Source organism: Halobaculum saliterrae, from assembly GCF_009831625.1.
In the GTDB taxonomy this organism is placed as follows: Archaea; Halobacteriota; Halobacteria; order Halobacteriales; family Haloferacaceae; genus Halobaculum; species Halobaculum saliterrae.
The window spans coordinates 169,694-282,754 of sequence record NZ_WUUS01000005.1; the positions used below are offsets into that span (position 1 = coordinate 169,694).

Consider the following 113,061-nt stretch of genomic DNA (forward strand, 5'->3'; position numbering starts at 1 on the left):
CGTCGAGCCTGAGGTCTCCGAGCCGGTCTACGGATCGACGGACGACTGAGCGGGCCGCGGCGATCCGTCTGCGGCCGACTACCGAAGGGAACTAATAAGCGGGATGGAGTATCACACCCTGTCATGGACAGACGCACGTACATCAAGTCCGCCGGCGCGACCGGCGTAGCGCTCACGGCCGCCGGCTGCCTCGGTGGCGGCGGCGGCGACGGCCAGGAGACCATCCAGATCGGGTCGGACATCCCGTACCGTCCGTTCGAGTACGAGACGACGGAAGGCGAACTCGTCGGCTTCGACGTCGACATCGCCGAGGCGGTGTTCGCCGAGGAGCTCGGCTACGACTACGAGTTCGTGAACAACTCCTTCGACACGATCATCCCCTCGTTGAACAACGAGAACTTCCGCGTGATCATGTCGGCGATGACGATCAACGACGAGCGCGCCGAACAGGTCGACTTCTCCGACCCGTACTTCACCGCGTATCAGACGATCGTCGTCCGGGAGGACTCCGACATCACCTCGACGGAGGACATGCGCGGCGTCCGCGTCGGCGTCCAGAAGGGGACGACCGGCGCCGCCGCCGCCCAGACCCTCAAGGAGGACCTGGACGGCGACCTGGAGATCAACGAGTACGACCAGATCCCCGACGCGTTCAGCGCGCTGCTCAACAACCAAGTCGAGGCGGTCATCAACGACAACACCGTCAGCGCCGAGTTCGTCAACGGCGACGGCGAGGGCGAGGTCCGGTTCGTCGAGGGCGAGGGCGCCGCCGCCGAGGAGGGCGAGAACGCGCCGCCGTACCTCACGCTCACCGTCGAGAACTACGGGATCGCCTTCCGGCAGGACGACGACGAGTTCCGGCAGGAGGTCAACGAGGCGCTCGCGACGATCCGCGAGGACGGCACGTACGACGAGATCTACAACGAGTACTTCGCCGGGTAACCGATGGCGACCGACACCGGGCGCACGACCGATACCGATCGGGGCGTCCTCGAACAGCTGAACGACCAAGCGTTCCGGCGTCTGGGCGTCGCCGGCACCTCGTTGTTCGCGCTCGCGGTCGGGCTGTTCATCGGCTACATCCTGTTGGTTCGCGTCGACTACGCGCTGCTCGTCGAGATCATCTACCCGCAGTTCACGTTCGCGTTCCTGCGGGTGATCGGTATCGTCCTGATCAGCAGCGTGCTCTCGGTGATCGCGGGCGTCATCGTCGGACTCGCGCGCGTCTCACGGACGCGTCTGACGAGTTCGATCGCGAAGAGCTACATCGAGTTCTTCCGCGGGACACCCCTGTTGTTCCAGCTGTTCGTCATCTACATCGGCGTTCCGCAGCTGTGGAGCGGAAGCTTCCCGCTCCAGCAGTTCAACTACTACGCCGCGGTCATCGGGCTGACGCTCAACCACGCCGCGTACGTCGGCGAGGCGCTCCGCGGCGGGATCGAGTCGATCCCTGACGGCCAGATGGAGGCCTCGCGATCGCTCGGCATGTCGTACATCCAGTCGATGCGCGAGGTCATTCTCCCGCAGGCGTGGCGCAACTCGCTGGCGGCGATCGGCAACGACCAGGTGATCCTCGTGAAGGACACCTCGCTCTTGACGGTGCTCGCGATCCCGGAGCTGCTGTCCGCGTTCCGGCAGATCAACTCCGCGACGTTCGACGCGTGGACGCCGATCGTCCTCGTCGCGATCGCGTACCTCATGATCACGATCCCGCTCGGGAAGGTGATCCGGACGCTCGAGGAGCGCGCCGACCCCGCGACCCACGGAGGTGACGACTGATGGCCCTGCTCGAGTTCGAGGGGGTGAACAAGTACTTCGGCGAGACACACGTGCTGAAGGACATCGACCTCGAGGTCGAGGAGCAGGAGGTGGCCGTCGTCATCGGTCCCTCCGGATCCGGGAAGTCGACGCTGCTGCGATGTACGAACCGACTGGAGGAGATCCAGTCGGGGGAGATCCGCCTCGACGACGTGCCGCTCACCGACCCCGACGCCGACATCAACGAGCTCCGCCAGCGGATCGGGATGGTGTTCCAGTCGTTCAACCTCTTCCCGCACAAGACGGCGCTGGAGAACGTCGCGCTCGCCCCCAAGCGGGTGAAGAACGTGCCGGAGGAGGAGGCTCACGAGGACGCACGCGAGCTGCTCGAACGCGTCGGGCTCGGCGCGCAGACCCGCTCCTACCCGAGCGAGCTCTCGGGCGGGCAGCAACAGCGGGTCGCGATCGCCCGCGCGCTCGCGATGGACCCCGACGTGATGCTGTTCGACGAGGTGACGAGCGCGCTGGACCCCGAGCTGGTCGGCGAGGTGCTGGAGGTCATGCGCGATCTGGCAGAGGAGGGGATGACGATGATGGTCGTCACCCACGAGATGGGCTTCGCCCGTGAGGTCGCCGACACGGTGACGCTCATGGCCGACGGCCGGATCGTCGAACGGACGGCGCCCGAGCAGTTCTTCGATCAGCCGACGACCGAGCGTGGTCAGCAGTTCCTCTCGAAGCTGCTGTAACGGCGGCGCGCTCCGTTCACTTCTCCCGCCTCAGAACGTCAACACCTCGACGCCCTCCGTCTCGTAGTCGGTCATCGCCGCCAGTCGCTCCGGCACCTCGTCCAGGCCGACCTCGCTCCCGACGAGAACGCTCGGGTCGAGATCCCCGGCCTCCAACAGGCCGAGCAGCTCGTCGTACCGCGTCGGCGGCATCCCGCGCGAGCCGAGGAAGTCCACCTCCCAGCGCGTCATCGCGTCCGTCGGCAGCGACACCTCCCCCTTCTCGGCGTCGGTGGTCAGCCCGACCTGCACGTGCGTGCCGCGCTCGCGGAGACACGCGACGGAGTTGCGGCACGTCTCCGCACGGCCGAGCGCGTCCATTGAGACGTGCGCACCCCGACCCGTGATCGACTCGACCGTGTCGGGCACGTCGACCTCGTCGCCGCGGAGCGTCTCGTCGGCACCGGCCGCCCCCGCTCGCGAGAGCGCACCGTCGTCCACGTCGACGGCGATCACGCGGGCGCCGAGGGCGTCCGCGACCTGTACCGCCGAGAGCCCGACGCCGCCGCAGCCGTGGACGGCGACCCACTCGCCGGCGCCGACGACCGCACGGTGTTCCAGCGCGTGGTACGCCGTCATGAACCGACAGCCGAGCGCGGCCACGTCGCGGGGCGCGACGCCCTCGGGGAGGCGCATCGCGTTGTAGTCGGCGTGCGGGAGGTGGACCCGCTCCGCGAACGCGCCGGGCGCCGCGCGTTCGAAGCCGAGCGCCCGGCCGTCGAGGCAGGTGTTCCCGTGCCCGTTCACGCACTCGGGGCAGGCGCCGCAGCCGAGGTTGAACGGGACGGCGACGCGATCCCCCTCCACGAGAGAGGAGACGCGCTCACCGACCGCGACGACGGTTCCCGCGGGTTCGTGGCCGAGCACGTAGTCGAGTGGGACCTGATCGTCGGCCCACTCGCCGTGGCCCATCCAGGCGTGCCAGTCCGAGCGACAGATGCCGCACGCCTCGACGTCGACGACGACGCCGTGGGGCTCCAGCTCCGGCTCGGGAACGTCGGTCACGTCGAGAGGTTCGCCGTACTCGCGGAGGACGGCCGCTTGCATGGCTCGCCGTTCGTGGACGGGGATGAAAAGTCGGCCTGTCCCGGCGAGCGACGGACGGGGCGGGCGGTCCGGCCCGCGAGCTACATGAAGTCCGACAGCCCGGACTGGCCGTCGTCCTCCTCTGCGGCCTCCGGGTCGGCGTCGCGGCCGTCGTCGGGGGCGGGCGCGTCCGCGTCGCCGTCGGTCCCCGTGCCCTCCCCGGCGGCGTCCGCGAGGCTCGTCTGTCCGTCGTCGGACCCATCCTCCGTCTCGGCGTCGGCCTCCGCCGCCTCGGTGCTCGGCGCGACGCCCGCGAACGCCCCGCCAGAGTGCTCCTCCATGCGCTCGGCGCGTCGCTCCTCGGCGTCCTCGACGATCGACTGGACCTTGTTCGTCGTCTCGCCCGATCCCGTGACGAACGAGATGTGCTCCTCCTCGAATTCGTAGGCGGCGGCCATCTCGACCGTCACTTCCCGGGGTTTGCAGTGGTGGGTCATCGCCTGAAGGTACGGCAGGACGGCGCGGCGGGCCGTGTCCATCGAGAAGCCGCCGCGTTCGGCGATGGCGCGGACGACCTCGTCGCTGGTGTTCGACGTCGAGTGGTAGAACTGCGGGCGACCCCAACGCGTCCAGCCACCCTTCGTCCCGTCGCGAGCCGCGGCGACGCCCGCCGAGAGGTTGTCGCCGGCGTAGCGCCAGTACGAGTAGTTCTGACTGGCCCACACGCGGCCCAGCCACACGTCGGCGTCGGCGAGATAGTCGTACGCGCGGGTCGCCTCCGCCACGTCGTACACCTTCAGCATGTTGTCCTCGATCCACTTCGTCAGGTCGTCCGGCGTCTCGTCCACGTCGTAGCTGGCCTGCAGTGCCTCCTGGGCGGACTCGCCCTCCTTCAGCACCAGATCGAGGAACGGGAAGACGTCCATCGAGCGGTCGCGGTCGCCGGTGATCACGTCCTCCAGCGTGAGGCGGTCCCTGCCGTCGGCGACGGCCTGCAGGTCGTTGACGGCGCCGCGGAGGTCCCCGCTGTTGCGCTCGGCGATCCGGTCGAGGGCGTCCGAGTCGAACTCGATCCCCTCCTTGCGGCAGATGTCGCGGAGGACCGGCACGATCGAGCGTGCCCCCACGTCGCGGAACTCGATATCCCGCGTCGCGTTGCGGAGCCCGCGGCTCATCTCGTAGTACTCGTTGGCGATGAGGATCACCGGCTGACCGGCGTTCTTCACGAGCTCGGTCACCGCGCTCTTGCCGCCGCGGTCGTAGTTCCCGTGGATGTTGTCGGCCTCGTCGAGGATCACGAGCTGGCGGCCGCCGGTGTCGTCGCCGCCGGAGGAGCCGTTGAGCGTCGTGTTGTTCGCCGCGCGGCCGGCGTACCGCTCGATCACGTCGGCGGTGCGCTGGTCGGAGGCGTTCAGCTCCACGGTCTCCCAGCCCATGTCCGCCGCCAAGGCGTGCGCCGCGGAGGTCTTCCCCACCCCCGGCGATCCGTGGACCACGAGCGCCTCGCGGTGGTCGTCCCACGTGTCCGCCCACTCGCGAACCCCCTTCACCGCCTTGTCGTTGCCCCGGAGCTCCGAGAGCGAGGACGGGCGGTATCGCTCCGTCCAGTCGGTCATTGTCGGAGGGAGGAGCGAGCCGCGTATAGTGATTGTGGACGGCCGCGGGCGTGGTCGCCCGGGGCGGGCGACCACGCTATCAGTCGTGATATCGACGACGACGCCGTTAAGTTCCGACCCCCGGCAGTTCCAATAACTCGGGCGCGTCGCTGGGGAACCCGACGGTCGGAGATCCATGACAGCGACACCACAGCAGGGAACGCCCTCCCGCGACAGAGCAGTCACGCCCGTGATCGCGGTCGTGACGATGGTCGCGATCACGGTCGTGCTCGCGGCCGTGCTCGGCGCCGCGATGCTCGGGCTCCCGAGCGGGCTCGGCGCCGGTCCGCCGTCGCTGACGGTCGACTTCACCTACCGATCGGTCGGCGGCGACTACGAGGTGGCCGCCAGTATCCACGGCGGAGAGACCGTCACCAAACAGAACACGGGCAACCTGACGCTCGTCGCCGACAGCGGTCACGAGCACGCCGTGTTGAAGAACCGCTACCCGCTCACCGGCGGCGACAGCATCATGCTCTCCGAGGAGACGGACGGCCCGGTTCCGCCGGGAACCGACGTTCGGCTGGTCTGGACCGATCCGGACGGGCGGGCCTCCGTCGTACTCGCTCGGGGTCGGACGCCGTTCTGAGGTCGCGACGGTGGTCCGATGGCGCGGCGGTGCGAGAGGCTGCGGGGGGCGGCCCGCCCCCGGCGACACCCGCGGCCCGCAGGGTTTTCGACCGCCGGCACGCAACCCCCGACCATGAGCGAGGACCTCGGGACGCCCGTGCTCGACAACCACCTCCACCTCGACCCCGAGCACGGCCGTGGTATGGCCGCCGTCGACGACTTCGCCCGACTCGGCGGCACGCACCTGATCGTCGTCAACAAGCCCTCGTGGCACCTCGGACCGATTCCGACGGACGCCGAGGACTTCCGCCCCGCCTTCGAGGCGACGATCGACGCGGTCCGCGAGGCGAGCGATCGACTCCGCGGTCGCGCGTGGCCGGTCCTCGGGGTCCACCCCGGGTTGGTCTCACGCCTCGTCGACGACGAGGGGTACGAGCCGGAGGCGGCACGGGATCTGATGCGCGACGGGCTCGCCGTCGCCGCGGAGTACGTCGCGGAGGGTCGTGCGCTGGGCCTGAAGTCCGGACGGCCGCACTACGACGTGTCCGAGGCGGTGTGGGAGGCATCGAACGCCGTGATGCGTCGGGCGTTCGAGCACGGCGCCGAGCTGGACTGTGCGGTACAGTTGCACACGGAGGCCAGCGAGGACCTCTCCGGGATCGCCGAGTGGGCCGCCGACGCCGGGATGGACCCCTCGCGCGTCGTGAAACACTACGCATCGGGGCGGCTCGCGGGACCGACGCCGAGCGTGATGAGCGAGAAGGACTGGCTGTCGACCGCGGCCGAGCGCGGGGAGCCGTTCCTCATGGAGACCGACTTCGTCGACGACCCCGAGAAGCCGGGGATGGTGCTGGGCCCGAAGACGGTGCCACGGCGCGTCCGGTGGCTGTTGGAGGAGGGCCACGAGGCGGCCGTGCGGACCGCACACGTGGAGACACCGCGGGCGGTGTACGGGATCGACACCGAGGCGACGTTGGCCGACAGGGCGTCGGAACAAGCCTGAGAGCCGTACCCCACCGACGAGCGCACGGTTGGGGAGTCCGTGGGCTGACGCGCTTCCGAGCCGGTGCGGATCCGGCAATCGTGACGGCTATCGGTGCCTGAGAGTGACACGGGAGATCGGCGGGAAAACCCCGGACTCGGCCGCGATCGCCGGGCGTTCGGGGAGAAGAAAGGCATATCAACACAGGCCGAAACCGTGAACGTATGAGCGAATCCGAGGACACGTTCTACACCGCCGACCGGTGGCAGAACTGGCTCGACCGCGTGGCGGAGGAGGACCTCGATCCGGAGAACGAGGACTCCGCCCGGTTGCTGCTCAACCTCCAGGACGACACCGCGATCGCGGTCGCGAAGATCCTCGCGGCCTTCGACGACGACCAGTTGACCGAGGACGAGGCGACCGACGAGATCGCCGACATCCGCGACATCGTCCTCGCCGACGTGGACCTCGAGGACGAGGAGAAGGCGATGTTGATCGACGGCGTCCAGACGAGCCTGGTCTGCGTGTTCTACTCCGCCGAGGAGTACGTCGTCGGCGGCCCCGCCGACGAGGGGACCGTCGCGGAGTACGTCGAGGCCGCGGCGGCGGCGGAGGCCGAGGAGGACGTCGACGCGGCGCTCGGCTACCTCGTGCAGGCCGGCACGCGCATCATCGACGGCGACGAACTGCCGATGGACCTCGTCGAGGACCTCGAGTACGGCTTCGTCTCCGAGTGGGTCAACGGGCTCGACTCGCTGCAGTCGGCGATGGCCGACCCCGAGGTCGTCGAGGAGGACGAGTGAGACGCCGGCGGCCACCGACGTGGCGGCGTCGGAACTGATACCCGGCCCCGCAGGCTTATCAGGGCCCTCGGGCTACACCGGGTCATGACCGGCCGGGGGGACGGGAACCGGGATCGAGACCGCGCCGTCACGGTCCAGATCGGCGCGGTGATCCTCTTCGGGTTCCTGATCGTCGCCCTCTCGACGTATCAGGCCACCGTCGTCCCCGACCAGAACCGTGAGGTCGAGTTCCTCCACAGTCAGGAGGTCCAGACCGACATGGTCGAACTGTCCTCCAGCGTCGCCGCAACCGGCCGGACCGGCGACTCCGCGCCGGCGACGGTGAAACTCGGGACACGCTACCCGAGTCGGGCGTTCTTCGTGAACCCGCCGCCGGCGTCCGGAAGCCTTCGGTCGGTCGAGCCGTCGGGCGACGGGAACGTGACGCTCGAGAACCTGTCGGTGATGAGCTCCGCGAACGGCGAGGCCGCGGACTACTGGGACGTCCCGTCGAACCGGAACAAGTCGACGCGGTTCGTCGTGTACGAGCCGGGGTACAACGTCTACCGCGGAGGTCCCGCGACGCGCTATGAATCGGGAGTCACGTTCAACCGCTTCGACGGCGGGGCGAACCTCACGCTGATCGATCAGGGCGTCGTGGAGGGCGACCGCGTCACCCTGATCGCGGTGTCCGGGGACCTCGACCGGAGCGGCGTCTCGACGGCATCAGTCGAGCCCGAGGCGGTCAGCACGGTCTCCAGACGCGAACGGGTCTCCGGCGAACTCGACGTGACCGTGCCGACGACGCTGAACGCGACCCGGTGGGAGGAGCTGTTGGCCGACGAGATCGACGACGGGTGGGTCAACGGGACCCGACAGACCGGACAGGGACGTGTCACTATCGAGTTGAACGACTCGCGGACGTACTCCCTCGGGATCGCGGCCGTCCACCTCGGATCCGGGGGCGCCCCGGACCGGACGCCGGCGTACCTCGACGTCGAGCGGAGCCCCTCCGAGATGACCGTCGATACGACCCGCGAGGTCGTCGTCGAGGTCCGCGACGAGTACGGGAACCCGGTCCCGGGGACGGCCGTCGCCGGCTACGCGCCGGAGGGATCGTTCGCCGACGGCACCACGGCGACGGTGCGAACCGACGACGACGGACGTGCGGTGTTCGAGTACACCGCCGGGGGCGACGACGCGACACTCAACTTCTCGTTCGCCACGGAGCCCGACGATCCGGCGTTCGACGGCTCGGCCCCGGAGAACGTGAGCGTGAACGTCTCCACGACCGCCGGAACGGGTGGCGGCGGGGGCGGCGGACTGACGCTCGTCGGGGACGCGACCGCCTTCGACGGAGAGGACGGGAACGACGTCCCCGGCGGCGTCTCGCTCACGGTTCGGAACACCCGTGCGACCGAGATCACGATCGTCGGCGCGACCGTGATGCCCGAGGACTCCCGGTACAACGGGCTCTCCGATGCAGCGACCGGGGAGGGTCGAGGGCGGAGCGAACTGTTCGTTTCGGCGGATGGAACGGCAGGCTACACTGACGTGCAGACGACGGGGGCCCAGTACACGTACGTCACCGGCCGCGGCCGGTCGCTCTCGCTCGTCGAGAGCCGGGAGGAGCGCGCGTACGACACGAACTCGCAGTCGTTCGTCGACGTGTCGACCGTCGTCGCGCCCGGCGGGGCGGTGTCGGTCCCGTCGGGGGCCGACGCCACCGTCGAGTTCGCCGAGATATACGATCTCGGGACGGACACGGCGACCGCGGTGAACATGTCGAACAAGGACGTGCGCGTGCTCGTCTCGTATACGACCGGGGACGGGAAGCGAACCGACGAGTTCGTCGTCACCCCGGAACCGCCGGGGACCGGCGACGCCGGCGGGAACTCGGCCCCGACAGTCTCGATCACGGACATCCAGGTCAGCGAGTCGGGCGGGTCCGGAAACGTCCAGAGCGTCGACGTCTCGTTCGTTCCGGACGACCCGGACGGGAACCTCGACACCGCCACGGTCACCGTGCGGGTCGGTGGAACCCAGACCGACGCCCGAACGGTGGACGTGTCCGGACAGGAAGGAACGACGGTGACGGTTTCCGATCTGGACGGTGCGAACGAGAACGGGCAGGTCGAAGTGTCCGTCACGGTCACCGACGCCGACGGCGCTACCGGCTCCGACACGAAAACCGAGGACGAGGCCTGAGTTCGACGATCGACGTATTCGACCATCGACAGACCTACAACCCAGTTCTCCGTAGCGTCGCTCATGACAGCTGTCGGCATCGACGCGATCGAGATCTGGACGGGGAAGCTCCAACTCGACCTCCCCGGAACGTTCGCGCCGGCGAAGGGCGAGGACCCCGGCAAGTACACGAAGGGGCTGGGCCTGGAGACCTCGTCGTTCCCGGACGCCTACGAGGACATCGTCACGATGGGCGCGAACGCGGCCAAGCGCCTGATCGACCGGAAGGGACTCGACCCCCAGGACATCGGCCGCATCGACGTGGCGACGGAGTCGGCGTTCGACAACTCCAAGCCCGTCTCGACGTACATCGCGGGCTGCCTGGAGCAGGTGTACGACGGCGACTTCCACCACGCGAACAAGGGCGAGCGCAAGTTCGCGTGTCTCGCGGGCACCCAGGCGATCGACGACGCGTACAACTGGATCAGGGCGGGGCGAAACCGCGGGCGCGCGGCCCTCGTCATCGCCACCGACACGGCGCTGTACGCCCGGGGCGACCCCGGCGAGGCGACCCAGGGCGCCGGCGCGGTCGCGATGCTCATCACGGAGGAGCCGTCGGTCGTCGAGCTCTCGACCGAGCAGGGGTACGGCAGCGCCGACGAGACGGACTTCCTGAAGCCGAACCAGCAGTTCCCCAGCGTCGACGGCAAGCGCTCGATGCAGGTGTACCTCGCGCGGATGCGGGAGGCGCTCACCGACTTCGAGTCGGTCGCGTGGGACACCCACCCGGACGACTTCGCGTACATCCCGTTCCACACGCCGTTCCCGGGGATGGTTCGCAAGGCGGGGCTGCTCGGCTACCGCCACATGATCCGCGACACGGAGATCGAGGACGCCCTCGAGGGACGGATCGGTCGCCAGCCCAGGGAGGAGGAGTACGACGACCGCGAGGCGTACGAGGAGGCCATCCGCGGGTACATGGACGACCTGAAGGAGACCGAGGAGTACCGGAGCTGGTACGCCGACACGATCGATCCGACGCTCGACATCTCCAGGCGCGTCGGCAACTGGTACACCGGCTCGGTCCACCTCGCCCGAACGTCCGCGCTGCGACGCGCCGCCGAGAACGACCTCGACCTCGCGGGGAAGAAGCTCCTCGTCGCGTCGTACGGCTCCGGCGCGCAGGCGGAGATCCACGCCGAGACGGTCATGGACGGCTGGCGCGAGGAGATCGAGGCGGCGAACATCGAGGACCAGCTCCAGCGGCGCTACGACCTCTCGTACGACGAGTACGAGGGCGTCCACGACCGCCACAACCACGACATGGACGTGGAGATGGAGGAGTTCACCCAGCCCGAGGGGGAGTTCGTGTTCACCGGCTGGGGCCGGATGAGCGAGCGGAAGTACGATTACGTCGAGTAACGAACGTCGCACGCCTGCGGCCGCCACGCCACTCGACTGTCGGACCGGTCGCCGCCGATGCGCCCGCCGCACACACGACTGCAACGCCTTTTGCCGCCCGCCGCCGATCTCCCCGTATGAGCGACACCTCCCCGAAGCCCGCAGCCGACGCCACGGCGACCCCGAAGCCGCGCGACGTCGACGCCCGCGAGTTCCCCGCGGAACTGCGCGACGCCGTCGCCGGGTCCGACCTCGTGCTCGTCGACTTCTACACGAAGGGGTGTACGCTGTGTCAGAGTATCGAGCCAGTCCTCGGGAGTGTCGCCCGCGCCGCGGACGTGCCGGTACTGCTCGTGAACCCGCAGAACGACCCCTCGCTCGTGAGCGAGCACGCGATCCGCTCGGTCCCGACGCTCGCGCTGTTCGAGGCGGGCGACGGCGGCGATCCGAGGGAGGTCGACCGGATCGCCGACGGGTTCGTCGGTGCCGAGCGGATCGTCGAGTTCGTCGAGGGCGCGCGATAGGGCCTGGTATGCCCTCCCGAAGCCGAACGGGAGCCCGACAGCGACCGGATCCGTCCTACAGCGACCGAAGCCGCTCCAGCGACTCCTCCAGCGGCGCCGTCGAGACGGCCAGCGAGAAGCCGTCGACCTCCGCGAGCGCGGCGGCGTGGTCCCACAGCGCCTCCTCGTCGAGCCCGTGGAGGATCACCGCGTTCGGCGTCGGCGTCACGACCCGCAGCGCCACCAGCGGCGACTCCCCACGAGTGACGCCGGTGAACACGAGCGCGCGGTCGGTCGACTGACCGTACAGCCGGTAGAACTCCTCGGACGAGAGCGAGGTGATCGCCTCGATGGAGTTGATGACCGTGTGGCCGTTCACCGTGTCGCGCTCGCCGGGAGCGACCTCCGTCGCGTCGAGCGCCTCGTACACCCGGTCGGTCGGGATGGCCGCCGGGTACTCGCGGATGTCGCGGACGATGTCCGACTCGAACCCCGCCGAGACGACGCGGGCGAACTGCCGGATGCGCGAGCCGCCCCGCGACTCGTCGATGTCGAGCAGGCCCTCCACGACCCGGGAGACGAGGCCGATCCCGGGCGACTCCCGGCGACCGCTCTCGTAGTCGGAGACGACCGACGAGGAGACGCCCATCCGCCCGGCCAGCTCGGTCTGCGACACGTCGAAGTCCGTGCGCCACTTCCGGAGCGTCGCCCCCGGGTCCGTCGAGAGCGTGATCTCCCCCGCGATCCGGCGGGCGAGTTGCGCGCGCGCCTCGCCGGGGTCCTCGCCCACTGTCATGTCCGCGAGGTCGTCGCACCGATGTGTAAGCGTGTCGGAGCGGGCGGGTCCGCGCGCCCGGGGCCGCCGACGGCGGATCCCCACAGCCGCCCCTCAGAGGGCCCGGCCGCGACGGCACCGCCTCGGGCCCAGAACGCCGAAACGGCCATACCGGCGGGCCGCCAGACTCCCGTCGTGCCGTCCACGCTCGTCCATCTCGCGCTCGGGGGACTGCTCGCGGCGGCGCTGCTGCGCGAGTCCGCGTTCGGCCGTCGCGCGGTCGGCGTCGTCCTTCTGGCGACCGTTCTCCCCGATCTGGACTCGTTCGTCTCGCCGTTCCTCGCGGGCGCGCACCGATCGCTCGGCCACAACGTCCTGATCCCGCTCGCCGTCGTCGCCGTGCTCGCGTACGACACCCGGGTTCGAGAGCGCTCGTGGCTGCGGGAGCGGTGGGGTGGCCTCGCGCCGCACGTCGCGTGGGTCGCGCTCGCCGGCCTCGCGGTCGCCGGGGTCGGACTGGACTACGTCGCCAACGGCGTCAACCTGTTCTGGCCGGTCCACGACCAGTTCTACACGCTGAACGGTCGCGCGGGCCTGTCGAACCAGCGCGGCTTCTTCCAGACGTTCGTCGACCTCGCGCCCGAGACGGCTCGCACGACCGAGAACCGCCACTACTCGACCGGGGTCGACCCCTCGCCCGGCGACGAGCCCGAGGACGTCGAGCGCGTGTTCCCGCTGGTGTGGGCCGGGTGGCAGTTGCTGCTCGTCGCGACGAGCGTCGTCGTGCTCGCGGTTCGGTTCGGGCGCCGCGAGTGAGACGCGGGCGCTGCGAGTGGGCTCCGTGTCGCGAGCGGGAGTCGGGCGCTTCAGCGGTTCGCCGCCACCGAGGAGTTGATTCGTCCGCCCCCGGAGACGAAGCCATGGACGACACGGACGACGAGGTCGACGCCGACGCGACGATTCGCCCCTACGGATCCGGCGACGCCGACGAGCTGTGGGCGCTCAAGCGCGGCTTCGAGACCGGGCTCGGCGCCGGTACCGGTGGGGAGGAGAAGGCCGCGACGTACGAGGCGAAGCTGACCGACGAGTATCGGCGACGCTGGCTCGACTGGGTCGACCGCTGCGTCGACGAACAGCCGGCGGCCGTGTCGGTCGCGGAGGCCGAGGGCGACAGGGCCACCACCGCGGGCGGCGCCGCGGGCGACGATTCCGAGGCCACGGCGTCGGATCTCGCGGGCTACGTGTTCGTGCTCCCGGAGTCGCTGTCGTTCGTCTGGGACGCCGCCGTCCTCAACGAGGTGTACGTCCGGCCCGAGTATCGCGGCACGGGCGTCGCCGACGACCTCATGGAGGCGGCGCTGTCGACCGCCCGAGCGCAGGACCTACCGCTCGACCGGATGGTGCTCGACGTGGATCGAGAGAACGACCGTGCCCAGGCGTTCTACGACCGGTACGACTTCGAGCACTGGGGCGAGATGGTCGCGCGCGACCTGTGACCGCGGCCGCCCCGGCGGCTCGTCGCCTCAAGCGTCGACGACGAGCGAACCGAGCGCGCCGCCGACGCCGCCGAAGACCGCCGGGTAGACGACGCCGGCGAGGAGCGCGGCCGTGACGTAGTCGGGGTGGACGCTCCCCGCGTCGCCGACCCCGTACGCGAAGGCGACGGTGCCGACGACCGCGAGCAGGAAGTACGCCGGGACGACGCCGAGCGCCGCCAGCGCCCCGTCGGTCGCCTCCTCCGCCTCGTGGAGCATGGCGACGGCCGCCCCCGCCAGAAGGAGCGCGAGCGGCGGTACCACGTACAGATACCCCACCCCCGCGTCGGCGCTCGCGAGGAGGTTCGATGAGCGCGCCCCGCCGCCGAACGTCGGCGACACGGTCGCCACGAAATGGGCGTTGTAGAAGTACCAGCCGACGCCCTGCCACGCCGCGACCGGGTCGCCGCCGAACAGGCTCGTGAGGAAGTTCAGCCCCGAGAGCCGCTCGCGCACCGCGCCCGCCTGCGTCACGTAGACGACGAGGTAGCCGAGCAGGTACGCGCCGACACCCGCCAACGTCCCGGGGAGGAGCGAGACCCGTTCACGTATCCCGCCCGTTCCCGAACCGTCCGCTCCCGTCGCTCCCGCGTTCGTCCGTTCATCATCCATGCCCTGGCGGAACCCCCCGCGGGGTAAACCCGTTGTGGCCGCGTCGTCGAGGCGCCGATCCGGGGCCCCCGGATCCGGAACCCTCATTCCACCGCCGTCCGGAACGGAGAGCATGCTTCTGCGGGACGCGATCCTCGTCGACTCGGGGGGCGTCCGAACCGGCGACCTCCGCGTCACCGAGGGACGGATCGAGGACGCGGGCGACCTGACCGCCCGAAGCGACGAGTCGGACGTCGACCTCTCGGGCCACGCGGTCCTCCCGGGGCTGGTCGACGCGCACGTGCACTTCTCGCTGTCGGGCGAACGAACCGTCGAGGAGGTCCTCGGGCTGAGCGACGCCGAACTCGCGCTGATCGAGGCGCGCAACGCCCGCAGGACGCTGGCGGCCGGGGTCACCGGCGCCCGGGTGATGGGCGCACGCGACGTCGACGTCCACGTGCGCGACCGCATCGACTCGGGGGACGTCCCCGGTCCGCGAACGGTCGCGAACTGTCGCTCGATCACGGCGACCGGCGGCCACGGCCACCACCTCGGCCGGGAGATCACCGGGGCCGACGACGCTCGCCGGGCGGTTCGCGAGCAGGCGAAGCGGGGCGCCGACTTCATCAAGTTCATGGTGACCGGCGGGGTGACGACGCCGGGCAGCGACCCGAACGCCGTCGCGCTCACCGACGCCGAGGTCGAGGCGATCGTCGACGAGGCCCACCGCCGCGGGCTGCACACGGCGACACATGCCCACGGCGGCGCCGGAGTGAAGGCGGCCGTCGCGGCCGGCGTCGACACCGTCGAGCACGGGACGCTCCTCGACGACGAGGCGATCGACATGCTCGACCGCGAGGACGTGACGCTCGTGCCGACGCTGTCGGCGCCCCACCGCATCGTCCGCAACGTCGACGCCGCGACCGAGGAGGACCGCACGCAGACCGAGGCGGTGTACGAGCGCCACCTCGACTCCTTCCGGCGGGCCGTCGAGGCGGGCGTCCGGGTCGCCGGCGGAACCGACGCCGGAACGCCGTTCAACATGCACGGCAGCAACGCGACCGAGCTCCGGCTCATGCACGAACACGCGGCGGGCGCGATGGACCCGCTGGCGGCGATCGTCGCGATGACCGAGACCGCCGCCGGGGCCGTAGGCCTCGACGGTCAGGGGACGCTGGACCCGGGGACGCACGCGGACCTGCTCGTCGTCGACCGGGACCCGACCGACGACCTCGCCGCGATGAACGACCCGGGCGTCGTGATCAAGGGCGGACGGGTCGTCGCGGGCGAGGACGAACGGACGAGGCGGGCCTTCGTCGACGCCCGCGGCGACCACTGAGCGGAGCCCCACCGACGGCGGACCGACCGGCGGCGAGCCGTGCGGTCGCGGATCGCCTCCGCGCTCCGGGTGCACACCCCGCCGGAGTTTAAGTCGCCGGCGGCGTTAGCTGGGGGCGCAATGTCAGACCTCGTCCTCTACGAACTGGAAGGCTGTCCGTACTGCGCGAAGGTGACGAAGAAGCTGGCCGACCTCGACCTCGACTACGAGTCGATCATGGTCCCGCGCTCGCACGACGAGCGCACGGAAGTGAAGGAGGTGTCCGGGCAGACCGGCGTTCCCGTCCTCGTCGACGAGGAGCACGGCGTCGAGGGGATGCCCGAGTCCGACGACATCGTCGAGTACCTCGAGGAGACGTACGGTCACGGAGCGGCGTAGGGGAGCGGCGAACGGTTCCGGTACAGGGGATTTTTACCGGATACGTGTCTACTACCGACGTGTTCGCTCCGCTCGGAGACGCGATCGCGTCGGTCCAGTCGGTGCTCGTCGTCGACGACGACCGGGCGATGGTCGACCTCCTGACCGAGCGGCTGGACCGCGATCTCGACGGCGCGTCGGTGTCGGGGACGACCGATCCGACGGAGGCGGTCGGGCGGGTCGAGGGGGGTGAGACGAGCTGTCTGGTCTCCGACTACGACATGCCGAGGATCGACGGCCTGTCGCTGCTCCGGCGGGTTCGAGAGATCGACGACCGCGTGCCGTTCGTGTTGTTCACCGGACGGGGAAGCGAGGAGATCGCCAGCGACGCGATCTCCGCGGGCGTCACCGATTACATCCAGAAGGGAGGCTCGGAGTCGTTCACCGTCCTCGCCAACAGCGTCGGCCGAGCGCTCTCGCGGCGGCGCGCCGAGCGCGAGCGAGAGGCCGCCAGACGGTCGCTCGCGGCCAAGGACGCGACGCTGGAGTCCCTGTTCGAGTCGATCCCGGCTCCGGCGCTCGTCGTCGACGCCGCCGAGCCGACGACACCGATCGATCAGCTGAACCCCGCGTTCACCCGACGGTTCGACGTGGACCCCGAGCGAGCGCTCGGCGCGCCGATCGAGACGGTCGTGGAGGCGGTCGGCGAGGCGTCCGTCGAGCGGATCGCGACCGACGCGTCCACACGCCGAGCTGAACTGACGTGCCGGACGCCGGCGGGCGACCGCGAGTTCCTCGTCACGGTCGTCGCCGCCGGCGACGACGGCGACGAGCGGTACGTCGTGTTCACCGACATCGACGAACAGAAGCGGATACAGCGCGCCCTCGCCGACCTCCACGAGGCGACCCAGCGCCTGCTGGCGACCGACGACGCGCGGGAGATCGAGGGGATCGCGCTGTCCGCGGCGGCGGACGTGCTCGGGTTCCCGTACAACGGAACGCGTCGCTACGACCCGGCGGGCGATCGGCTCGTTCCCAGCGAGACGACTTCGGAGGCCGCGGACCGATACGACCGGCCCCGCTCGGCGTACGAGCGCGGGGATCCCGAGGCGATCCACGCGTGGCGGGCGTTCGACGAGAACGAGCCGGTCACGGTGGCGAGGCAGTCGGAGATCCAACGGGAGGGTGTCGCGAGCAAGGTGTACCTCCCGGTGGGCGAGTGGGGGCTGCTCACGCTCTCGGATCCAGAGCGGGACCGGATCACCGAGACCGAGGAGTATCTAGGGAAGGTTCTCGCGACGAACACGGCCGCGGCGCTGTCCGGAGCGGACGGGGCATCCGAGTGATCGGCGGTCGGAGCGTCGTCGCTCGCGTCGCTACCGCCCTCGTTGCGCCGCCGGTGTCGGCTCGTCGCAGTCCCCGTATCGCCGACGACTCGACGCCGACCGCACACCGGCTCCGGCCTCACGCCTCCGCCGGCTCGTCGGACCGCTCGCGGATCAGCTCGCGGATCCGATCGGGGTCGTCGGTGCGCGAGAGCTCGACCATCGTGACGATGGCGGTGCCGTCGACGGTCTCCTCCTTGGGTTCGTCGTCGCCCTCGGTGAAGTAGACGGCGCGGGTCCCGGTGACGCGCCCGAGCGACCCCATCAGCTTGGCGCGCTTCTCGGCGGTCCTGTCGAACGGCGAGTGGCCGGTCAACAGTGTGAACTCCACGCGCGGCTCGGCCTCGTCCTCGCCGACAGCGGTGAACGGCGCCCGCTGGGTGGGGTGCACCGCGAAGCCCGCCCGCGAGAGCACGCCGTACACGTGCTCGTCGTCGGGGTCGACCTCCGGGGGCTCGGGGGTGGGGTCCGCCTCGCGGACTTCCTCCGCACCCTCCATCACCCGAACGGGGTCGGAGAATGGGCGATCGAACAGGTCCTCCAGCTCGACGGCGACCTCGACGGAGGCGTTCATCCCGTCCTCGTACTTCGCGACGGTGCGCCGGGAGACGCCCAGCTCGTCGGCCAGGCGGCCGAGGCTCCAGTCACGGTCCCTGCGCTCGTCCGCGATCGTGTCGCCGTCGATGTTGACGTACAGGCCGCCGGGGGCGGCGTAGATGAGCGGCGGCACCTCCTCGACGAGCAGGTCGTACAGCGTGTCGGGGTGGATCGCCGGGACGCCGTGGCGGAAGTAGACGACGCCGGGCTTGAGGTCCTCGTCGCGCGTGCGCATCCCGACGAGGATCGGCGTCGCCGAGAGGTACTCCCCGAGCCGGCGCATCTCCGCGCCCGTGGCCCGGTCGAACGCGTCGACGTTGCCGAGCACCTTCACGAGGAGGATGTCCTCCCCGCGCCGGGCGGCCACGTCGAAGCTCTTGGGGCGAACCGCACAGCGCTCGCTGACCAGGAAGTCGGCGTCCGCGAGCATGGCGGTCACATTCCCGACCAGCGCTTTCCGCGACATACCCATATATACGCGACTCACAGGTTAAAGGGGTTGTGCCGGGAGCCGCGACGGCACTTCCGACGCCGTCACACGGTCTGTTCTGGGTCGCGGCCGACAGAGCTATACACGAGATGTCCGGGGTCCCGCCCGCGGACGACGCCGAACGCGAAAGGCACAACTCCGGTCCCGGCCTCCCACCGGCCGTGACGGTCCTCGGCATCGACGACACCGACTCGCGAACCGCGGGGATGTGCAGCACGTACCTCGCTGCGCTGATCGCCGAGGCCATCGAGGACGCCGGCGACGTCGTCCATCGCAGAACGCTCGTCCGGCTCAACCCCGCCGTCGAGCACAAGACGCGCGGCAACGCCGCGCTCGCGCTCCACACCGACGCCCCCGCCGAGGACGCGTTGGCGATCGCGAGCGATCTGGTCGAGACGTACGCCGTCGACACCGACCCGCGGACCTCTCCCGGCGTCGTCGTCGCCGACTGCGAGCCCGTCGAGGTTCCGGATCGCGTCGCCGCGTTCGCACGCGAGGCGGTCCGCGAGGTCCACGATCCGGACGACGCGCTCGCGCTCGCCGACGAGGTCGGGTTCACGCATCGCGGCTGGGGAGCCGACGACGGGAGCGACGTGACCGGCCGCGGTCGGATCGGCGCGCTCGCCGCCGTCGGCGCGTGGCGAGCGTTCGACGACTGGACGTACGAGCACATCTCCTACCGCGAGTTCGACCGGTGCGGCACGCCCCGAGAGGTCGACGAGGCGAGCGTGTTCGCCGCCGCCGACGGGGCGTACCCGCTCGCGTGGGACACGGTCGACTGCGGCGAGAGCGAGGCGGTGTGCGTCCCGAACGCCCCGGGTCCGATCCTCCACGGGATCCGCGGCGACGACCCCGACGCCGTTCGGACCGTCGCCGACGGGATCGACGGCGAGCCGGTCGAGCGGACCGCGCTGTTCGTGACGAACCAGGGAACCGACGTGCACCTCCGGAACGGGACCCTCGGGGACCTCCGCGACGGCGGCGCCTACCGCGTCGAGGGCAGGGTTGCGACGGCCCCCGAGACGCGCCGAGGCGGGCACGTGTTCTTCGAGGTGATCGAACCGGAGGACGCCGCGGCGGACGAGACCGGCGACGGCGACCATCGAGAGGGCGACGAAGACGGTGACTCCGCCGAACCGGCCGGGATCGACTGCGTCGCGTTCGAGCCGACGAAGCGGTTTCGCGACCGCGTCCGCGACCTGCGGGTCGGCGACCGCCTCACCGTCTGTGGCGAGGTCGCCGACGGGACACTCAAGCTCGAGAAGTTCGCCGTCCGCGACCTCGTGGAGACGGAGCCGGCGGTGCCGACGTGCCCGGAGTGCGGCCGTTCGATGGAGTCGGCCGGCGCGAACCAGGGCTACCGCTGTCGGGACTGCGGGACCGGCGAACCCGGAAAGGTCCCAGAGCCGATCGATCGCGACCTGGAGCCGGGCTGGTACGAGGTACCGCCGTGCGCCCGGCGCCACATCAGCAAGCCGCTCGTCCGCGGCGGCTTCGACGCGCCGACGCACCCCGAGCGGTAGCCGTGGCGCGGCCGGCTTCGGACCAGATCTCGCGTCAGGCGACGGGCTCGGGAACGGTGATCACGAACCGGCGACCTCGCCGCGTGGTCGCCCTCCGTTTATGCTCACGTCTTCAGCCCGCTCCCGGTCAGAGGGACGACGACGTCCTCGTCGCCGTCGAGCACCCCCCGCTCGCGGTACGCGCGAAGCGCCGCGGGGGCGACCGCGCAGGTGGGTTCGGTGTAGAAGCCCGCCGCGTGGAGGTCGGCGAGCTCGGCCTCGACCGCGTCGTCCCCGAGCGCGATCGCGTCGCCGTCGGTGTCCTCGATCGCGGCGAGGATCTGGTCGCGGCGAACGGGCTCTGCGATCTGGATGCCGTCCGCGGCGTCGTTGTCGCCGGCGGCCGCGTCCGAGCCGTGGAGCGCCTCGACGAACGGGGCGTGGCCGGCCGCCTGCGCGCCGAGGAGTCGCGGCAGCTCGTCGATCCAGCCGGCGTCGCGAAGCGCGCGAAAGCCGCGATACGCGCCGAGGAAGAGCGTGCCGTGCCCCAGCGGCAGGACGACCGCGTCGGGCGCCTCCCAGTCGCGCTGGAGCGCGGTCTCGTAGGCGAACGTCGCGGTCCCGGCGAGGAACGCGGGGTTCCACGCGTGGCTGGCGTACCAGCCGGCGCGCGTGACTCGCGGCTCATCGCCGCTCGCTCCGTCGGCGGCGCTTCGCGCCGCCCGTTCCACGGCGTCGATACACGCGTCCGTCGTCGCCTGCCGCGGACCCTCGGTCTTCACGGGTGTCGCGCCGGCGCGACGGATCGCCCGCAGCTTGGCGTCCTTCACCGACGCCGGTACGTAGATCTCGGCGTCGATCCCCGCGCGGGCGGCGTAGGTGGCGATCGCCGCGCCGGCGTTGCCCGAGGAGTCCTCGACGAGCGTGTCGACGCCGAGGGCGGCCGCCCGCGAGACGGTCGTCGTCGCGCCGCGGTCCTTGAACGAGCCGGTGGGGAACACGTACTCGAGCTTGAACTGGGCGTCCCATCCCTCGGCGTCGACGAGCGGCGTCATCCCCTCGCCGAGGGTGACCAGCGGCGACTCGGGAAGGAACTCGTCGAAGGACCAGAGACCCTCGCGCGTGTCGAAGGCGGCGGGGTCGGGTGCGGGCCCGTCCGGGAGCGGCTGTTCCTCGTAGTCCAGCGGGTGTCCGCACTCACAGCGCCAGCGGTCCGCGTACGTGGCGCCACAGTCGGGACAACGGAGCGGCGGGGCCGTCATGGATGAACGGGCGGCCGCGACCGACCAGTAGGTGACGGTTCGAGGAACCGGATCCGGATCGTCGGCCGGGATCGACGGTCGAGACCGGAGTCCGGCCGATGCTCCTATTCGTCGTCCGACCGACTCGACCTGAGCCGGTCCAGACCGAGCGTCGTGACGAAGAAGACGCTCCCGACGTACAGCAGCGTCTGCGGGTTCGTGATAAGGGAGTTGCTATACCCGATAAGGGTACCCAGGTATCCGAGGAGGGACGCCGTCCAACCGAAGCCAGTTATCCCCGCGACCTGATCGATCGCGTCTCCCTCCGACCGTGCTATCTGCTTCAGCGACATGGATCACTCACACCCAGCATAGGACGTCCCTACTCGGCGCCGGCTATGAAGGTGTGTTCAGGCTACCACGGTATGGTTGTCATTCGATCCCGCTCCGATGTCGGGCGCCGTCTCGATGCGTGCATCGTCCGTTCGACTCCCGTCCTCGGCCGGCGAGGTTCGGCTTCCGCGTCGTCGGCCGCGGTCGTCGACCACGGTTGTCCGCCGAAGTCCTCGGACCGCGACCGGACGGGACGAAACGGAACGGAACAGGGCGGGGCAGGACTGGACGCGGAACGACCAGTCAGAACTGATCGACGTCCGTTCCGACGGAGCAGACGTACTCCCCGGTGGCGACCTGCGGCAGGCGCCGGGAGCGCCAGAAGATGCCGTCGTTGTCGGCGGTGACGCGTCCCTTGAGCGAGCCGAACACGTCGGTCACCTCGAACAGCGTGTCGCCGCGCTCGACTCGGTCGCCGAGGTCGCGCTCGAAGGTGACGAGCCCGCCGGCGGGCGAGCCGTACTGGTCGAAGCCCGAGGCCCGGGTCTGAAGCTCGCGCTCCACGTCCCCGTCGAGGAACCCGTAGTATCGGAGCACCCGAAGCATCCCCTCCGTGCCGATCCGAACCGACTCCTCGTCCCAGCCGACCGCGCCGCCGAGCTCGGGGTCGATCGTCGGGATGCCGTTGTCGGGCGCCGCCCGCGCGAGCTGTCCGTCGGGACCCTTCTGGTCGAGGACGTAGCCGGTGCCGAACACCTTCGCGAGCTCGAGACATTCGCGATGGAGGCGATGCCGGGGACCGCAACGCACGCGCGTCTCGTTGATCATCCGGGAGGTGCGACCCTGGTGGAGGTCGACGACGAGGTCGGCGCGCTTTGCCGCCTCGAACGTCGCGGCGGCGATGCGCTCGGAGGAGGTACCGTTGGCGTCCCCGGGGTACGCTCGGTTCATCTTCGTGTCGTCGATCGGATTGCGGTGCTCGGCGACCTGGAAGGCGTGGTAGTTGACGATCCCGACGAGGAGGATCTCGCCCGCGATCTCGTCGGGGTCCAACTGCGGCACGAGGCGGTTGACGACGCCGAGCCCGTTGAGCTCGTCGCCGTCGCTGACCGCCTGTACGTACAGCGTCTTTCCGTCCTCGGCGCCGTTGAGCACCGCCACGGGGAGGCCGACGGTCGAGCCGTCGCGGGTCTCTCCGACCGTGAGCCGGCCCGTGTCGAACTCGCCGGGGGGCGCGCTCGCGCTCCCGAGCGTCGTCTTCATTGCGTGGTTGGTTTCGAGTATCGCCTCTTTAGGGGTTCGGTCCGGTCGTGCGTTCCGCTCTGCATCGAACGGAGCGCGGTCGCCGCGGCGGGGAGTGGTGGGGGTTCTCAGAGGGGACACCCGACGACCGCGAACGTCCCCGCGGCGGCCCCTCCCTCCCTGTGATCTGGCGAGTTCCGACGGTCGGCGACGATGCCACGGGATTGAAGCCCGGTCGGCGGGACCCGCGAGTATGGTCGACATCGACGAGCGCGAGGAGCGGCTGGAGCGCTTCCTCGCGGAGGAGGGGTACGAGGCGGTGTGGTTCGCGCGACCCAACGCGTTCGCGTGGCTCACCGGGGGCGACAACTGGGTCGACGCGAGCGCCGACGTGGGCGACGCCGCAGCGGGGTACCTCGGCGACGGCGAGTGGACGGTCGTCACGAACAACATCGAGGCCGGGCGGATCGCCGCCGAGGAACTGCCGGCGGAGCTGTCGATGTCAGTCGCCGCCGACGACTGGTACGAGTCCTCCCTCGCCGGCTCGGTCGCCGCGCGTTCACCGACGCCGGCGGCTGCGGACTTCGACGTACCCGGTCTCGACTCGGTCGACCCCACGCGCCTGCGCCTGCGACTCGGCCAGGACGACCTCGCGGCGTACCGTGATCTCGGCCGGGAAGTCGCGCTGGCGGTCGAGACGGTGTGTCGGGAGCTACAGCCGGGCGACACGGAACACGAGGTCGCCGCCGGGATCCGGATCTCGCTGGCCGGCCGGAACATCGACGCGCCGGTCGTGCTGGTGGGGGGAAGCGAGCGCGCGCCCGAGTACCGCCACCCGACGCCGACCGACGCCGCGCTTGGCGAGTATGCGCTCGTGATCGTTACCGCCCGGCGGGGTGGACTGCACGCCTCCTGCACCCGGACGGTCGCGTTCGACCCGCCCGAGTGGCTCCAGGACCGCCATCGCGCGGCCCAACGCGTCGAGACGAGGGCGCTCGCAGCGACCCGCGACGCCGCGGGACGGGATGACGGGACCGCAGGCGACGTGTTCGCGGCGATCAGGGAGGCGTACGCCGAGGAGGGACACGAGGGAGAGTGGCGCGAACACCATCAGGGGGGCGCGACCGGGTACGCCGGCCGGGAGTGGTTCGCGACGCCCGGCAGCGACGCGCCCGTCGCGAACGAGGCCGCCTACGCCTGGAACCCCACCGTCGAGGGAGCGAAAAGCGAGGACACCGCCTACGTCGCCGACGACTCGGTCGAGGTGCTCACGGACTCGGGGCAGTGGCCGACCGACACCGTCGAGGTCGACGGACTCACCCTGCAGCGGCCGGCGATCCTCCAGAACTGACCCGTCGAAGCGCTCCACGGACGGCCGCCGGCGTCCCTCGCCGAAACGAGGAACAACCTTCATGTTGTGTGACTTTGAGATGCCGCCATGAGTTGGCACGGCGTCGACGCGGTCGACGACGCGATCGACGTGACCCGCGAGTTCCTCCTGCCCTTCAGCCTCGGACGATGGATCAGAATGGTGGTCGTGAGCCTGTTCACCGGCGGCGGCGGCGCCGGCGGACAGGTCGCCAGCAACGCCGGCAACTTCGGCGCACGCCTCGCCGGCGCCGGCGGCTTCTCCGGGCCGTCCGGCGGCGCGAGCGCGCTGGCGACGCTCTCGATCGCGGTGCCGACGGTCGCGGCGGGCGCGCTCGCGCTCGCCCCCCCAGTCATCCAAGCCGAGGGTGTCCCCGAACCGGGCGCCCTCGGCGCGCTCGGGATCGCCGCGCTCGTCCTGGCCGTCGCGATCGCGCTGCTCGCGGTCCTCCTCTCGCCGGTGTTCGAGTTCGTCCTCGTCGACGCCATCGCCCGCGACGACCTTCGACTCCTCCGTGACGTCGGGAACCACCTGACGAACGGTCTCCGACTGCTCGGCTTCCGGATCGGCCTGTTCGCCGCGTTCGTCGTCCCTCCGGCGGCCGTGGTCGGCGCGGCCGTCCTCAGCGGAGTCCGTGTCGACACGCTGGCCGACCGGCCGCTGGTCCTCGTCGGCGTGGCGCTCGTGGCGATCGGCTACCTCCTCGTGTACGCGTTCGTGGATCGGTTCACCGTCGAGTTCGTCGTGCCGGCGATGGTCGCGGACGGCGGCGGCGTCATCGACGGCTGGCGCCGCGTGTGGCCGCGGCTCCGGACCCAGCCCGGTCAGACGATCGTCTACCTCGTGATGCACGTGCTCGTGGGGATCGGCCTCTCGATCGTCTCGTTCGTCCTGCTGCTGGTGGGGCTCCTCGTCGTCGGCGCCGTCGCGGCCGGGGTCGGCTTCGCCGTCGGGACGGTCTCCAGCGGGGCCGCGACGACCGACCTCGGGATCGGGCTGGGGTTGCTCGCCGGCGTCGTGGTCGGCGTTCCCCTGTTCGTCGTGCTCGTCGTACTGCCGGTTCGAGTGGTCACGGTGACGTACCGTCGGTCGTACGAGATCGCCGCGCTCGGTCGGTTCGGCGGGAACATGGACCTCATCGGACGCTACCGCGACGGCGACGGTGACGGCGGGGACGATGTTGCCGCCGCGTTCGGTGACGACGGCGACGACGGGGGCGAGGATCCGGCCCCCGACGCCGATGGCGACCGCGACGGCGGCGGCGTCGGAGCGTCCACGGACGAGGAGTTCGGTGAGTTCGTCCCGGCGTCGTCCGAGATGTCGGACCGACCCGACGATCGGCACGGTTCGGGCGAGTCCGATGATTCGAACGTCGCCGGTGACGACAGCGGCGATGACGACGCGGTTGGCGACGACGACACGGGCGACGGCGACGACGCGGTGGATACCGATCGGACGGGTGACGGCGACGACGTGGACAGTCACGGTCGAAAGTAACTCGCCGTCGAGTTCCGGTTTCGAGGATCGCCGATTAGAGGTGTCGGCTCGGTAGGTTTTTCCCCGATCCTGCGGTCGCGTGGGTATGGGACTGGACGACGACGCGCGGGAGTATCACCGATCGGAGCCTCCCGGGAAGATCGAGATCTCGACGACGAAGCCGACGAACACGCAGCGCGACCTCTCGTTGGCGTATTCCCCGGGCGTGGCCGCGCCGTGTCGCGATATCGACGCGGATCCCGACCGGGCGTTCGAGTACACCGCGAAGGGGAACATGGTCGGGGTCGTCTCGAACGGCTCGGCCGTGCTCGGCCTCGGCGACATCGGCGCACAGGCCTCGAAGCCCGTGATGGAGGGGAAGGGTGTGCTGTTCAAGCGCTTCGCCGACATCGACGTGTTCGACATCGAGCTCGACGAGGACGACCCCGACGAGATCGTCCGCTCCGTCGCGGCGATGGAGCCGACGTTCGGCGGGATCAACCTGGAGGACATCAAGGCGCCCGAGTGCTTCGAGATCGAGGAGCGGCTCCGCGAGGAGATGGACATCCCCGTGTTCCATGACGACCAGCACGGGACGGCGATCATCTCCGGCGCCGGGCTGCTCAACGCCGCCGACATCGTCGGCAAGGACCTCGCCGACCTCGACATCGTCTTCTCCGGCGCGGGGGCCTCCGCCATCGCGAGCGCGAAGTTCTACGTCTCGCTCGGCGCGGACCCGGACAACATCACGATGTGTGACTCCTCCGGGGTCATCACCGAGGACCGCGCCGCCGCCGGCGACGTGAACGACTACAAGGCGGAGTTCGCGAGCGAGGGGGAGGGCGGCGACCTCGCGGGCGCGATCGAGGGCGCGGACGTGTTCGTCGGCCTGTCGGTCGGCGGGATCGTGAGCCAGGAGATGGTCCGCTCGATGGCCGACGACCCGATCATCTTCGCGATGGCGAACCCGGACCCCGAGATCACCTACGAGGACGCGAAGGAGGCCCGTGAGGACACCGTCATCATGGGGACTGGTCGCTCGGACTACCCGAACCAGGTGAACAACGTCCTCGGGTTCCCGTTCCTCTTCCGCGGCGCGCTCGACGTTCGCGCGACCGACATCAACGAGGAGATGAAGCGGGCGGCCGCCGAGGCGCTCGCGGAGCTGGCCCGGCAGGACGTCCCCGACGCGGTCGTGAAGGCGTACGGCGACCAGCCGCTGAAGTTCGGGCCCGACTACGTCATTCCGAAGCCGCTGGACCCGCGCGTCCTCTTCCAGGTCGCGCCCGCGGTCGCGGAGGCGGCCATGGACTCCGGGGTCGCCCGAACGGAGGTCGACATCGACGTGTACGCCGAGCGGCTGGAGGCCCGGCTGGGCAAGAGCCGAGAGATGATGCGGGTCGTCCTGAACAAGGCCCGCTCGGAGCCCAAACGCGTCGCGCTCGCGGAGGGGACCGACGAGAAGATGATCCGCGCGGCCTACCAGATGGCCGAGCAGGGGATCGCCGATCCGGTGTTGCTGGGCGACCGCGACACGATCGAGTCGATCACCGCCCATCTCGGGCTGGAGTACGACCCCGACGTGGTCGACCCCGACGCCGACGACAAGGCCGACGAGTACGCCGACCGCCTCCACGAGCTCCGCAAGCGGAAGGGCGTCACGCGATCGGAGGCGGGCGAACTGATCCGCCGCGACACGAACTACTTCGGCAGCGTGATGGTCGAACGCGGCGACGCCGACGCCCTTCTCACGGGGCTGACGCACCACTACCCCAGCGCGCTCCGCCCGCCGCTGCAGGTGATCGGCACCGCCGACGACGCCGAGTACGTCGCCGGCGTGTACATGCTCACGTTCAAGAACCGCGTCGTGTTCTGCGCCGACACCACGGTGAATCAGGCGCCCGACGCCGAGGTGCTCGCCGAGGTGACGAAACACACCGCGAAGCTGGCGCGGCGGTTCAACGTCGAGCCGCGCGCGGCGATGCTGTCGTACTCCAACTTCGGCTCCGTCGACAACCCCGGAACACGCAAGCCCCGGGAGGCCGTCGACCGGCTCCACGACGACCCCGAGGTCGACTTCCCGGTCGACGGGGAGATGCAGGCCGACACCGCGGTGGTCGAGGACATCCTCGAGGACACGTACGACTTCTCGACGCTCGACGGTCCCGCGAACGTCCTCGTGTTCCCGAACCTCGAGGCAGGCAACATCGGCTACAAGCTGCTCCAGCGCCTCGGCGGCGCGGAGGCCATCGGGCCGATGCTCGTCGGGATGGACCAGCCCGTCCACGTGATGCAGCGCGGCGACGAGGTCAAGGACATCGTCAACCTCGCCGGCGTCGCCGTCGTCGACGCGCAGGACGAGGACGAGTAACTGGACCGCCCGGAGACGTCGCCCAGGGGAGGTTCCGCGTGGACCGGGGACCGGAATTTCGGAGCGGCGACGACGCCACGAGCGGGGCTGCCGGCCGCGTCATCTCGGGCCTCCGTTGGTGTGCGACACCGTACCCCAGCATATAAGAGGTCGTCACACATCGTTCCGGGCATGTCTGATCAAGACACGAGCAGACGGCGGTTCCTCCAGGCGGCGGGTTCGGCGACGGCGGCTGTCGCGCTCGCCGGCTGTTCCGGAAACGGCGGCGATCCGACTGAGGGGACGCTGACGACCAGTGCCGGCGGCGACGAGACACAGACGACGACGTCGCCCGAGGAGACGACGGAGCGGCCGGAGCCGGATACCCGCGACGGCTTCCTCCAGCGTGCAAACCGCCACACCCACGAGCAGGCGCCGTGGGTGTTCCTCCACCGTCAGTACTCCGTGTACGGGCAGTCCTCCGACATCGAGTGGCAGCCCCGGACGGACGAGCGCGTCGCCGCGTACGCCATCGAGCCGGCGACCGACGCCGGCGACGACGTCGTGATGACGCAGTCGCAAATGGACTCCGGGCTCGACCCGCAGGACCACCGCGAGACCCCCACCGACAACATCGTCCTCCAGGCGTACGAGGGGCTCCTCGAGCGCGATCGCGAGGGCGCCATCGTCGAGACGCTGGCGACCGATTACGAGCGCCTCGACGAGACGACGGTCCAGTTCACCGTCCGCGACAACGTCTCGTTCCACTCCGGCGACTCCCTCACCCCCGAGGACGTCGCCTTCTCGATCAACCGGATCGTCGACTCCGACGTGGGCATCGAGTCGCCGCAGGTCGACCAGCTCATCGGCGTCGAGGGTGCCGAGGTCGCCTCCAGCGACGACCGCACTGTGAACGTGAACCTCTCGGGGCTCAACCCGATCGTGTTCGCGTCGTTCGCGACCTACTGCGACGTGATGAACAAGTCGTGGGTCGAGAGCAACGACCAGGCGTACATCAACCAGAACATGGACGGGACCGGCCCGTTCGAGCTCTCGAACTACGAGCAGGGCGTCGCGGTCGAGTTCCAGCGGAACGACGACTACTGGGACGACCCGGCGGCCATCTCGACGTTCACGATCAACTCCGCGTCCGAGTCGTCCACCCGCGTGAACCGACTCCTCAGCGACGAGACGGACATCGCGGTCAACGTCCCGCCCCAGGAGGTCTCCCGGGTCGAGAACAGCGACGACGCGTCGATCTCCGCGGTGCCGTCCACGCGCGTCATCTTCAACGCGATGCGGTACGACGTGGAGCCGTTCGACTCGCCGGCGTTCCGCCGGGCGGTCAACCACGCGGTCGATCTCGACTCCATCATCGAGAACGTCCTGCAGACGTTCGGCTCGCCGACCGCTCAGCCGACTCTCGAGGGCTTCTTCGGCCACAACGAGGACCTCGATCCGTACCCGCGTGACCTCGAGCGCGCCGAGGAGCTCGTCGAGGAGTCCGGCTACGCCGGCGCGGAGATCGAGCTCGTGACGCCGATCGGCCGATACCTGAAGGACGTCGAGATCGCGCAGGCCGTCGCCTCACAGGTCGACGAGCTGTCGAACGTCTCGGCGACCGCACGGCAGGTCGAGTTCTCCACCCTCGTCAGTCAGGTGACGACGGGCAACATCGAGGACAAGCCCGACTGGTACCTGCTCGGCTGGGGGAACGCGACGTTCGACGCGATCCAGACGATCCAGCCGCTCCTCGCGAGCGACGGGGCGCTGACCTCGTACAAGAACGACGAGCTCGATCGGCTGCTCGACGAGGCGCAGAGCCTCCCGAGCGAGAGCAACTAGGCCGTCATGGGCTACGGTCGATTCCTTCTCAAGCGCGGCGTACAGGGAGTGGGTGTCGTCTGGGGAGTCGTGACTGTCGTCTTCATCCTGCGATTCATCACGCCGGGGTCGCCGATCGACACGGTGGCGCCGCTGGACGCCAGTCAGGAGACACGCCAGCGGATCGCCGAGGATCTCGGGTTGGATCAGCCGCTGTACGTCCAGTATCTGGACTACCTCTGGGAGCTCCTCCAGGGGAACATGGGGTACTCGTACATCTCGAGCATCCCGGCGTCGGTGCAGGTGTTCCAGAAGCTGCCGGCGACGCTGGAGCTGGCGGTCGCCGCGAGCGTCGTCGCGGTCGTCATCTCGATCCCGCTCGGGGTCATCTCGGCGACCCGGCGCCACCAGCCGGCCGACTACGCGGCCACGTCGTTCTCGCTGTTGGGGATCTCGACGCCGAACTTCTGGCTCGGCATCATGCTCGTCCTCGTGTTCGCGGTGGAGCTGAACGTGTTCCCGACCAGCGGTCGGGCGTACGGGTTCATGCAGTCGCTGGCGGCGATCACCGGTCCGGAGCCGTTCTTCACCGTCGTGACCGCGTGGCTCGCCTCGCTGTTCCTGCCTGCGATCACGCTCGGGACGTACTTCACGGCGCTCATCACCCGGCTCGTGCGCTCCGGCATGCTCGACGAGCTCTCGGAGGGGTACGTTCGCGCGACGCGCGCGAAGGGGCTCCCCGAGACGCTCGTCCGCTACAAGCACGTCCTCCGTAACACGCTCGTCCCCGTGGTGACCGTCCTCGGGCTGCAACTCGGGACGCTCATCGGGGGTGCGGTGATCACGGAGGCCGTCTTCGCGTGGCCGGGCCTCGGCACGGAGATCATCCGCGCCATCAACGCCCGAGACTGGCCGATCCTGCAGGGGAGCCTCATCGTCATCGGGACCGGGTTCGTCCTGTTGAACATCGTCGTCGACGCGCTGTACGCGTACCTCGACCCGCGGGTGATCGCCGAATGAAGATCGGACCGATCTCGATCTCCCCGCGCACCATCCGCAACCTCCGCAAGGAGTTCCGATCGTCGGGACTCGCGCGCATCGGCGTGGTGCTCGTGGTCGTGATCGTGCTCGCGGCCGCGTTCGCCCCGATGATCGCGCCGCACAACCCTCGCACGCAGAACCTCGACCGGGCACAGCTTCCCCCGCTCGGGTTCACCGACACCGAACAACGGACCAGCACCGAGATGGTGAACGGCAGCGTCCAGACCGTGACCGAGAACGTCACGGTGAACGCGACGGCCCAACACCCGCTCGGAACGAACTCGCTGGGACAGGACATCCTCTCGCGTGCGATATACGGCGCCCGAACGTCGCTGCTCGTCGGCCTCTTCGGCACGGTGCTCGCGGCCCTGTTGGGCGTCACCGTCGGGCTGACCGCGGGGTACTACCGCGGCCGGATCGACGACGCGTTGATGCGCACCGCGGACGTGTCGCTGGCGTTCCCGTCGCTCGTGCTCGCGATCGCGTTGATCGGGCTGTTCAGCCGCTTCCAGGCGGACGTGGCGATCGCGATCACCGACCCGCTCGTCACGACTGGCGTGGCGGGGTCGTTCCGCGACGCGGTCGGACTACCGACGCCGATGCCGGAGACGTTCGTGTTGCCGACGGTCGTCATCCTGGTCGTCGGCTTCGTCAACTGGGTGTGGTTCGCCCGCATCGCGCGCGGCGAGGCGCTCTCGGTCCGCGAGGAGGAGTACGTGAAGGCGGCGCGAGCGCTCGGGGCCAGCGACGTGCGGATCGTCTTCCGCCACGTCCTGCCGAACTCGATCACGCCGATCCTCGTGTTGGCGACCATCCAGGTCGCCGCGATCATCCTGTTGGAATCAGCGCTGTCGTTCCTCGGCTTCTCCGGGACGACGCTCTCGTGGGGTTTCGACATTGCGCAAGGACGTGACTACCTCTCGTCGTCGTGGTGGATCGCGACCGTGCCCGGGATCGCAATCGTGCTCTCGGTCATCGGAATCAACCTCGTGGGGGACTGGCTCCGCGACGCGCTCGATCCGGGTATCGAGGGCGAGGGGGGAATGTAGATGAGCGAGACGACCTCCGGGACCGAACGCGCCGGCACCCCCACCGGGGACGGTGCACCGGAGGGGCACCCGGACGACGTGCTCAGAGTTCGAGACCTCTCGACGCGATTCTTCACGGAGGAGGGACAGATCAACGCCGTCGAGTCCCTCGACTTCACCGTCCGCGACGGCGAGGTGTTCGGCATCGTCGGGGAGTCGGGCTCCGGGAAGTCGGTGGCGGCGCTGTCGCTCGTCGACCTCGTCGACTCGCCGGGCCGGATCACCTCGGGCGAGGTGTGGTACCGCGACGCCGACCTCGCCGACGAGTTCCGCGACGACGTGCCCGAGGCCGTCGACGGCGAGTTCGTCGACACCCGCCGGCTGCCCGAGGGGGTCCGCCGGGCGCTTCGCGGACCGGCGTTCTCGATGGTGTTCCAGGACCCGATGTCGTCGCTGAATCCCTCGATCACCGTCGGCGAGCAGATCGCCGAGGCCGTCGAGGTGCAGCGCCGCGCTCGCGCCAACCCGCGACGCACGCGCTCGCGTACCCAGGGGTACGGGATGGGTCGCCTCATCGTCGACTCCCTGCTGCCGAACCGAGGCTACACCTCGGAGTCGAGCATGAACCGCGCGATCGAACTGCTCGAACAGGTCGGCATCCCCGACCCGGCCGAGCGCGCCCACGAGTATCCCCACCAGTTCTCCGGCGGGATGCTCCAGCGCGCCATGATCGCGCAGGCGCTTGCCGGCGAACCGGACGTGCTGATCGCCGACGAGCCGACGACCGCCCTCGACGTGACGATCCAGGCGCAGATCCTCAACCTGCTGCGCGACCTGCAGGAGGAACAGGACACCTCAGTCGTGATGATCACCCACGACCTGGGCGTCATCGCACGGATGTGCAACCGCGTCGGCGTCATGTACGCGGGACAGATAGTCGAGCGAGGCACGCTGTCGGACGTGTTCGACTCGCCCGTCCACCCGTACACGGAGGGACTTATCGGCTCGATCCCCGACCTCGACGACCCGGCGCCGCGCCTGCAACCGATCGAGGGGAACGTCCCCTCGCTGTTGGACGAGGAGATGGGCGGTCGATGTTTCTTCGCCGACCGCTGTCCGAAGGCGATGTCCGACTGTCTCCAACCGATCCCGGAGTACGACGCCGAGCCGGGGACCGACGAACACGCGGCTCGCTGCGTGCTCACGGAGCGAGAGTACGACGAGGCGGACGCGCTTCCGCCGGATCACTTCGATCGCAACGAGGAGGTGCGCGGCGATGAGTGAGCCCGCAGCCGGCGAGGAACCGCTGCTCGAGGTCCGCGGCCTGCGGAAGTACTACTTCGAGAACGACTCCCTGTTCGACAGGCTGCTCCGCCGGGAACCGACCAGCGTGAAGGCCGTCGACGGCGTCGACCTCGAGGTGTATCCCGGGGAGACGCTGGGCGTGGTCGGCGAGTCCGGCTGTGGCAAGTCCACGACCGGCGAGACGCTCCTCCGGCTTCGCGAGGCAACCGACGGGAGCGTCCGCTTCGACGGGGAGGACGTCATGGAGATGTCCGGCGACGAGCTGACGCGGTTCCGGAAGCGCGCGGGGATCGTCTTCCAGGACCCGTTCTCCAGCCTCGACCCGCGGATGACCGTCGGAGATATCGTCGGCGAGGGGTTGAAGATCCACGGCATGCCCGAGGAGTCCCCCGAGGACGGGCGCTCCAAGCGAGAGTGGCGCCGCGACCGCGCGAGGGAACTGCTCGAACGCGTCGGCCTCTCGGCCGACCAGATCGACCGCTACCCGCACGAGTTCTCCGGCGGGCAGCGCCAGCGCGTCGGCATCGCCCGAGCGCTCGCGCTCGACCCCGAGTTCGTCGTGCTCGACGAACCGGTCTCGGCGCTCGACGTGAGCGTCCAGGCGCAGATCCTCAACCTTCTGGAGGACCTTCAGGAGGAGTTCGGACTGACGTACCTGTTCATCGCCCACGACCTCTCGGTCGTGCGCCACATCTGCGACCGCGTCGCCGTGATGTACCTCGGCGAGGTGGTCGAGACCGGCCCCACGGACGACATCTTCGAGTCGCCGAAGCACCCCTACACGGAGGCGCTGCTGGAGTCGGTTCCCCGAGCCTCCGTCGAGGAACAGGGGCGCCGAGTCGACCCGCTGCCGGGCGACGTGCCCTCGCCGCGGAACCCGCCGTCGGGCTGTCACTTCCGGACGCGCTGTCCGGAAGTGATCCAGCCGGCGACCGTCGACATCCCGCAAGAACAGTACCGCGGGGTCATGAACCTCCGCGACCGGCTCGAACGCCAGGGGTTCACCGCCGAGTCCGTCTGGGAGACGCTCGAAAGCGAGCACGACGGCGACGACTTCGAGCGCGACACCGTCGCGTTCAAGGAGGCGATGCGCGAGGAGTTCGACCTCGCGGACCTCTCGGGGGCGACGATGGACACCGTCGAGGACGCCCTCGAGATCCTCGCGAACGGCCGCGAGGACGAGGCGGCCGAGCGACTTCGGGAGGCGTTCGCCTCGCCGTGTGAGGAGGAGGAGCCCGTCCTGACCGGCGGCGAGCACGCCGCGGCGTGCCACCTCTTCGCCGACGAGGAGTACGACCGCGATCTCGACCCCGAGGACGTCGGGAACGCGATGGGCGGGATGGGGGCGCCGGGTCCGTCGCCGCCCGTCGACGGCGACGTGGACGACGACCTCGATCCGGACGGCCCCGATGGCACCGTCGAGGCGGACGCCGACGACTCCGTCGGGACGGACGGCGACCGGTAGACCACCCGACGGAACGTTCCACCGTTCGACCGTGGGTCACTCATCGGGTATCGGTTCGCCCGATCGTCCGACGGATTCTCGCTCCAGTGATACAACAGTCGCCGCGAACCGACGATCTCCCTCGCCGGGAACCCGCTCCGTTCATGCCGACGCGGACTGCAGCGACTGAACTGTCCGTTAGCGATCGGCTTCCGGTCCGCTCGACGGAGGCGCGACCGATCGCCTCGACGCGAGGTGGCGATTCGCTCCCGATCCGACGCCGGATGGCGACGTGTCCGTCGAATTGTCGTCCGCGTTCGATCGGGCGAGAAAAAGATTCAGCGGACGCGATGAAGGGTTTGGTCCGTTATCAGGTAGTCGTGAACGGTCGTACTCTCCCCGAACCGGCGCGTGAACGGTCCGAATCCGGCCGAATGCTCTTCATACTATATGTGGGCGGGGATCGTATCGATTCAGTGTGAAATGAGCCCCTCCAACCCGCTCCCTCCCGTCGACAGCCTTCGGGACGCAGTACCGGAATCGTCGAGGCTGAAGGACGCCCTTACCCGGTTCGCGGGTATCAGTCGAACGGTCGGTATCGAGCCGGTGCGCGCGCTCGCCTTCTACGCCGCGATCGTCCTGCCGTTCCTGTACCTGCCGCTCCTCGCCAACGGCGTCACGGCCGATCAGCTCTCCGTTCTCGTCGGGCTGCTGCTCGCGAACGCCGCCGCGCTGGTGCTCGGTCACGGCCACGGCTCGAAGTAACTCGCCTCGTCTCCCGGTCCCCCGCTCCCGACGGGTCCTGTCGTCGCTCATCGATACAGGTGGTCGGCGAGTTCATGTCGCGGTGAGACGGTACTCCCGACAGCTGCGCCCAGCCACCCGGATGGTGGCGTCGATGCTGGACAGCTACCGTAGTTCGATACTCGGCTATTATGTCAGCGAGTGAGTTCGACCGGCGCAGCGCCATCACGGAGCGAGGTACTCACGGATCCGGAACGAGCCAGCGTGGGCTGAGTCGTTGCCGCGATGCTCGAACGATACCTCGCGATGAACAGCCCCCGTCGTCGAGAGCGGGGCACTGCTGGTGAGGCGGCTCGATAACAGAGCCTCAGGTCGAACAGATCGGTGTCGGAAGATCCGACAGGTCGACGCTGTGAGCGCGGCTCACAGCCGGTCACCTCCGTGCTAAAGGAAGGTAGCTACCGGCTGGCGATTCGTGATAGGGGCAGAAGTGGGTTGGGGCGGATTTGAACCGCCGGCCTCCTCCATGTCAAGGAGGTGTCATAACCGGACTAGACTACCAACCCGACCGGTCGTTCCTCGCAACCATTGATTCCACAGGGTCATAATTAAGGCTTCCGAAAGGGTGACGATCCGTGGCGCTGTCCCACGGTTTCCTCGCTCACCCGCCGCTGACCGGCGGGAACAGCGCGAGTTCGTCGTCGTCGTCGACGGGCGTATCGAGCCCCTCGGTCTCCCGGACGTCCTGTCCGTTTCTGAGGAGGTTGATATGGCCGCGGAGGTCGCCGTCCTCGTCGAGCACTCGGGCCGCGAGCGCGGGGTGGGCGTCCAACAGGGCGTCCAGCGCCTCCCCGACGGTCGCCGCGTCGGCCGTCTCGACGTCCGGCTCGGGTTCGCCCGCCGCCTCGGCGAGGTCGGCGAACAGCTTCCAGTCCATACTCCCCCGTCCCCGTCGGGCGGCCAAGAGCGTTGCGCCGTCGGCTCAGTCGCCGTTCGTGTTCGGGCCGTCCGCCGTCCGCGACGTGCCGGCGTCGCTCCCCGTGTTCGCTCCGGACCCCTCCGACCCGCCGTCGCCCCCGTCGCCGGCTCCGCGTCGCTCCAGTTCCCGGATCGCCTCGGGGCGCGCGATCACGTACACCGTCTCGCCCGCCGAGAGCGTCCGTCCGCGCGGCGGGATCGGCTCGATCGAGCCGTTCACCCCCTCGACGGCGACGACCGATCCCAGCACGTCCCCGACACGCGTGCCGTCGAGCGCGCTGCGCTCCCCGACGGTGACGACCGCCATCGTCTCGTCGGCGACGCGGAGGATCGAGGCGAACTCCCGGTCCGCGCGCGCCTCGGCGGGCATCGTCACCAGCCGGTATGTGCCGTCGGCGTGGAACTCGTCGGCGTCGGACTCGTCGACCGCGAGCGTCACCACGTCGCCGACGGCGGCGCGAAGTTCCGCGGTGGCGACCCGCTCCGGGGCGGGATCGCCATCGGCCTCGTTGTCGGCCCCCGGCTCCGTCGTCGGCGGCTGCGGTACGCCCGGGTTCGGCGGTGCTGGCTCCCCCGAACCCGACTCCGGCGGTGTTGAACTCCCCATCCCGGCCAGATCGGACTCCGTCGGCACGGACGCAGTCCCCGCCTCGGGAACACGCCACACCTGTACGACGTCGCCCGGACTCGCGCCGTTCGGCGGATCAGCACGGATGGCGACCGCACACGCGCCCGGCCCGAGCGTCGGACCGATACCGGCGACGCGGCGACCGACGCCGAGGTAGGTCACCTCCCCGCCGTCGAACTCGGCGTCGACGTGGCCGACGTCGTACTCCTGCTTCAGCCGAGTCAGGAACGCGTCGCGAAGTTCCTCGTCCGAGAGTCGGCGCGGGAACAACAGCGTCTCCCCCGCGAGACGCTCCTTGGTCGCCTCGTCGACGGGGTCGTAGCCGTCGATGTCGGCGATCTCCTCGGGGAGTTCGACGCTCCGGATCCGGCCGACCGTCCGCGCGAACCGGCTCAACTCGCCGTCGACGCGCTCGCCGCCCGCGACGGCCGTCACGTTCGTCGCGAAGTGGTCGCCGACCCGGCGGCCGATCGGGGCCATCCCTGCGGCCACGAGGAGGCTGACGACGTTCCGAAGGACAGTCATCGGCGCGAACGGGTCCGTCGTGACGACGCCCGCGACGGGGAGGACGGACGTGAACAGGCCGACCGTGTTGAGGTACACCGCGACCGTCGCGGTCCCCAGCAGCGTCGTCAGTCCGCGCGGAACCGGCTCGTTGACGTACCATCGGTACGCCGCCGCGCCGAGGGCGGCCACGAAGAACGAGGCGACCGCGAACCCGACCAGTCGCGTGACGTTCACGAGTTCGAGCACCTCGAACACGGACTGGAGCGGTGGGCCTGTCTGGAGCGGTCGGTCCGGCCGGAGCGCCGGGAATCCGATGTCCGTGAGCCGACCGAGGTCGAGCGGGGTCACGCCGCCACCTCGCGACCGAAGCGGTCGAGCGCGTCGCGCGTTCCGACGACGACGAGATCGGCCCCGGCCTCCGGCCTCACGTCGCCGTCGGGACCGAGCCGCCACCGTCCGCCGCCGCGTACCGCGAGGACGGCCACGCCGTACTCGTCGCGGACCGCCGCCTCCCGGAGGGTGTGTCCGTCGAGGGGTCCGTCGTCGCGGACGCTGAACCGACGGAACCGCTTGCCCGCCCGGCGGAGCAACGCGATGAGTTCGAACTCCCGTCTCGTTCCCCTGGACCGCACGGTCAATCCACTCACGTCGGCGTCGAGGAGCCGTGTCGCGACCGACCGGTCGACCGCGAGCGTGAGGCGACCGTCGCCGCCGGTCGTCGTCGGGGACGGCGCCGGCGGCGCGTCGGTGCCGCCGTCGGTCGTCGCCGCGGGCGTCTCCTCCTGCTTGACACCGTCGGTCCGAGCGGCGACGACGGTGCCGTCGACGGCCTCGCCATCGTCCGTGACGACGGTTATCTCGTCGCCGCGGGCGACCCCGGTGGGGAGCAACACCGACAGGGAGACGGCGCGCTTGCCGTCCGGAACGCGGCTCGAGACGCCGGCCAGCGGCGGGGCGGCGGCGACCGTCGCCCGTCCCCGCTCGTCGAGGCGAACGGTCACCTCCGCGAGGTCGTACTCCGAGCGGAGGCGCTCGGCGACGGCCGCCTCCAGATCGCTCAATGGAAGGTCGGCCGCGAAGTCGTCGGTGAACGCCCGAACCTCGGCCCGGAGGTCGGCTGGGAGCGCGGGGTAGCCCTCGATGTCCCCCACCTCGCCGGCGACCGTGACCTGCACCCGGCCGCGCCCCGCGGTCAGATCGATCGCGTCCGTGGAGAGCGTCCGCTCGGTGAGCTGTCGGAGCGTGAGTCGTTTCGGCAGCGACGCCCCCATCGCGTCGCCCTTCGAGTGGGCGTACAGCGAGATCATCAACACGACGATGATCGCGATCAGCAGCGCGGTGCCGTTCGCGGAGTTCCGGATCGTCTGGTCGTTCAGCGCGAGGAGGCCGCCGTTGACCCCGGCGACCGCCAGCGCGAGGACGACGACACCGAAGCCGGGGATCGACACCCCGGTGAAGTACTTGAACGTGAATCCGAGCGCCCACGAGACCAACCCGGGGACGATCCCGGTGAGCAGGCCGAGATACACCCCGAGCAGGAGCTGGATCGGGAGCGAGGAGGCGGGCATGCGTCTTGGCTGACGCCCGCCGTACAAATCCCTACCGACGTGGGACCTCTCGCCGGGAGGGCGGCCCGGCCGGGTCGTGTCGCATCGTTTATGGCCGCCCGAGTGGAGTTTCGGTCATGGACGGCTGGCGCGAACGGATCGGCGGTCGGATCGCCGTGACGCTCGTGACGGCCGCGGCGCTGCTGTCGGTCGTCGCCGGCATCGGGGGTATCGTCACCCGACCAACGAGGCGGCTCTCGATCGTCTCGGCGCTCCCCGACGAGGCGGTGGTTCTCGTGGGCTTCACCGGAGCTATCACGGGATTCCTCCTGCTGGTCGCGGCGTACGGACTCCGCCGTGGCCTCCGGGCGGCGTGGATCATGGCGGTCGTACTGCTCCCCCTGACGGCGATCCAGGGCCTCGTCGGCTCGACCGTCGCGGGGCCGGTGCTGCTCGCGCTCTCGCTCGCCGCCCTGCTCGCGCTCGTTCTCAACCGACGGCTGTTCGCCACGGAGGTCGACCTCTCGCCGACGCAGTGGGCCTCGCTGGCGGCGCTGATCGGCTCGCTCGGCTACTCGACCGCCGGCGCGTTCGCGCTGGGGGACCAGTTCAACGGCGTCTCGACGATCACCGACGCGGTGTACTTCTCGGTCGTCACCGCGTCGACCGTCGGCTACGGCGACGTGACACCGGCGACGCCGCTGGCGAAGTGGTTCGCCATGTCGGCGCTCGTGCTCAACGTCGCCGCCTTCGCGATCGCGCTCGGCGTGCTCATCACCCCGGCCATCGAGGCCCGCCTCACGAACGCTCTCGGACGCATGACAGACACAGACATCGACCTGCTCACCGACCACGTCATCGTGCTCGGCTACGGCGAACTGACCGAACCGATCGTCGACGAACTGACCGCCGCGGACGTCGAGTTCCTCGTGATTACGCCCGACGAGGCGGCCGCACGCGCGCTCCACGAGGGGGAGGACGTCCGCGTGCTCACCGCCGATCCCTCGGACGAGGAGCCGCTCGAACGCGCGAACGTCGCGACCGCGCGGGCCGTCGTCGCCGCAACGAACAACGACGCCGAGGACGCGCTCGCCATCCTCACCGCTCGCCAGCTCAACCCCGACGTGACGATCGTGGCGGGGGCGACGGGACGCGAGAACGTGAACAAGCTGAAGCGGGCGGGCGCCGACACCGTCATCTCGCCGGCGACGATCGGGGGGCATCTCCTCGTCACGTCAGCGCTGGGCGGAGAGGACTCCGAGGCGGTCGCCCGCCAGTTGCTCGACGAGGAGTGACGCGTCTGGACACCACGAGAGGTCCGCCGTTCGAGCGATTCGGTCCCCTGAGGGCGAGCGGTCGCCGAGGACGCGGACGCTCGTTGCCGCGTTCACGCCGCGGCCGCGGTCACCGCGGCGATGATGTCCTCGACGAGGGCGTCGTCGTCGGTCCAGAACCCCGTGTATTCGTCCGACTCCTCGACCGCGACGAGCCCGCACGGCTGTCCGCCGTCGCCACCGTCGAACGCGAGGACCCAGTGTCGGCGGAGCTCGTCGTCGTCGACGGCGTGATACCCGACGCCCGGTATCGCCGGCGGGTCCCAGTCGTCGTCGCCGTAGACGTGGACGTCGAGGTCGGTGTCGGCCGCGAGGTGACGGTACGCGTCGACCTGCGGTCGGAACGCGGAGAACCGTTGGAAGCTCGCGTGAAGGGCCCCCGTGCCGACCCGATAGGCACGGTCCTCGATCTCGTGGCTCACCGCGAGCAGCGCCCCGCGGCGCATCGACGAGAACAGCGTGTCGTCGAACAGCTCGAAGACCGCGCGATACCCGGCGGACACCTCGTCCCGTTCGCCGGGGCGAACGATCGGCGGTTCGAGGAGTCCGTCCAGCTCCGCGGCGCCGATCACCCCGACGAACTCGCCGTCGGTCTCGATGAGCACGAACGGGTCCGGGCCGTCCGGCGGAAGCGAGCGGACGTCGACCTCGACGCCGTGTGCGGCGAACAGCGACTCGACATCGGTCGGCTCGTCGCCGCGATAGACGGTGAACGCGTGGTCACGACGCCGGACCCCCGCGAGCAACGAGTCGAACATCGTTACGTCCGCCGGGACGGCCTCCGGCGAGCCGACTCGGCGGCGACGCTCCGGTCGAGAAGGTCCTCCACGCCCGGGTCGAGCGGGCGCGGAGCGACGGTTCCGGCCGTCCGGTCGTACTCCACCAGCCCGACGTCGTCGAGGTGCGGGAGATGGACGTGTGTCAGCGCGGCGAGCAGCCGGTCGCGGTCGTCGGCCGTCCCCATCGTGCTGGCGTCCGTGGCGTCGTACCCACACAGCAGCGTCGCGAGCTCGTCGACCGACGTGCCGTCCCGACCCACGTCTCGAAGCATCGCCAACAGCCGTCGACGCTGCCTCGAGGCGAACGCACGGTACAGCGCATCGTCCGCCAGCGTCACGGTCCCCTCGACCGGGTTCTCCTCGCCGTGCTGGTCGGCGCCTGACGCGTCGTTCGCCATATCGTCGTTAAAATTCATTTTGATCCGGCAAAAGTCCTTCGCCGGAACCGTATCCGTCGCCCGATCCCCCGCCGCCGGCCGTCGATTCACGTCGCTCGGCCGGACGCTACAGCGACGCGACGGCGTCGAGCGCGATGTCGATGGCGCGGCCGACGTTGTTCCTCGCCTTCTCCGGGAGTTCCTCCTCGGAGTCGGCTCCCTTCTGCGTCCCGGCGACGAGGTTGCCGTCCGCGGTGCAGATGGCGCCGGCGTTCATGCCGCGCCGGCGGGCCAGCGAGAACACGGCCGACGCCTCCATCTCGATGGCGAGCAGGCCCGCCTCCTCCCAGTCGGCGACGTACTCGTCGGACTCGTTGTAGAACGCGTCGTCGGACACGATCGGTCCCACGTGGACCTGTTCGCCGTTCGCCTCGGCGGAATCGACGAGCGCGGTGAGCGTGTCGTAGTCGGGCACCGCGGGGTACGTCTCGGACTCGTAGCGCTTGCTGGTCCCCTCCTCCTTCGCGGACCCGGTGGCGACGACCATGTCGCCGATCTCCACGTCGGTCTGGAGGCCGCCGCAGGTGCCGACGCGGATCACCGTCTCGACGCCGACGTTGTGGAGTTCCTCGATCGCGATGGCGGCGGAGGGACAGCCGATCCCCGTCGAGCAGATCGTCAGGTCGACGCCGTCGTAGGTCGCGTTGACGACCCGGTACTCGCGGTTCTCGGCGACGAGTTCGGACTCGTCGCAGTGGTCGGCGATGCGGTCGACCCTGTCCGGGTTGCCCGGGATCAGCGCGATCTCGTGAACGTCGCCCTCGTCGACGAGCAGGTGGGGCTGGTTGGCCATACGGTCGCTCGCCCCGCGCTCAGCAAAAACCCCGCGGAAGCGTCGGCGGGGCGGCGGTGGAGGGACCGGTGACCGCACTTCGCTCCCCGTTCGCATCGAGGCCTTCCGTCGGTCGGCCCCGCACCGCTCACTCCCTCGGCCACGCGGGTAGCGCAATCCCTTTCCCCCGCTCAGTCGAACGGCGAGGTATGAGTGCCCTCGACGATGACGTGCTGGAGAAGTACCGGGAGGCGGGCGAGATCCTGACGACGGTGATGGGCGAGACGCGGGAACTGGTCGAGCCGGGCGCGACGCACCTCGAGGTCGCCGAGTACGCAGAGGAGCGCATCCGCGAGGAGGGCGCCGGACTCGCGTTCCCGGTGAACGTCTCGATCGACGAGGAGGCGAGCCACGCGACGCCCGAGCGCGACGACGAGACGGAGTTCGGCGAGGACGTGGTCTGTCTCGACATCGGCGTCCACGTCGACGGCTACATCGCCGACGCGGCGGTGACCGTGGATCTCGCGGGAGAAACCGAACTGGTCGAGGCGGCCGAGCAGGCGCTGGAGGCCGCCGTCGACGCCGCGGGGCCGGGCGTGCCGGTCGGGGAGATCGGCGCCGAGATCGAGGACGTGATCGAGGCGTACGGCTACACCCCGGTGTACAACCTCTCGGGCCACGGCGTCGAACGGTTCGACGCACACACGGGGCCGAACGTGCCGAACCGCGGCGTCGACCGCTCCGTCGAGTTGGAGCCGGGACAGGTCGTCGCCATCGAGCCGTTCGCCACCACCGGACGCGGGAAGGTCGGCGAGGGCAACGAGGAGGAGATCTTCGAGCTGACCCAGGACGTGTCGGTGCGCAACCGGGCGGCCCGGCAGGCGCTGGAGCAGGTGCGGGAGTTCGACGGGCTCCCCTTCGCCGCGCGGTGGCTCGACTCCTCGCGCGAGGAGATGGCGCTGCGTCGGCTCGTCCGGCAGGACGCCGTCAAGGGGTACCCCGTACTGAAGGAGGCGGACGGCGAGCTCGTCAGCCAGGCCGAGCACACGCTCCTCGTCACCGAGGACGGCGTCGAGGCGACGACCGCGGGACTGTTCTCCTGAGGCCGCCGACCTGACCGCGATCCGCACCCGACGTCGACCCTCGGGAGCGGTCGATCGAGGTGGGCGGCAGGGACTGCGGTTTCGAGGTCGCTTCGGGGTGACCCGACGGGAATATCGGTCGGCCGGGTCGAGCGACGCGTCAGGCGTTGTTCATCCGCGTCGTGGTCTCGGCTCCACACTCGCTGCAGGTGGTGATGCGGTAGGGCTCGCGGGAGAACTCCGCGTTTTCCTCCTGTTGACTCTCGGTGCGGATCTCGACCCGCACGTCGTGCGTCGTCTTCCCCTCGCACGTCCCGCAACGCTCGGTGACGTGGTCGGGGTCGGAGGGCTGGGGCACCATGTACGTTCCCGTACGACGCTACCCCGGATAAAGATGGGACGTTGGTTATATACTTTCTTCCGGGAGCTGAGCGCGCCTCGGTCGGCCCACGCTCGCCCCTCGCCCACCGGGTTCTAAGAACCGCGCGGGCGACCGCCGGGTATGGATCAGGTGTTCGCGCCGTGGCGGATCGAGTGGGTCGAACGCGACGGCGACGGCGACGGGATCGACGGCTGTCCGTTCTGTGTGCTCCCCGAGCGCGAGGACGACCGCGCCTCCCGGATCGTCGCCCGCAGCGATCGGGCGTTCGTCCTGCTCAACAACTACCCGTACAACCCGGGGCACGTCATGGTGATCCCGCGGGTCCACGAGGGCGAGTTCCCGGCCCTCGACGACGCGACGCTGCTGGATCACGCCCGCCTGAAGCAGCGGACGATGCGCGCGCTCGAGGACGGGCTCGGCCCGGACGGGCTCAACGCCGGGATGAACCTCGGCGGCGACGCCGCCGGCGGCTCCATCGACGACCACCTCCACACCCACCTCGTTCCGCGCTGGAGCGGCGACACGAACTTCATGCCGGTCGTCTCGGACACGAAGGTGATCGTCGAGGCGCTCGAGGACACCTGGGAGCGTCTCCGGGACGCCTTCGCCGAGCAGGAGGGCGCCCGCGTCGGCGACGACGACGAGGCGGTCCGGTTCTCGTTCGAGTAGTTCGGGGGTTCGCCCTCCATCGGAAGCTGTTCTCACGCCGCCCGAACCGTCAAGTGTCGACCGTCGAAGGCGACGCCATGGAGATCCGACCGCTCCGAAGCGGAGAACTCGAGGCGTTCGTCGACGACCTCTGGATACCGTTTCAGCGCGAGGCCGCCGCGGACGAGCCGTTCCACCCCCTCGTCGATGACCTCCGAACTCCCGGGATCGAACACCGCGAGGACCGCCTCGGGGATGACGACGCCGCCGACCTCGTCGCGTTCGTCGACGGCGACCGTGTCGGCTTCGCGTCGGCGACTCGGGAGCCGACGGCCCCGATCTTCGACCGCGACCCGAACTGCCACGTCTCGGAGCTGTACGTCGCCGAGGCGTATCGCCGTCGGGGTGTCGCGACGGCCCTCCTCGACGCCTGCGTGGATCGGGGCCACGAATGGGGCTGCGAAACGGCGTCGATCTCCGTGGCCGCAGGCAACGACGCCGCTCTGGCGCTGTACGAGCGCGAGGGCTTCGAGGTGCGGCGCCGCCGCCTCGTGCGCGGGATAGACGGCATGGTCGACACCCGTGGCGGAGACGAGGCCGAGGGCGACAGCGAGAACGAGCACAGCGTGGACAGCTAACTGGCGTATCAACCCAACGACTATGTTTGGCGACGTTCCACACCCCGCCATGAGCAGATCCGCGGAGGAGGCCGTCGACCACGCGGGCGAGGCGGACCTCGATCCGGCGGAGGCGTTCGCTCTCCTCGGAAACGAGACGCGCATCGACATCCTCCAGTCGCTGCACGAGGCGACGATCGAGCGCGACGACGACCGCCCCGTCGCGTTCTCCGAACTGTACGACCGTACCGACTTGAACGACAGCGCGCACTTCAACTATCACCTGAAGCAGCTGCTCGACCACTTCGTCCGGAAGGTCGAGTGCGACGGGACCGACGACGAGTGTTCGGAAGGGTACGAGTTCCGCACGCCGGGCTGGAAGGTGGTTCGGTCGGTGTTCGCGGGGACGTTCACCGGTCGCAGCGAACTGGGCCCGTTCGACGCGCCCGGGACGTGTTACGAGTGCGACGGCGATCTGGAGGCGCGATACGCGAACGAGCTGCTCACGATCGCGTGCACCGACTGCGGGCGCACGCCGGTGAACTACTCGTTCCCGCCGGGCGGGCTCGCCGACCGCACCCCCGAGGAGTTCCTCGACGCGTTCCACCACCACGTCCGTCACCACTACTGTCTGGCCGCCGACGGCGTCTGTCCGGAGTGCATGGGGCGCATGGAGACCGATCTCGTCGCCGACACCGCCGTTCCGGGACAGGAGGTCGCGGTGCGGCACACCTGCGGCCGCTGTGACAACCGGCTCACGTCCGCCGTCGGGGTGAACCTCCTCGACACCGCGTCCGTGCTGACCTTCTTCTCCGAGCGCGGCGTCGACCTCACCACCGAGCCGTTCTGGACGCATCCGTGGACCGTCAGCGACGTGCACACGACGGTGGTGAGCGAGGATCCGCTCCGCGTCCGCCTCGATCTCCCCTGTGACGGCGACGTGATCCGCGTCACCGTCGACGAGACGCTGGAGGTCCTCGACGCGACGGACCCGGGCGCCGAAGGGGCCGAGCGGGACCCGTCGGCCGACGGCGCGGACGTTCACTCCATCAGGAACGAGTAGTCGAGCGACGGGGCCGAGTGGGTGAGCGACCCCATCGAGATCACGTCGACCCCGGTGTCCGCGTACTCCGGGATCGACTCCACGGTGATCCCGCCGCTGGCCTCCGCGAGCACGCCCGGTGGCAGCGACTCGACGCCCCGGCGGACCGCATCAGGGGACATGTTGTCGAGGAGGACGATGTCGGCGCCGGCGTCGGCCGCGCGGGCGGCGTCGGCCGGGTCCTCCACCTCGACCTCCACCTTTGTCGCGAAGGAGGCGAGCTCGCGGAAGCGTTCGACGGCCGCCTCCATTCCGAGTTCGTCGACGTGGTTCTCCTTCACCATCACCATGTGCGAGGTGTCGAGCCGGTGGGTGTCGCCGCCGGCGACGGCGACCGCGCGCTTCTCGACGCCCCGAAGGCCGGGCGTCGTCTTCCGCGTGGCCGCGACGGCGACGTCATCGGAGACGGTGCGCGCGGCGTCGACGGCAGCGCGGGTGGCGGTCGCCACTCCGGATGCGTGACCGGCCACGTTGACCGCGACGCGCTCGCCCCGGAGCGTCGCTCGCGCCGGTCCCGCGGTCCGTAGCACCGTCTCGCCGGACGCTATCTCCTCGCCGGACTCGACCGCCGCGGTCGCGTTCGCGCCGAGGAACTCGAACACACGGACGGCGGCCTCCAACCCGGCCGCCACCCCGCCCTCGCGGGCGACCAGTCGCCCCTCGGTCTCGCCGGGGACGTCGTTCGTCACGTCGTGGTGGCCCAGGTCCTCGCGGAGCCACGACTCGATCGTCGAATCAGTCAGCACGGCCGTCACCCCCGTTGGCCGCCGCCGCCTCGCCGTCGCCGGCCCCGCGTCCGGCCCCGTCGCCCCCCGCGCGGTCGACGACCCGGTGACAGCCGGCGGAGGGTGCGTCGACCGCGTCGCGGGCGATCAGGAGGGCCGTCACGGCGGCGTTGCGTAGCTCGTACAGCTCCCGGCTCGTGCGCGTCCGGGTGTAGGCGTCGACCTCGCCTTTCAGCCGCCTGAGACTGCCCGCGGCCGCGGCCATCCGCTCGCGGTCGCGTTCGAGCCCGAACGCCTCCCCCATCGTCCCCCGGAGCCGGCGGAACTTGTCGTCGGCGAAGCGGCCCGGCAGGGTCGGATCCCGGTCGCGGTACGTCGGCGGGTCGACGGGGTCGTCGAGCGGGTCGCGGCCGGCGGCGTCCGCGCCGGCGCGGCGGCCCCAAACCAACCCCTCCAACAGGCTGGTGGAGGCGAGCCGGTTCGCCCCGTGGACGCCGGTGCGTGCGCACTCGCCGGCGGCGTACAGCCGAGCGAGCGAGGTCCGTCCGCGTTCGTCCACCGCGACACCGCCACACAGGAAGTGCTCGGCGGGCCGAACGGGGATCCCGTCGGCCGGGTCGACGCCGCGCTCCCGACAGCCCGCCGCGAGCCCCGGGAACTCCTCCGCGAAGTCGACGTCGGCGACGGCGAGTCGGACGCCGCCGGTGCGGTCGCGTTCGCGGGCGACCGCGCGGGCGACGACGTCCCGTGGGGCGAGTTCCCCGTCCGCGTGGACCGCCGGCATGAAGCGCTCTCCGTCCGCGTTGACGAGTCGCGCCCCCTCCCCGCGAACCGCTTCGCTGATCAACAGGCCGTCGGCGTCGCCGTCGACCGCGGGGTCGTCGGTGTCGAGCGCCGTCGGGTGGAACTGGACGTACTGCATGTCGCGCACGTCGGCGCCCGCCAGCGCCGCCGTCGCGATCCCGTCGCCGGTGGCGCCCGCCGGGCCGGTCGCCTCGGGAAACAGCGCGCCGACCCCGCCGGTCGCGAGCACGGTCGCGTCGGCGCGGACGACCGCCGCCGGAACGTCCTCGGCCGCGTCAGCCGGCGGCTCGATCGTGGCGCCGGTCACTCGGCCCTCGTCGGCGAGGAGATCGAGCACCGCGGTGTCCTCGCGTAACCGCACCGCGCGCCGATCGCGCAGGTGACGGAGAAACGGCCGCAGGACGTGTCTGCCCGTCTCCGCGTCGACGTGGAGGACGCGTCGCTCGGAGTGGGCCGCCTCCCGCGCGAGGTCGTAGCCGGCCGCGTCGACGCGGTCGGGGTCGCCGTCGCTCGCGTCGTCGTCGCCGGCGTCGCCGTCCCGTTCGTCGAACGGGACGCCGAGGGTATCGACGAGGACGTCTTCGATCGCCTCCCGGGCGTCGTGGACCAACGTCTCGACGGCCGCCGGGTCGCACTCGCCGTCGCCGGCGGCACGGATGTCGGCGGCGAAGGTCTCCGGGTCCGATCGGGTGACAGCGATACCCCCCTGTGCCCAGTCGGTCGCGGCGTCGTCGGGCTCGCTCGCCTTCGTCACGACGAGCACGTCGGCACCCTCGCGAGCGGCCGCCAGCGCGGCCGCACAGCCGGCGATCCCGGAGCCGACGACGAGCACGTCGCAGTCGACGGTCGGAACTGTCACGTCGGGCATGGTCACAGCTCCAGCATCCGTTCCATCGCGGTCGCGGCCAGATCCTGCTCGCGGGGGGCGACCTCGATGACGTTGCGGTCCTCGCCCTCGACCAGCCCCTCCAGCACCCACGTCAGGTAGTTGGGATCGATCTGGCGCATCGCGTTGCAGTCCATGCAGGCGTCGCCACAGAGGGGTATCACCTCCACCTCGGGATGCCACCGGTCGAGATGGTTGGCGAGGTGAAGTTCCGTGCCGATGGCCCACGTCTCGCCGGCGTCGGCCTCGGCGACGGTCTCGCGGATGGTCGCCGTGGAGCCGACGACGTCGGCGGCCTCGACCACCTCGCGCCGGCACTCCGGGTGGACGACGACGTTCGCCTCGGGGCGCTCGCGCCTGACGCGCGCGACGTGCTCGCTCGTGAAGCGCTCGTGTACCTGACAGTAGCCGTCCCACAGGACGAGTTCCGCGTCGGCGACGGCCTCCCGGTCGGCCCCGCCGTCCGCCCACGGATCCCACTCGACGGCCGCGTCGGCGATGCCGAGGTCGTGGGCCGTGTTCCGGCCGAGGTGTTTGTCCGGGAGGAACAGGACGACGTCGCCGCGGTCGAACGCCCACTCGAACGCGTCGGCCGCGTTCGAGGACGTGCACACCAGCCCGCCCTGCTCGGCGCAGAACGCCTTCAGGTCGGCGTAACTGTTCATGTACGTCACCGGCACCACCTCCTCGTCGCCGGTCAACTCGTCCAACTCGGCCCAAGCGGCGTCGACCTGGAGCGCCTCCGCCATCCCCGCCATCGGGCAGGAGGCCTCCATCGACGGGAGGTGGACGGTCTGCTCGTCGTCGGTGATCACGTCGGCGGACTCCGCCATGAACGTCACTCCACAGAAGACGACGTGGGCGGCGTCGGTGGCGGCCGCCTCCCGCGAGAGGCCGTAGCTGTCGCCGACGAAGTCGGCGTGTTCGACGATCTCGCGTCGCTGGTAGTTGTGGCCGAGTATCACCAGATCGTCGCCGAGGGTGTCCCGAGCCGCCTCGATCCGGCGATTCCGTTCCGCCTCGGACAGGTCACGATAGGCGTCGGGCAGCCGCTCCAGGTGGTCGTACTTGAAGAGGCTCAAGTCGGTGTCTATGTCCGCTGTATCCATTCGTGGCATAGCTTGCAGAGGTAGCTAGCACCCATGGACGCACATTGATTAAAATTTCTCTTCACAAGAGCGTTCAAATGCACAGTGACGTTCTTTCGACGCATCCATGTGAAGATGAGTATCAAGCGTCGACGGCGGACTGCGAGTCCGAGGGACCGATCGGTCTCGGGCGGAGACCGACGGGTGGACGCGAGGGCGAACGCGGGCAGTGGCGCGGGCTGGAGAAGAAAACGCGGACGCGGCCGAGAGAAAGGAAGGGAGCACGGACGGGAGGAAAAGCGGGGGCGGACGGGAGGAAAAGCGGGGGCGGACGGGAGGAAAAGCGGGGGCGGACGGGAGGAAAAGCGGGGGCGGACGGGAGGAAAAGCGGGGGCGGACGGGAGGAAAAGCGGGGGCGGACGGGAGGAAAAGCGGGGCCGACGCCCTATCGATCGTCGTACACCACGTCGCCGGCCACCGCAGTCAGCGCCACCGCCACCTGATCGATCCGGTCGGACTGCTCCCACGGCGACTCGTCGAGCAGGACGAAGTCCGCGCGCTTGCCGGCCTCCAGCGTGCCGAGTCGGTCCTCGTCGAAGCCGGCATATGCCGCGCCCGCGGTGTACGCCCGCAGCGCCTCGGTGACGCCGAGCGACTGGTCCTCGCTGGGAGCGTTGACCGCGTAGTGGACGCCAAGCAGCGGATCCAGCGGCATGCAGTCGCTGCCGAACGCAAGCGGCGCGCCGGCGTCGATGTAGGCGGGCAGGCGGTTGGCGTCGGTCCGTCGGTCGCCGAGGCGGGCGTCGTACAGCCCGTCCTCGAAGCCCCACTTGTGGAAGTTGGGCTGCATCGACGCGACGACGCCCATGTCGGCCATCCGCTCGATCGCCTCGTCGCTCGCGAGCTCGCTGTGCTCGACGCGGTGGCGGGAGGCCTCCGGGTCGTCCGTCCCCTCGTAGGCGTCGAGTACGGCGTCGATCGCGGCGTCGCCGATCGCGTGCAGCGTCACCTGGAAGCCGTGGTCGTCGGCCCGGGTCACGAGGTCGTGGATCTCGTCGGGGTCGAGCACCCACGTCCCGGTCTCCTTGGCGTCGTCGGCGTACGGCTCGTGAAGCCTCGCCGTCCGGCCGCCGAACGTGCCGTCGGTGTAGGACTTCACCGCCCCGGTCCGTACCATGTCGCTGCCGTGGTTCGTGCGCAACCCGGCGTCGATCAGCGAGTCGAGGTGGTCCGCCCAGTAGTTGATCCGCACGCGCAGCGTGAGTTCGTCCGCCAGATCGAGGTCGCGATACACCTGCGGCGCCTTCGACTGCCGGACCATGTCGTGGACCATCGTGGCGCCGCGCTCGTTGGCGTTCGCCTGGGCCGCGCGGATCAGTTCCTCGGCCTCCTCGGCGTCGGGTTCGATCGCCTCGTAGACGGGGTCGACCGCCTCCTCGACGATCACGCCGGTCGGCTCGCCCCCCTCGGTGCGCACGTCGTCGTCGGGCATCTCGTCGCCGAGCCGGTCGAGGAGCGGGTCGTTGACCGCGGCGACGTGCATGTCCTCGCGGAAGGCGACGACCGGGACCGTCTCGGAGACCTCGTGGAGGTCCTCGCGGGTGAGATAGCGGGATTCCTCCCACGTCGACTCGTCGTAGCCGAAGCCGAGCACCCACTCGTCCTCATCGATCTCGTCTGCGCGTTCTCGGAGCAACCCGACCGCGTCGCTCGGAGACTCGGCCGCCGAGAGGTCGGCGTGAACCAGCGATCGACCCGCGTTGAGCAGATGGGTGTGGGCGTCGATCAGTCCGGGGATCGCGACGCGGCCGTCGGCGTCGATCGTCTCGGTGTCGGCGCCGGCGAGGAACTCCACGTCGTAGGTGGTGCCGAGGCGGACGACGCGGCCGTCGCGGACGGCGAACGCGTCGTACGTCTCGTCGGGGTCGGCGAGCGTGTGCACCTCGGCGTTCACGACGACGAGGTCCGCGGGTTCGGTCATGCGCGAACGCGGGTCCCCGGGCGGCAAAACCGTTCGGGAAGCGGGCGGCCGCGGGGCGAGTGTGCGGAACCGACACCACTTAGCGCCCGCCGGGATCACCCACACCCATGACCGACACCGACGCCGCCGCGCTCGCCGAGCGCGTGCGCGACGGCGACCTTCGCCTGTACGAGTTGGAGGAGCACGCCGACGCCGACACCGCCGCCGCGGCGCGACGGCTGCTCGTCGAGGAGCACTCCGGCGCCGACCTCTCCACCAGCGGCGACTACGCCTTCGACGCCGCCGACGCCGACTCGAACATCGAGAACATGCTGGGCGCGATCCAGATCCCGGTGGGCGTCGTCGGCCCCGTCGAGATCGACGGCGGCGCCATCTCGGGGGAGCACTACCTCCCGATGGCGACCACGGAGGGGGCACTGCTCGCGTCGGTCAACCGCGGCTGCGCCGCGCTGAACACGGCCGGCGGGGCGGGCGCACGCGTCCTGAAAAACCGGATGACACGTGCGCCGGCGTTCCGCGTCGCCGACGTGGCCGAGGCGGAGGCGCTCTCCTCGTGGGTCCGGGACAACGTCGACGCCCTCCGGGAGGCAGCCGAGTCGACGACGAGCCACGGCGAGTTGAAGGAGGCGACGCCGTACGTCGTCGGCAACACCGTGTTCGTCCGCTTCGCGTACGACACGAAGGACGCGATGGGGATGAACATGGCAACCATCGCCACCGAGGAGGCGTGCGACGTGATCGAGGCCGAGACGACCGCCTCGCTCGTCGCGCTGTCGGGCAACCTCTGCACGGACAAGAAGCCCGCCGCGATCAACGCCGTCGAGGGCCGGGGCCGGACGGTCGCCGCCGACGTGACGATCCCACGCGAGACGGTCGAGGAGACCCTGAAGACGACGCCCGAGGCCGTCGCCGAGGTGAACACCCGCAAGAACCTCGTCGGCTCCGCGAAGGCCGGCAGCCTCGGGTTCAACGCCCACGTCGCCAACAGCGTCGCGGCGATGTTCCTCGCGACCGGGCAGGACGCCGCGCAGGTCGTCGAGGGGGCGAACGCGATCACCACGGCCGAGGTCGACGGCGACGGGGACCTGTACGTCAGCGTCACCATCGCGTCGCTGGAGGTCGGCACCGTCGGCGGCGGCACGAAGCTCCCCACGCAGTCGGAGGCGCTGGACGTGCTCGGGGTTCGCGGCGGCGGCGACCCCGCCGGCAGCAACGGCGACGCGCTCGCGGAGGCCGTCGCGGTCGCCGCGCTGGCGGGCGAGCTCTCCCTGCTGTCGGCGCTCGCGTCGCGGAACCTCTCGTCGGCGCACGCGAGCCTCGGTCGGTAACCGTTCGGTCCAGCACTCCGGCTCGGACCGCCTCGGCTCCTGTCCTCGACGCTACCGTTCGTCCAGCCGCGTCGCGAGCGCCCGTATCGCCCACACGGTCCGTCGCCGGACCGAGAGGGGGTCCCCCCACAGGTGCGCCGCCATCGGCGCTTGGATCGCGGCCGCGGCGAACAGGAACCCGCCGACTGCGGGGTGGACGTACACCCACGCCGCCACCCCGGTAGTCCCCTCCCACACGAGCAGCGCGTACGCCGCCGCGCCGTGCATCGTCAGAAACATCCCCAGCAGGGAGACGAAGGCGGCGAGAAACAGGAGGCCCGCGTACGGCGGCGCGTCCGCCGTCCCGGCAGCGGACTGGAGCGGCCACGCGAGCGGCGCGTGGAGCACGCCGGCGGCCTCGACGCCGACTGCCGTCGCTCCCGCGATCATCGACATGGTTCGACTGGATCGGTGTCCGATATAAGCGCTCCGCCGCCGTTACAGGAGTCGATACTCCCCGCGCGACTCCGTCGCCTCGCCGCGGCGCGTCAGTCGGTCGAGGATGTCTCGCGCCGCCTCGGCGGGCACGCCGTGGTCGGTCGCGTATCCGACGACGCCCTCCTCGGTCGCGTTGCCCTCCCTGAGCGCGTCCCGGACCACCTCGTCGCGCGAGCGCGACCCGCCGGCGGCGTCCTCGCCCGCGGACGCGACCTCGTCGGCGTCGAGCCCGGACCCCTCGAGGTACTCCCGGTCGTCGACGGCGCCCTCGAACCCGTCGAGCTCCCGTTCCAGTTCGTCGACCGTTCCCGCGCGTTCGAAGGCCTCAGACTGTCCCCGCTTGTCGGCGAGCAGCTTCGCCCGCGCCTGCGCGGCTGCGGCCCGGTCGTCCGACTCGTGGAACCGCTTCAGCCGGTCGGTCGGGTGCCGCGTCTCACAGCGCGGGCAGGTCGCCGACTCCTGCCGGTCGGGGTCGCTGACGAGCCAGTAGGTGCCACAGGAGCGACAGCCGACGACCGCGTACATGGCCGCGGCTTGCTCGTCACAGGAGTTGAACCTTGCTACCGACGGGGCGAACGTCGCCGCATTGGAGGGGGTCGGACCGGCGGCGCGTCTCGCCGGAAGCGAGGCAGTCGCCCGCGGAGTTAAGACGCTCGCCGCCGCCGGCAACGGTATGGAGCACGAACCGCACGACCCGAGCGCGGACACCGAGGCGGTGTCCGGGGTCCACCTCGCGCAGTTGGCGACCGGCGCCGAGATGAGCGTCCAGCACTTCTCGATCGATCCCGGCGCCGAGGTGCCGTCGCACAGCCACCGTCACGAGCAGGCGGGGTACATCACAGCCGGCACGCTCACGTTCCTCCTCGCCGACGGCGAGGAGGTCGTCTGCGAGGCCGGCGACTCGTACGTGCTCGCGGGCGAGGAGGTGCACGGCGTCGAGAACCGCGGCGACGAACAGGTCGAGGGAATCGACGTCTTCAGCCCGCCGCGACCGAACCCGGACTGGCAGGAGTGAGACTCAGTCGCGGGGGGAGCGCTCAGTCCGCCCCCGCCTCGGCGTCGTCGTCGAGGTCGCTCTCGTCGACGCCCGGGGCCGCGCTCACGTCGACCTCGTCCGGCTCGTCGGTGCCGCCGACGTGGAGTTCGCCGTCCGCGTCCTCGACGTACGCGTCGTCGGCGAAGCCGGCGACGGCGTTCTCGAACTCCTCGTCGTCCATCCGGCCGGGCGTCTCGGGCGCGTCGGCGACGCCGTCGGCGGGGCGGAAGTCGCCGAGCGGGTCGTCGATGGTGATGCCGTACCGTGTGAAGAACTCCTCGTAGCGACGGTAGTGTTCCTCCAGCTCGTCGCTGGGGATCTCCATCATCTCCGCCCAGCCGTGGTTGAAGAAGTCGAAGTTCGCCTGCACGTGGGTTATCTCGCGGGCCTCCGCCTCGGGGTAACCCGCCTCCAGCGCCGCGACATACGTGTCCATCGTCGCGTCGAAGAAGTCGTCGAGGTGTGCCCGTCGCTCCTCGCGACGACCCTCGTCAGCCTTGTCGAGGAAGATGTCCGTGTGCATGCCGACGAGCCTGTCGTTGACGTAGCCGCCGACGACCGGCGTGGTGAGCGCGCGCTTTGCGGCCCAGTGGCGGACGTTCTGCCGGAGCTTCATATCCGTTCTAGAGCCCGTGGACCCTTGAATGTGCGGCGATCCGGTGTCCGACCCTGACGATCATCCTTTCAGTCCTAAAGGATCTGGGGAATTCCATTGGTACGGACTCTCGTGAACCCTCACGTCGATAGCAACCCACATTAACCCCGAATCCGAATCGCCGGTATGAGCGAGTCGTTCGTCATCATCGGCGACGGGATCTCCGGTAGCTCTGCCGCCGAGACCCTCCGGGAGGAGGAGCCCGACGCCGACATCACCGTGATCACAGACGAGGGGGAGGCCCTCTATAACCGCATCCTCATCAAGGAGTTCGCCAAGGGGAAGCTCCCCGAGGCGCCCATCTCCATCCACGAGGAGGGGTGGTACGAGGAGCGCGACATCGACCTCGAACTCAACACGCTCGTCACCGACATCCGGACCGACGACCACGAGGTCGAGACCCACGAGGGCGACGTGCTGGAGTACGACAAACTGCTCCTCGCGGTCGGCGGCACGCCCCAGCAGCTTCCGGTCGAGGGGAGCGACGCCGAGGGCGTCCACCACTTCTGGACGTTCCAGGACGCCCGACGCATCCGCGAGTCGGCCGAGGAGGCGGACGACGCCGTCATCGTCGGCGCCGGCCTGCTCGGGATCGACCTGGCGGCCATCTGTGGCGCCCAGGACATCGAGGGCAAGTACCTGATGCGGGGCAACTCCTGGTGGCGCTACGCGCTCGACGAGGAGGGCGCCGAGATCATGCACGAGGCGATGCGCGAGCGCGGCGTCGAGCCAGTCTTCGACTCCGGCGTCGATCACTTCGAGACCGACGACGACGGCCACGTGACGGCGGCGGTCGACCCCAACGGCGATCGCTTCGAGGCCGACTTCGCGGGCGTCGCCATCGGGCTGAACCTCAACACCGAACTCGTCGAGGACACGCCCATCGAGACCGACGACGGGATCGTCGTCGACGAGTACATGCGGACGAACGACGAGGACGTGTTCGCCGCGGGCGACATCACCCGGTTCCACGACCTGATCCTCGGCGAGCAGGCCCAGAACGGCGCGTGGGGCAGCGCGAAGGAGCAGGGTACCATCGCCGCGAAGAACATGCTCGAGTACGAGTCCGAGGAGTTCCGCTGGGTCTCCTCGTACTCCATCACGCACTTCGACTTCCCGTTCCTCTCCTTCGGCCACCCGACGCTCGGCGACGACGAGGTCATGCGCTCGTTCGGCGACGACGAGTGGCGCCGCCTCGCGCTGAAGGACGGGAAGATCGTCGGCGGCGTGCTCATCGGCAACCTCGCACCCCAGTCGGCGTACAAGCAGCTCATGCGCGAGCAGGTCGACGTGAGCGGCCAGAAGGACCTCCTCATGACCGAGGGGTTCTCCGTCGACGACCTCGAGACCGAGGGCGCGGCTGCCGAGTAGTTCCCGTCTCGTTCGCCCCGCTCCACGTCCCGTTCGCCACCCGGTCGGTTCGCCTTTCTCCGAATCGTCCGTGTGTCCGCGAGCGAAGGCGCAACCGATACGACGGGGGCGACGCCGGCGATGCCGCCGACGATCGTGCCGACTCGGGGAGGACCTCGACCGACACTGGACGAGCGACGGGACCGACACCGTTTTCGGCGCCACCCTCGGAGTGCGACCATGGATGCCGGCGGTTCGAGCGACATGACGCTCGCCTTCGAGTTGGACGCGCTGCGGTCGTTGGCCGATCCGAACGCGGTGTTCAACGACGCGCGCGGGTGGACCGAATACGTCGGCGTGGTCTCGGAGAAACCCACGTACGTCGTCACCAACTTCACACGGAAGCACCGCGTCCGGCAGGACTTCTTCTCGGGTCCCCGGGGGGTGACGGAGTCGCTGGAGAACGTGAAGCGCCAGTTCGACACCGACCGACACGTGTTCGTCGGGACGACCGACGAGGATCGCGCGGTCGCCGAGGAGACCGGCTGGGAGTTCCTCCCGCTGGCACAGGCCGCCGAGTCGGCCGGCTGGACGACGACCGACCCCGACGAAGAGTCCGACCCCCTCGGCGACGACACGCGCGACGACTGGCCATAGGCACGCGTCGCCCCCGCGGCGGCGGGCCGCGGGCACGACGCGTGCGAGGGGGTTTCACCTTTCGAAACCACTAATCAGCGTCGACCCTTGGGAGTATTCACTCAATGAGTCACCAGTTGCCGGACGTGCAGGCCAGTCGGCCGGACGTCTCCGTCGGACTCAGCCAGGTCGGGGTCACCGGCGTCGACAAACTCGTGAAGGTCGACCGGGGCGACCCGCGACCGTGGGTGTTCATGGCGGAGTTCTCGGTGTTCGTCGACCTCCCCGGCGAGCGCAAGGGGATCGACATGAGCCGGAACATGGAGGTCATCGACGAGGTGCTGGAGGCGGCGACACGCGAGGAGGCGTACCGCATCGAGGACGTCTGCGGCGACGCCGCCGAGCGGCTGCTCGCGAAACACGACTACACGACGACCGCGGAGATCGAGATGACGGCCGAGCTCGCGGCCCGGGAGGACACGCCCGCCTCCGGTCGGGAGACGCAGTCGACGTTCACCGTCGTCGCCTCCGCCGTCGCCGACGAGGACGGCACCCGCGAGGAGATCGGCGCCGAAGTGACCGGAATGACCGTCTGCCCGTGTTCACAGGGCATGTCCGAGTCTCGCGCCCGCGAGAAGCTCGACGACCTCGGCGTCGACGACGAGGTCGCCGAGGAGTTCCTCGATGCCGTCCCTCAACCGGGGCACTCCCAGCGCGGGCACGCCACGCTCACGTTCACGGCCGACGGGACGCCCGACGTCGACCTCCTGGACGTGATCGACACAGCGCGCGACTCGATGAGCGCGCGGATCTACAACTACGCCAAGCGTCCCGACGAGGATCACATGACCTACGAGGCGCACATGGACGCGAAGTTCGTCGAGGACTGTGTCCGCGCGCTCGCCGAGGACGTGGTCGAGACGTACGACCACCTCGACGACGACGTGGTCGTCCACATGAAGCAGTCGAACGACGAGTCCATCCATCAGCACAACGCCCACGCCGAGCGCGAGATCACGATGGGAACGCTGCGCGAGGAGCTGGCTCGATAACGACGGCCCGTATCCGCTGTACTCGGGCCGGCTCGGCTCCGATTCGGTTTCTCAGGCGTTCACAGCGACAGCGGCGACGCCTCTTGCCACCGCTCGCGGAACGTCCGGCGGACGTCGCCGGCGAACTCGGGGTCCTTCAGGTCGATCATCGCGAAGGACTCGTCGGGGTCGACCGGACTCGGGACCTCCATGCACACCTCCGCGTCGTCGACGAGCGTGAACGTCCCGCGCAACCCCGGCGCGGTCCGGACCGCGAAGTTCGGGTGGTCGGCCATCCGGTCGAAGTATCGCTCGCCGACGCTCTCGGGGAGCTGCGCGGGGACCTCCTCGGAGAGCAGCAGCGACACGTCGACGCCGCGTTCGAGCGCCGCCTCCAGCTCCTCGGTGACCGCCTCGCCGATGGCGCCGATGTCGAGTCCGGACGCCGGTGCGGCCGCGATCATCACGACGCGGTCGTCGGCCGCCGACAACCGTTCGAGTAGCAGATCGGCCGTCTCCTCGGGGCCGAGCGCGGCCGTCCAGAACTGCTCGTCGGGTGGGTCGCCGGCCTCCAACTCGGTGGAGAGCTCCTCGACGACGGCCTCGTACTGCTCGGCCTGCTCGTCGAGTTCGCGTTGCTTCTCCTCCAGCAGTCGATCGAGGGCGGCGTCCGGCTCGACCGCGAGGTACTTCTTCGGCCTGCTCGCCGCCTGACTCCGGGCGAGTCGGTGCCGTTCGAGGCTGTTGAGCACGTCGTACACCCGACCCATCGGCACGCCGCTCGCCTCGGACAACTCCTTTGCGGTTGCCGGCCCGGCGTCGAGGAGGGCGCGGTACGCACGGGATTCGTACTCCGAGAGCCCCAGGTCGCGAAGGTCTGCCATACCATCCCCACGGGACGGGGGGTGAAAAAACACACTGGGAGTTTACCGGGTCACCGCGACGGGGAGACGTCACCGTCCGACCGCACGCCCGCACGACCGTCCGCTCTGTGAGTCCACGGCTCGCGTGACCGCGCGTTCGCGCTACTGCGCCGCGTCCGCGACCCGGCGCATCAGCGCGTCCGGCGACTCGGCGGGGTCGGCGTCGCGGCCGCGGAGGGAGGCGGCGTCCTCCGGCGCGCGGTCGCTGTCGGGGACGACGACCGTCTCGTGGTCGGCGACCCGCAGCGCCGCCCGGTGGAGGTCCGATCCGACGGGGGTGTTCACGTCGATCACGAGCGGCTGACGCGTGAGTCGAGCGGCGACCGAGCCGTAGCCCGCCACCTGGGCGCCCATGCGGTCGGTCGCGCCGGCGAAGGCGCCGACCGCGTCCTCGGCGCGCTCGCGGTAGGCGTCCTCGCCCGTCAACGCCGCCAGATCGAGCAACGCGTCGGCGAACTCGACGACGCCGTCGATCGGACGGAGCGGTCGGTCGAGCAGTCCGGGCCCGGACGCGGGGCCGTCACGGAAGGCTCCCTCGTCGCCGAGGACGTCGATCCCCCGGTCGGCGACCGCACGGGCGACCTCGACGCCGTCGCCGAGCACGGACTCCGCGGTGCAGAACGCGGTCGTGACGCGTCCCACGTCCTCGAGGAGGTCCGCCTCGGCGTCGTCGGCGTCGAGGTGTCGGACGGTGCCGTCGTCGTCGACGAGCGTCTCGCGGAGGTACGCGAGCGTGTCCTCGGCGGACCGCCGCGCGGACTCGTCGTCGGTGTACGCCGCGAGCGTGAGCAGCGCGTCCGCCGCGAGGGCGTTGCCGCCGGCGTACGCCGTGAGGTCGGTTCGCTCGCCGTCCGGGCCGACGCTGGCGCCGTAGGCGAACCCCGACCAGAGCTCGGCGTCGAGGAACGCGTGGACGGACTCGGCCGTCTCGCGGTAGGACTCGTCGCCGGTGTAGAGGTAGGCGTTGGCGAACGCGCGCAGGACCCCGGCGTCGTCGGCGAGGAGTTTCTCGCGGGCGGGGTTCGACCAGTCTCGCGCGCCGGCGTACCGGAAGACGCCGCCGTCGTCGTCGACGAGGTTGCGTTCGATCGCGTCGAGCGTCTGCGTGGCCTTGTAGCGGTCGCGCTTGAGCGCGAACTCGACGGTCCGTGGCATGGGGAACTTCGCGTCGTCGCCCCAGCCGGCGAAGTCCGGGTCCCATTGCGCGTCGAGCTGGCCCGCGAGGTGCTCCTCGATAGCGTTCGTGACCGGCCCGCCGGGGGTGTCGTTCCCGGCGAGCGCGCGCGGGACGCGCCCGGCGTCCTCCCCGCGTTCGTCCCACGTCTCCCGGACGCGGTCGAGCACCGACCGGAAGCCGTCGGGTCCGAGGTACGTCGCGCCGGTGAGCAGTTCGCCCGACGGGGTCGTGAACACGGTCGAGGGGAACCCGCCCATGTTGTACCGCTCGCGGACGCGGGGCTCGCGGTCGACGTCCACCTTCACCGGGACGAAGCCGTCGTTGACGTTGGCCGCGATGCGCGGCTCCCCGAACGTCTCGACGAGCATCCGGTGGCAGTCGTCGCACCACGTCGCCGTGAGAAACAGCAGCACCGGTCGGCCCGTTCGCTCGGCCTCCGCGAGGGCGTCGGCGCTCCACTCGCGCCACTGGACGCGCGTGTCGTCTGTCATACCCGGGTTCGGAGGCGCCCGAGGGTAAAGTCGGCGTTCGCGGACGGTCGAGCGCTCCCCGGTGAGGGCGGTCACCGGACGGTCGTCCGTGGGCGGCAGAACCGCTCGAGCCACCGGACACGCGACCCACGGGGGCACCCTCCAAAAGGGCTATACACCGCCCTCGGGTACTCCGGGTATGCGCATCCGGGTTCGCTACCTGCTCGTGGCCCTGCTCGCGATCCCGCTGGCGGACGCGGCGTTCCTGCTGTGGGTGGCGACGAACCTCCTCACGGCGGTGCAGACGGTCGCGCTGGTGGTTCTCACTGGACTGCTCGGGATGCTTCTCGTGCGCGCCGAGGGGCGCCACACGCTTCGGGCCGTCCAGCGGAAGCTCGCGACGGGCGAGGTGCCGACGGGCGAGGTGCTCGACGGCGGGCTGTTGATCGCCGCGGGCGCGTTCCTGCTCACGCCCGGGCTGGTGACAGACGCGATCGGGTTCCTGCTCGCGATCCCGGCGACGAGGTACCCGATCCGGGAGCTGCTTCGCCGCTACGTCGTCGTGCCGTACGTCGACTCGCGGATGGACGGCTTCGCGACGGGTGCGGTCTGGACGAGCGGGTTTCCGAATGCGGACACGACGGGCGGCGACGCCGCGAGCGGGAACGGAACCGCCGGGTCCGCGGGGTTCGGCGGCGGGGCGAGAGCCGCCGACCGCGACGCGGCGGACGCCCCCGACGACTCCGTCGTCGACGTCGACTTCGAGGAGGTCGACGAGGGGGACGACGGGAACGCCGAGCGCGAGCGGTGATCGGTCCGGCCGCAGAACGCGGTGGCGCCTCCGACCGCGCCGCCGTCCGTCGACGGGAGACAGTGACTGCTTCCCGTGCAACCGCATGACGTGGCGGTGATGCCGAACGGAAACGCTTAACCAATCCCTTCCACTACTCGAAAATGCGCTCGCCTGGGCCAATAGCTCAGTCAGGTTGAGCGCTCGGCTGATAACCGGGAGGTCCACGGTTCAAATCCGTGTTGGCCCATCCAAGGTATCACCGGCCCTTAGCCGGTGAGAATTGGGCCACTGGCTCCCCAGCCACCCAATTTCCGCGTTCCAGCACCGTCGAGACGTCCGTCCGTCCGTCCGTTCGTACACTCTCGACTCGAGCGGGATCAGAACCCCTCGCGGAGGAACGGATCCGTCACCGGAAACGCGTCCGCGAGCGCGGCCCGCACCGCATCGCGTTCGACGTCGACTGCGCCGAGTTCGATCAGTCTGTCGATCCCGTGAGAGCCGACGACCAGTCGCGAGAACGCGCCGATGTCGAGCGCCACATCGGCATCGGTATCGGCGGCGACCCGCTCGACGGTCCCGCGTCCGTCGACGACGCGCAGGCGGACACGTCCGTCGTTCCACTCGCAGATGTCGTCGTCCACGTCGAACACGAGCGTCGTCTCGACGTCCTCGGGGTACGCGACCGCCCCCAGTGCCGCCTCGACATCCACGACGCGGGCCATCGGGCCGGGTCGGATCTCCGTGTCGGCGGCCCGCGGGTCGTCGAGCTCGTCGAACAGCCGGACGTCCGCCGGACCGGCGAACCGGACCCGCTCCACCTGTGAGTCGTGGTTGCGACAGAAGCGCAGGAGGTGCCCGCGCGCCTCGCGGTCGACGTGGGCGAACTCGTTCACGGCCATCGTTTTCCCCTCCGTCTCGTCCCCGTCGACGACCGTGTAGACGACGTATCCGCGGAGGTCGCCGCCGCGGTCGCCGTCGGTCCATCCGTACACGTACGGGTCGGTGTCCCGCGACCGGAACACCCGCAGTCGCCACCAGTCCTCGCTCCGATCGAGACGGAACCCCTCGTTCGCCCACTCGTCGTACACCGCGTCCAGACGTGGCCAGTCGTCCTCGCCGAGCCGCTCGAACGAACCCGCGGGATCCGGACACGCGCCGGTCAGCGCGTCGGGCGAGACGGTGACCCGCGTGTAATTGCAGATCCGCTCGTACCCGAGCTGTCGGTAGAAGGAATACTTGAAGGGCCACAGTGCGGCGAACGCGACGCCGTCGTCCCGCAGTTCGCGGTGAACGTGGCCGAGGAGCGTGCGGACGAGCCCCCGGCGACGGGCCTCCGGCGGCGACGCGACGGCCGCGATCCCCGCCACGTCGCGAACGTCGCCCCGTACCCGCGCGGAGAAGTCGTAGTACCCGCAGACGACGGTGAGGTCGTCCGCCTTCGGATCGGCTCGTTCGGCCGCCTCCGGGTCGCGCTCGTCTGTCGGGTCGAGATCGTCCAGATCGGGGGCGTCGTAGAGACCTCTGGGGTGAAACGACGCCGGCCGATCGGGCCCCGTCGGCTGGTAGTTCGGGCCGCGTTCGGGCGAGAACGCGTACACGAGGACGTCGCCGAGGGTGTTCTCGTGCGCGTCGGGGATCTCGCGGTAGTTCATGACACGACCGGGTCTCCGCCGAGGGAAAGCGTTTGTGACGCCGTGAGATCGACACCCACGCCGCGGGTGGAAGCGTCCCCGTCTCGGATCCGCTCCCCGCGTCGGACCGCGGGGTTCTCGGTACTGGAGTCCCCAGCGGGAGTATGAGCGACGACACGAGGCTGCGCGACCGGGTCACACGCGACCGCCTCCTGCTCGCGACGGTTCTGGTCGTCGGCATCGCCGGGACGGGGGTCGTCCGTCGACAGCTCGGGCTCCTCGGCTTCAATGGACTCGGCCGGCTCGTGTTCATTCTCGGCTACGGGCTCACCGTGTTCGCCGTCTGGTACGGCTGGATCCGGCCGCTCGACATCACCGGGCCGGACGCCGATCGCGACGTTCCGCCCTCGGAGTCGTCGTTCGACGCGTCGTCCGAGGAGGAGTCCGGCGACGGTGGCGACGATCCCGCCGGCAGTTCGTCGACGCCCTCGACCGAACGAACCGGGTGACGGACCGGCCGATCGGCTCGGCGCCGATCCCGAACCGGTTCCGACGCCGCCGATCAGGCCGACGGGCGCCCACCGATGCCACCGCCTGTCACGGCGGGGGAACGCTAACGAGCGAGAACGGAACGTTAATGCGGCGCCCGTGGGGAACCTCAGACAAGAGATGATCCCGCTCCAGATCGTCGACAGCTTCCTGCTCCCGTACAACGTCGGACAGGCGCTGCTGCTCGGGTTCGTGCTGACGACGCTCGCCACGCTGCCGGTGTCCCGAAAGGCGATGGCGCTCAACACGATGCTGTTCGGCGTGATCTTCCTGCTGACGCCACAGTCGCTCGTCCCGGTTCACTATCTCTTCCTCGGCATCGTGCTCGTCGTCGTCGGGCCGCTCGTGTTCGTGGCCTCGCGACGGTAGTCAACGGCCGTCCGACTCACGCGTACGTCCCGGACGCCTTCGAAACGGAGCGCCGGACGCTCGCCCCGAACGTCATCCTTTTGCCCGCCGCGCCGGACTCACGCGGCATGGTAACCGCCCGCGCACCGGCGACCAGCGCGAACCTCGGGAGCGGCTTCGACACGTTCGGTGTCGCGCTCTCGCATCCGGCCGACACCGTCTCGGTCGAGCGAGCGGCCGAGACGACCATCGAGGTGACCGGAGCGGGCGCCGATTTCATTCCGACCGACCCCGAGAAGAACGTGGTCGGGGCCGTCGCCGACGCGCTCGAGGCGCCCGCCCACATCCACATCGATAAGGGCGTGCGTCCCTCCTCGGGGCTGGGGTCCTCCGCCGCCTCCGCGGCCGCCGCGGCGGTCGCACTCAACGAGTTGTACGACCGCGGCTACGGCCGCCACGATCTCGTCCCCGTCGCCGCCGAGGGTGAGGCGGTCGTCTCCGGCGAGGCCCACGCCGACAACGTCGCCCCGGCGCTGCTGGGGGGGTTCACGATCGTCCGGAGCGACGACGGCGCGACGAGCGTCGAGACGAACCTGTCGCTGGTCGCCTGCCTCCCGGAGGTGGTCGTCTCCACGCGCGACGCCCGCGGGGTCGTTCCGGACTCCGTATCGATGGCCGATCACGTCGAGACGGTCGGCAATGCCGCGACGCTCACGGCCGGGATGTGCCGATCCGACCCCCGGTTGGTCGGGCGGGGGCTCGACGACCCGGTGGTCACGCCTGCGCGTGCGGACCTCATCACCGGCTACGCGGGTGTCAGGGAGGCAGCGCTGGCGGCCGGCGCGACCGGCGTCACCGTCAGCGGCGCCGGACCGAGCGTGCTTGCGGTGTGCGAGCCGGGACGTCGGCGCGCCATCGCCTCGGCGATGGTCGAGGGGTTCGCGGACGCCGGCGTCGGCGCGCGGGCGTACCAGACGGCGGTCGGCGACGGCACGAGGGTGCTGTAGATCGACGCCTCCACGTGGCACGGCCGGCGAACGCGAGGCTCACTCCAGTGCCCGCTCTGCGAAGCGCTCTCTGACCTCCGGCTCCGGAACCTCGCAGGACTCTTTCCGTCCGAACACGTCGTACCGGTAGGCGGCGACCACGTCGTAGACGGCGTCGCGAACGCCGAGGGGGACGCGGCGCAGTTCCCACGCGAGCCGCCAGGGGAGGCCGAGCCTCCGGGCGACGCGCAGCGCGGCCGTCGACTTCCGGTACGTGTCGTCGCCCTCGACGAGCACGAACGAGTCGTGGTCCTCGGTCGGGAGCCCACGCTCGCGCAACAGCGCCTGTCCGACCGGTGACTCCAGCGGCGCGAACCGGAACACGCCCTCGGCGTCGTGGCGGACGAGAAACCGGATCGCCCCGTGACAGAGGTTGCAGACGCCGTCGAACAGGATCACCGGGTGTCGGTGTGGATCGACGCCCGCCAGCGGGTCGTCGTTCGACGCCACGTCTGAGTCTCCGTCCTCGCTCACAGGGGCCGGTAGGACCCCCGCGGGTTTCAACGCCGCGGCGACGAGCGTCACGGTCGCGGTGGCGAACAGGCGACACGAGGCGCGTCGGCGGACACCGGCCGTGTCCGCGACGCTTGGTTTCCGCCCGCGGAACGGCGTGTCGCACACCCGCGTGCGCTCCGCGGCCCGTTTCAGATCACTGCGGTCGCTCGGCTCTGGTCACGGGATCGAATATAACTGCTCGTACGGCCGAGCGGGGTCAGCAGTGGGGGAGCGGGGACCGGGATCAGACGCCGCGGCCCTGCAGCTGCTCCTCCTCGTCCATCTGGTCGTTCGCCTGCCCGGCCATCCCCTTGCCGGGGGACTTGGCGATCTCCTTCAGCGTCTCGGGGTCGTCGTAGTTGTTGACCGCCTCGACGATCGCCTCGCCCATCGCGGGCGGGTTCTCCGCGCCGAAGATGCCCGAACCGACGAAGATGCCGTCGCAGCCGTGCTGCATCATGAGCGCGGCGTCGGCGGGCGTCGCGATGCCGCCGGCGGCGAAGTTGACGACGGGGAGGCGACCCATCTCGGCGGTCTCGTGGACGAGCTCGCGGGGCGCGCCGTGCTCGCGGGCCCACTCGTCGCGCTCCTCGTGGGCCATCCCCGAGAGCTGGCGGATGGCGCGCTGGATGTTGCGCTGATGGGTGACCGCCTGGTTGACGTCGCCCGTACCGGCCTCGCCCTTCGTCCGGATCATCGCCGCGCCCTCGTCGATGCGCCGCAGCGCCTCCTGAAGGTTCCGGGCGCCGCAGACGAACGGCGCGGTGAACTCGCGCTTGTCGATGTGGTAGCGCTCGTCGGCGGTCGTGAGCACCTCCGACTCGTCGATCATGTCGGCGCCGGTGGCCTCGAGGATCTGCGCCTCGGCGGTGTGACCGATCCGCGCCTTCCCCATCACCGGGATCGACACCTCGTCGATGACCTCCTCCAGCTTCCCGGGGTCGGCCATCCGCGCGACGCCGCCGCGCTTGCGGATGTCGGCGGGGACGGACTCGAGGTGCATCACGGCGACCGCCCCTGCGTCCTCGGCGATCCGCGCCTGCTCGCGGCTGACGACGTCCATGATCACGCCGCCCTTCTGCATCCGCGCGAAGCCGCGCTTGACCAGGTCGGTCCCGCGTTTGAGCTCCTCCAGATCGGTCTCCTCGGTCATGTGATCTAATTCGGTTGTGCGTACGTAACGGTTGTCCTTTCGCGGGCGCGTGCGCCCGATGGCGTCCGATCTCGGGTGTCCACGGACGTCCGACAGCGTGGGAGACAGTTTCAGGGGAGTCGGGCAGAACGAGGCGGAGGCGGGTGCCGACGACCGACTCAGGCGTCGGCGTCGAGCGCCTGATCGATCCGGCGCTCAACCTGCGGCAGTCGCCGTTCGACCAGATCCGGGAGCTTCCCGGGGAGGTTCTCGCGGTTCCGTTCGAGCGCGTCCGCGAGCGCTTCCGTCCGCTGTCGGAGGCCACGCAGTCGGTTGTCCGCGCCCTCGGCGTTCCCGGCCCGCGTCGCCTCGTTCGCGCGCTTCGCGGCCGTCGTCGTCGCCTCCAGCGCCCGAAGGAGGCCCGTGAGACCGTCCGGGCCGCCGCTTCCCCCGTTCCCGCCGCCGGTGTCGCCGTCGCTGTCGTCGTCGCCGCCGGCCGCCTCGGCCGCCGCCGCGAGCACGTCGTCGACGACCTCGGCGGCGTTGCCTCCCTGCTCGGCGGTACTGTCGGGGACGTCGACCTCGTCGATGCCCTCGCCGTCGCCGTCGGCGAAGACGGTCGCCTGCGCGGTCGTCTCGGTGAGGATCGTGAGGAGGAACGACGCGAGCGACGCCTTCCCGGTCCGGGCCTCGGAGATCGTCGCCGTGGATTGGTCGGCACGGGGATTCACGCGGAAGGCGCCGACTGCACCCTCCTCGTCCTCGACCTCCGCGGTGTAGGCGCCCTCGCGGTGGGCGTACACCGCGACGCCCCGGCCGCCGTCTCCCCCGTCCGCGTCGCCGGCGGGCGTCGCCGTCTCGGTGCTCCCGCCGTCGTCGCCGCTGTCGCCGCCGTCCTCGGCGCTACCGTCGCCGTCGACGCTCGGCGGGAGTCCCTCGTACACCGCCCCGGCGAAGTCGTCCTCGACGGCGACGCGGCTCACGCCGGGAACGTCTGCCGCCGGCGACGCCCGCACCTTCACCGCGTCCTCGTTGGGCGCGACGACCACGTCGCCGTCGACGCCGGCGGTCGTGGGCTCGCCGTCCTCCTCGTGAGCGAGGCCCTGACTGAACGGCGCGACGCCCGCGCCGTTGACGGTGAGGGTATGGTCGCCCTCTGGCACGTCCTGGAGCGCGACGACGCCGTTGAAGCTCGGGACCGCCTCGGGGTCGGATTCGAGGAGCGCGATCCCCTCGACCGTCGGGTCGCTCGTGTCGACGCCGTTGCTCCCGGGGGCGTCGTCGCTGGCGGTCGCCTCCCGAAGCACGCCCACCACGTCGCCAGCGAGCCCCGACACGTCGAGGTCGAACCGCTCGGAGAGGGCCGAGCGGTGTCGAGGGTCGGTCACGTCCGCGACGGGGTTCGTGTACCGCGGCTGCTCCGTCGGGGTGCCCGTGGTCGTGATGTGGGAGGCGAACGCGTCCTCGGCGAACGAGGGGATCGCGAACTCGAAGCTGAGCTGCGGCCCGGTGAACTCCGCGATCCCGAGGTCGGCCATCGGCGCCAGCGAGTAGCCGTAGTCGGCATCGGCGGTACTCTCGGCGTCCTCGAACGCGAACAGCACCCCCGTTTCCCGGAGGGGGAGGTCGTCGGGCGGGGACGGGATCCCCGAGAACGAGTCGACGGTCATCTCCGCCGGGACGAGGTGGTCGCGGGTGACGTTCGGGAGGTCCGGGTGTTCGTGGATCGGGGCGCCGTCGAGCTCCGGCAACGAGAACGGGAGGCGGTACCCCTCGCCGCGTGGAAGGCCGTACGCCGCCGGGATCTCAAGCGGCGCGAGGGGGCCGTTGGACACGTCCGGGATGTCCGTCGACGTCGCCAGTCGCTCGAAGACGTCGCGGGTCTCGTTGACGCCCAGCGCCGACGAGTGGCTCCCGACCTCGCTGATGATCGCCGCGCGGTCCGTCTCCGGGTCGAGGAACTCGTTGTTCGGCACCTTTCGGGAGTGGGCCGACGCGACCAGCAGGTTCGGTTCGCCGACCTCGGCGTCGCCCGACTCCTCGCTCACGTCGAGGAACACCTGCAGCACCTCCCAGTCGTGCCAGTGGAAGTTCACCGTGAACTGGTCGAACGCCGAGTAGAACCAGTACTGAACGACCACGAGGTCGGTGTCGACGTAGCGTCGGACGTTGTAGAACGCCGTCCGGTTCGGCGGCTCGCCGGCCTCGTCGAACGCGCGAGAGTAGCCGTCGAAGGCGGCGAAGCCGTCGAGGACGTCCTCGCCGTCGTCGAGGTACGCCCGCGGGTCCGTCGGGAACCACCGCTCGCCGACGCCGAAGTAGAGGTCCGGCGCGTGGGCCGCGGCGAGCGTCCGCGCGCGATCGCCGTCGATCGCCGTCGTCTCCGGCGAGTCGTCGGAGGCGCCGAACCCGGCACAGCCCGCGAGCGACGACGCACCGACGGCGCCCGCGGCGGCGAGCGCGTCGCGGCGCGTGAGCCCCCCGGACGCCGACTCGTCGGCTGTCGTTCCCCGATCGCCGGCGACGGTGTCATCCCCGGACCTCTGTCCCGGGTGGTCACGATCGTTCGTCGGTCCCGTCACGCTCCCTCGTGGGTGACCGAGCGCATCATCGTACGCACGTCGTCACCCTGCCCCGACAGGAGCGACGGGTACGCGCCGACGGTGACGACGAAGTCGCCACCGGCCCGCACCGCCTCGGACACGTGGATCTGCACCTCCGTGGAGACGCCCTCGGCGATCGTCGCGTCGGCGGTGAACCGCCCGACGGTGGTGTCGGTTCCGAGCACCGCGACCGTCTCCTCGCCGTCCTCCTGGAGGTTGTCGATCCCCTCGTACTGGGTGAGCATGCGCCGCGCGATGTCGCGAGTGCTCATCTCCGCGACGGGGTTGAACGTCTGCCCGGCGACCTCGACGGCGGGAGTCGAGAGCGCCACGAACATCGACGCGCGGAGGCGTTCGCCGAACACCTCCGCGGCCTTGTCGTACTGCGCGAGTTGGTTGGTGACGACGACCTCGCGGGTCTGGCCGGCGACGGTGAACTCCCGAGTCAACTCCCTCGGCTCCACCCGGTACTCCTCGAACCCGGTCGACTCCAGCGTCGAGTCCGGGACGGACGCGACGTTCGCGGAGAACTCCGCGGGTTCGGAGCCGGTGATGACGCCGAGACAGCCGCTCGTCGCGCCCGCACCCCCCAGCGCGAGCGCGGCCCCGGTTCGTCGCATGAACGTTCGTCTGTCGAGTGCCTCTCTGGACATGGAACGGGTCTGTGTCCGCAGGGGTATCAGTCTCGTGGTCGAATGTGTCGGGACCGTCCGGCCACGATCTCGCCGCGGCAACGCCTCACACGGACGAACGGGGCTGTATCGCACCGTTTTTGCCGCTCGGCCCGGTACATGACGTACCGAATGATCTCGAAGGGCTGTGAACAGTGCTCCAAGGGCGGGAAGATGGTGCTGTTCGTGTACGGCTACTGCGACCAGCGCGACTGCTTCTACTGTCCGCTCGGGGAGAACCGAAAGAACGTCACCGACGTGTACGCCAACGAGCGCCTCGTCGAGTCCGACGAGGACGTCATCGAGGAGGCCAAGCGGATGTCGGCGCTGGGCACCTCGATCACCGGCGGCGAGCCGCAGGAGGCGATGGCGAAGACCTGTCGGTATCTCCGACTGTTGAAGGAGGAGTTCGGCGAGGACCACCACACGCACCTCTACACGGGCATCCCGGGCGGGCGCGAGAACATGCGCCGCCTCTCGGAGGCCGGACTCGACGAGATCCGGTTCCATCCGCCGGTGGAGCAGTGGGGCGACCTCCACGGCACCGAGTGGGAGGACATCCTGTACGTCGCCCGCGAGGAGGGCCTGACGCCGGCGTTCGAGATCCCCGGCATTCGTGCGGAGGAGGAGTTCCTGGAGTTTCTGGACGAGGGCGCCGCCGACTTCTGCAACGTCAACGAGTTCGAGATGTCCGACGGGAACTACCGCCGGATGCAGGAGCAGGGCTTCGAGCTACAGGAGGGACACATGTCCGCCGTCGAGGGCTCGAAGGAGGAGATCCTGGAGGTGATGGGCGACCACGAGAAGGTGTACTTCTGTACGTCCGTGTTCAAGGACGCCGCCCAGCACCGCAACCGCCTCAAGCGGATGGCGCGCAACCTCCGGCGCCCGTTCGACGAGGTGACCGACGACGGCACTCTCGTCTACGGGAAGACGTACACCGAGCCCGAGCGCTTCGACCAGCTGGAGGTCCCCGAGGAGTTCTACTCCGTCAAGTCCGAGCACGTAGAAGTCGCGTGGTGGCTGCTGGAGGAGATGATCGAGGAGGGCGACCTCGACGACGGCGAGGTCGTCGAGCAGTACCCCACCTACGACGGCACGGTCGTCGAGCGGACGCCGCTGGCGTAGCGACCGGGGCCCCTCCGCTTTTCACACCCGCCCTCGAATCGGCAGCCAGTGATCCCTCCTTACACGGCCTGGCTCGGTGTGTCCGGCGGTGAGTCGCCGTGAGTCGCTACCTCCGTGCGACGCTGGCGGACCCCACGGTACGGCTCGGGATCGCCGGGGGCGCGCTCACGTCTGCCTCCGGACTCGTCGCGTACGTCCTGCTCCCGATCGCTCGGGGCGGCGCCCCCGGGTTCTACGGGGGCGGTCGCCCCGGGTTCGACGCCGGGCTGGTCTCCGTCGAGGCGTTCGCGAGCGCCTCGCCCCGGTACCACGCGCTGGCGTTGGCGCTCCCGGCCGTGACCGCCGGCGCCGTCGGCGCGCTCGTCTCCCCGAACGGCGGGTCCCGGCATCGGCTGACCGCCGTGAAACTCCTCGGGGGGAACGTGTTGGTCCCGACGCTGACGGTCATCGGCTGGTATCTCGTCGGAAGCCTGCTGCTCGCGGCGGGGTTCCCGTCGGTCACGGCGCGGGCCGGCGAGCGCGCGTACACGTTCCTCTTCGTGGGGCTGTCGGTGCTCGGCTGGGGAGCGTTCGTCGCGGTTCCGGTGCTCGCGGTCGTCATCACTGCGGTCGTCGTGTCGACCGCGGGTGGATATCTGCTCGGCGCCGGACTCCGGTCGATCCGCGAGGGAGCCACCGACGGGTGAGCGGCCCCGCGGCGGCGGTCGACCGTGCCGTGGCCGTCGATCCGCGGTCGTCGGGCCCCGACAGCCGGATCGAGGGGCGGCGTGCCGCGGCCGCCGGTCGTCGTGTGGGCCGCTATTCCCCGAGTGTCACCGCGTCGTCGGCACTTCGCCGGAGCGCGTCCGACCGCCCGTGGCTTCCCGGCGCGATCGCGAGCGTCCGGAGCCCGTACTCGTTGGCGACCTCCAGCGCGGGCTTGAAGTCCGTGTCGCGGGAGGCGACCGCCACCGTCGCCGCGCGGCGCTCGGCCGCGAACGACGCCACGTCGACGGCGAGCTTCACGTCCACGTCGCCGCTGGTGGTGATCACCTGAAAGCCGTTGGCCTCGGCGGCCTGAATCAGTCCCGGCGTCGCGTGTTCGTCGAGATACAGTCGCGCGGTGACGAGATCGCCTCCGGTCCCGTCCCCGCGCGTCGCCGCCGCGCGCAGGTCCGCGAAGTCCACGTCGAACTCCTCGCGGAAGACGTTCGGTCCGTCGACGAACAGCGCGACGCCACGCGGCGCCGCGGCGTCGCCGTCGGCGTCGCGCCACGGCCCGCGCGGCCCGGCCGACCCGACGGCACCTTCCCCGACCGCGTCGATGTCGGCGCCACCGGCGTCGTCCGTCCTCGGACGGACACCGCCGCCCGAGGCGTGCCTCCCGAGGAGGCGGTCGAGCAGTCCCATGTCCGCCGGTTCGGCCCGGCGCCGATACGCGTTCCGGTTCGGCTGGGTCCGTGTCCGCCGATCCGGGCGACCGGTCGGAGATCGGTCGCTCCACGCCTTGGCCGACGCGGGAGCTGCGGCCTGAGCGTCGACGAGGGGTGGACGGCCGACGGGACCCCGGGGAGGGGGCGACTGCCGGCGCACCGACGAGCGCGACGGGGCCGGACGTACGGGATCGGCCGACCGTCGACTGCGACGCACCGGTGAAGCCTCGACCGACGATCGGTTTCTCCACCGTCGCCGAGTTTGTTTCCGTTTGCTAATTAGTATGAATTCGATATTATAATTACGAAAAGAACAGTAGAATTAAGGCTCGCCTACCTCCTCGTGAACGCGTCGCATGTCAGACCACACCGAACGCGACGACCTGAAGCGGCGTGGCTTCCTGAAGCTGACCGGCGCGGTCGCCGGGATCGCGGCGACGAGCGGCGTCGCCGCCGCTCGACCGGGACGGGATCCCGGGCCGAAGGAGGGCGAGATACTGGTCGGCGTCTCCGCCTCCGCCGACGAGATCGAGGGGGAGGTCGCCCAGTACGTCCCCGGTAACGCCGAGGTCGTTCACAGCAACGAGACGCTCAGCTACGTGGCGGTGAAGTTCCCCGAACAGGCCGCCGACGTGGCTCGGGAGAACTTCATCGACGCGATCACGAGGAAGGATCACATCAAGTACGCCGAGGACAACGAGACGCTGGAAACCCAACTCGCCCCGAACGACCCGCAGTTCGGGAGCCAGTACGCCCCCCAGCAGGTGAACGCCGACGACGCGTGGGACACCACCCTCGGCGACGCATCGGTCACCGTCGCCGTCGTCGACACCGGCGCGCAGTACGACCATCCGGACCTCGCAGGCAACTACGCCTCGGATCCCGGATACGACTTCGCGGACGGCGACTCCGACCCCTACCCCGACGCCCCGAGCGACGAGTACCACGGCACGCACGTCTCCGGCTGTGCGGCGGCGGTCGTCGACAACGGCAGCGGCGTCGCCGGGCAGGGGAACTCCACGCTCATCAACGGTCGCTCGCTCGACGAGTCCGGGTCCGGGTCCACCGCCGACATCGCGGACGCGGTCCAGTGGGCGGCCGACCAGGGCGCCGACGTGATCAACCTCAGCCTCGGGGGCGGCGGCTACACGGACACGATGAAGAACGCCGTGAGCTACGCCGACGACAACGGCGCGCTCGTCGTCGCCGCCGCGGGCAACGACGGCTCCTCGTCGGTGAGCTACCCGGCGGCGTACTCGGAGTGCGTGGCCGTCTCGGCGGTCGACTCGAACGAGAACCTCGCGTCGTTCTCGCAGTACGGCGACTCCGTCGAGCTGTGTGCGCCGGGCGTCAACGTCCTCTCGACGACGACGGAGTCCCGCGGCTCCTATGAGGAGCTGTCCGGCACCTCGATGGCGACGCCGGTCACCTCCGGGGTCGCCGGGCTCACGCTCGCAGCGTGGCCGGATCTGACGAACCTCGAACTGCGCGACCACCTCAAGGCGACCGCCGCCGACGTCGGCCTCTCCGCGGACGAGCAGGGGAGCGGGCAGGTCGACGCCCTCGCGGCCGTCACGACCGACCCGGCCGACTCGGGCGGCGGCGGTGGCGGCGACGACGGGGGCGACGACGGCGGGACCGGCGACTCCACGACCGGCTCGGTCGACGGAAGCCTCTCGGGCTCCTGGGACTACGACGACTACTCGTGGTCGTGGAACTACTCGTCGCCGAGCCGCGTCGTCGTCGAACTCGACGGGCCGGCCGACGCCGACTTCGACCTGTACGTCAACACCGGGACCACGCAGAACGCCTCGCCGGGCGACTACGACTACGCATCACGGTCGACGGACAGTCAGGAGTCGATCACGATCGACGCCCCGGACGACTCGACCGACATGCAGGTCGACGTGGACTCCTACAGCGGTTCGGGCGGCTACACCGTGACGATCACCGAGTACCAGTAAGGAACGCCGAGTGGGAGGCTCCTGGATGTCCCCGGCGAACCGACTCGGCGCCGCCGAGAGTCGTCGGGAGTCGGGGACCACGTCCTCCGAGGGAAACGGACATATCCGCCGCCCGCGATCGGACGGGTATGAGCGATTGGACCGACGCGATCGTCGGCGAGCGGATGACCGTCGACCGCGAGTTCAACGACCGTGTTCGACAGTCGGAGTTCTCGAACCAGGAGTGGGGGCTGATCATGACCGCCGTCGAGTTCGAGATCGAGGACGCCGACGATCCCGAGAGCGCCCGGGTCGTTGCCGACACCTCGAAGCTGCCGCAGATCATGCCCGAGTTGGACAACATCTCCCAGCAGATGGGCGCGATGGCCGGCGGCGGATCCGACGGCGGCTCCTCGAACGGCGCGTTCGGGGAGATCGTCTCCGACATCAAGGACGCCATCCTCGGCGGTGGGGGTGGCGGCGGCGTCGACGACCAGAAACTCGAGGCCGCGGAGCGACTCACGCAGGAGTACGCCGACGAGCTCCAGCGACACCTCGAATCGAAGGGGAAGTTCGACCAGGTCCGGCTCGCGTATCAGGAGTAGGTTCACCTCGCGTACGAGGACGGGTCCCCGGCTCATACTGGGGTAGTCCACGTCGCGGACGGAACGCCGCCGCCGGTCGCTACAGCCGCGCCAGCACCGCGTCAGTCACCTCGCGCGTCGTCGCCTCGCCGCCCAGATCGGGCGTTCGGGGCCCGTCGGAGAGGACGCCCTCGACCGCCGAACGGATCCGCGCGCCGGCGTCGTCGTCGCCGAGCGACTCGACGAGCATCGCGGCCGAGAGGATCGTCGCCGAGGGGTTCGCGACGCCCTCGCCGGCGATGTCCGGCGCGGTGCCGTGGACCGGCTCGAACAGGCCGCGCTCGGACCCCACGTTCGCGGAGGGGAGCAGGCCGAGCCCGCCGACCAGCCCGGCGGCCAGATCCGAGAGCACGTCGCCCGCGAGGTTGGGGCAGACGACCACGTCGAACTGCTCCGGATCGAGACAGACGTGTGTCGCGAACGCGTCCATGAGGACGGTGTCGGCGTCGACGCCCGCCTCGTCGGCCGTCGCGAGCACCGTATCGCGGAACAGTCCGTCCGTCTCGCGCATCACGTTCGCCTTGTGCGCGACGGTGAAGCCGTTCTTCCCCCGTTCCTCGACGTACTCGCACGCGAACTCGCCGAGGCGTCGGGAGGCGGTCTTCGTCACCACGCGCGTCAGCGTCGACACGTCGTCGGTGAGGCGGTCCTCGTGGCCCGCGTACACGCCCTCGGTGTTCTCCCGGAGGAAGACGACGTCCGTCTCCGGTCGGAGCGCGTCGACGCCGGGGTACGCCCGCGCGGGTCGGATGTTGACGAACGAGCCGACGGCCTCCCGCAACGGGAGGATCACGTCCGCGGCCGACTCGCCGGCGGCGCCGAACAGCGTCGCGTCGGCGGACGCGGCCAGTTCGTACGTCTCCGCGGGGAGCGCCTCGCCCGTCTCATCGAGCGTCGCGTCGCCCGCCTCGCCCTCGGTGAACGTGTAGTCGCCGACGGCCTCCAGCACCTCGACGGCCGCGGGAACGACCTCCCGCCCGATGCCGTCGCCCTCGATGACCGCGATCTCGGGGACCTCGCCGCCGTCGCCCCGCCTTGCGTCCGTGGGTTCCGACTCAGTCATCGGTGTACGGCAGGCTGTCGTTGACCGCCTTCGCGCGGTCGAGGTTCGTCCGCATCACCGCGGTCGTGTCCCAGATCCCCTCCAACAGGGCCTCGCGCATCGCGTCGGGCACGTCGCCCTCGACGGCCCTCCCGTCGTAGCGGACGGTCTCGGCGCGCACGTCGACCTCGATGCCGGCGTCGGGGTTCGCCTCGATGAACTCCTGCAGGTCGACGGCGTCCTCGTGGTCGACCGCGAGCGTCGCGATCCCCAGCGACTTGCAGTTGTCCTCGAAGATCTCCGCGAACGACTCGCCGACGATCGCCTCGACGCCCCAGCGCATCAGCCCCTGCGGGGCGTGCTCGCGGGAGGAGCCGCAGCCGAAGTTGTCGTTGACCGCGAGGACGTTCGCGCCCTGGTACTCGTTGAACGGATGGTCGTTCAACTCGCCGTCCGCGTCGCGGCGCTGGTCGTAGAAGGCGTACTCGCCCATGTCGTCGAAGGTCACCGCCTTCAGGAACCGGGCGGGGAGGATCTGGTCCGTGTCGACGTCGTCGCCCCGAAGCGGGACGCCCGTGCCGGCGACGCGCCGGATCGCGGGCACCGCCGCGTCGTCAGTCTCGGGCGCGTCGTCGCCGGCGCTCCCGGGCGCGTCGTCGGTCATCCGTCCACCTCCGCGTCCGCGACCGGTTCGCCCACCTCGTCGGCGGTGTCGAACTCGCGCACGTCGGTCACGGCGCCCTCGACGGCCGCGGCGGCGACCATCCCGGGCGACATCAGGTGGGTACGTCCCTCGGTGCTCCCCTGGCGACCGACGTAGTTGCGGTTCGAGGAGGACGCACAGACCTCGTCGCCCTCCAGCGCGTCGTCGTTCATCGCCAGACACATCGAACAGCCGGCCTCGCGCCACTGGAAGCCGGCGTCCTTGAAGACCTGGTCGATGCCCTCGGCCTCCAGCTTCCGCTTGACCGTGCCGGAGCCGGGCACCGCGAGCGCGCGCACGTCGTCGTCGACCTCGCGGCCCTTCAGCACCTTCGCGGCCTCGCGGAAGTCGGCGACGCGGCCGTTCGTGCAGGTACCGAGGAACGCCACGTCGACCTCGTGTCCCTCCATCGTCTCGCCGGGCGTGACCTCGGTGTGGGCCTGCGCGGATTCGGCCGCGTCGGGGTCGCGCGTCTCGCTCGGCTCCGGCACGGGTTCGTCCACGCCGACGACCTGTTCGGGGTTGGTGCCCCACGACACCTGCGGCGCGAGGTCGTCGGCGTCGACCTCGACCCAGTCGTCGTACTGGGCGTCCTCGTCCGAACGGATGGACTCCCAGTACTCCTTTCGCTCCTCGAACTCGTCGCCCTCGGGGGCGAACTCGCGGCCGCGGAGGTACTCGTAGGTGGTCTCGTCGGGGTTGATGTAGCCCGCGCGGGCGCCGCCCTCGATGGACATGTTGCACACCGCGAGGCGGCCCTCCATGTCGAGGCTCCGGATCGCCTCGCCGCCGTACTCGTACACGTGGCCGACGCCGCCGTCGACGCCGAGTTCGCGGATCACGTGGAGGATCACGTCCTTGGCGCCGACGCCGTCGCCGAGCTCGCCGGTCACCTCGACGCGCCGGACGGCCTTCTTGTCGGCCGAGATGGAACCGGTGGCGAACACGTCGCGGATCTGGCTGGTGCCGATCCCCATCCCGATGGCGCCGAAGGCGCCGTGGGTCGAGGTGTGGCTGTCGCCGCAGACGACGGTCATCCCCGGCTGGACGAAGCCCAGCTCCGGGCCGACGACGTGGGCGATGCCCTGCCGGTCGTCGTCGAGGCCGAAGAAGCGGATGCCCGCGTCCTCGGTGTTGTGTTCCAGGTGGGTGAGCATCTCCTCGGCGCGCTCGTCCGCGAGCGGGCGCTCTCGCCCCTCGCTCGTCGTCGGGACGATGTGGTCGGTCGTCGCGACGGTACGGTCCGGGAACGCGACCTCCATGTCGCGCTCGCGCAGCATTCCGAACGCCTGCGGGCTCGTCACCTCGTGGACGAGGTGGAGGCCGATGAACAGCTGGTCCTGTCCGTTCGGCAGGTCCGCCACCTTGTGGCGCTCCCACACCTTGTCGTACAGCGTTCCTCGGCTCATGGTCACTCCTCCTCGGCGTCGCTGTCGACGTCGTCCCCGCGGGCCCAGACAGCGTTCGCGCTCGTCTCGGGACCCTCGTGATCCACGTCGGAGATGGTGTCGTCGTCGCGGCCGCCGTCGGTCGCGTCGGTCCCGTCTCGGTCCTCAGTCATCGGCGCGTACCTCGGCCTGCTCCTCGTCGGCTGCCGCCTCCGCCTCCTCCCCCTCTCCCCACGCGAACAGCGCGCGCAGGTCCTCGCCCACGTCCTCGATGTCGTGGTTCTTCTCGGCGTCGCGGAGCTGCGTGTAGGAGGGTCGACCGGCCTGGTTCTCGGCGATCCACTCGCGGGCGAAGGTGCCGTCCTGCACCGCCTCCAGCGTCTCCTCCATGTTCTCGCGGACGGAGTCGTCGACGATCTCGTCGCCCTTGACGAGCCCGCCGTACTCGGCGGTGTCGGAGACGGAGTCCCACATCTCGCCCATCCCCCCTTCGTACATCAGGTCGACGATGAGCTTCAGCTCGTTCAGGCACTCGAAGTACGCCATCTCGCGGGAGTAGCCGTTGTCGACGAGCGTCTCGTAGCCGTGCTTCACGAGCGAGGTGACGCCGCCGCACAGCACCGCCTGCTCGCCGAAGAGGTCGGACTCGACCTCCTCTTGAAACGTCGTCTCGATGACGCCCGCGCGGGTGCAGCCGATCGCGTGGGCGTACGCCAGTGCCTCCTCGCGCGCCTCGCCGGTCGCGTCCTGATAGACGGCGAGCAGTCCGGGCGTCCCCTCGTCGTTCTCGTAGTTGCGCCGCACGAGGTGGCCCGGCGACTTCGGCGCGACCATCGTCACGTCGACGCCCTCCTTCGGGACGATCTGGTTGTAGTGGATGTTGAAGCCGTGCGCGAACTGGAGAGTGTCGCCCGGCTCGATGCCGTCCTCGATCGCCTCGTAGACGGCCGGTTGAACGGTGTCGGGGACGAGCACGGAGACGACGTCCGCCTCCGCCGCGGCGACGTCGGGGGTCTCGACGCGCAGGCCGTCGCTCTCTGCGGCCGCGCGAGAGGAGGAGTTCTCCCGCAGGCCGACGATCACGTCGACGCCGGAGTCGTGCAGGTTCTGCGCGTGGGCGTGGCCCTGGCTGCCGTACCCGAGCACGGCCACGGTCTTGCCGTCGATCTGCGAGCGGTCGGCGTCGTCGTCGTAGTATACTTCGGTGTCGAAGGTGGAATCTGAGTCTGTCATCGTTGTCGTGTCTCGTGTGTGTCGTCAGTCGTCGTAGTTGGTGAACTCGTCGTCGTCGGTCGACCCCGCCGAGTGGCCCGGCTCCTCGCCGGGCGTCGTCGGGGAGTCCCCCCGCTCCAGCGCCGTCTGGCCGGTCCGGGCGATCTCGATGATGCCGAACTGGTCGAACGCGTCGATCGCGTCGTCGATCGTGTTCTCGTCGCCGGTGATCTGCACCGTGATGGTGCGCGGCCCGGCGTCGAGCGTCTGCCCGTCGTACATCGAGGTGATCGCGTGGACCTTGTCGGGCTCCTCGCCGCGCACCTTCAGCAGCACGAGCTCGGCGGCGACGGCGTCCTCGCTCAGCTCGCCCACCGCGATGACGGGCGTGAGCTTCGCGAGCTGCTTCTTCGCCTGCTCGATGCCGGCCTCGGTCTCCTCGACGACGAGCGTGATCCGCGAGTGGCCCTCGACGGTCGTCGGACCGACCGTCAGGCTCTCGATGTTGAACTGTCGCCGCCGGAACAGTCCCGCGGCGCGCGCGAGCACGCCGGGTTCGTCCTCGACGAGCGCCGAGACGGTCGCCCGGCGCGTCGGCTCGGGCCCGTGGTCGGGCTCCTTTCGGACGCCGTGTTCGTCGCGACGGCCGGTCGGGTGCGGACGGTCCTCGGGAGTCGGTCCCGCCAACCCCGTCTCGGGCGCGTCGCCGCCGGCGGGACGGGCGTGTTCCGCGATCGGCGACTCCGCCGGGTGGTCGGTGCCACCGTCGGTGGCGGGCTCCTCGGGGGAGCGATCGTCCTCGTCTCCGGGTCGGTCTCCGTCGACGTCGCCGGTCATAACTGGTCCTCCGCGAGCGCGAACTGACCGTTCGCCGCGCCGCTGGCGACCATCGGGTAGACGTTCTCCTCGGGGTCGATGTGGGCGTCGACGACCGAGGGCCCGTCGTAGGCGAGCGCCGCCTCGACGACGTCCTCCACGTCGTCGTACTCGTCGATCCGGAAGCCCTTCGCGCCGAACGCCTCCGCGAGCGTGTCGAACTCCGGCATCCAGTCGTACTGGGAGGCCATGTGGTTGCCCTCGAAGAAGGCGTCCTGCCACTGGCGGACCATCCCGATGTACTCGTTGTTGAGGACGACGACGGTGATGTCGAGGTCCTCGCGGACGGCGACCGACAGCTCCTGGATCGTCATCAGGAACGAGCCGTCGCCCTCGAAGCTGATCACCTCGCGGTCGTCGTCGGCCGCGACGCGGGCGCCGATGGCGCCGGGCAGGCCGTAGCCCATGGTTCCCAGGCCGTGCGAGGAGACGAAGGTGCGCGGCTCGCGGTACGTCCAGTACTGGGCGGCCCACATCTGGTGTTGGCCGACGCCGGTGGTCACGTACGCGTCGTCGTCCATCGCGGCGTCGAACGCCTCGACGACGAACTGCGGCTTCACCGGCTCGTCGGGGTCGATGGCGTAGTCCATCGGGTACCGCTCGCGCCACTCGTCACACTGGGCGCGCCACGACTCGGTGTCGGGGGCGTCCCCGTAGCCGATGGCGGCGTCGAGCTGGTCGAGGACCGTCGCGGCGTCGCCGACGACCGGGTAGTCAGCGTGGACGTTCTTCGAGATCTCGGCGGGGTCGATGTCGACGTGGACGACCTCCGCCTCGGGGGCGAACGTGTCGACGCCGCCGGTGAGGCGGTCGTCGAAGCGTGTCCCCACGGCGATCAGGCAGTCGGTGTGCGTGATCGCCATGTTGGCGTAGCCGGTGCCGTGCATGCCCGCCCACGAGAGGCAGAGGTCGTCGTCCTCGGGGAAGCTCCCGATGCCGGGCATCGTCGTCACGACCGGGATCTCGAACTCGCGGGCGAACGCCCGCGCCTGCTCGGTCGCGTCGCCCTTGATAACGCCGCCGCCGAACAGACAGAGGGGGCGCTCGGCGTCCTGAATCGCGCGCGCGGCCGCCTCGACCTGCTCCTCGTCGGCCTCGAGGTCGGGGACGGCGCGATCCGGCGCCGTGGGCTCGCCGACCGGACGGTCGGTCTCGCCGAAGGTCACGTCCTTCGGCAGGTCGACCAGGGTCGGCCCGGGTCGGCCGGTGTTCGCGAGCGCGAACGCCTCGCCGACGGTGCTGCCGACCTCGTCGGAGTCGCTCGCGAAGTAGTTGTGCTTCGTGATAGGCGCGGTGACGCCGACGGTGTCGGTCTCCTGGAAGGCGTCGGAGCCGACCATGTCGGAGGGCACCTGCCCCGTCAGCGCGAGCATCGCGTCCGAGTCCATCGACGCGTCGGCGATGCCGGTTACGAGGTTCGTCGCGCCCGGTCCCGAGGTCGCCATGCAGACGCCTGGGTCGCCGCGGACGATGCCGTAGGCGTCGGCGGCGTGGACGGCACCCTGCTCGTGGGCCATCGTCACGTGGTCCACCGTCGACGCCGACAGCGCGTCGTACACGGGCATGATCGCCCCGCCCTGCACGCCGAAGGCCGTCTCGACGCCCGCGGCTTCGAGCGCGGCGACGACCGCCTCGGCGCCCGAGCCGGGCGCGCGCGTCGCGGCCTCCTCGCGTGCCGCGGCCTCCTCCTCGGCCGTATCCGTGCCGTCCGCCGCCTCGGGTCGCTCCTGTTCGTCGTCGGTTCGCCCCTCGGCGTCGCCCCCCTCGGGCGACGCGGCGTCGGGGGTCGCTGGCTCGCTCATCGTCGGTGTCCTCCGTCCGTGTGTGTCATTCGTTCGCGGTCGGTGATCGCTGGTCGCTGGTCGGTCGCCGTCGATACGTGTCTCGGGCGTCGTCGGTACGTCGGTCGGGTTGGGGTGATATGGGGGCGCTTACGCCCCTACGATACCCGCGATCCCGGCGAGAAGGGCGACGACGCGCTCGGCGGACGCCGGGCGAACGGCGGTCGGCGCGGGTCGCGTCGTCATCTCGCCGCGAGGTATCCGCTCGGCACATATAACCGTGACGCGGATGGCAACGATTGCGGCCCGCCGGCGGTGCCGGCGATCGCCCGTCGGCGTCGCACCCGTGGCCGGTCAGACGCGCGCCTCCCGCTCCCGGTCGTCCTCGGGGTCGTCCATCTCGGCCACGCCCTCCTCGCGGGCGAACCGGCGCACGTCCGACATGGTCACGCGTCCCTCGGCGCCGGCGTCCTTCACGCGGCGGGTGATGGCGCGCACCTCCGACTCCGTGGGGTCGAAGCCGGCGTCGGTCAGCCGCTCGCGGACCGAGTGGGTGCCGGTGTGTTTCCCCATCACGAGTTCGCGGGTCGCGCCGACCATCTCGGGGGTCATGACGCCCGGCTCGAACGTGTCGCTGTTCTCGATGACGCCGGCGGCGTGGATGCCGGACTCGTGGCTGAAGGCGTTGCGCCCCACCACGGGCTTGTTCGGCGGCACCGCGATGTCGCTAGCCTGCTCGACCATGCGCGACACCTCCGTGATCATGGTCGTGTCGACGCCGGTGTCGGCGTCGTACAGCGACTCGGCGGCCATGACGACCTCCTCGAGCGCGGCGTTTCCGGCGCGCTCGCCGATGCCGTTGACCGACACCTGCACCTGGTCGGCGCCGGCCTCCACGCCGGCCAGCGCGTTCGCGCCGGCCAGCCCGAAGTCGTCGTGGGTGTGGACGTCGACGCCGGCGTCGGTGTGGTCGGTCACGACCTCGATCAGGTCGCCGAAGCGTCGCGGCGTCGCCACCCCGCAGGTGTCGGGGATGTTGATCCAGTCGACGCCGACCTCGTCGACGGCCTCGATCACCTCGACCAGGAACGACTCCTGTGTTCGGGTGGCGTCCATCGGGGAGAACATCACCTCCGCGCCCGAGTCCTTGGCCATCTCGACGGCCTCGACCGCCCGCTGTTTCACCTCCTCGCGGGTGGCGTGCATCGAGTCCTCGATCTGTACGTCGCTCGTGGAGACGAACGTGTGGATCATCCCGACCCCCGAGTCGATGGCGGCCTGAATGTCCTTCTCGACCACGCGGGCGAGCCCGCAGACGGTCGTGTCGGTCGACTCCGCGATGTCGCTGACGGCCTCGAACTCCGCGTCGGAGTTGACCGGGAAGCCCGCCTCGATGACGGACACGCCCAGCTCGTCGAGCGCCGCGGCTATCTCTCGTTTCTCCTCGTAGTCGAACGACGTGCGCGGCGACTGCTCGCCGTCGCGAAGCGTCGTGTCGAAGATACGGACAGAATCGAACTCGTCAGTTGCACTCAGTGTGCCCTGGAAGAACCCGTTCCGCCGGACTGGTTACCGACGAGTCCTGATTATGGGACATCATCCCATGGGAGGAGAGAGCTCATTGTAAAGCGTTGTGGTCGGACAGGTCGCCGCCGCCGCGACGATCCGTTGCGACCGTTCGATCGGACCGTGATCGCATGACTGCGTCGACTACCCATCGAACACTATTCTTAGTACCTCCTAATACACATGGTATTGACGGATGGAGGGATCTGCGTCGTCGGACCGACACCCGATACGGGAGGGTCGCGCTCGCGAGAACCGGGCCCGGTGGAGTCGAACAGAACTCCGACCGCGGACCGAACCCTTTTGAAAGCACACGCCGTGGGCCGCGATATGAGCGATTTCGGGCTCGACCTCCGCGACGCGGAGGAGATGATCGAGTCGGAGGGGACGGTGGGGGACGTGGTCCTCGGGGTGCTCGACGGGGAGACCGAGCCCGAGCACTGGGTGCGCAACGTGGAGTACGGCAACGTGCTCGTGCTCGCCGTCGACGGGGACCTGAACGAGCGGGCCGCCGGCTTCGCGCGCGAAGTGAAGGACATGGGCGGGGAGCTGACCCACTTCCGGGGCTTTCTCGTCGTCTCCCCGCCGGGCGTCGACGTCGACACCGAGAAGTTGAGCTGAGCGTTCGCGGCCGTTCTCGGGGCTCGGACCCGTCAGGCGACGACCCCGGGAAGCGGTCGGTGCACAAGTTGGCCCCGGTACACGTTGAAGAGCCCTCATGACACCTATGTTCGTCCGACCGGAAGGGATCGAACGTCGACGGGATTCCGATGATCGAGCGCATTTGGCACGGATGGACGACCCCGGAAAAGGCGGACGAGTACGAGCGGCTCCTGAGAGAGGAGATCGTTCCGAGCTTCGCTGACAAGGACATAGACGGCTATCGTGGGTTTCGGATGTTGCGTCGGTCACACCCGGAGGAGGTCGAGTTCGTCACGATCATGCGGTTCGAATCGATCGACTCGGTGAAGGAGTTCGCGGGCGAACGGTACGAGGACGCTCACGTGCCTCCGGAGGCCCGTGAAGTACTCGCGAGGTTCGACGAGCACGCTCAGCACTACGAGGTGAGAGAGCAGGTAGAGTACTAGACGGGACAGCTCATCGCTACCTGCATGACGCTGAGACCTCCGGGGCGTCCGTGAACCGACTCCTCGGGACGGCCTCGGTCGATTCGGTGAACATCACCAGTCCGGAGATCGGGACGGCCCGTGGATCCTCACCGCACACCTTCCCGAGGAGCTTCGACGTACTGGACATCGGTCAGGTCGTGAGGGGACCAGCCTTCCCCTCGACCCACAGCGTCGTCCGGAGAATATCGACCACGGTCAACAGGAGCGAGTCGACGCCACCAACGGGGTAGATCGGATTCACGGCGCCCACCTGCCGACGGTAGTCTTCGAGTCGGCTCGGACGTCCCTGATTTCTATCCGGTGAGACTCGCCCGGGGGGCGACCGTGACTTCGCACAGGGTGATGATCTAAAACGGGTGGTGCCGTCGGTCGATCGATTACGCGCTCGCCATCCGACGGCAACTCTCGGCGCACTCCCGGAGGACCTCCGCACAGGTTCGGCAGTGGTCGGCGTCGTGGCGCTCGCACTCGTCGGCGCACTCCTCACACGCGTCGGCACAGACTTCGGCGAGCTGACCGCTGTAGTCCGAGCTCCTGGCCATGAACCGGGCGTGCATCGACGTGAGATCGGCGACGTCCCGGCAGAGTCGGGCGCACTCCTCCGTCTCCTCGCTCCCGAGGCACTCGTCGGCACACCATTCACAGACCTCGGCGGCCTCGTTACAGTTCTCGATGCATTCGCGTTGTTCGTCGCTCAGACTGTCGATCTTCGAAACTGTTTCTGTGAGGGACATTCCACTCGAGGGGTGGCTTGACAGTTGAATAACCGATTAGCTTGCACCTGCAGGGGCTTGTCTCCGATGTTGAACTGCTACCGTGGTCGTCCCGAACTATACGAAACAATATCTGCTTCCGACCATCGGCGATGGGAGGCTCGCTGGACCCTGACTGTCTCGAGCGGCGGGTGCGGTGAACAACTTGTGAGTAGCTACACGGTTACGGACACATCGGTCCGGGATTCCCTCTCCCGAGGTCGCGTTCTCCCGCGTTTCGCGCGTGCCGGATACGATGCGTTCCGTACGTCCTCGACCGCGACGTGCCGACGGCCGTGGTCGGTCGGTCCGTCGCCCCCGTCTCCGCTGTCGCCGTGCCCGTCCACGGTCACTGTGTCGCCTTCTCCGAACTCACATCCCCGTCCGCGGGCACCAACACGAGGTGGTGGCCGTCGGGGTCGTACAGCTCGACCGAGCCGTCGGGCGCCTCTTGCACCGTCACCGACGGGAGATCGCCGTACGCGTGGTCGGCGACGGCGGCGGGTTCGTGCACTCGAACCGTCAGATCGACGTGGACGCCGCCGCGGGCGTCGGCGAGCCCCAACTGCGGCTCCCACAGCTCGACGTCGAACTGTCGGTCGGCCCCGGTGGGACCGCGCATCCGAACCCGCCGCCGCTCGTCGCCGCGGTCGACCGCCGAGAAGCCCAGCGCCGACCAGCAGTCGCTCGCGAGGTCGACGTTCGCCACCTCCAGCACCACCTCGAAGACCCCGACGAGACCGGTCCCGGTCCCGTCGGGAGCCGTCCCGCCGATCTCGGGCGCGTGACCGTCGTCGTCCTCGAGGTACAGCGAGCGGAACGAGCCGAAGTCGATCTCCGGGGCGTCCGAGAAGCGGGCGCGCCAGGCGGGGTACTCGCGGGTGGGGGTCTCGAACGCGAAGTGCGTGTGGAGGCCGCCGCGCGGGACCGAGTCCGGCCGGCGGAGCACGAGCTCGGTTCCGCCGACCTCGAAGGCGCACTCGGATGCGGTTCGACGGGTCGGGACCAGTCCGAACGTGTCGGCGTACCACGTCGCCGCGCGCCCGAGGTCGGTCACCTCCAGCGCGAGCGACGCGAGCGCCGGCCGCGGCTGCGTCGTCGCGGGTCGCGTCGTCATCTCGTCCGCCCCTCCGGCGGCACCCCACTTAAGCCCGCGGCGCTCATGTCACCGTCCATGCCGATGAAAGGCTCCGGCGACGCCGACCTCGCGGTGATCGACGAGTTCGAGGGCGGCGTCGGCTGGATCGCCCACCCCGACGAGACGATGGAGCGCGCGAGCCACGCCCTGTCGGTCGACGGCGACGTATGGGTACTCGATCCGGTGGACGCCGAAGGCGTCGACGACCTCCTCTCGGACCTTGAGGGGGAGGTGGCCGGTACGGTCGTCTGTCTCGACCGACACAAACGCGACGCCGCGGCGGTCGCGACCCGCCATGACGTGCCCGTGTACGTGCCCGACTGGATGACCGGCGTCGCCACGAAGCTCGACGCGCCCGTCGAGCGGTTCGGGCGCGAGCTCGGCGGGTTGCAGGCGGTCACGGTTCGCGACTCGTCGATCCCGCCGTGGCAGGAGGTCGGCCTGTACGACGAGGACGGCGGCACGCTGTACGTCCCGGAGTCCGTCGGCGCCTCCTCGTACATGCGCACGGGTGCGGAGACGCTCGGCGTGCACCCGATGCTCCGGCTGTTCCCGCCGCGCCGCGCGCTGTCCGGGCTGGACCCCGAGCGGGTGCTGTGCGGTCACGGCGCCGGCGTCATGGCGGACGCCGGACGCGAGCTCGCGGCGGCGCTCGACAGCTCGCGCGGGAACGCGCCGGGACTGTACGCGAAGGCCATCGGGCAGCTCCTCGGGTGAGCGTTCCGCCGTGAGTCCCACAGCCGGCGGAGGCGGCGCCGCCGACGCCGTGGGCGGCCCGGACGACGACGTGCCCCACACCGACCCAGCGGCCGTCCACATCACCGCCGACCTGCTCGCCCTGCTGGTCGAGCGCGCGGCGGACGCCGACCCGGAGGCGGAGAACGTCGTGCTGGACGCGACGCCCGCGGGCGAGTTGGTCGACCCGCCCGCGGATCTGGACCCGTCGACGCCCGTGCTCACGCACTTCTACTTCCCGGCCGCCGCCGGTTCCGTCTCGGCGGTCTTCGGAATGGATCTGGGACGGCCGCCGGGGCGCGCGCGGTTCCTCTCGCACCCCCGCGGCGACCGGCGGCTCACGGAGGAGGACGACCTCGCGGCCGCGGTGCTGGTGGCGGTGCCGCCGTACGACTCCGACGACGTGACCGCGTACGACCGCCGGGGCCGGCGGCGGGAGCTGGCCGTCGTCGACGCGCATCCGCCCGAGGAGGGGATCGAGGAGTGACTACGTAAGGAAAGCGTGGACGGACCGGATCGAACGTTGCGACCGCGATCTACTCCAGGTAGCCGAGGTCGCGGAGTTGCTCCGTGATCTCCTCGAACTGGGCCTCCGACAGCGACCCCTGCTTCTGGTGTTGGATCACGATGCTTCGGAGGAGAAACCGCACGAGATCCGAGGTCGACGAGAAGCTCGTCCCCTCGAGCGTCTCATCGACGCGCTCGGCGAGGTCCTTCGGGATGGAAACGGTGGTGTAGTCAGTCATGGGTCGGAGGAGGAACGCCCGACCGATAAGCGCGACGGAGCCGACGGCGGCGACGGCGACACCGGGAGGGACGACTCGTCGCGGCGCACCGCCTCGCGTCCGCGGGCCCGTCCGCTTTAGTCCCCGGGGCGGCAACGCGGCGTAATGGCAGCCAGACCGCCGCAGGGGGACACGGAGGAGCCCGAATCCATCGAGTTCGGCATCGCGGCGCTGGACGCGCGCCTCGATCGAGCCGGCGTGCAGTTTCCGGCGACGACGGAGGAGTTGATCGCGTCGATGGGGAACACCGGCGTCCCCTACGACGCCGCGGGCAACACGCTCGACCTGGCGGAGGTGCTCCGCGAGCTCCCCGAGGAGCGGTTCGAGACCGAGCGGGACCTCCTCAATCGCCTCCATCCGATCTTCGAGGACCGCAGACGCAGCGGCGCGGGATCACTGCTCGGGCGGGTCCGCTCGATCCTGCCCTTCTGAGTCGTCCGGAACGTCGGCGTTCCCCGATCGGCTGTCCGCGGCCTCGGCGGGATCGAACTCCCGTTCGAGCGCCTCGACCCGGTCGAGCGTCTCCCCGTGGAGCGTGACGACCAGGTCGGAGAGCACGCCGAAGATGAGCAACTGTACGCCGAGGATGATTCCGACGCCCGCGACGAGCGCGAGGACGTTGTGGGAGATGCCGTTGACGAACCAGTCGTAGGCGACGTACGCGGCGATGAACGCGCCAGCGAACCCCGATACCGCCCCCGCGCTCCCGAAGTAGAACAGCGGGTTCGAGGTCTTCGCCTGCCGGTAGATCGCCATCAGGATGATCCCCCCGTCGCGCACTGGGTGGAGGTTCGTGTTCGAGCCGTCCGGACGCGGGAGGTACGTGATCGGGACGACCGACGTGCGGACGCCGTGGCGCGCGCACTCGACGGCCAACTCCGTCTCGATGCCGAAGCCGTCGGACGAGAGGCGGAGCCGCCGGAAGGAGTCGACGGTGAAGGCGCGGTACCCCGAGAGAATGTCGCCGTAGTCCTCGCGGTGAATGATCGAGAACAGTCCGTTGAAGATCCTGTTGCCGATGCGGTTCAGCCCGGTCATCGCGTCCTCGTGCATGTCCGCGAAGCGGTCGCCGATGACGTGCTCCGCGGTGCCGCTTCGGAGCGGTTCGAGCATGGCGTCCGCGTCGCTCGCCCGGTAGGTACCGTCGGCGTCCGCCATCAGGACGTAGTTCGCGGTGACGTGCTCACGGACGGCCTCGCGGATCGCTTGGCCCTTGCCCGACCCCGACTGGACCTCGACTCGCGCACCCGCGTCGCGGGCGTGCTCACGGGTGTCGTCCGTCGAGCCGCCGTCGATGACGAGGACGTCCTCGAAGCCGTGCTCGCGGAAGTCCGTGACGACGTCCGCGACGGTGGCCGCCTCGTCGTAGGTGGGGAGGAGGACGCAGACGTCGTCGGTCATGTGTGTGAGATGGAGTGGGTGGCGAGTTAGGGGTTTCGGGAGCGACCATCTTCCCGTAGCTTCGGGACGGGCGGTCACCACAACGGGCGTCCCGATTCAGGCGAGGGCCTCGAGGATGTCCCGTTACCGACGTGTCGCTGCCTCGAAGTCGTAGTCGCACATGATCTCTGCTCGACCTCGACGGCTAACCTCGACGAGATCGTCCCGGTCGAGGATCGTGGTGACATCGTCCCCAATGACCTTGGGAGACGGATCGGTCATGAGAAATCCCGTTTCCCCTCCCTGACCACGTCCGGGACGCCGGAAACGGGTGTCGCGTACACGGGGGTCCCACAGGCGAGCGATTCCAGGATGGTCGTTGGAAACCCCTCGGTCGGGTCGGACGGAAGGACGAGCAGGCGCATCTGGTTCAGTTCCGCAGGGACGTCATCGTGATCGACCCAGCCGGCAAAGCTGACCCCGTCTGTCGTCGTCGCGGCCTCCAGTTCCTTCAGCAGTGGACCGTCACCGATGACTCGGAACTCGGTCGACTCGGGGAGCTTCTCTGCCGCCGCTAGGAGCGCTCGGACATTCTTTTCCTCGTCCAGCCGACCAACGAATCCGACGACCTCCGTGACTCGAACGGTACGCTCACATCGAACGCGTCGGTATCCACGTACCGTGCGCCGTTCGGGTACAGCTTCCCATCGAAACGTGTCAATCCAAGTTCGGAGGCCATCGACGGCGTGTACGTAACGATCGCGTCAGCGGCACGGTAGCACATCCTCTCAAGTGCCGGACGAGTCCGGCCAGCGTCCGAGCCAACGGCGCCGGCATCCGCTGTTCCCAGTTCAATCGGAGTGTCAGCGGAACGTCCCCCCGTGGTTCGACGACAATCTTCTTCGCGATCACCTTCGCGAACAGGACGGGAATGAGATACGAGGTGGCTCCAAAGAACAGGATGACATCCACATCACGCTCGTGGGTTCGTGCTGACATCCGAAACTGGTTGCGCAGGAAGTGGTACACGGCGGTGAAGACGTTCGATTGACCGGCCCCGTACTCGGATACCTCGAAAACTGGGTGATCGTCCCAGATCGACGAGTTCTCCGGGAGGTCAGCGGTCACTAAGGAGACGGTTGTGTTCGCGGAGAGAACGTTCATTATAGTCCGTGTCGCGTTCTCTCCAGCCTGATTGAGCGGATGTGTCACGACACAGACGCCGGGAAGCGAGTTCACGCCGTCGACGTCTTCGAAGCCGTCGGCAGTCGAGTCGCCGGCCGAGCTATTCTCATCCCCCATTATCAGCCCCACTTGGCGATACCGTACACGTACCCACAGCCGACCGCTCCAGTTAGCAGCAACAACATTACTAGCTGTTGTACCTTTGGACTGGAGGGGTCACGGAACAAGCGAAAGAGGCGGTTCGGGACGTACTCCCTCACCAGATCGCCGAGGAACTCGCCCTCCTCGTCGCCGGAGTCGGACACGAACTGTTGCATCCCACGCTTGGAGTACCCCTGCCAGAACGCCCGGTCAAGCAGCCACAAGGGGTCAGTTCGATACTCGAACACCTTGTGACCGACGGTCGCATCCGGGTTGTACCAGACGCTCGTTCCGTACTTGTTGCGGAGACGCGCACACAGTTCCGTCTCGCCGCCCTGCAGGTTCTTATCGCCCTTTCTGCCCCCGACTTCGGTGTCGAATCCCCCGAGGTCGAGGAACGCCTCTCTGTCGAAAGAGATATTCGAGCCGAACGTGTTCCGGACCGGACCGGGCCCCTCGGCGAACCCCCGATGTGTCACACCGACGAGCCAGAAGAACTCCTCGGGGAGGAAGGAGGGCCGCCCCGCAACCCATTCGGCGGTCATTTTCCCCCCGACTGCGACGACGTCGTGCGCCTCGTAGCTCTCGACGAGTTTCTCGATCCAGTGGCCGTCCGCCACGGCGTCGTCATCAATGAAGGCGACCACGTCGCCATCCGCGAGTTCAGCGCCGGTGTTCCGGCTCTCCAACAGACCTACGTTCCGGTCGTTACAGTGGCTAAGGACCTCGTGTCTGTCTCCGTACTCATCGTTCACCATGTCGTACACGTCGTCGTTTCCGTCGACGACGACGACCAGCTGAACCTCCTCGTACGATTGGTCGAGGACACTGTCCGCCGCCTCGCGGAAGTCCTCGAACATCGACTCGGCATACGTACAGAGGACGACGGAGACTTGCACGCCGGCCATCAGAACGGTCTGTGGCTTACGTGTTATGCATTTTAACGGCGACGTGGGCGACCACTTCACAAGGCTTATCCTCGTTTTCCAAGTCCATCGATGCAATGAGTCGAAGCGACAGCGACACAACCCCGGACGGCGGAAGCTCCGCTACCACCGTTCCGGGCCTCGACTACTCCTTCGCGGGGAAGTCACCGACTGACATCCTCGGTGACTTCTATCACATCCCGGCGCTGCTGACGATCGTCGTGTTCATGCTGTGGGTCCGCCTCCAGTCCTACGGCAACTTCATCCGGGACGGGGAGGTGTATTTCAACGGCAACGACGCGTGGTACCACCTCAGACAGGTCCGGTACACCGTCGCAAACTGGCCCTCCACGATGCCGTGGGACCCGTGGACGTACTATCCCTTCGGGACCAACTCCGGCCAATTCGGTACCCTCTACGACCAACTTGTCGCGGCCGCGGCCCTCGTCGTCGGTCTCGGATCTCCCTCCGAGGTGCTCGTTGCCAAGACCCTCCTCGTCGCGCCAGCGGTCTTCGGCGCACTCGTCGCGGTCCCCACCTATCTCATCGGGAAACGCCTCGGAGGTCGCCTCGCAGGCCTCTTCGGCGCGGTCATCCTGATGCTCCTGCCTGGAACGTTCCTCCGTCGCGGACTCGTCGGCTTCGCCGACCACAACATTGTGGAACCGTTCTTCCAAGCGTTCGCTGTCGTCGCGCTCATGGTCGCGCTCTCGGTCGCCCAGCGTGACCGACCAATCTGGGAGTTCGTCCAAGCCAGCGAGTGGGACGAACTGAAGCCCACAATCATCTGGAGTTCGCTCGCGGGCGTCGCAATAGGGCTGTATCTGTGGACGTGGCCACCAGGTGTTCTCCTTCTTGGTATCTTCGCCGCGTACGTCGCGTTCCAGACTGTCTCCGACTACGCGGGCGACCGTTCTCCGGACCACGTCGCGTTCGTTGCGGTCGTCTCGATGGTCGTCGCCGCGCTGATGGCCCTCCTCAAGTTCGAGGAAGCGACGTTCTCCCCGACCGCAATGAGCCTCATCCAGCCCGCCTTCGCACTCGCGACCGCCGCGGGCGCCGTCTTCCTCGCGTTCCTCGCCCGCCAACTCGACTCCCGTGAGTTCGAGGACGACCGCCTGAACGACCACGCGTTCGCGGGGATCGTCGGTATACTCGGCGCAGTCGGCATCCTCCTCGTCATCTTCGTCGAGGCGGCGCCGTTCACGACGATCGAGAGCAACCTCCTCCGATTCGTCGGCTTCTCATCTACAGCGACGGCGCGCACCATCGGCGAGGCGCAGCCGCTCCTCCAATCCGGCCTCGTCCAGTACTACGGCGGATTTGGCGTCGTACTCGCTGAATACGGCTTCGCGTTCATCACCGCCCTCGCAGCAGCCGTCTGGATGCTCGTCAGGCCGCTGTGGAAGCGCGGCACCACGAGCGATTACTACTACCTCGCCGGCTCGGCGTTCGTCGTTCTGTTCGTGTTCGTCGGAGCGCCGATCTTCAACGACCTCTCGAGGGGCCTCGGTCTTAACCCGCAGGTGGCGGGCCTGACGCTCGTCGCACTGCTCGTGTTCGGCGCGGCCGCACGCGTCCGCTACGACGCCGAGCTCCTGTTCGTGTTCGTGTGGGCGGCGTTCATCACCGCGGCGGCGTTCACGCAGGTCCGCTTCAACTACTACCTCGCCGTCGCCGTCGCGGGGCTGAACGCCTACTTCCTCCGGGAGATCCTCGCGATCATCGGGATCGACTTCTCGGCGGACCTCTCGATGCCGGACATCGAGACGTATCAGGCAATTGCAGTTGTTCTCACGGTGCTGGTCGTCCTCGGCCCAGTGCTCGTCGTCCCGCTGACGCTCGGAAACACCGGACAGACGTCCATCGATCGAACTAACACGGCCATCGGCGTCGGCAACAGCACCGGCCCGGGCGCGGTGACCATCTGGGACGAGAGCCTGCAGAAGATGAACAGCAACACACCCGCCGAGGGGAACCTCGGCGGCGCCGGCAACGCGGACGACCTCGACTACTACGGCACCTATCAGCGGCCCGCCGAGAGCGACTACGACTACCCGGAGGGTGCCTACGGCGTGATGTCGTGGTGGGACTACGGCCACTGGATCACCACGCGCGGCGAGCGGATCCCGCACGCGAACCCGTTCCAGCAGGGCGCCTCTTCGGCGGCTGAGTACCTCCTCTCGCCCAGCGAAGAGGAAGCCGAGGAATCGCTGCGCGAGATCGACGACGACGGCGAGGCCGAGGACATGCGCTACGTCATGGTCGACTGGCAGATGGTCACGGTCGGCTCGAAGTTCGGCGCGCCCGTCGTCTTCGACGACGACACGAACGCGTCGGACTACTACGAGCCGACGCTGCGCGCCCAACAGACGCAGCAGGGCACGCGCTACGGCGTCGCCTTCCAGGACAAGAAGCAGCGCTACTACCAGAGCATGATGGTGCGGCTGTACAGGTTCCACGGCAGCCGCGCCGACCCGACCGTGAACACGCTGTTCGGCGAGCGCGTGGTCGTGTTCGACTACGACACCGTCGCCGCCGAGGACGGCACCACCTACAAGGTGCTGCCGCAGGGCGAGAACGCGACGGCGGTGCGGACGTTCGCCAACGAGAGCGCCGCACAACAGTTCGTCGAGGAGGACGGCACCGCCCAGATCGGCGGCGTCGGATCGTTCCCGCGCGAGTCCGTGCCCGCCCTGGAGCACTACCGGCTCGTGAGCACGTCCGAGACCTCGGCGTACTCCTCCAGCCAGTACCAGCGGACGGTGCTGCGGGAGTCGCAGTCGCTCGGCCTGCGCCCGTCGCTGCTGCAGAAGACGCAGCCGCAGTGGGTGAAGACGTTCGAGAAGGTGCCCGGCGCGACCGTCGAGGGTGACGGCGCCGACCCCAACGAGACGGTCACCGCGACCGTCGAGATGCGGGTTCCCGAGGGTGGCTCCGGCGGCAACGCCTCGACGTTCACCTACGAACAGCAGACGACCGCGAACGAGGACGGCGAGTTCGAGTTCACCGTCCCCTACTCGACGACCGACTACGACGAGTACGGACCCGAGAACGGCTACACCAACGTGAGCGTCCGCGCGACGGGCGCGTACACTGTCACCGGCGAGGCCGAGAGCAACGAGTCGGCGTTCATCGTCCGCAATCAGGGGACGTTCAACGTGAGCGAGGGCGCCGTCAACGGCGACACCGACGAGACGGTGACGGTGACGCTCGACGAGGAGGTCCTCCGCGCGCCCGAGGGTGCACAGAACGGCTCCGAGACCGACAACACGACCGACGGCTCCGACAACACGAGTTCGCTTCCCGCGGAGTTCGACTCGCTGGAGGGCCTCGACTCGATCGACGACGGCTCGACCGGCGGGGGCGTGGGCGACGGGACGCTGTCGGGAACGGACACGACGGACGAGGCCGCGCCGTCGATCCGCGCTCCGACCCGCCGCACCGTCGCGCCGTAGATGACGGACCCCGGAAGCGATGACGCGATCGGATCCGCGGACGCGACGGACCCGGGGACGACGGCTGACGGAACCGAGACATCCGACGGGAGCCCGACGGCCGACGCGACCCTGATCGAACGCGACGAGGGACCGCTCGGCACGTACCTCCGGGGCGTCGCGATGGGGACTGCGGACGCCGTTCCGGGCGTCTCCGGCGGAACGATCGCGTTGATCACCGGGATCTACGACCGCCTCATCGCCGCGATCACGGCGGCCTCCCCGGCGCTCGCGCGTCGAGCGCTCGACGGGCTCCTCGGTGACCGCGACCAGCTTCGCGAGGTCTGGACCGACGTCGACGGCGCCTTCCTGCTCGCGCTCGGCGCGGGGATCGCCACCGCGATCCTCACGGTGACCCGCGCGCTCCACGTCGCGCTGGAGACGGCTCCCGTGCTCACCTACGGGTTCTTCTTCGGACTCATCGGCGCGTCGGCGGTCGTACTCAGGGACGAGTTCCGCGCGGACTCTCCAGCCCGGATCGCCGCGGCTGTCGCCGGGATCGTTCTCGCGTTCGTCGCCTCCGGGCGCGCGTCCGCGGCGCTCGGCGAGACCGCGCTCGCGACGTTCCTCGCCGGGGCGGTCGCGGTGAGCGCGATGATCCTCCCCGGGATCTCCGGGTCGCTCCTGCTGGTCATCCTCGGCCAGTACGAGCGCATGACTGAGGCGCTGTCCCTCTTCGTCGACGCGCTGTTGGCGTCCGTGACCGGCGGGCCGACGGCGACGGTCGTCGAAACCGGCGTCCCGGTCGTCGCGTTCCTCGCGGGCGGCGTCGTCGGACTGTTGACCGTCGCGCACGCGGTGCGAGCGGCACTTGCGGCCCGTCGCGAGGCGACGCTCGCGTTCCTCATCGGCCTCATCGTGGGCGCGCTCCGAGCCCCGGTCACCCGCGTCGGCGAGGAGGTCGCCGCGTGGACCGCGACGGTCGCCGGAGAGTTCGCCGTCGCGGCTGCGTTCGGGGCGCTCCTCGTGGTGGGCGTCGACCGCCTCGCCGGCGGCGTCGACCTGGAGTGAACGGGCCGACCGCGACCCGCGGGCGTTTTGTCTCCCCACCGTTCAGAACCGGTATGAGCGACGACGACGTCGCCGCGGCGGACGATCTGAGCGCGATGGACGAACGGGAGGCGGTACGCGAGGTGACCGTCCGCGCGTCGGGCCACGAGCACGTCAGCGCCGAGCACGCGAGCACCTTCGAGGTGACGAGCGACGACTGGCTCACCCCCGCGGGCGACTGCATCCTCGCGGTCGAGGCGGACACGACCCCCGCCGACGTGCCGCGCTCGTTCGTCGATGCGTGCCGCTCCCGGACCGCGACGATCACCGCAGAGTTCCGCGCCGCCGACGCGACGGAGACGGTGACGGGGCACGGCCACCCCGACCTCTCCTACGAGGGCGACCGGAGCATGGTCGGTCGGACGAGCGACCACGTCGACGAGCGAACGATCATGATCGGGGCAGACAAGGCGGCCGCGGAGTTCGACCGGCGACTCGTAACCGCGCTCGAACGGGGCGCGCCGCTGACGGTGACGCTGCGCGTCGAACCGTAGCCGGCGGCCGTTGCGAACTGCGAGGATCGATCGCGTTCACGGACCGCGCGGGCGACGGTTCTTGTACGATGCCGACCCATCACGTGGCGTGCGCGACGACGAACCGGCCGAGAACATCAGCGGTGGCGACGCCGGCGGCGGCCGTCCGACGGCGTTCGAGGGGTCCGAGGATCCCGACACGCGCGCGGAGGCCGTTGTCGACGCCCTCGGCGACCTGTACTGGCGGAAGGCGTACGGCGGACAGGACGCGTTCGAGTGTCTCGTCCGGACGATACTCTCACAGAACACCAGCGACAAGGCGAGCCAGCCGGCCCACGACGCGTTGATGGCGCGATACGGACCGGAGGCCGAAGGGACGGCCACGAGGGACGGCGACCTCGCGGCGTCGCTCGCGACCGCCGCGCGGGACGAGCTCGCCGAGACCATCTCCGGGGCGGGCCTGTACAACGTGAAGTCCGAGCGGATACTCGCGCTCGCCGAGCGGGTCCTCGAGGAGTACGGCGGCGCCGACGGGTTCGACGCGTTCGTGCGCGAGGAGGACCCCGCGACCGTCCGCGAGACCCTCCTCGATATGGACGGCGTCGGCCCCAAGACGGCGGACTGTGTGCTCCTGTTCGCGGGTGGCCGGGGAGGCGTCTTCCCCGTCGACACGCACGTCCACCGGATCGCGCGTCGAATGGGACTGGCTCCGGCGGACGCCGACCACGAGGGGGTCCGCGAGGCGCTGGAGGCGGCCGTTCAGCCCGAGAAGTGCGGCTTCGGTCACACGGCGATGATCCAGTTCGGCCGCGAGCGCTGCACCGCCCGCGAGCCGGCGTGTCTGGAGGGACCGGAGGCGTGCCCGCTGTACGACCGCTGTGATCGGGTAGGTATCGACGAGCTGGCCGGCGACGCGGTCGACCCGAGCCGGACGGTCGCCGATCCCCCCGACGCCGACGGCTGAGCCGCTACTCCACCGAGCACTCCGCCTCGGGGACGCCCTCGACGGGCGCCTCCGACTGCTCGTACGTGGAGTCCCCGGGCGCCGCCGAGAGCATCGGCAGCGAGAGCGTGTAGTCGAACGCGAGCGCGAACCGCGAGAACGGGTCGGCGAGGAACGCCTCCGGGTCGCCGACGCCCGCGAAGACGACGCCCGTCCGGAGGCTGATCACCTCGAACTCGCCGGTGTGCCCGATCGCCGACATCCCGAGCGTACCCTTCCCGCCGAGGTTCGTGAACAGCGACGTGTACACCTCGAGGTCGATCGTCGGGCCCTCGGTGCCGATGTCGAGGTCGCGTCCGTCGCCGAAGCAGTCCTCGGGGGCCGCGGCGGCGGGCCCGACGGCCGGTCCGCCGACGGCCGCAAGCGACACGAGGAGGGCGAGCACGGTACGTACAAGAGCCGGGCGTCTCACGGGGGTCGCTTCGGCGGTCGAGGCCAAAAAGTCGTGCGTGCCGGCTATTCCTCGTGATACTTCGCGCCCTCCCGTTCGATCCCCTCGATGAGGTACGCGGCGCTCGCGGAGGTCGTCGCGAGCGGAACGTCGTGTACGTCACAGACCCGCAGGAGCGCGGAGATGTCCGGCTCGTGTGGCTGGGCCGTCAGCGGGTCGCGGAGGAAAACGATCCCGTGGCAGTCGCCGTCGGCGACCTCGGCGCCGATCTGCATGTCGCCGCCGAGCGGTCCCGAGGACTTCCGTTCGACGGTGAGGTCCGTCTCCTCGTTGAGGCGCTTGCCGGTCGTTCCCGTCGCGAGCAGGTCGTGCTTCGCGAGCGTGTCGGTGTACTCCCGGGCGAACTCGACGAGGGTCGGCTTCTGTTCGTCGTGGGCGATGAGCGCGAGACGCATACCCGTCTCTCGACCGGACGGGACTTGAGTCCCGGCGGTGATCCGTTCCGTCTCGCGTCGCGAGTGCATCACGGAAGGTTGGCGGACGGTATCACTCCGTGACGTACCGCGAGCGAGGGCCGTAGGTCCGAGCGAGCGGACCGTTTGGCATCATCAGAATTGCTCCGCGATTCTGATTAGTAGTCAGAACGCTCCGCGTTCTGACGACATGAACGGGTTTTGACGGAGTCTGACGAGCGAGCGGGGAGGACCCCGTTAAAGGAGATTCACTTAAATCGGAACGTCTCCAGGTTCTTCGGCGCGAACGTCCGCATGTTGTAGTCGTGATACAGGGCGGAGGAGAAGTCCTGCACGGAGCGCTCGTCGCCGTGGACGCACAGCACCTTCTCGGGACGCGGATTCATCGTCTTCACGAAGTTCTCCAGTCCCTGGCGGTCGGCGTGCCCGGAGAAGCCGTCGACCGTCTCGACGCCCATCTTCAGGGTGATCGTCGAGGTCCGACTCCGGTTCTGCGGGTCCTGAACCGGGATCTCCTCCCAGCCGTTCTGGATACGGCGCCCGAGCGTCCCCTGCGCCTGGTAGCCGACGAACGTGAGGTTCGAGTTCTCCTCGGTCCCCAGATGGCGCAGCCACGACATGATGGGACCGCCGGTCATCATCCCCGAGGTCGAGAGGACGATGCAGGGGCCGCCGTCGGCGACCTCCTGGCGTTCGTCCTCGCCCCCGTCGATGTGGTTGAACTGGTCGGCGAGGAACGGGTTCTCGTCCTCGTGGAAGATGCGGTCGCGCAGTTCGTCGCGGAGGTACTCGGGGTAGGTGGTGTGGATCGCCGTCGCCTCCCAGATCATCCCGTCGAGGTGGACCGGCATCTCCGGGATCTTGTCGGTGCGCATCGCCTCCTCCAGCACCATCATGATCTCCTGGGAGCGTCCGACCGCGAACGCCGGGATGAGGACCTTTCCGTCCTGTTCGTACGTCTCGTTGATGACCTCGATCAGCTTCGCTTCGGAGTCCTCCTGGTCCGTCTGGTAGTCGTTTCGACCGCCGTAGGTGGACTCCATCACGAGCGTCTCGACGCGGGGGAAGTCGTTGACCGCGCCGTTGAACAGCCGGGTGTCGTCGTAGTGGATGTCACCGGAGAAGGCGACGTTGTAGAGGCCGTCGCCGATGTGGAAGTGCGAGACGGCCGATCCGAGGATGTGGCCCGCGTTGTGGAACGTGAGCTTCACGTCGGGCGCGATGTCGGTCACGTCGCCGTACTCGAGCGGGATGGTGTGTTTGATCGCCTCGCGAACCTGCGCGGACTCGTAGGGGGGCGTGCGGCCCTCCTTGCTCGCCACGTCGAGGTAGTCGAGCGTGAGCAGCCCCATCAGGTCGCGCGTCGGCTCCGTGCAGTAGATCGGCCCGTCGTACCCGTACTTGAACAGCAGCGGGATGAGCGCCGAGTGGTCGAGGTGGGCGTGCGTGAGCACCACGGCGTCGAGGTTCTGTGCGCCCGCGCCGAGCGCCTCGGGGACCTGCAGGTACGGCACCTCCCCCTCCGCGCCGGGCTTGTCCCCGCAGTCGACGAGGATCCGCGTCTCGGCGGTGTTGAGGATGAACGAGGCGCGCCCGACCTCTCGGCAGCAGCCGAGTGTCGTGATTCGGACCCACTGCTCGTCGGCCATCTCCTCGCGGTGGATGGTGCGACCGACGCGTTCGAGGATGTCGCGACGCTCCTCGCGCTCCTGCTTCAGGAAGTTCCGCACGTTCGAGACGGTCGAGGACTCGATCGGCGGCGTGCGGACGACCTCGGGGGTCCACCCGACCTCCTGGGTGATCTCCCGAAGGGTCGAGCCCCGACGGCCGATGACCATGCCGGGCTTCTCCGCCTCGATGACGACCTCGCCGGTGTCCTCGTGGAAGTCGAGGTCGGCGACGCCGGCGTCGTCGGGGATGATCTCCTCGATCTTCGACTCGGCCTCCCGCGGATCGGAGAGCACGTCAGGATGCGGACGGACGGTGATGCGCTTGCGGAGTTTGGAGGCGAGCCGTCGGACGAGGTCGCCGTCCTGAGCGAACTCCTTCGGGTGGCGCGTGTACACGACCAGCTCCGGTCCCTCGTACTTCACGTCGGTGACGGAGACGTCGTCGGGGATCTCCGATTCGATCTGTGCTTTCGTGTCGGCTAACTGCTTCTCGACTTGACTCATATGTGAGAGGATCGTCGCGGGTCCCGGAGGGCGCGGCTGTCGGACGCGACGCCCTCGGGTCGACTGTGAGTTGAAGACTGCATGCGTACGGGACGCTCCGTTGTAGGTGCCCTCGTGGGCGACGGAAAACCCGCTTGACTTCCTCTATCCCCCGCGTGTTATAAAACCCTTCGCAAACCACTACCAAGCCCCGGTTCGAACGACTCGTATGCGACTCACGCCCGCATCCGTCGCGACGGAGCGCGACCGCTTGGGCCAGCGTGCGCCCACGGTCGTCCCCCTGCTCAACGACACCCGGGCCGCGCTGGGCGAACTGTTCGACACGGAGGTCGACGCCGTCACCGACGAGGAGTACCGGCGCGAGGTCGACAGCGTGTTCGCCGACGGCGACCGCGCGGTCAACGTCGCCGCCCTCGCCGGACTCCTCCGTGACCTCGACGTGGAGGGGGACTACCCGGGCTTCGTCGTCGACGAGCTGCTTGGCCGGCGGCTTGCGTCGACCATCGCCGGGGGCCAGCCGCTCGCGCTGCTGGCGGAGGCGACGTTCCACTTCGCGGACACCCGGGTACACGGCGGTCCCGACGACGCCGCCGGCGCGGACGACCTCGACGCGGCGCTCGCCGCCGGTTTTCAGACCCGCCTTCCGGGCTGGTCGTGGCGGGAGGGCGCCAGTCCGTTCGCGGTGGAGCCACGCGAGGGCTAGGTCAGCTCGGCGTATGGATCAGCGTCACCAGGTCCTCCTCGTCGGGAGCGTCGTCGTCCGGGACCGCGACCGACTCCGGGTATCGCTCGAAGCCCGCCGACTCGTAGAACGGCACCAGCCCCTCGCGACAGAGGAGGACCGGGTTCACGTCGTCGAGGCGCTCGTGGTCCGTGAGCACGTCCAGAAGCCTCCGACCGACCCCGTCGCCGCGGCGGTCCGTGGCGACGACGACGTCGTAGACGCGGGCGTAGTAGACGAAGTCCGTGAGGACGCGGGCGGCGGCGACCAACTCGTCGCCGTCGCGGAGGCCGAGCGCCAGGTCCGTGTTCGCCAGCGCGCGCGCCACGTCCTCGCGCTCGCGCTCGTCCCACCAGCCGTACTCCCGGTGGAGCGCGAGGAGTTCCTCCGTGTCGTCGCCGTCGAGTTCGACGGGCCTGAGTGTCACGACCGCGACTTCCGCGGCGGCGGCCGTAAGCGTTGGCGACGCACGGTACCCGATGACACGCCGGGGAAACGTCCTTGTCGGCGGCGAGGGTTCCTCCGGCTGTGAACGCCGAACGTCGCTCCCGGGTCGCCACTCGATCCCGCGCCCAGCGGCGCGTCGACGTCCCGTCTCCGCCGCGTGGCGCGTAGCCACGCATCCACTTCTCCACGCTACCGGGCCGGTCAACCCGAGCCCCTCGCGCTCTCACCGAGCCCCGGACCGATCGCACCGAGTTTAAGACGGCAGTCCGATATCCACGAGTATGAGCGAACACGAGTCCCCCGACTCCGGCGACGACGACCAGGAGTTGGGGATCACGAAGTCGAAGGAGTACGAGACCGGCGAGTGGTACGCCGAGGTGGTCCAGAAGGCGCAGCTGGCGAGTTACGCGCCCGAGGGGATGTCCGGGTTCATCATCACCCGACCGCGGGGGTACGAGCTGTGGGAGCGCCTGCAGGGATTCCTCGACGCGAAGTTCAAGGACACCGGGGTGCAGAACGCCTACTTCCCGATGTTCATCCCCGAGTCGTACCTCGAGGCCGAGAAGGACATCGTCGAGGGGTTCGACCCCGAGGTCGCGTGGGTGACCCACGGCGGTCACGACGAACTGGAGGAGCGCCTCGCGGTCCGTCCCACCTCCGAGTCGATCATCACGCCCTACATCAGTCAATGGGTGCGGAGCCACCGCGACCTCCCCCTGCGGGTGAACCAGTGGTGCTCGGTGGTGCGCTGGGAGGCGACGGAGACGAAGCCGTTCTTCCGCACGAAGGAGTTCCTCTGGCAGGAGGGCCACACCGCCCACGCCGACCGCGACGGGGCATGGGACGAGACGATGACCCGGCTCGACCAGTACGAGTCGGTGTACGAGGACTTCCTCGCCATCCCCGTCCTTCGGGGTCAGAAGCCCGACCACGACAAGTTCCCCGGCGCCGACACCACCACGACGGTCGAGGCGCTGATGCCCGACGGCAAGTCCGTCCAGGGCGGCACCTCCCACTACCTCGGGACGAGCTTCGCGGAGGCGTTCGACATCACCTTCTCCGACGAGGACGAGGCGGAGCGAACGGCACACACGACCTCGTGGGGGCTGTCGTGGCGAGCGCTCGGCGCGCTGATCATGACACACTCCGACGACCAGGGGCTCGTCTTGCCTCCCACGGTCGCGCCTACGCAGGTGGCGATCGTTCCCATCTGGCAGGAGGACACCAGAGGCGAGGTGCTGGAGTACGCCGAGGGCGTCGCCGAGGAACTCGAGGACGCGGGGATCCGCGTCGAGCTCGACGACCGCGACACGCGCAATCCCGGCTTCAAGTTCAACGAGCACGAACTCAACGGCGTCCCCGTCCGCTTCGAGATCGGCCCCTACGAGGTCGAGGACGACGAGGTCACGGTCGTGCACCGCCCCGACGGCGAGGAGTCGACCGTCGACCGCGACGGCGTCGCCGAGGCGACCCGCGAGCACCTCGACGAGGTGTACGCGAAGCTGTACGCCGCCGCCGAGGAGAACCTCGCAGGCGAGGTGCGGGAGGCCGACTCCCGTAACGAGATCCTCGGCACCATCGGCCAGCACGGCGGCTACGTGAAGGCGCCGTGGTGCGGCGACGAGACCTGCGAGGAGGCGATCAAAGAGCAGATCGCCGCCGAGATCGTCATGGTCCCGTTCGAGGAGGACGACGAGCGTCGGGGCACCGACCACGACGACACCTGCGCCGTCTGCGACGACGACGCGACGCGGACCGCGTACTTCGCGAAGTCGTACTGAGGTCGCCGCCCCGTCGTCCCGACAGCCGTGATCGTATCGGGCCCTTTGACCGCCCTTGGTGCCGTGATCGCCCCCACCGACCGCTCGTTTCGCGACGGCGTTCGATTGTCAACGAAACGAATCATAACTCGTGTTCGAGTCACAGTACGCCGTCCAGCGATCGGGATCGTTCACGGTCGTTCGAGAGGATACGGTTGTCCTATAATATCCTAATATGGCAATAACACACCCTTAGCCGTTTAGGGTCAACCCTTTATCGGGGCCACGAGAACCGGCATCCATGACTGAGCCGGACGCGTCGGCGCACGTCGGGGGCCTGGCGGACCCCAGTGACGTGCGCTCGAACTGTGGCGTGGGGGCCGTCGTCGACCTGGACGGCGGGCGATCACACGAAGTAGTATCGGACGCACTCGACCTGCTGGAGAACCTTGAACACCGTGGCACGACGGGCGCGGAACAGAACACCGGCGACGGCGCCGGCATCATGATCGAGCGGCCCGACGAGTTCTTCGAGGCCGTCGTCGGCGACCTTCCGGAACGGTACGCGGTTGGCTCGGTGTTCATGCCGTTCGACGACGCGGCGCGCGAGGACCTGCGGGCGCTGTTCGAGTCGACGCTCGCGGAGTACGACCTCGAGGTGTTCGCGTGGCGCGACGTGCCGACCGACGCCGACGCCGCGGATCTGGGGGAGACGGCGCTGGAGTCCGAGCCTGACGTGTGGCAGGCGTTCGTCGCGCCGGCCGACGGCGCGGACCTCGACGAGGAGACGTTCGACCGCCGACTCTACGTGGCGCGACGGGCGCTCGAGTCGGCCGTCGAGGGCGTCGACGGCGGCGAGCGCTTCTACGTCTGCTCGCTGGACCGACAGCGTCTCGTCTACAAGGGGTTGCTGAAGGCGGATCAACTCCCAGCCTACTACCCCGATCTGAGCGACGGACGCCTCGACACCGGCGTCGCGCTGGTGCACGCCCGGTTCTCGACGAACACGCTGGGCGCGTGGCACCTCGCGCACCCGTACCGCAACATCGTCCACAACGGCGAGTTCAACACCATTCAGGGCAACGTCAACTGGATGCGAGCGCGGCAGTCGGACCTCGCCGACGGGGGGTTCACCGACGAGGAGCTCGACGCGGTCCGGCCGGTCATCTCCGACCCGAACCAGTCGGACACGGCGTCGGTCGACGAGACGCTCGACCTCCTGCTCAACGGCGGGCGAGAGCTCCCGCACGCGCTGCGGATGATGATCCCCGAGGCGTACCGCAAGGACGACGCGATGAGCGAGGCTCGGCGCGACTTCTACGACTACCACGCCTCGCTGGTCGAGCCGTGGGACGGGCCCGCGCTCGTCATCGGCTTCGACGGCGACCGCGTCGCCGGCGTGCTCGACCGCAACGGCCTCCGCCCGTGTCGCTACGACGTGACGACCGACAACCGCCTCGTGATGGGCAGCGAGGTCGGCGCGCTGGAGCACGACCCGAGCGAGGTGCGCGAGCGCGGACGACTCCGCCCGGGCGAGACGTTCGTGGCCGACCGCACCGAGGGGCGCGTCCTCGACGACGAGGAGGTGTTCGCCGACCTCACCGAGGAGCGGTACGGCGAGTGGGTCGACGCCGAACAGCGCGACCTGTCCGACGTGACCGCCGAGGCGGAACCGAGCCCGGAGACGGGGCCCGACGACGACCTGCGGAGCAGGCAGGCGGCCTTCGGCTACACCACCGACCAGCTCAATCACCTCATCGGCCCGATGGCCGAACAGGGGAAGGACCCCGTCGGATCGATGGGCGACGACACGCCCCTCTCGGTGCTCTCGGAGTTCGACCGTCCGCTGTTCACCTACTTCAAGCAGCTGTTCGCGCAGGTGTCGAACCCGCCGATCGACTACATCCGCGAGGAGCTTGTCACCTCCCTCGAGACGCGGCTGGGTCCCCAGCGCAACCTCCTCGGGTCGACGCCCGAGCACGCCCGTCAGGTCGTCAACGACTCCCCAGTCGTCACCGAGGAGGAGACCGCGACCCTCCGTGATCTCGGGGAGGCGACCGACGGATCGCTCACGTCGGTCACGCTCGACATCACGTACGATCCGGACGGGGACCTGGAGACGGCCGTCGAGGACCTCAGGGCGGCGGCCGCCGAGGCGGTCCGCGACGGCGCAGACGTGCTCGTGCTCTCGGACCGCGAGATGGGTCCCGAGCGCCTGCACGTGCCGAGCCTGCTGGCGACGGGCGCGGTCCACCACCACCTCGTTCGCGAGGGACTGCGCGCGCGCGCCGGGCTCGTCGTCGAGTCGGGCGACCCCCGCGAGGTTCACCACGTGGCGTGTCTCGTCGGCTACGGCGCCGGCGCAGTGTGTCCGTATCTCGCGTACGACACGGTCCGCGACATCGTCGCCGGCCCCGACGGCGCCGACGAGGGGAAGGCGCTGCGGGCGTACCGCGACGCCCTGGAGATGGGGCTGCTGAAGACGATGGCGAAGATGGGCATCTCGACGGTCGAGTCGTATCAGGGCGCGCAGATCTTCGAGGCGGTCGGCCTCGACTCGGGCCTCGTCCGCGAGTACTTCGAGGGCACCGAGATCCGGACCGAGGGGATCGGCCTCCCGGAGATCGAGTCCGACCTGCGCGAGCGCTACGAGATCGGCTTCGGGGAGGACCCCGAACTGGAGACGCAGGGGGAGTACGAGCACCGCTCCTCGGGCATCAAACACGGCTGGAACCCCCACTCGGTGAACGCCCTCCACACCGCCGTCCGCGAGGGCGACCGCGAGGCGTGGGACGAGTTCGCGGAGCAGGTGAACGACCCCGACACGCCCGCGGAGCTTCGGAACCTGTTGGATATCTCCTCCGACCGCGACCCGGTGCCGGTCGAGGAGGTCGAGCCGGTCGAGGAGATCGTCGAGCGCTTCTCGACGGCCGCGATGAGCCTCGGGAGCCTCTCGCCGGAGCAACACGAGAACAACGCGGTCGCGATGAACCGGATCGGGGCGAAGTCCAACACCGGCGAGGGCGGCGAGCCGCCCGAGCGGTTCGGAACCGAACGGGGGTGCAGCGTGAAGCAGGTCGCCTCCGGACGCTTCGGCGTCACCTCGAACTACCTCGCGAACGCCGAGGAGATCCAGATCAAGATGGCGCAGGGCTCGAAGCCCGGCGAGGGCGGGCACCTCCCCGGATCGAAGGTGAACGAGTACATCGCTCAGGTGCGCTACTCCACGCCCGGCGTCGGCCTCATCTCGCCGCCGCCGCTGCACGACATCTACTCCATCGAGGACCTGAAGCAGCTGATATACGACCTGAAGGCCGCCAACCCGGACGCCGACGTCAACGTGAAGCTCGTCTCCGAGGCCGGCATCGGCACCATCGCCGCCGGGGTGGCGAAGGCGGAGGCGGACATCGTCCACATCTCCGGCCACTCCGGCGGGACGGGCGCGTCGCCGAAGACCTCGATCAAGAACGCCGGGCTCCCATGGGAGCTCGGCGTCGCGGAGGCGAACCAGATGCTGCGTGCGACGGGGTTGCGCGACCGGATCACCGTCTCGGCCGACGGCGGCCTGAAGACCGGTCGGGACGTGGCGGTCGCGGCCCTGCTGGGCGCCGAGGAGTTCGCCTTCGGGACGGCCTCGATGGTCTCCTCGGGCTGCGTGATGGCCCGGCAGTGCCACCAGAACACCTGCCCGGTCGGCGTCGCCACCCAGCGCGAGGACCTGCGCGACCGCTTCCCCGGAGAGCCCGAGCACGTCATCAACTACATGGCCTTCATCGCGCAGGAGCTGCGCGAGATCATGGCCGATCTGGGGTTCACCGCGGTCGACGAGCTGGTCGGACGCGTCGACTGCCTCTCCCAGCGCGAGATCGATCACCCGAAGGCGAGCAAGCTCGACCTCTCGGCGCTCATCGCCGAGCCGAGCGACGACGGGCCGCGTCACAAGGTGCGCGAGCAGGAGCACCCCGACCTCGCGGACGCGCTCGACTGGGAGCTGCTCGACGAACTGGGCGACGGCGTCGAGACGGGCGAGCCCGCCGCGCTCGCTGTCGACGTCGACAACACCGACCGCGCGATCGGCGCCACCCTGTCCAACCGAATCTCGCAGGCGCACGGCGAGGACGGTCTCCCCGCGGGCACGCTGGACCTCGACTTCCGCGGGGAGGCGGGGCAGTCGTTCGGCGCGTTCCTCGCCTCGGGCGTGGACGCCCACCTCGTCGGCGCCGCCAACGACTACGTCGGCAAGGGCCTCTCGGGCGGCACGGTCGTCGTGCAGACGCCCGAGGACGCCGGCTTCGAGGCCGACGAGAACGTCCTCGTCGGCAACGTCGCGCTGTACGGCGCGACCGACGGCGAGGCGTACGTGAACGGCGTCGCCGGCGAACGCTTCGGCGTCCGCAACTCCGGCGTGAAGGCCGTCGTCGAGGGCGTCGGCGACCACGGCTGCGAGTACATGACCGGCGGCGTCGTCGCGGTGCTGGGCGAGGTCGGCCGCAACTTCGCGGCGGGCATGTCCGGCGGCGTCGCGTACGTCCACGACCCCGACGACGAACTGGCCGCGAAGACGAACAAGGGGATGGTGAGCCTCTCCGAGGAGTTGACCGATCAGGACGAGGCGATGCTGCGCCGGCTGGTCGAGAACCACCTCGCGCGCACCGACAGCGACCGCGCGCGCGAGCTGCTCGACGACTGGGAGTCGGTCGTCGGCGAGTTCACGCGCGTGCTCCCCGACGCCTACGCGGAGGTCATCGCGGAGGGCCGCGGCGACGACGTGCGCGAGCAGCTCCCCGACGTCGCCGAGGCCGGCGCCGCGACCGCGGAGTTCGGGGCGGGCGTCGTGGGCGACGACTGAGGCGGAACGCGAACGCGGCATCCACGGTGACGATTCGACGGCCGTCCATCCCGACAAGACCGAACTTAACCGGGATGCCGTCCAAACCCGTCCATGGACAGCCTCAATCGCATGGCGGTGGAGCTGGTCGACGAGGCACTCGATTTCGTCGACGAACTCAATCTCGCGGCCTACGAGCTCGACTCCGGCGCGACGGTCGTCGACTTTGGCGTCGACGCCGACGGCGGCATCGAGGCGGGACTGTTGCTCGCGGAGATACAGACCGCCGGACTGGCGACCCTCCAGACCGGGATGGGTCGCGTCGACGGCTCGCCCACCCCCCACGTCGAGTTGACGACGGACCATCCGGGCGTCGCGCTGCTCGGGTCACAGAAGGCCGGGTGGGAACTGGAGACGGAGCACTTCTCGGGGCTCGGCTCCGGGCCCGCCCGCGCGCTCGTGGGCGAGGAACGGGAGTTTCAGGCGCTGGGCTACTACGACGAGTTCGACCTCACCGTCCTCTGCGTGGAGAGCGCGACGCTCCCCGACGACGAGGTGGTCGCCGAGGTCGCCGAACGTGCGAACGTGAACGAGCAGGCCGTCTACCTCCCGACGACGGCGCTGGGCTCGACGGCCGGGAGCGTGACCGCGGCCGCGCGCGCCGCCGAACTCGCCGTCTTCCGGCTGTTCGAGCTGGGATACGATCCCGAGCTCATCGAGTCGGCCGCCGGTTCGGCGCCGGTGGCGCCCGTCAGCTACGACGAGACCGAGGCGATGGGCCGGACGAACGACGCGCTCGCGTACGGCGGCGAGGTCCACCTCACCGTCGCCGAGGACTTCGACCGCTTCGACGAGGTGCCCTCCAGCGCGGCCGACGAGTTCGGCCGTCCGTTCGCGGAGGTCTTCGCGGACGCGGACTACGACTTCTACGAGATCGACGAGTCGGTGTTCGCGCCCGCCGCGGTCACCGTCGACGTGCTCGACGGGCCGACGTACGCGCTGGGCGAGACCCGGGAGGACCTGCTCGCGGCGTCGTTCGACTACCAGTGAACCGCCGCGGGCGATGAAGTTCAAACTCGTCCCCGAGGCGCCCGAGACGGTCGCGTTCGTCGCGGACGCGCAGGCCGCGGTGCCGATGGTCCCCGGCAGCGAGGACGACTGCTGTGCCCGGCTGATGCGGCGACTGGGGTTCCGCTCGCGCGACGTGGCCCGCACGTGGCTCACGTTCCTCCGCGCCCTCGGGCTCGCCGAGGAGACCGACGACGGCTTCAAGCGACTCCCCGCTGACCCGACGCCGGCGTACGTGCGCGATCGCTTCCTGTCGGGCGTGTACGGCGCCGGCGACGTCGCCGACGCGCTTCTCGCAGCGGGGGGAGCGACAGGCAACTCCGACGAGGGCGGCGGCGGCCTCACCGTCGACGAGGCGTTCGCGGCGTTCGTCGACCGCGTGCCGAACTGGGAGCGATTCCGGACGAACGACTGGGAGTCGGTGTGGCGCGAGCGTGTCGGGCGTCACTTGGCGTGGTTCGTGCTGCTGGGTCTCGCGGAGGAACGCGACGGCGCGTACGTCGCGACGGGGATCCTCCGAGACCTCCGCGAGAACTCGGACGGCGACAGCGATATGTGAGGGAGACGACGATGCGTGAGAACGTGAACCCGCCGAGACTCGCAGCCCCGTTGGCCGACGCAGCGGGGATCACGTTCGACCTCGACGACACGCTCGTCTCCTATCGGCGGTCGCCGGGTGAGGTGCTCGCGGGCGCCTTCGATGCCGTCGGCGTCGACCCGGTGTTCCCGGTGGAGGCGTACTACGACCGCTTCGCCGAGTTCAACGACCGGACAGACTCGATGGCGGAACTCCGTGCGGAATGCTTCGCCGCGCTCTGCGAGGAGCGCGGCCGCGACTCGGACCTCGGCCGCGCGGTGGCGCGGGCGTTCGCCGAAGAGCGCGATCACACGAACGTGACGTGGTTACCGGGGGCACGGGACCTACTGGACGCGCTCGACGAACACGGGACCCCGTACGCCGTCGTGACGAACGGTCCGCCGGACGCGCAGGCCGCGAAATCTCGGTCGGTGGGCCTCGATGAACGTGCGGCCGAGGTGGTGTTCGCGGGCCACGACGCGCCAGCGAAGCCCGACCCGAGAGCGTTCGATGCCGGACTGTCAGCGCTCGGCGTCCTCGCCAGCGACGCGGTTCACGTCGGCGACTCCCCCGAGTCGGACGCGGCGGGCGCACTCGCGGCCGGGATGGAGGCCGTCGTGGTCGGCGACCGCGACCCGCTCCCGGGTGGAGCGATCAGGGTGTCGTCGTTGCGGGCGCTGAGACGGGGCGATACCGGCCACAGAGACGCAAGCTGACAGGCTGTTCGTGGAGCCGTCCGCAGAATCATCGAACACTTATCCGCCCCCCGTGACGACGCCACCGTGCCGCTGAAGCGATACGGCGTCGGCGACGACCTCTCGGTGATCGGCCGATGGGCCGACGGGTTCTCGTGGGTCGCCCACCCCGACGAGGAGTTCGAGCGGACGAGTCACGCGATCGCCGTCGGCGCGGACGATGGCGGCGACGGAGACGACTGTGCGGTCTGGCTCGTCGACCCGATCGACGCGGACGGACTCGACGCCGAGATCGCCGAATTCGGGTCCGTCGCCGGGGTTCTCGTACTGAGCGACAATCACTGTCGCCATGCCGCGCGGGTGGCTGACCGCCACGGCGTTCGGGTGTTCGTTCACGAGCATCTCGGCGACCTCGCGGTCGACGCGGAGACGACCGAATTCACCGGTGGCCCCGCCGCCACCGGCTTCCGTACCGTGCCGGTCGTGAGTCGGCTCTGGCGGGAGGTCGCGCTCTACCATCCCGGGCAAGCAACGCTCGTCGTCGGGGACGCGCTGACCACGATGGACTCACACACGAACCCGGGGGAGCGGCTGGCGGTGATGCCGCACCTCCGTCTGGTACCTCCGACGGGTGCGCTCGGCGGACTCCCAGTGAATCGGGTCCTCGTCGGTCACGGGTCCGGTGTCCACCGAAACGCCGCGGACGCCCTGAAACGGGCGCTCGGAGGGGCCAGACGGGGCGCGCCGCGGGCCATTCTCGGGACCCTCCCGGAACTAGTCAGGAACGCCTACGTAACCCTGCGCGACTGAACGCGGTCGCCGCCGGACAGACGGTGTCGGCACTCACTCGTCTGCGTAGGTCACGCCCGTGACGGTGCCGACGCCCTTGCTCTGTCCCTCCCGGAAGACGAACCGCTGGCCCTCCTCGACGAGGTACGGCTGGAACTTGAACCGGACCTCCGTCTCGCCGGTGTCCCCGGGGAGCAGGCGACCGCCCTCCGGACGGAAGACGGCCGCCTCGCTGACGGTCTCCAGATGGACGACCGGCTCGTACCCCTCCTGGATCCGGGTCGGGTGGTTGAGCACCATCACCTCGGCGTCGAACGAGCGGACCGGCCGCGGGTCGGTCCCCCGCGGTACCAGCGCCATCCCGCGCTGGACCTCCGACTCGTTCACGCCCTTGAGCGCGATGCCGACGATCCGGCCCGCGCGGGCCTTGTCGACGCGGTGGTAGTGCATCTCGATCGATCGCACCTCCACCTCGCGGAAGGTGCCGTCGGGCATCGGCCCGAGGAGCAACTCGTCGCCCGCCTCCACCTCCCCCGAGCGGATCGTGCCCGAGGCGACCGCGCCGACGCCCTTCACGTCGTACGAGCGGTCGACGTACATCCGGAAGTCGCCGTCGGCGTCGTTCTCGCGCTTCGGGAGGCGCTCCAGCATTCGATCGAGATCGCCCAGCCCGTGCTCCGTCACCGCCGAGGTCTGCAGCACGGGCACGACGCCGTCGCCGATCTCCTCGACGGCGGTCGCGACGCCGTGACGTTCCATCAACAGGGGAGTCTCGCCCACGTCCCGAAGCATGGACTCGACCTCCCGCTCGACCTCCAGCACGCGTTCCTCCGGCGGCGCGTCGACCTTCGTGATCGCGACGATCGTGGGCAGCTCCATCGCGAGCAGGATGCCGAGGTGTTCGCGGGTGGTCTTGGTCGGGCCGTCGTCGGCGGCGACCGTCAACAGCCCGTAGTCGAGCTTCTGCCCGACGAGCCCGC

106 protein-coding genes, 2 tRNA genes and 2 pseudogenes (2 of these 110 only partly in view) are annotated in these 113,061 nt (G+C 69.7%); 60 read left to right on the forward strand and 50 right to left on the reverse strand.

The window, feature by feature from the left end; all coding sequences use genetic code 11:
- The 4 genes from GRX01_RS09445 to GRX01_RS09460 form a co-directional block, all read left to right on the forward strand.
- Positions 1-49: the end of a COX15/CtaA family protein gene (locus GRX01_RS09445; RefSeq protein WP_159666194.1), read on the forward strand. The gene continues 827 nt to the left of window position 1, outside the view; only the last 49 of its 876 coding nucleotides appear in the window; the start codon falls outside the window, past its left edge; it ends in the stop codon at positions 47-49.
- 74 nt (positions 50-123) lie between these two features.
- On the forward strand, positions 124-942 hold the full coding sequence (locus GRX01_RS09450; RefSeq protein WP_159666197.1) for a basic amino acid ABC transporter substrate-binding protein: 819 nt from the start codon (positions 124-126) through the stop codon (positions 940-942).
- A 3-nt stretch (positions 943-945) separates the two neighbouring features.
- Entirely contained in the window at positions 946-1,779 is an 834-nt protein-coding gene (locus GRX01_RS09455) for an amino acid ABC transporter permease (protein ID WP_159666200.1), read from the forward strand.
- On the forward strand, positions 1,779-2,507 hold the full coding sequence (locus tag GRX01_RS09460) for an amino acid ABC transporter ATP-binding protein (protein WP_159666203.1): 729 nt from the start codon (positions 1,779-1,781) through the stop codon (positions 2,505-2,507). The genes GRX01_RS09455 and GRX01_RS09460 overlap by 1 nt, the downstream gene beginning before the upstream one ends.
- 30 nt (positions 2,508-2,537) lie before the next feature.
- Here GRX01_RS09460 and GRX01_RS09465 read toward each other — a convergent pair whose 3' ends face one another.
- Positions 2,538-3,593, reverse strand: coding sequence for a zinc-dependent alcohol dehydrogenase family protein (locus tag GRX01_RS09465; protein ID WP_159666206.1), 1,056 nt, complete (start codon positions 3,591-3,593; stop codon positions 2,538-2,540).
- An 80-nt stretch (positions 3,594-3,673) separates the two neighbouring features.
- Complete coding sequence (locus GRX01_RS09470) at positions 3,674-5,188, reverse strand: replication factor C large subunit (RefSeq protein ID WP_159666209.1); 1,515 nt, start codon at positions 5,186-5,188, stop codon at positions 3,674-3,676.
- A 175-nt stretch (positions 5,189-5,363) separates the two neighbouring features.
- On the opposite strand from GRX01_RS09470, the gene GRX01_RS09475 reads away from it, so the two are divergent.
- From GRX01_RS09475 to GRX01_RS09500, 6 genes are all read left to right on the forward strand, one after another.
- Positions 5,364-5,816 (forward strand): type IV pilin, encoded by a 453-nt coding sequence (locus tag GRX01_RS09475; RefSeq protein WP_159666212.1) that lies wholly within the window; start codon positions 5,364-5,366, stop codon positions 5,814-5,816.
- A 114-nt stretch (positions 5,817-5,930) separates the two neighbouring features.
- Complete coding sequence (locus GRX01_RS09480) at positions 5,931-6,800, forward strand: TatD family hydrolase (RefSeq protein WP_159666215.1); 870 nt, start codon at positions 5,931-5,933, stop codon at positions 6,798-6,800.
- Positions 6,801-7,003: 203 nt separating this feature from the next.
- Positions 7,004-7,582 carry a DUF2150 family protein gene (locus tag GRX01_RS09485; RefSeq protein ID WP_159666218.1) on the forward strand — a complete coding sequence of 193 codons (579 nt, stop codon included), beginning with the start codon at positions 7,004-7,006 and terminating at the stop codon, positions 7,580-7,582.
- An 84-nt stretch (positions 7,583-7,666) separates the two neighbouring features.
- Positions 7,667-9,769 carry a hypothetical protein gene (locus GRX01_RS09490; protein WP_159666221.1) on the forward strand — a complete coding sequence of 701 codons (2,103 nt, stop codon included), beginning with the start codon at positions 7,667-7,669 and terminating at the stop codon, positions 9,767-9,769.
- A 63-nt stretch (positions 9,770-9,832) separates the two neighbouring features.
- Positions 9,833-11,170, forward strand: coding sequence for a hydroxymethylglutaryl-CoA synthase (gene hmgB, locus GRX01_RS09495; RefSeq protein WP_159666224.1), 1,338 nt, complete (start codon positions 9,833-9,835; stop codon positions 11,168-11,170).
- A gap of 116 nt (positions 11,171-11,286) precedes the next feature.
- Positions 11,287-11,673, forward strand: a complete 387-nt coding sequence (locus tag GRX01_RS09500) for a thioredoxin family protein (RefSeq protein ID WP_159666227.1) — start codon at positions 11,287-11,289, stop codon at positions 11,671-11,673.
- 55 nt (positions 11,674-11,728) lie between these two features.
- Here GRX01_RS09500 and GRX01_RS09505 read toward each other — a convergent pair whose 3' ends face one another.
- Positions 11,729-12,448 carry a helix-turn-helix domain-containing protein gene (locus GRX01_RS09505; RefSeq protein WP_159666230.1) on the reverse strand — a complete coding sequence of 240 codons (720 nt, stop codon included), beginning with the start codon at positions 12,446-12,448 and terminating at the stop codon, positions 11,729-11,731.
- Positions 12,449-12,622: 174 nt separating this feature from the next.
- Here GRX01_RS09505 and GRX01_RS09510 point away from each other — a divergent pair, with 174 nt between their 5' ends.
- Together GRX01_RS09510 and GRX01_RS09515 are read left to right on the forward strand one after the other, a co-directional pair.
- Positions 12,623-13,243 (forward strand): metal-dependent hydrolase, encoded by a 621-nt coding sequence (locus GRX01_RS09510; protein ID WP_321168004.1) that lies wholly within the window; start codon positions 12,623-12,625, stop codon positions 13,241-13,243.
- Positions 13,244-13,347: 104 nt separating this feature from the next.
- Entirely contained in the window at positions 13,348-13,923 is a 576-nt protein-coding gene (locus GRX01_RS09515) for a GNAT family N-acetyltransferase (protein WP_159666236.1), read from the forward strand.
- 27 nt (positions 13,924-13,950) lie between these two features.
- Here GRX01_RS09515 and GRX01_RS09520 read toward each other — a convergent pair whose 3' ends face one another.
- Positions 13,951-14,574 (reverse strand): transporter, encoded by a 624-nt coding sequence (locus GRX01_RS09520; RefSeq protein WP_159666239.1) that lies wholly within the window; start codon positions 14,572-14,574, stop codon positions 13,951-13,953.
- A 112-nt stretch (positions 14,575-14,686) separates the two neighbouring features.
- On the opposite strand from GRX01_RS09520, the gene GRX01_RS09525 reads away from it, so the two are divergent.
- From GRX01_RS09525 to GRX01_RS09535, 3 genes are all read left to right on the forward strand, one after another.
- Complete coding sequence (locus GRX01_RS09525; protein WP_159666242.1) at positions 14,687-15,892, forward strand: metal-dependent hydrolase family protein; 1,206 nt, start codon at positions 14,687-14,689, stop codon at positions 15,890-15,892.
- 120 nt (positions 15,893-16,012) lie between these two features.
- On the forward strand, positions 16,013-16,270 hold the full coding sequence (locus GRX01_RS09530) for a glutathione S-transferase N-terminal domain-containing protein (RefSeq protein WP_159666245.1): 258 nt from the start codon (positions 16,013-16,015) through the stop codon (positions 16,268-16,270).
- A gap of 59 nt (positions 16,271-16,329) precedes the next feature.
- Complete coding sequence (locus GRX01_RS09535; protein WP_159666248.1) at positions 16,330-17,595, forward strand: response regulator; 1,266 nt, start codon at positions 16,330-16,332, stop codon at positions 17,593-17,595.
- Positions 17,596-17,713: 118 nt separating this feature from the next.
- Here the strand turns inward: GRX01_RS09535 and GRX01_RS09540 are convergent, their stop codons facing one another.
- Positions 17,714-18,697, reverse strand: coding sequence for a transcriptional regulator (locus tag GRX01_RS09540; RefSeq protein WP_159666251.1), 984 nt, complete (start codon positions 18,695-18,697; stop codon positions 17,714-17,716).
- A gap of 185 nt (positions 18,698-18,882) precedes the next feature.
- Here GRX01_RS09540 and GRX01_RS09545 point away from each other — a divergent pair, with 185 nt between their 5' ends.
- Positions 18,883-20,244: a tRNA(Ile)(2)-agmatinylcytidine synthase gene (locus GRX01_RS09545; protein WP_321168005.1), complete on the forward strand. Its 1,362-nt coding sequence runs from the start codon at positions 18,883-18,885 to the stop codon at positions 20,242-20,244.
- A 104-nt stretch (positions 20,245-20,348) separates the two neighbouring features.
- Here GRX01_RS09545 and GRX01_RS09550 read toward each other — a convergent pair whose 3' ends face one another.
- The 3 genes from GRX01_RS09550 to GRX01_RS09560 form a co-directional block, all read right to left on the reverse strand.
- On the reverse strand, positions 20,349-21,485 hold the full coding sequence (locus GRX01_RS09550) for a pyridoxal-phosphate dependent enzyme (RefSeq protein ID WP_159666257.1): 1,137 nt from the start codon (positions 21,483-21,485) through the stop codon (positions 20,349-20,351).
- 104 nt (positions 21,486-21,589) lie between these two features.
- Positions 21,590-21,817, reverse strand: coding sequence for a hypothetical protein (locus tag GRX01_RS09555; RefSeq protein ID WP_159666260.1), 228 nt, complete (start codon positions 21,815-21,817; stop codon positions 21,590-21,592).
- A 283-nt stretch (positions 21,818-22,100) separates the two neighbouring features.
- Positions 22,101-23,060 carry a succinylglutamate desuccinylase/aspartoacylase family protein gene (locus GRX01_RS09560; protein WP_159666263.1) on the reverse strand — a complete coding sequence of 320 codons (960 nt, stop codon included), beginning with the start codon at positions 23,058-23,060 and terminating at the stop codon, positions 22,101-22,103.
- Between the two features lie 232 nt (positions 23,061-23,292).
- Between GRX01_RS09560 and GRX01_RS09565 the strand changes: the two genes are divergently transcribed.
- The 9 genes from GRX01_RS09565 to GRX01_RS09605 all read left to right on the forward strand — a co-directional run bounded on the left by GRX01_RS09565 (position 23,293) and on the right by GRX01_RS09605 (position 35,641).
- Complete coding sequence (locus GRX01_RS09565; protein ID WP_159666266.1) at positions 23,293-24,390, forward strand: M24 family metallopeptidase; 1,098 nt, start codon at positions 23,293-23,295, stop codon at positions 24,388-24,390.
- 87 nt (positions 24,391-24,477) lie between these two features.
- Complete coding sequence (locus GRX01_RS09570; protein WP_159666269.1) at positions 24,478-25,905, forward strand: DUF7544 domain-containing protein; 1,428 nt, start codon at positions 24,478-24,480, stop codon at positions 25,903-25,905.
- Between the two features lie 85 nt (positions 25,906-25,990).
- Complete coding sequence (locus tag GRX01_RS09575; RefSeq protein ID WP_159666271.1) at positions 25,991-28,255, forward strand: NADP-dependent malic enzyme; 2,265 nt, start codon at positions 25,991-25,993, stop codon at positions 28,253-28,255.
- A gap of 171 nt (positions 28,256-28,426) precedes the next feature.
- Positions 28,427-30,079 carry an ABC transporter substrate-binding protein gene (locus tag GRX01_RS09580; RefSeq protein WP_159666274.1) on the forward strand — a complete coding sequence of 551 codons (1,653 nt, stop codon included), beginning with the start codon at positions 28,427-28,429 and terminating at the stop codon, positions 30,077-30,079.
- 6 nt (positions 30,080-30,085) lie between these two features.
- Positions 30,086-31,078, forward strand: coding sequence for an ABC transporter permease (locus GRX01_RS09585; protein ID WP_159666276.1), 993 nt, complete (start codon positions 30,086-30,088; stop codon positions 31,076-31,078).
- Positions 31,075-32,148 (forward strand): ABC transporter permease, encoded by a 1,074-nt coding sequence (locus tag GRX01_RS09590; RefSeq protein WP_159666279.1) that lies wholly within the window; start codon positions 31,075-31,077, stop codon positions 32,146-32,148. The genes GRX01_RS09585 and GRX01_RS09590 overlap by 4 nt, the downstream gene beginning before the upstream one ends.
- Positions 32,149-33,411 (forward strand): ABC transporter ATP-binding protein, encoded by a 1,263-nt coding sequence (locus GRX01_RS09595; protein WP_159666282.1) that lies wholly within the window; start codon positions 32,149-32,151, stop codon positions 33,409-33,411. It abuts the gene before it with no gap.
- Positions 33,404-34,897, forward strand: coding sequence for an ABC transporter ATP-binding protein (locus GRX01_RS09600; RefSeq protein ID WP_159666284.1), 1,494 nt, complete (start codon positions 33,404-33,406; stop codon positions 34,895-34,897). The genes GRX01_RS09595 and GRX01_RS09600 overlap by 8 nt, the downstream gene beginning before the upstream one ends.
- A 462-nt stretch (positions 34,898-35,359) precedes the next feature.
- A complete protein-coding gene (locus GRX01_RS09605; protein ID WP_233740966.1) occupies positions 35,360-35,641 on the forward strand; it encodes a hypothetical protein in 282 nt (93 codons plus the stop codon).
- Between the two features lie 470 nt (positions 35,642-36,111).
- Here the strand turns inward: GRX01_RS09605 and GRX01_RS09610 are convergent.
- From GRX01_RS09610 to GRX01_RS09625, 4 genes are all read right to left on the reverse strand, one after another.
- Positions 36,112-36,186 (reverse strand) — tRNA-Val (locus tag GRX01_RS09610).
- A gap of 95 nt (positions 36,187-36,281) precedes the next feature.
- A complete protein-coding gene (locus GRX01_RS09615) occupies positions 36,282-36,557 on the reverse strand; it encodes a ubiquitin-like small modifier protein 1 (RefSeq protein ID WP_159666287.1) in 276 nt (91 codons plus the stop codon).
- Positions 36,558-36,602: 45 nt separating this feature from the next.
- Positions 36,603-38,081: a TrkA C-terminal domain-containing protein gene (locus tag GRX01_RS09620; protein WP_159666289.1), complete on the reverse strand. Its 1,479-nt coding sequence runs from the start codon at positions 38,079-38,081 to the stop codon at positions 36,603-36,605.
- Complete coding sequence (locus GRX01_RS09625) at positions 38,078-39,301, reverse strand: potassium channel family protein (protein ID WP_159666291.1); 1,224 nt, start codon at positions 39,299-39,301, stop codon at positions 38,078-38,080. Before GRX01_RS09625 ends, GRX01_RS09620 begins: the two co-directional genes overlap by 4 nt.
- Before the next feature lie 116 nt (positions 39,302-39,417).
- Between GRX01_RS09625 and GRX01_RS09630 the strand changes: the two genes are divergently transcribed.
- On the forward strand, positions 39,418-40,575 hold the full coding sequence (locus GRX01_RS09630) for an NAD-binding protein (RefSeq protein WP_159666293.1): 1,158 nt from the start codon (positions 39,418-39,420) through the stop codon (positions 40,573-40,575).
- 92 nt (positions 40,576-40,667) lie between these two features.
- Here GRX01_RS09630 and GRX01_RS09635 read toward each other — a convergent pair whose 3' ends face one another.
- The 3 genes from GRX01_RS09635 to GRX01_RS09645 form a co-directional block, all read right to left on the reverse strand.
- Complete coding sequence (locus tag GRX01_RS09635) at positions 40,668-41,372, reverse strand: DICT sensory domain-containing protein (protein WP_159666295.1); 705 nt, start codon at positions 41,370-41,372, stop codon at positions 40,668-40,670.
- 2 nt (positions 41,373-41,374) lie between these two features.
- Entirely contained in the window at positions 41,375-41,791 is a 417-nt protein-coding gene (locus GRX01_RS09640) for a DUF7344 domain-containing protein (RefSeq protein ID WP_201289557.1), read from the reverse strand.
- A 106-nt stretch (positions 41,792-41,897) separates the two neighbouring features.
- On the reverse strand, positions 41,898-42,623 hold the full coding sequence (locus GRX01_RS09645; RefSeq protein ID WP_159666297.1) for a nucleoside phosphorylase: 726 nt from the start codon (positions 42,621-42,623) through the stop codon (positions 41,898-41,900).
- A gap of 188 nt (positions 42,624-42,811) precedes the next feature.
- Between GRX01_RS09645 and map the strand changes: the two genes are divergently transcribed.
- Positions 42,812-43,705, forward strand: a complete 894-nt coding sequence (map, locus tag GRX01_RS09650; protein ID WP_159666299.1) for a type II methionyl aminopeptidase — start codon at positions 42,812-42,814, stop codon at positions 43,703-43,705.
- Positions 43,706-43,844: 139 nt separating this feature from the next.
- Here the strand turns inward: map and GRX01_RS09655 are convergent, their stop codons facing one another.
- Complete coding sequence (locus GRX01_RS09655) at positions 43,845-44,045, reverse strand: DUF7835 family putative zinc beta-ribbon protein (RefSeq protein WP_159666301.1); 201 nt, start codon at positions 44,043-44,045, stop codon at positions 43,845-43,847.
- Between the two features lie 141 nt (positions 44,046-44,186).
- Here GRX01_RS09655 and GRX01_RS09660 point away from each other — a divergent pair, with 141 nt between their 5' ends.
- From GRX01_RS09660 to GRX01_RS09670, 3 genes are all read left to right on the forward strand, one after another.
- On the forward strand, positions 44,187-44,735 hold the full coding sequence (locus GRX01_RS09660; protein WP_159666303.1) for an HIT family protein: 549 nt from the start codon (positions 44,187-44,189) through the stop codon (positions 44,733-44,735).
- Between the two features lie 77 nt (positions 44,736-44,812).
- Complete coding sequence (locus GRX01_RS09665) at positions 44,813-45,352, forward strand: GNAT family N-acetyltransferase (RefSeq protein WP_159666305.1); 540 nt, start codon at positions 44,813-44,815, stop codon at positions 45,350-45,352.
- Positions 45,353-45,401: 49 nt separating this feature from the next.
- Complete coding sequence (locus GRX01_RS09670; protein WP_233740967.1) at positions 45,402-46,394, forward strand: winged helix-turn-helix domain-containing protein; 993 nt, start codon at positions 45,402-45,404, stop codon at positions 46,392-46,394.
- Here GRX01_RS09670 and nadC read toward each other — a convergent pair.
- The 4 genes from nadC to GRX01_RS09690 form a co-directional block, all read right to left on the reverse strand.
- A complete protein-coding gene (gene nadC, locus GRX01_RS09675) occupies positions 46,373-47,179 on the reverse strand; it encodes a carboxylating nicotinate-nucleotide diphosphorylase (RefSeq protein ID WP_321168006.1) in 807 nt (268 codons plus the stop codon). The two genes, GRX01_RS09670 and nadC, sit on opposite strands and share 22 nt — an antisense overlap.
- The gene (locus GRX01_RS09680; protein ID WP_159666310.1) at positions 47,169-48,830 is read right to left on the reverse strand and encodes an L-aspartate oxidase; all 1,662 of its coding nucleotides are present in this window, start codon (positions 48,828-48,830) and stop codon (positions 47,169-47,171) included. The genes nadC and GRX01_RS09680 overlap by 11 nt, the downstream gene beginning before the upstream one ends.
- A 2-nt stretch (positions 48,831-48,832) precedes the next feature.
- Complete coding sequence (gene nadA, locus GRX01_RS09685) at positions 48,833-49,957, reverse strand: quinolinate synthase NadA (RefSeq protein WP_394351377.1); 1,125 nt, start codon at positions 49,955-49,957, stop codon at positions 48,833-48,835.
- Between the two features lie 424 nt (positions 49,958-50,381).
- Positions 50,382-51,917 (reverse strand): amidohydrolase, encoded by a 1,536-nt coding sequence (locus tag GRX01_RS09690; RefSeq protein ID WP_159666314.1) that lies wholly within the window; start codon positions 51,915-51,917, stop codon positions 50,382-50,384.
- A gap of 107 nt (positions 51,918-52,024) precedes the next feature.
- On the opposite strand from GRX01_RS09690, the gene hmgA reads away from it, so the two are divergent.
- A complete protein-coding gene (gene hmgA / locus GRX01_RS09695) occupies positions 52,025-53,245 on the forward strand; it encodes a hydroxymethylglutaryl-CoA reductase (NADPH) (RefSeq protein ID WP_159666316.1) in 1,221 nt (406 codons plus the stop codon).
- A gap of 51 nt (positions 53,246-53,296) precedes the next feature.
- Here hmgA and GRX01_RS09700 read toward each other — a convergent pair whose 3' ends face one another.
- Entirely contained in the window at positions 53,297-53,680 is a 384-nt protein-coding gene (locus tag GRX01_RS09700; RefSeq protein WP_159666318.1) for a hypothetical protein, read from the reverse strand.
- Positions 53,681-53,722: 42 nt separating this feature from the next.
- The gene (locus GRX01_RS09705) at positions 53,723-54,247 is read right to left on the reverse strand and encodes a DUF5817 domain-containing protein (RefSeq protein WP_159666320.1); all 525 of its coding nucleotides are present in this window, start codon (positions 54,245-54,247) and stop codon (positions 53,723-53,725) included.
- 148 nt (positions 54,248-54,395) lie between these two features.
- Between GRX01_RS09705 and GRX01_RS09710 the strand changes: the two genes are divergently transcribed.
- Positions 54,396-54,737 (forward strand): cupin domain-containing protein, encoded by a 342-nt coding sequence (locus GRX01_RS09710; protein WP_159666583.1) that lies wholly within the window; start codon positions 54,396-54,398, stop codon positions 54,735-54,737.
- Between the two features lie 22 nt (positions 54,738-54,759).
- Here the strand turns inward: GRX01_RS09710 and GRX01_RS09715 are convergent, their stop codons facing one another.
- Positions 54,760-55,374 carry a DUF6149 family protein gene (locus tag GRX01_RS09715; RefSeq protein WP_159666322.1) on the reverse strand — a complete coding sequence of 205 codons (615 nt, stop codon included), beginning with the start codon at positions 55,372-55,374 and terminating at the stop codon, positions 54,760-54,762.
- Positions 55,375-55,539: 165 nt separating this feature from the next.
- Here GRX01_RS09715 and GRX01_RS09720 point away from each other — a divergent pair, with 165 nt between their 5' ends.
- From GRX01_RS09720 to mptA, 3 genes are all read left to right on the forward strand, one after another.
- Entirely contained in the window at positions 55,540-56,784 is a 1,245-nt protein-coding gene (locus GRX01_RS09720) for an NAD(P)/FAD-dependent oxidoreductase (RefSeq protein ID WP_159666324.1), read from the forward strand.
- Between the two features lie 219 nt (positions 56,785-57,003).
- Positions 57,004-57,420 (forward strand): DUF7124 domain-containing protein, encoded by a 417-nt coding sequence (locus tag GRX01_RS09725; protein WP_159666326.1) that lies wholly within the window; start codon positions 57,004-57,006, stop codon positions 57,418-57,420.
- Between the two features lie 104 nt (positions 57,421-57,524).
- Positions 57,525-58,451, forward strand: a complete 927-nt coding sequence (gene mptA, locus GRX01_RS09730) for a GTP cyclohydrolase MptA (RefSeq protein WP_159666328.1) — start codon at positions 57,525-57,527, stop codon at positions 58,449-58,451.
- A gap of 59 nt (positions 58,452-58,510) precedes the next feature.
- Here mptA and GRX01_RS09735 read toward each other — a convergent pair whose 3' ends face one another.
- Positions 58,511-59,314 carry a TrmB family transcriptional regulator gene (locus GRX01_RS09735; RefSeq protein ID WP_159666331.1) on the reverse strand — a complete coding sequence of 268 codons (804 nt, stop codon included), beginning with the start codon at positions 59,312-59,314 and terminating at the stop codon, positions 58,511-58,513.
- A 141-nt stretch (positions 59,315-59,455) separates the two neighbouring features.
- Positions 59,456-61,021 carry a DUF255 domain-containing protein gene (locus tag GRX01_RS09740; RefSeq protein WP_159666334.1) on the reverse strand — a complete coding sequence of 522 codons (1,566 nt, stop codon included), beginning with the start codon at positions 61,019-61,021 and terminating at the stop codon, positions 59,456-59,458.
- Positions 61,022-61,205: 184 nt separating this feature from the next.
- Between GRX01_RS09740 and GRX01_RS09745 the strand changes: the two genes are divergently transcribed.
- Positions 61,206-61,811 carry an FxsA family protein gene (locus GRX01_RS09745; protein WP_321168010.1) on the forward strand — a complete coding sequence of 202 codons (606 nt, stop codon included), beginning with the start codon at positions 61,206-61,208 and terminating at the stop codon, positions 61,809-61,811.
- A 155-nt stretch (positions 61,812-61,966) separates the two neighbouring features.
- Positions 61,967-62,040 (forward strand) — tRNA-Ile (locus GRX01_RS09750).
- Positions 62,041-62,170: 130 nt separating this feature from the next.
- On the opposite strand, the gene GRX01_RS09755 is transcribed toward GRX01_RS09750, so the two are convergent.
- On the reverse strand, positions 62,171-63,445 hold the full coding sequence (locus tag GRX01_RS09755; RefSeq protein ID WP_159666340.1) for a GNAT family N-acetyltransferase: 1,275 nt from the start codon (positions 63,443-63,445) through the stop codon (positions 62,171-62,173).
- Positions 63,446-63,588: 143 nt separating this feature from the next.
- On the opposite strand from GRX01_RS09755, the pseudogene GRX01_RS19610 reads away from it, so the two are divergent.
- From GRX01_RS19610 to GRX01_RS09770, 3 genes and pseudogenes are all read left to right on the forward strand, one after another.
- Positions 63,589-63,807, forward strand: a pseudogene (locus tag GRX01_RS19610) (hypothetical protein); the annotation flags it as partial.
- Between the two features lie 286 nt (positions 63,808-64,093).
- A complete protein-coding gene (locus GRX01_RS09765; protein WP_159666343.1) occupies positions 64,094-64,342 on the forward strand; it encodes a hypothetical protein in 249 nt (82 codons plus the stop codon).
- Between the two features lie 107 nt (positions 64,343-64,449).
- A complete protein-coding gene (locus tag GRX01_RS09770; protein WP_159666346.1) occupies positions 64,450-65,328 on the forward strand; it encodes a homoserine kinase in 879 nt (292 codons plus the stop codon).
- A 39-nt stretch (positions 65,329-65,367) separates the two neighbouring features.
- Here the strand turns inward: GRX01_RS09770 and GRX01_RS09775 are convergent, their stop codons facing one another.
- The 4 genes from GRX01_RS09775 to GRX01_RS09790 all read right to left on the reverse strand — a co-directional run bounded on the left by GRX01_RS09775 (position 65,368) and on the right by GRX01_RS09790 (position 70,250).
- Positions 65,368-65,841, reverse strand: coding sequence for a thiol-disulfide oxidoreductase DCC family protein (locus GRX01_RS09775; protein WP_321168008.1), 474 nt, complete (start codon positions 65,839-65,841; stop codon positions 65,368-65,370).
- A 265-nt stretch (positions 65,842-66,106) separates the two neighbouring features.
- On the reverse strand, positions 66,107-67,015 hold the full coding sequence (pdxS, locus tag GRX01_RS09780; protein WP_159666349.1) for a pyridoxal 5'-phosphate synthase lyase subunit PdxS: 909 nt from the start codon (positions 67,013-67,015) through the stop codon (positions 66,107-66,109).
- A gap of 158 nt (positions 67,016-67,173) precedes the next feature.
- Entirely contained in the window at positions 67,174-69,576 is a 2,403-nt protein-coding gene (locus GRX01_RS09785) for a hypothetical protein (protein WP_159666352.1), read from the reverse strand.
- A complete protein-coding gene (locus tag GRX01_RS09790; protein ID WP_159666355.1) occupies positions 69,573-70,250 on the reverse strand; it encodes a DUF6517 family protein in 678 nt (225 codons plus the stop codon). Before GRX01_RS09790 ends, GRX01_RS09785 begins: the two co-directional genes overlap by 4 nt.
- Before the next feature lie 150 nt (positions 70,251-70,400).
- On the opposite strand from GRX01_RS09790, the gene GRX01_RS09795 reads away from it, so the two are divergent.
- Entirely contained in the window at positions 70,401-71,396 is a 996-nt protein-coding gene (locus tag GRX01_RS09795) for a radical SAM protein (RefSeq protein ID WP_159666358.1), read from the forward strand.
- A 98-nt stretch (positions 71,397-71,494) separates the two neighbouring features.
- Positions 71,495-72,082: a hypothetical protein gene (locus GRX01_RS09800; protein WP_159666361.1), complete on the forward strand. Its 588-nt coding sequence runs from the start codon at positions 71,495-71,497 to the stop codon at positions 72,080-72,082.
- A 112-nt stretch (positions 72,083-72,194) separates the two neighbouring features.
- Here GRX01_RS09800 and GRX01_RS09805 read toward each other — a convergent pair whose 3' ends face one another.
- The gene (locus tag GRX01_RS09805; RefSeq protein ID WP_159666364.1) at positions 72,195-72,785 is read right to left on the reverse strand and encodes an NYN domain-containing protein; all 591 of its coding nucleotides are present in this window, start codon (positions 72,783-72,785) and stop codon (positions 72,195-72,197) included.
- 379 nt (positions 72,786-73,164) lie between these two features.
- Here GRX01_RS09805 and GRX01_RS09810 point away from each other — a divergent pair, with 379 nt between their 5' ends.
- Both GRX01_RS09810 and GRX01_RS09815 read left to right on the forward strand, forming a co-directional pair.
- Positions 73,165-74,772 (forward strand): S8 family serine peptidase, encoded by a 1,608-nt coding sequence (locus GRX01_RS09810; RefSeq protein ID WP_159666400.1) that lies wholly within the window; start codon positions 73,165-73,167, stop codon positions 74,770-74,772.
- Positions 74,773-74,900: 128 nt separating this feature from the next.
- Entirely contained in the window at positions 74,901-75,356 is a 456-nt protein-coding gene (locus tag GRX01_RS09815) for a DUF5799 family protein (protein ID WP_159666403.1), read from the forward strand.
- 79 nt (positions 75,357-75,435) lie between these two features.
- Here the strand turns inward: GRX01_RS09815 and GRX01_RS09820 are convergent, their stop codons facing one another.
- The 8 genes from GRX01_RS09820 to GRX01_RS09855 form a co-directional block, all read right to left on the reverse strand.
- On the reverse strand, positions 75,436-76,458 hold the full coding sequence (locus tag GRX01_RS09820) for an isocitrate/isopropylmalate dehydrogenase family protein (RefSeq protein ID WP_159666406.1): 1,023 nt from the start codon (positions 76,456-76,458) through the stop codon (positions 75,436-75,438).
- Complete coding sequence (locus tag GRX01_RS09825) at positions 76,451-77,101, reverse strand: 3-isopropylmalate dehydratase small subunit (RefSeq protein WP_159666409.1); 651 nt, start codon at positions 77,099-77,101, stop codon at positions 76,451-76,453. Before GRX01_RS09825 ends, GRX01_RS09820 begins: the two co-directional genes overlap by 8 nt.
- Positions 77,098-78,549 carry a 3-isopropylmalate dehydratase large subunit gene (gene leuC, locus GRX01_RS09830; RefSeq protein ID WP_159666412.1) on the reverse strand — a complete coding sequence of 484 codons (1,452 nt, stop codon included), beginning with the start codon at positions 78,547-78,549 and terminating at the stop codon, positions 77,098-77,100. The genes GRX01_RS09825 and leuC overlap by 4 nt, the downstream gene beginning before the upstream one ends.
- A gap of 2 nt (positions 78,550-78,551) precedes the next feature.
- Entirely contained in the window at positions 78,552-78,701 is a 150-nt protein-coding gene (locus tag GRX01_RS09835) for a hypothetical protein (RefSeq protein WP_159666415.1), read from the reverse strand.
- The gene (gene ilvC, locus GRX01_RS09840) at positions 78,694-79,761 is read right to left on the reverse strand and encodes a ketol-acid reductoisomerase (RefSeq protein WP_159666417.1); all 1,068 of its coding nucleotides are present in this window, start codon (positions 79,759-79,761) and stop codon (positions 78,694-78,696) included. Before ilvC ends, GRX01_RS09835 begins: the two co-directional genes overlap by 8 nt.
- 24 nt (positions 79,762-79,785) lie before the next feature.
- Complete coding sequence (gene ilvN / locus GRX01_RS09845; protein WP_159666433.1) at positions 79,786-80,577, reverse strand: acetolactate synthase small subunit; 792 nt, start codon at positions 80,575-80,577, stop codon at positions 79,786-79,788.
- The gene (gene ilvB / locus GRX01_RS09850; protein WP_159666436.1) at positions 80,574-82,418 is read right to left on the reverse strand and encodes a biosynthetic-type acetolactate synthase large subunit; all 1,845 of its coding nucleotides are present in this window, start codon (positions 82,416-82,418) and stop codon (positions 80,574-80,576) included. Before ilvB ends, ilvN begins: the two co-directional genes overlap by 4 nt.
- A 333-nt stretch (positions 82,419-82,751) precedes the next feature.
- Positions 82,752-83,933: a LeuA family protein gene (locus GRX01_RS09855; protein WP_159666589.1), complete on the reverse strand. Its 1,182-nt coding sequence runs from the start codon at positions 83,931-83,933 to the stop codon at positions 82,752-82,754.
- Between the two features lie 360 nt (positions 83,934-84,293).
- On the opposite strand from GRX01_RS09855, the gene GRX01_RS09860 reads away from it, so the two are divergent.
- Both GRX01_RS09860 and GRX01_RS09865 read left to right on the forward strand, forming a co-directional pair.
- Positions 84,294-84,584 (forward strand): DUF5779 family protein, encoded by a 291-nt coding sequence (locus GRX01_RS09860; protein WP_159666439.1) that lies wholly within the window; start codon positions 84,294-84,296, stop codon positions 84,582-84,584.
- A 149-nt stretch (positions 84,585-84,733) separates the two neighbouring features.
- Complete coding sequence (locus GRX01_RS09865; protein ID WP_159666442.1) at positions 84,734-85,051, forward strand: antibiotic biosynthesis monooxygenase; 318 nt, start codon at positions 84,734-84,736, stop codon at positions 85,049-85,051.
- Positions 85,052-85,470: 419 nt separating this feature from the next.
- Here the strand turns inward: GRX01_RS09865 and GRX01_RS09870 are convergent, their stop codons facing one another.
- Entirely contained in the window at positions 85,471-85,827 is a 357-nt protein-coding gene (locus GRX01_RS09870) for a four-helix bundle copper-binding protein (protein WP_159666445.1), read from the reverse strand.
- A 367-nt stretch (positions 85,828-86,194) separates the two neighbouring features.
- Complete coding sequence (locus GRX01_RS09875) at positions 86,195-86,962, reverse strand: VOC family protein (RefSeq protein ID WP_159666448.1); 768 nt, start codon at positions 86,960-86,962, stop codon at positions 86,195-86,197.
- 57 nt (positions 86,963-87,019) lie between these two features.
- Between GRX01_RS09875 and GRX01_RS09880 the strand changes: the two genes are divergently transcribed.
- Positions 87,020-87,700, forward strand: a complete 681-nt coding sequence (locus tag GRX01_RS09880) for a hypothetical protein (RefSeq protein WP_201289558.1) — start codon at positions 87,020-87,022, stop codon at positions 87,698-87,700.
- Between the two features lie 10 nt (positions 87,701-87,710).
- Complete coding sequence (locus GRX01_RS09885) at positions 87,711-88,205, forward strand: hypothetical protein (protein ID WP_159666451.1); 495 nt, start codon at positions 87,711-87,713, stop codon at positions 88,203-88,205.
- Positions 88,206-88,254: 49 nt separating this feature from the next.
- On the opposite strand, the gene GRX01_RS09890 is transcribed toward GRX01_RS09885, so the two are convergent.
- On the reverse strand, positions 88,255-88,464 hold the full coding sequence (locus GRX01_RS09890; RefSeq protein ID WP_159666453.1) for a ribbon-helix-helix domain-containing protein: 210 nt from the start codon (positions 88,462-88,464) through the stop codon (positions 88,255-88,257).
- A gap of 144 nt (positions 88,465-88,608) precedes the next feature.
- On the opposite strand from GRX01_RS09890, the gene GRX01_RS09895 reads away from it, so the two are divergent.
- Positions 88,609-88,935 carry a DUF5789 family protein gene (locus tag GRX01_RS09895; RefSeq protein WP_159666456.1) on the forward strand — a complete coding sequence of 109 codons (327 nt, stop codon included), beginning with the start codon at positions 88,609-88,611 and terminating at the stop codon, positions 88,933-88,935.
- On the opposite strand, the gene aglJ is transcribed toward GRX01_RS09895, so the two are convergent.
- From aglJ to aglG, 3 genes and pseudogenes are all read right to left on the reverse strand, one after another.
- Entirely contained in the window at positions 88,897-89,904 is a 1,008-nt protein-coding gene (gene aglJ, locus GRX01_RS09900; protein ID WP_159666459.1) for an S-layer glycoprotein N-glycosyltransferase AglJ, read from the reverse strand. The genes GRX01_RS09895 and aglJ overlap by 39 nt on opposite strands.
- 123 nt (positions 89,905-90,027) lie before the next feature.
- A pseudogene (locus GRX01_RS19615) lies at positions 90,028-91,122 on the reverse strand (glycosyltransferase family 4 protein).
- 65 nt (positions 91,123-91,187) lie between these two features.
- Complete coding sequence (gene aglG / locus GRX01_RS09910) at positions 91,188-92,108, reverse strand: glucosyl-dolichyl phosphate glucuronosyltransferase (RefSeq protein WP_321168011.1); 921 nt, start codon at positions 92,106-92,108, stop codon at positions 91,188-91,190.
- A 104-nt stretch (positions 92,109-92,212) separates the two neighbouring features.
- On the opposite strand from aglG, the gene GRX01_RS09915 reads away from it, so the two are divergent.
- The 4 genes from GRX01_RS09915 to GRX01_RS09930 all read left to right on the forward strand — a co-directional run bounded on the left by GRX01_RS09915 (position 92,213) and on the right by GRX01_RS09930 (position 98,119).
- Entirely contained in the window at positions 92,213-95,593 is a 3,381-nt protein-coding gene (locus GRX01_RS09915; protein WP_159666465.1) for an oligosaccharyl transferase, archaeosortase A system-associated, read from the forward strand.
- Positions 95,594-95,755: 162 nt separating this feature from the next.
- Positions 95,756-96,643, forward strand: a complete 888-nt coding sequence (locus GRX01_RS09920) for a DUF368 domain-containing protein (protein ID WP_159666595.1) — start codon at positions 95,756-95,758, stop codon at positions 96,641-96,643.
- Between the two features lie 95 nt (positions 96,644-96,738).
- Entirely contained in the window at positions 96,739-97,176 is a 438-nt protein-coding gene (locus GRX01_RS09925; RefSeq protein WP_394351378.1) for a DUF371 domain-containing protein, read from the forward strand.
- Between the two features lie 88 nt (positions 97,177-97,264).
- Complete coding sequence (locus tag GRX01_RS09930) at positions 97,265-98,119, forward strand: endonuclease III domain-containing protein (RefSeq protein WP_321168009.1); 855 nt, start codon at positions 97,265-97,267, stop codon at positions 98,117-98,119.
- Positions 98,120-98,123: 4 nt separating this feature from the next.
- Here the strand turns inward: GRX01_RS09930 and GRX01_RS09935 are convergent, their stop codons facing one another.
- From GRX01_RS09935 to GRX01_RS09945, 3 genes are all read right to left on the reverse strand, one after another.
- Positions 98,124-98,543 carry a DUF7332 family protein gene (locus GRX01_RS09935; protein ID WP_201289560.1) on the reverse strand — a complete coding sequence of 140 codons (420 nt, stop codon included), beginning with the start codon at positions 98,541-98,543 and terminating at the stop codon, positions 98,124-98,126.
- A gap of 71 nt (positions 98,544-98,614) precedes the next feature.
- A complete protein-coding gene (locus tag GRX01_RS09940; protein ID WP_159666474.1) occupies positions 98,615-99,004 on the reverse strand; it encodes a methylglyoxal synthase in 390 nt (129 codons plus the stop codon).
- Between the two features lie 266 nt (positions 99,005-99,270).
- Positions 99,271-101,196, reverse strand: a complete 1,926-nt coding sequence (locus tag GRX01_RS09945) for a beta-CASP ribonuclease aCPSF1 (protein ID WP_159666477.1) — start codon at positions 101,194-101,196, stop codon at positions 99,271-99,273.
- A 208-nt stretch (positions 101,197-101,404) separates the two neighbouring features.
- Here GRX01_RS09945 and GRX01_RS09950 point away from each other — a divergent pair, with 208 nt between their 5' ends.
- Positions 101,405-101,899 (forward strand): hypothetical protein, encoded by a 495-nt coding sequence (locus tag GRX01_RS09950; RefSeq protein ID WP_159666480.1) that lies wholly within the window; start codon positions 101,405-101,407, stop codon positions 101,897-101,899.
- 1 nt (position 101,900) lies between these two features.
- Here the strand turns inward: GRX01_RS09950 and GRX01_RS09955 are convergent, their stop codons facing one another.
- On the reverse strand, positions 101,901-102,344 hold the full coding sequence (locus GRX01_RS09955; RefSeq protein ID WP_201289561.1) for a GNAT family N-acetyltransferase: 444 nt from the start codon (positions 102,342-102,344) through the stop codon (positions 101,901-101,903).
- Between the two features lie 301 nt (positions 102,345-102,645).
- Between GRX01_RS09955 and proS the strand changes: the two genes are divergently transcribed.
- From proS to GRX01_RS09985, 6 genes are all read left to right on the forward strand, one after another.
- Entirely contained in the window at positions 102,646-104,145 is a 1,500-nt protein-coding gene (gene proS / locus GRX01_RS09960) for a proline--tRNA ligase (protein ID WP_159666486.1), read from the forward strand.
- Between the two features lie 280 nt (positions 104,146-104,425).
- Positions 104,426-108,973 carry a glutamate synthase large subunit gene (gene gltB, locus GRX01_RS09965; protein WP_159666489.1) on the forward strand — a complete coding sequence of 1,516 codons (4,548 nt, stop codon included), beginning with the start codon at positions 104,426-104,428 and terminating at the stop codon, positions 108,971-108,973.
- 93 nt (positions 108,974-109,066) lie between these two features.
- Positions 109,067-110,002 (forward strand): methenyltetrahydromethanopterin cyclohydrolase, encoded by a 936-nt coding sequence (gene mch / locus GRX01_RS09970; protein ID WP_159666492.1) that lies wholly within the window; start codon positions 109,067-109,069, stop codon positions 110,000-110,002.
- 13 nt (positions 110,003-110,015) lie between these two features.
- Complete coding sequence (locus GRX01_RS09975) at positions 110,016-110,579, forward strand: hypothetical protein (protein ID WP_159666495.1); 564 nt, start codon at positions 110,016-110,018, stop codon at positions 110,577-110,579.
- A gap of 23 nt (positions 110,580-110,602) precedes the next feature.
- The gene (locus GRX01_RS09980) at positions 110,603-111,313 is read left to right on the forward strand and encodes an HAD-IA family hydrolase (RefSeq protein WP_201289562.1); all 711 of its coding nucleotides are present in this window, start codon (positions 110,603-110,605) and stop codon (positions 111,311-111,313) included.
- Between the two features lie 66 nt (positions 111,314-111,379).
- A complete protein-coding gene (locus tag GRX01_RS09985) occupies positions 111,380-112,102 on the forward strand; it encodes a hypothetical protein (protein WP_159666501.1) in 723 nt (240 codons plus the stop codon).
- A 33-nt stretch (positions 112,103-112,135) separates the two neighbouring features.
- Here GRX01_RS09985 and GRX01_RS09990 read toward each other — a convergent pair whose 3' ends face one another.
- Positions 112,136-113,061, reverse strand: the 3' portion of a protein-coding gene (locus tag GRX01_RS09990) for a GTPBP1 family GTP-binding protein (RefSeq protein ID WP_159666504.1). The gene runs 697 nt beyond the window's last position; 926 of the gene's 1,623 nt are visible here — the last part of the coding sequence; the start codon falls outside the window, past its right edge; the stop codon is at positions 112,136-112,138.

Coding starts and splice junctions, on each gene's coding strand:
- GRX01_RS09450 (WP_159666197.1), top strand. CDS start 124: ATGGACAGACGCACGTACATCAAGTCCGCCGGCGCGACCGGCGTAGCG.
- GRX01_RS09455 (WP_159666200.1), top strand. CDS start 946: ATGGCGACCGACACCGGGCGCACGACCGATACCGATCGGGGCGTCCTC.
- GRX01_RS09460 (WP_159666203.1), top strand. CDS start 1,779: ATGGCCCTGCTCGAGTTCGAGGGGGTGAACAAGTACTTCGGCGAGACA.
- GRX01_RS09465 (WP_159666206.1), bottom strand. CDS start 3,593: ATGCAAGCGGCCGTCCTCCGCGAGTACGGCGAACCTCTCGACGTGACC.
- GRX01_RS09470 (WP_159666209.1), bottom strand. CDS start 5,188: ATGACCGACTGGACGGAGCGATACCGCCCGTCCTCGCTCTCGGAGCTC.
- GRX01_RS09475 (WP_159666212.1), top strand. CDS start 5,364: ATGACAGCGACACCACAGCAGGGAACGCCCTCCCGCGACAGAGCAGTC.
- GRX01_RS09480 (WP_159666215.1), top strand. CDS start 5,931: ATGAGCGAGGACCTCGGGACGCCCGTGCTCGACAACCACCTCCACCTC.
- GRX01_RS09485 (WP_159666218.1), top strand. CDS start 7,004: ATGAGCGAATCCGAGGACACGTTCTACACCGCCGACCGGTGGCAGAAC.
- GRX01_RS09490 (WP_159666221.1), top strand. CDS start 7,667: ATGACCGGCCGGGGGGACGGGAACCGGGATCGAGACCGCGCCGTCACG.
- hmgB (WP_159666224.1), top strand. CDS start 9,833: ATGACAGCTGTCGGCATCGACGCGATCGAGATCTGGACGGGGAAGCTC.
- GRX01_RS09500 (WP_159666227.1), top strand. CDS start 11,287: ATGAGCGACACCTCCCCGAAGCCCGCAGCCGACGCCACGGCGACCCCG.
- GRX01_RS09505 (WP_159666230.1), bottom strand. CDS start 12,448: ATGACAGTGGGCGAGGACCCCGGCGAGGCGCGCGCGCAACTCGCCCGC.
- GRX01_RS09515 (WP_159666236.1), top strand. CDS start 13,348: ATGGACGACACGGACGACGAGGTCGACGCCGACGCGACGATTCGCCCC.
- GRX01_RS09520 (WP_159666239.1), bottom strand. CDS start 14,574: ATGGATGATGAACGGACGAACGCGGGAGCGACGGGAGCGGACGGTTCG.
- GRX01_RS09525 (WP_159666242.1), top strand. CDS start 14,687: ATGCTTCTGCGGGACGCGATCCTCGTCGACTCGGGGGGCGTCCGAACC.
- GRX01_RS09530 (WP_159666245.1), top strand. CDS start 16,013: ATGTCAGACCTCGTCCTCTACGAACTGGAAGGCTGTCCGTACTGCGCG.
- GRX01_RS09540 (WP_159666251.1), bottom strand. CDS start 18,697: ATGTCGCGGAAAGCGCTGGTCGGGAATGTGACCGCCATGCTCGCGGAC.
- GRX01_RS09550 (WP_159666257.1), bottom strand. CDS start 21,485: ATGACGGCCCCGCCGCTCCGTTGTCCCGACTGTGGCGCCACGTACGCG.
- GRX01_RS09555 (WP_159666260.1), bottom strand. CDS start 21,817: ATGTCGCTGAAGCAGATAGCACGGTCGGAGGGAGACGCGATCGATCAG.
- GRX01_RS09560 (WP_159666263.1), bottom strand. CDS start 23,060: ATGAAGACGACGCTCGGGAGCGCGAGCGCGCCCCCCGGCGAGTTCGAC.
- GRX01_RS09565 (WP_159666266.1), top strand. CDS start 23,293: ATGGTCGACATCGACGAGCGCGAGGAGCGGCTGGAGCGCTTCCTCGCG.
- GRX01_RS09570 (WP_159666269.1), top strand. CDS start 24,478: ATGAGTTGGCACGGCGTCGACGCGGTCGACGACGCGATCGACGTGACC.
- GRX01_RS09575 (WP_159666271.1), top strand. CDS start 25,991: ATGGGACTGGACGACGACGCGCGGGAGTATCACCGATCGGAGCCTCCC.
- GRX01_RS09580 (WP_159666274.1), top strand. CDS start 28,427: ATGTCTGATCAAGACACGAGCAGACGGCGGTTCCTCCAGGCGGCGGGT.
- GRX01_RS09585 (WP_159666276.1), top strand. CDS start 30,086: ATGGGCTACGGTCGATTCCTTCTCAAGCGCGGCGTACAGGGAGTGGGT.
- GRX01_RS09590 (WP_159666279.1), top strand. CDS start 31,075: ATGAAGATCGGACCGATCTCGATCTCCCCGCGCACCATCCGCAACCTC.
- GRX01_RS09595 (WP_159666282.1), top strand. CDS start 32,149: ATGAGCGAGACGACCTCCGGGACCGAACGCGCCGGCACCCCCACCGGG.
- GRX01_RS09600 (WP_159666284.1), top strand. CDS start 33,404: ATGAGTGAGCCCGCAGCCGGCGAGGAACCGCTGCTCGAGGTCCGCGGC.
- GRX01_RS09605 (WP_233740966.1), top strand. CDS start 35,360: ATGAGCCCCTCCAACCCGCTCCCTCCCGTCGACAGCCTTCGGGACGCA.
- GRX01_RS09615 (WP_159666287.1), bottom strand. CDS start 36,557: ATGGACTGGAAGCTGTTCGCCGACCTCGCCGAGGCGGCGGGCGAACCC.
- GRX01_RS09625 (WP_159666291.1), bottom strand. CDS start 39,301: ATGCCCGCCTCCTCGCTCCCGATCCAGCTCCTGCTCGGGGTGTATCTC.
- GRX01_RS09630 (WP_159666293.1), top strand. CDS start 39,418: ATGGACGGCTGGCGCGAACGGATCGGCGGTCGGATCGCCGTGACGCTC.
- GRX01_RS09635 (WP_159666295.1), bottom strand. CDS start 41,372: ATGTTCGACTCGTTGCTCGCGGGGGTCCGGCGTCGTGACCACGCGTTC.
- GRX01_RS09640 (WP_201289557.1), bottom strand. CDS start 41,791: ATGGCGAACGACGCGTCAGGCGCCGACCAGCACGGCGAGGAGAACCCG.
- GRX01_RS09645 (WP_159666297.1), bottom strand. CDS start 42,623: ATGGCCAACCAGCCCCACCTGCTCGTCGACGAGGGCGACGTTCACGAG.
- map (WP_159666299.1), top strand. CDS start 42,812: ATGAGTGCCCTCGACGATGACGTGCTGGAGAAGTACCGGGAGGCGGGC.
- GRX01_RS09655 (WP_159666301.1), bottom strand. CDS start 44,045: ATGGTGCCCCAGCCCTCCGACCCCGACCACGTCACCGAGCGTTGCGGG.
- GRX01_RS09660 (WP_159666303.1), top strand. CDS start 44,187: ATGGATCAGGTGTTCGCGCCGTGGCGGATCGAGTGGGTCGAACGCGAC.
- GRX01_RS09665 (WP_159666305.1), top strand. CDS start 44,813: ATGGAGATCCGACCGCTCCGAAGCGGAGAACTCGAGGCGTTCGTCGAC.
- GRX01_RS09670 (WP_233740967.1), top strand. CDS start 45,402: ATGAGCAGATCCGCGGAGGAGGCCGTCGACCACGCGGGCGAGGCGGAC.
- GRX01_RS09680 (WP_159666310.1), bottom strand. CDS start 48,830: ATGCCCGACGTGACAGTTCCGACCGTCGACTGCGACGTGCTCGTCGTC.
- nadA (WP_394351377.1), bottom strand. CDS start 49,957: ATGGATACAGCGGACATAGACACCGACTTGAGCCTCTTCAAGTACGAC.
- GRX01_RS09690 (WP_159666314.1), bottom strand. CDS start 51,917: ATGACCGAACCCGCGGACCTCGTCGTCGTGAACGCCGAGGTGCACACG.
- hmgA (WP_159666316.1), top strand. CDS start 52,025: ATGACCGACACCGACGCCGCCGCGCTCGCCGAGCGCGTGCGCGACGGC.
- GRX01_RS09700 (WP_159666318.1), bottom strand. CDS start 53,680: ATGTCGATGATCGCGGGAGCGACGGCAGTCGGCGTCGAGGCCGCCGGC.
- GRX01_RS09705 (WP_159666320.1), bottom strand. CDS start 54,247: ATGTACGCGGTCGTCGGCTGTCGCTCCTGTGGCACCTACTGGCTCGTC.
- GRX01_RS09710 (WP_159666583.1), top strand. CDS start 54,396: ATGGAGCACGAACCGCACGACCCGAGCGCGGACACCGAGGCGGTGTCC.
- GRX01_RS09715 (WP_159666322.1), bottom strand. CDS start 55,374: ATGAAGCTCCGGCAGAACGTCCGCCACTGGGCCGCAAAGCGCGCGCTC.
- GRX01_RS09720 (WP_159666324.1), top strand. CDS start 55,540: ATGAGCGAGTCGTTCGTCATCATCGGCGACGGGATCTCCGGTAGCTCT.
- GRX01_RS09725 (WP_159666326.1), top strand. CDS start 57,004: ATGGATGCCGGCGGTTCGAGCGACATGACGCTCGCCTTCGAGTTGGAC.
- mptA (WP_159666328.1), top strand. CDS start 57,525: ATGAGTCACCAGTTGCCGGACGTGCAGGCCAGTCGGCCGGACGTCTCC.
- GRX01_RS09735 (WP_159666331.1), bottom strand. CDS start 59,314: ATGGCAGACCTTCGCGACCTGGGGCTCTCGGAGTACGAATCCCGTGCG.
- GRX01_RS09740 (WP_159666334.1), bottom strand. CDS start 61,021: ATGACAGACGACACGCGCGTCCAGTGGCGCGAGTGGAGCGCCGACGCC.
- GRX01_RS09755 (WP_159666340.1), bottom strand. CDS start 63,445: ATGAACTACCGCGAGATCCCCGACGCGCACGAGAACACCCTCGGCGAC.
- GRX01_RS09765 (WP_159666343.1), top strand. CDS start 64,094: ATGATCCCGCTCCAGATCGTCGACAGCTTCCTGCTCCCGTACAACGTC.
- GRX01_RS09770 (WP_159666346.1), top strand. CDS start 64,450: ATGGTAACCGCCCGCGCACCGGCGACCAGCGCGAACCTCGGGAGCGGC.
- pdxS (WP_159666349.1), bottom strand. CDS start 67,015: ATGACCGAGGAGACCGATCTGGAGGAGCTCAAACGCGGGACCGACCTG.
- GRX01_RS09790 (WP_159666355.1), bottom strand. CDS start 70,250: ATGTCCAGAGAGGCACTCGACAGACGAACGTTCATGCGACGAACCGGG.
- GRX01_RS09795 (WP_159666358.1), top strand. CDS start 70,401: ATGATCTCGAAGGGCTGTGAACAGTGCTCCAAGGGCGGGAAGATGGTG.
- GRX01_RS09805 (WP_159666364.1), bottom strand. CDS start 72,785: ATGGGACTGCTCGACCGCCTCCTCGGGAGGCACGCCTCGGGCGGCGGT.
- GRX01_RS09810 (WP_159666400.1), top strand. CDS start 73,165: ATGTCAGACCACACCGAACGCGACGACCTGAAGCGGCGTGGCTTCCTG.
- GRX01_RS09815 (WP_159666403.1), top strand. CDS start 74,901: ATGAGCGATTGGACCGACGCGATCGTCGGCGAGCGGATGACCGTCGAC.
- GRX01_RS09820 (WP_159666406.1), bottom strand. CDS start 76,458: ATGACTGAGTCGGAACCCACGGACGCAAGGCGGGGCGACGGCGGCGAG.
- GRX01_RS09825 (WP_159666409.1), bottom strand. CDS start 77,101: ATGACCGACGACGCGCCCGGGAGCGCCGGCGACGACGCGCCCGAGACT.
- leuC (WP_159666412.1), bottom strand. CDS start 78,549: ATGAGCCGAGGAACGCTGTACGACAAGGTGTGGGAGCGCCACAAGGTG.
- GRX01_RS09835 (WP_159666415.1), bottom strand. CDS start 78,701: ATGACTGAGGACCGAGACGGGACCGACGCGACCGACGGCGGCCGCGAC.
- ilvC (WP_159666417.1), bottom strand. CDS start 79,761: ATGACAGACTCAGATTCCACCTTCGACACCGAAGTATACTACGACGAC.
- ilvN (WP_159666433.1), bottom strand. CDS start 80,577: ATGACCGGCGACGTCGACGGAGACCGACCCGGAGACGAGGACGATCGC.
- ilvB (WP_159666436.1), bottom strand. CDS start 82,418: ATGAGCGAGCCAGCGACCCCCGACGCCGCGTCGCCCGAGGGGGGCGAC.
- GRX01_RS09860 (WP_159666439.1), top strand. CDS start 84,294: ATGAGCGATTTCGGGCTCGACCTCCGCGACGCGGAGGAGATGATCGAG.
- GRX01_RS09865 (WP_159666442.1), top strand. CDS start 84,734: ATGATCGAGCGCATTTGGCACGGATGGACGACCCCGGAAAAGGCGGAC.
- GRX01_RS09870 (WP_159666445.1), bottom strand. CDS start 85,827: ATGTCCCTCACAGAAACAGTTTCGAAGATCGACAGTCTGAGCGACGAA.
- GRX01_RS09875 (WP_159666448.1), bottom strand. CDS start 86,962: ATGACGACGCGACCCGCGACGACGCAGCCGCGGCCGGCGCTCGCGTCG.
- GRX01_RS09880 (WP_201289558.1), top strand. CDS start 87,020: ATGCCGATGAAAGGCTCCGGCGACGCCGACCTCGCGGTGATCGACGAG.
- GRX01_RS09890 (WP_159666453.1), bottom strand. CDS start 88,464: ATGACTGACTACACCACCGTTTCCATCCCGAAGGACCTCGCCGAGCGC.
- GRX01_RS09895 (WP_159666456.1), top strand. CDS start 88,609: ATGGCAGCCAGACCGCCGCAGGGGGACACGGAGGAGCCCGAATCCATC.
- aglJ (WP_159666459.1), bottom strand. CDS start 89,904: ATGACCGACGACGTCTGCGTCCTCCTCCCCACCTACGACGAGGCGGCC.
- GRX01_RS09915 (WP_159666465.1), top strand. CDS start 92,213: ATGAGTCGAAGCGACAGCGACACAACCCCGGACGGCGGAAGCTCCGCT.
- GRX01_RS09920 (WP_159666595.1), top strand. CDS start 95,756: ATGGGGACTGCGGACGCCGTTCCGGGCGTCTCCGGCGGAACGATCGCG.
- GRX01_RS09925 (WP_394351378.1), top strand. CDS start 96,739: ATGGACGAACGGGAGGCGGTACGCGAGGTGACCGTCCGCGCGTCGGGC.
- GRX01_RS09940 (WP_159666474.1), bottom strand. CDS start 99,004: ATGCGTCTCGCGCTCATCGCCCACGACGAACAGAAGCCGACCCTCGTC.
- GRX01_RS09945 (WP_159666477.1), bottom strand. CDS start 101,196: ATGAGTCAAGTCGAGAAGCAGTTAGCCGACACGAAAGCACAGATCGAA.
- GRX01_RS09950 (WP_159666480.1), top strand. CDS start 101,405: ATGCGACTCACGCCCGCATCCGTCGCGACGGAGCGCGACCGCTTGGGC.
- proS (WP_159666486.1), top strand. CDS start 102,646: ATGAGCGAACACGAGTCCCCCGACTCCGGCGACGACGACCAGGAGTTG.
- gltB (WP_159666489.1), top strand. CDS start 104,426: ATGACTGAGCCGGACGCGTCGGCGCACGTCGGGGGCCTGGCGGACCCC.
- mch (WP_159666492.1), top strand. CDS start 109,067: ATGGACAGCCTCAATCGCATGGCGGTGGAGCTGGTCGACGAGGCACTC.
- GRX01_RS09975 (WP_159666495.1), top strand. CDS start 110,016: ATGAAGTTCAAACTCGTCCCCGAGGCGCCCGAGACGGTCGCGTTCGTC.